Source organism: Streptomyces sp. VRA16 Mangrove soil, assembly GCF_017377775.1.
In the GTDB taxonomy this organism is placed as follows: Bacteria; Actinomycetota; Actinomycetes; order Streptomycetales; family Streptomycetaceae; genus Streptomyces.
In genome coordinates, this window is record NZ_JAFVLN010000026.1 from 1 (window position 1) to 96,758 (window position 96,758).

Consider the following 96,758-nt stretch of genomic DNA (forward strand, 5'->3'; position numbering starts at 1 on the left):
CCCCCCCCCCCCCCCCCCCGCGGCCGGGACACGCGGTGTCCGGCCCGGCTCACACGTTCGGGGGCGCCCCTTCGATCGGGCGTCCGAGAACCCCGGGGCGCTTCTGCCACGGCAACGGGCCACTCGGCGGACGGTAGTCGACGCCCAGTGCGTCAAGTCGCCGGTAGTGGGCGTTCATTCGGCGCTCGAAGTCCGCCCAGTCGCGCTCGGCGGGGGCGGGCAGCTCGCTCCAGGCCACTTCGCAGAAGGCCGAAAGCCGGGGGAACGCCTGGTAGTCGACGCGCCGGTCGTTCTCCATGACCTCGGTCCAGACGTTGGCCTGGGTGCCGATGACATGCCGGGCCTCGTCCACGGTGAGCTGCGGCGGAACCGGTTCGAAGCGGTAGACGTCCTCCAGGGTGCGGACGAACCCGATGGGGACGGGTTCGTCGGGTCCCGCGGCCTGCCGGTGGTCCAAGTAGACCTGCTGTTCCGGACACATGACGACGTCGTGGCCGGCCCGCGCCGCGGTGATCCCGCCGCCGTAGCCGCGCCAGGACGAGACCGTCGCCCCGGGGGCCAGGCCGCCTTCGAGGATCTCGTCCCAGCCGACGAGCCGGCGCCCGCGCTCACTCAGCCAGGTGTCGAAGTGCCGGATGAACCAGGACTGGAGCTCGTCCTCGTCGGCCAACCCGAGTTCCTTGATACGGGCCTGGGCCGTCGGTGACTGCTTCCACTGGTCCTTCGGGCACTCGTCCCCTCCTACGTGGATGAAGGTGGAGGGGAACAGCTCCAGGAGTTCCTCGAAGACACCTTCGTAGAAGCGCAGGGTGGCGTCGGTGGGGGCGAGGACGTTCGGATTGACGCCCCAGGTGTCCCAGACGGGGAGGGCGGAGGTGTCGACGACGTCGGTGTTGCCGAGTTCGGGGTACGCGTGGATGGCGGCCTGCGAGTGGCCGGGGATGTCGATCTCGGGGACGACGGCGATGTGCCGGGCGTGTGCGTAGGCGACGATCTCGCGGATGTCGTCCTGCGTGTAGAAGCCGCCGTGCGGCTTGTCCTCCCACAACTCCGAGGCCCGGTGCCCGTACTTGGTGCGCGAGCGCCAGGACCCGTCCTGGGTGAGCTTCGGGTACCGCCGGATCTCGACGCGCCAGCCCTGGTCGTCGGTGAGGTGGAAGTGGAAGACGTTGAGCTTGTGGGCGGCGAGCAGGTCGAGATAGCGCAGCACGCCCTCCTTCGGCATGAAGTGCCGGGCGACGTCGAGCATCATGCCCCGCCAGCGGAACCGCGGCGCGTCCTCGATCTCCACCAGCGGCAGCCGCCATGCGTCGCGCCCGGGGAGCGGCGCCCTGCGGTACGCGTCGGGGCCGAGCAACTGGCGCAGCGTCTGGGCGCCCCAGAAGACCCCGGCCGGAGCGCCGCCCTCGACGGTGACGCCGTCGGCGGTGACCCGGAGCCGATACGCCTCGGGCTCCAGGCCCTCGCTCACCGCCAGCCGTACGACGTCGCGGGCGCCCGCGTCCTTGGGCGCGAGCGCGAGCCCGGTCGCCGCGCCGAGCGTGGCGCGCAGCCAGCGGGCGGTGTCCTCGGTGCCCGCGCCCGCCGCGATGCCGGTGTCGTCGCCGAGGACGAGGTGTCCCTCGCCCGGTGTCACGTGCCGAGGTGCCGGAATCAGATCCATCGATGTCGGGCCCTTCCAGTCCGGTTCGAGTCAGAGCGTCGAGTCAGAGCATTGAGTCGGAGCATTGAGTCGGAGCGTCGGGTCGCAAACGGTGTGCGCGCAGCGCAGAGGCCCCCGGCGTGCGTCACCGCACCGCCGGGGGCCTCTCAGGACGGCGGAAGTCGTGAGGAGCGGCTACTTCTTGCCGCCGTCCTTGCCGCCCTTGTCCTTGTCCCCGCCCGCGCCCATGGACTCGTAGATCTCCTTGCACATGGGACAGACGGGATACTTCTTCGGGTCACGGCCCGGCACCCACACCTTGCCGCAGAGCGCGACGACAGGCGTGCCGTCCAGCGCGCTCGCCATGATCTTGTCCTTCTGGACATAGTGGGCGAAGCGCTCGTGATCGCCGTCGCCGTGCGACGTCTGCGGCGTCGGCTCTACGAGGGTCCCCGTACCTGTCCCGCGCTCGGGCTCAAGAGTGCTCATAACCGCCAAGGGTACTTAAGGCCATGGCGTCCTGGCACGGGCCGTTCACCCCGAAGACATGGGCGGATCGGGGGCCTCAGTTGAGCGAGGGGTCGTCCGGGTACGTCGCCACCATCGCCAGCTCGCTGCGCTGGCGCCGCAGCACGGCCCGCCACAGGCCCTCGGGCCGGGTGGACGAGACGTCCCCCGGCTCGGACTCCACGACGTACCAGGCCCCCTCGGTCAGCTCGTCCTCCAGCTGGCCCGGGCCCCAGCCCGAGTAACCGGCGAAGATCCGCAAGGACCCGAGGGCCGCGGCGAGCAGCTCCGGCGGGGTTTCCAGATCGACGAGACCGATCGCGCCGTGCACCCGGCGCCACCCCAGGGGCCCGTCCTCACCGGGGATCACCGCGATGCCGAGCGCCGAGTCGAGCGAGACGGGACCGCCCTGGAAGACGACACCTGGCTCGCCGGCGAGCTCGCCCCAGCCCTCCAGGATGTCGCCGACGTCCACCGGCGTGGGCCGGTTGAGGACGACGCCGAGCGAGCCCTCCTCGTCGTGGTCGAGGAGCAGCACGACCGCCCGGTCGAAATTCGGGTCCGCGAGGGCGGGTGTGGCCACGAGCAGCCGCCCTGTGAGCGAGGACACCTCGGTCATGCCAGACATGATCCCGCATCTGCCCGCCGCGCGGGGAGGCAAGCGCAAGTCCCGTATGCATGCAGGTCGGCGCGCGTGGAAGCGGAAGGGGCGCGCACACCCCGGCCGTCACCCCATGTGTCCGATTCGGAACGGTTCGTGTTGTAGCGAAGTCATGACGGTTCGGCCGGTCCTCGGCCTTACGAAACAGGGGCGGGAGGCCCTTACCCTTGTCCCTTGGCCCCCTGCCCACCTCATCGGAACGCGAGATTCATGACCGTCACCGACGATGTACTGCTTGTCCACGGCGGAACCCCGCTGGAGGGCGAGATCCGTGTCCGCGGCGCGAAGAACCTCGTGCCCAAGGCCATGGTCGCCGCGCTGCTCGGCAGCGCTCCGAGCCGGCTGCGCAATGTCCCGGACATCCGTGACGTCCGTGTCGTACGCGGCCTGCTGCAGCTGCACGGCGTGACGGTCCGCCCCGGCGAGGAGCCGGGCGAGCTGGTGATGGACCCCTCGCACGTGGAGTCGGCGAACGTCGCGGACATCGACGCGCACGCCGGTTCGTCCCGGATCCCGATCCTGCTGTGCGGCCCGCTCCTGCACCGCCTCGGGCACGCGTTCATCCCGGGCCTCGGCGGCTGCGACATCGGCGGCCGGCCGATCGACTTCCACTTCGAGGTGCTCCGGCAGTTCGGCGCGACCATCGAGAAGCGCGCGGACGGCCAGTACCTGGAGGCCCCGCAGCGGCTGCGCGGCACGAAGATCGCGCTGCCCTACCCCTCCGTGGGCGCCACCGAGCAGGTCCTGCTCACGGCCGTCCTCGCCGAGGGCGTCACGGAGCTCTCGAACGCGGCCGTGGAGCCGGAGATCGAGGACCTGATCTGCGTCCTGCAGAAAATGGGCGCGATCATCGCGATGGACACCGACCGCACCATCCGCATCACCGGTGTCGACAAGCTCGGCGGCTACACGCACCGCGCCCTGCCGGACCGCCTGGAGGCGGCCTCCTGGGCGTCCGCGGCGCTCGCCACCGAGGGCAACATCTACGTACGCGGCGCCCAGCAGCGCTCGATGATGACGTTCCTCAACACGTACCGGAAGGTCGGCGGCGCCTTCGAGATCGACGACGAGGGCATCCGCTTCTGGCACCCCGGCGGCCAGCTGAAGTCCATCGCGCTGGAGACGGACGTCCACCCGGGCTTCCAGACCGACTGGCAGCAGCCGCTGGTCGTCGCCCTGACGCAGGCCACGGGCCTCTCGATCATCCACGAGACGGTCTACGAGTCGCGCCTCGGCTTCACCTCCGCGCTCAACCAGATGGGCGCGCACATCCAGCTCTACCGCGAGTGCCTGGGCGGCTCCGACTGCCGCTTCGGCCAGCGCAACTTCCTGCACTCCGCGGTCGTCTCGGGACCGACCAAGCTGGAGGGCGCCGACCTGGTCATCCCCGACCTGCGCGGCGGCTTCTCGTACCTGATCGCGGCGCTGGCGGCGCAGGGCACGTCCCGGGTGCACGGCATCGACCTGATCAACCGGGGCTACGAGAACTTCATGGAGAAGCTCGTGGAACTCGGCGCCAAGGTGGAACTCCCGGGCAAGGCGCTCGGCTAGCCGCAGCTCGCTCTCCCTGGCTCTACGTCGATGGGGGCCACCCGGATCTTCCGGGTGGCCCCCATCGGCGTACGGGCGGCTCCTGGGCTGCCACGGAAGCTTTCACGGCCGTCTGCGGGCCGGTGGGGGCTGGTCGCGCAGTTCCCCGCGCCCCTGAGGCATGCGCTGCGCGAGAAGTCCCACCGGAGCCGCACCCGACCACGCACCCCAAAACGCCGGCGGGCGGCCACCCGGAACCCCGGATGACCGCCCGCCGCAAGATCGCCGAAGACTTACTTGCCCTTGGCGGCTTCCTTGAGCTTGGAGCCCGCGGAGACCTTGACGCTGTAACCGGCCGGGATGTTGATCGGCTCGCCGGTCTGCGGGTTACGAGCGGTGCGAGCGGCACGGTGCGTGCGCTCGAAGGTCAGGAAGCCGGGGATGGTGACCTTCTCGTCGCCCTTGGCAACGATCTCGCCGACGGTCTCGGCGAACGCGGCCAGCACGGCGTCGGCGTCCTTGCGGGTCACCTCGGCGCGGTCGGCCAGCGCGGCCACCAGCTCACTGCGGTTCATGTTTGTACTCCCGTGTTCTTCTTGCCGTTGAGGCGTGTGCCACGCGGCGCGAAGCCGCATGTTGGGCAACAACGAAGCCGATGCTGCCAGGGTCTCGGTCAGGCCCAGGACCCGGGTCCGTCGTCCGAACCCTCGCGCCCGAAGACGCATCCTGCCCCCACCAGCGGCGGTAAAGCCAATCCGGCACCCGTGGGGGTCACACGGAAAGCGCCACCGCCCTGGGACCGGGCGGGTCGGGGGGGCCTGCTTCCCGGCCACCCTAGAGGGCCCGCAAGGGCCCCGCATTCCGCGACGCGCCGTTCCTCAGGCGGTCGTGGCGCCCGTCACAGCGGCCCCGGCTCGCCCGAGGCCTTGCGGCGGACCCTGCCGGAGACGCGAGGCTGTGCACGCACATCTGCGTCGATCGATTACTGCCCACCAGCCCCGGCCGGGCCCGCCGACAAGGCCTTCGCCGCGTCGCGCACGGCGCCCGCCACGGCGCCCGCGACCTTGTCGTTGAAGACGCTGGGGATGATGTAGTTCGGGTTGAGCTCGTCCTCACCGACGACGTTCGCCAGGGCCGTGGCCGCGGCCAGCATCATGTCGGTGTTCACGGTGCGCGACTGGGCGTCGAGCAGGCCTCGGAAGACGCCCGGGAAGACCAGCACGTTGTTGATCTGGTTCGGGAAGTCCGAGCGGCCCGTGGCCACGACGGCCGCCGACTGGCGGGCGACCGCCGGGTCGACCTCCGGGTCCGGGTTCGCGAGCGCGAACACGATCGCACCTTCGGCCATCGCCGCGACGTCGTCGCCGTTCAGGACGTTCGGGGCCGAGACGCCGATGAAGACGTCCGCGCCGACGACGGCCTCCTTGAGCGTGCCGGTCAGGCTCTCCGGGTTGGTGTTGTCGGCGATCCAGCGCAGCGGCGACTCGCTGTCGGCGTTCACCAGGTCCTCGCGGTCGGCGTGCACGACGCCGTGGATGTCCGCCACGACGGCGTTCTTGACGCCCGCGGCGAGCAGCAGCTTGAGGATGGCGGTACCGGCCGCGCCGGCGCCCGACATGACGACCCGGATGTCGCCAATTGCCTTGCCCGCGACGCGAAGTGCGTTCATGAGGGCGGCGAGGACGACGATCGCCGTGCCGTGCTGGTCGTCGTGGAAGACGGGGATGTCGAGGGCCTCGCGCAGCCGGGCCTCGATCTCGAAGCAGCGCGGCGCGGAGATGTCCTCCAGGTTGATGCCCGCGAAGCCGGGGGCGATCGCCTTGACGATCTCGACGATGGCGTCGGTGTCCTGGGTGTCCAGGCAGATCGGCCAGGCGTCGATGTCGGCGAAGCGCTTGAAGAGGGCCGCCTTGCCCTCCATGACCGGCATGGCCGCCATCGGGCCGATGTTGCCCAGGCCGAGGACGGCGGAGCCGTCCGTCACGACCGCAACCGTGTTCCGCTTGATGGTCAGGCGGCGGGCGTCCTCGGGGTTCTCGGCGATCGCCATGCAGACGCGGGCCACACCCGGCGTGTAGACCATGGACAGGTCGTCACGGTTGCGGATGGGGTGCTTGGACTGCATCTCGATCTTGCCGCCGAGGTGCATCAGGAACGTACGGTCGGAGACCTTGCCGAGCGTGACGCCCTCGATGCCGCGGAGCTTCTCGACGATCTCGTCGGCGTGGGAGGTCGACGTGGCCGCGATGGTGACGTCGATACGGAGCTTCTCGTGGCCGGAAGCGGTGACGTCGAGGCCGGTCACCGAGCCGCCGGAGGACTCCACGGCGGTGGTGAGCTGCGAAACGGCCGTTCCGCTCGCGGGCACCTCCAGCCGGACCGTCATCGAGTAGGAGACGCTGGGCGCCGTTGCCATGGCCGACTTCCTCTGCTTTCACGTAGCTATTGCTGTCCGATCGTCGCACCTACCGTCGAGTACGTGGTAGCCGCATCGGATTTTGAACCTTACGTTCATCTCGCTTTTGGAAACTGAGTTCCACCATACGAGAAGTTACCTCAACCGGGACCCCCAACAGAAAGAGACCCACGTCACTTCCGTGACGTGGGTCTCTCTCGAACGTCTATGACACCGACCCGCCATGCTCGCCTCGCGGCAAGTGGTCCCTCTAAGGGACGAAGGTTGGGCCCGGGGGCTTGGATCGAGCCGGTGCCGTCATCAACGGTAACACCGAGAACTACGGAGACAAGGGTCAGTCGCGCAGCAGGTCCGGCACTCCCTCGGCGTCCGGTTCGTCACGGTCCGACGAGACGACCGTGAGCTGCTGGGTGGCCCGGGTCAGGGCGACGTAGAGGACGCGCAGACCGGCCGGGGACTCGTCCGCGATCTCCGCCGGGGAGACCACGATCGTGGCGTCGTACTCCAGGCCCTTGGCCTCCAGCGAGCCGAGCGCGACGACGCGGTCGCCGAGCCCGGACAGCCAACGGGCCGCCTCCCCGCGCCGGTTCATCGCCACGACGACACCGACCGTGCCGTCGACCCGCTCCAGAAGCCGGGCGGCCTCCTCGCGGACGGTGTCGCCCAGCCTGTCGCGCACCACCGTGAAGCGCGGCTCCACGCCCGTCGAGCGAACCGCCGACGGGGACGTGGAGCCCGGCATCGCGAGCGCCAGCACCTTGGCGGCCAGGTCCGCGATCTCGGACGGGTTGCGGTAGTTGACCGTCAGCTCGAAGCGGCGGCGCGGGCGGGTGCCGAGGGCCTCGTCGCGGGCCTCGGCCGCCTCGTCCGGCGTCGACCAGGAGGACTGCGCCGGGTCACCGACGATCGTCCACGTCGCGTGCCGGCCGCGGCGGCCCACCATGCGCCACTGCATGGGGGTGAGGTCCTGCGCCTCGTCGACGATGACGTGCGCGTACTCGGTACGTTCCTGGGCCAGCCGCTCGGCGCGCTCGTACTGGGTCTCCTCGCGCTGCGGCATCAGCTCCTCGAGCCCGGTGAGCTGGTCCAGCGGGTCGTACTCGCGCTTCCTCTTCGGGCGGGCCGGGGCGCCGAGGACGGCGTTCAGCTCGTCGAGCAGGGCGATGTCGTGGACCGAGTACGCCTCCCGCTTCAGGGACCTGGCGACCTTGCGGACCTCGCCCGGGTTCAGGATGCGCCGGGCCCAGCGGCCCAGGCGCTTCTCGTCGGCCATCGCGGCGAGCACCCCGCGCGGCGTCAGCTCCGGCCACCACGCGTCGAGGAACGCGATGAACGCGTCCTCCGTCGTGATGTCCTCGTCGAAGGAGGCCCGCAGCTCGGCCGCCAGCTCGGGGTCCGTGTGCCGGCCCGCCGCGCCGGACTGGGCGTACAGCGCGTCGAGCAGGAGACGGCGGGCGCGCGGGCGCAGGTGGTTGACCGGGGCGGTGCCGCTCAGGGCGTTCTGCCGGATGCGGTTGAGCTGGCCCGCGTCGAGCTCCAGGCGGCGGCCGAAGGCGACGACACGCAGCCGGTTCGGGGTGCCACCCGTGCCACCGGCCGGGGCCTCCTCCTCGCCGAACGCGAGCTGTCCGTCGGCGGCGGGCGCCGGAGCCGGGCCCGCGGAGGTTTCCAGTGCCCCCCGCGCCGCCTTGCGCAGCACCTTCAGCATCCGCGACGAGCCCTTCACACGGGCGACGGCCGGGCTGTCGTACTCCGTGGCCTCCGCGCCGTCGACCAAGGAGCCGACCGCGCGGATCGCGACCTGCCCCTCCTCGCCGAGCGACGGCAGCACGCCCTCCGTGTAGGCGACGAGCAGCGGGGTCGGGGAGACGATCAGGATGCCGCCCGCGTACCGGCGGCGGTCCTGGTAGAGCAGGTAGGCGGCGCGGTGCAGGGCGACGGCCGTCTTGCCGGTGCCGGGGCCGCCCTCCACGTACGTCACCGAGGCGGCGGGGGCCCGGATGACCAGGTCCTGCTCGGCCTGGATGGACGCCACGATGTCGCGCATCGAGTGGCTGCGGGCCTGACCCAGGGCGGCCATCAGCGCGCCGTCACCGATCGCGGGCAGCGCCTCGCCGTCCAGGAACGCGGTCAGCTCGGGGCGCATCAGATCGTCCTCGACGCCGAGCACCTTGCGGCCCTTGGAGCGGATGACGCGACGGCGCACGACACGGCCCGGGTCCACCGGCGTGGAACGGTAGAAGGGCGCGGCCGCGGGCGCCCGCCAGTCGATGACCAGCGGCGCGTAGTCGGCGTCCAGGACGCCGATGCGGCCGATGTGCAGGGTCTCGGCGATGTCGGCCGTGTTGTCCTCGCGGACGGCTCCCTCGGCCGGCTCCACGGCGGTGTACGCGCCGTCGGGGCCCTTCTTGCCGTCCTTGCCGAGCAGCAGGTCGATCCGGCCGAACAGGAAGTCCTCGAACTCGTTGTTGAGGCGGTTGAGGTGGATTCCCGCGCGGAACACCTGGGCGTCGCGCTCGGCGAGTGCGCCGGGAGTGCCGACCTGACCGCGCTTGGCGGCGTCGTCCATGAGGAACTCGGCCTCGTGGATCTTCTCCTCCAGGCGGCGGTAGACGGCGTCGAGGTGCTGCTGTTCGACGCCGACCTCACGGTCACGAACGGAGTCCGCACTCATGCTGTCCGAGTCCACCGCTGAATTGTGCTGAGCCTGAGCGGCCACCGGGCCCCCTTCTGACGTGCTGGGCAGCCGTCAAAGGTACGCGAAAGGGGCCCGGGGAAGCTACGTAGAAAAGGTCACGGCTCGGCCTGTCCCACGACAGGACTCAGACGTTCACCTCCACGAGCCGCCTGCCGTCGAGCGTCTCCACCTCGAAGCGGTCGATCTGATTGCGCTCGAAGGCGGCGCCCCCGTGCACGTACAGGGGGTACTCGGCGCTCTTGTGCGGGCTGTCCGGGATGCCGTAACCCCACTTCGGGACGGCCCACGTGGTCACCGTCTCGCGCTCGCCGTTCTTGCCGACCGCGATCAGTGAGCACTTGAGCGGGCCCTTGACGTTCTTCAGCTCAAGGACCGTGTGGGTGCCCCACGCCTTCTTCTCCATGCCGACCGTCGCGCTGACGTTCGTGGTGGTGTCCGTCGCCGCCACCTTGTCGGAGATGTGCTGGAAGGCCTGCTCGGCGGGGCCCATGCCGGCCATCGTGCCGGTGGTGTTCGAGCCGTCGTCGGTCGCCGCCATCACCGTCAGCGGGCCGCCGATGATCAGCGCGGCCGCCGCGGCCACCAGATACAGGCTCCTGCGGCGCTTGCGGCCGCGGGTGCGGGTGACCTCCTCGACGAGGGTGTCCGCGAGGCGCGGGCTCGGCCGGGCGGCCAGCGAGGCGCCGACGACCGGGTTGCCGCGCTCGGCCGGCAGATCGGCGAGGGCGGCGAGCATCGGCTCCATGCCCGCGAACTCCTCCAGCTGCCGCGCGCAGAGGTCGCACCCGGCCAGGTGCGCCTCGAAGGCGGTGGCCTCGGCGTCGTCCAGAATGCCCAGCGCGTAGGCGCCGACCGTCTCGTGCACATCGCCGGCCGACTGGTCCCCGTTCCTGTACGTCATGCCGTCACCCCCCGCTCCTCCAGCGCCAGCTTCATCGAGCGCAGGGCGTAGAACACCCGTGAGCGCACCGTGCCGCTGGGGATGCCGAGCGTCTCGGCCGCCTCATTGACGGTACGCCCTTTGAAGTACGTCTCGACCAGTACTTCACGGTGTGCGGGGGTCAGGTCCTCCAGGGCATCGGACAGCGTCATCAGCCACAGCGCCTTGTCGATCTCGTCCTCCGCGGGGATGACCTCCAGCGGCGACGGATCGACCTCCTGCGGCCGGGCCTGCCGGCTGCGGTGACCGTCGATGACGATGCGCCGGGCGACCGTCACCAGCCAGGGGCGTACCGAACCGGTCGCACGGTTGAGCTGACCGGCGTTCTTCCAGGCACGGATGAGGGTCTCCTGCACGACGTCCTCGGCGCGCTGCCGGTCCCCCGCCACGAGCCGTAGCACGTAGGCGAGCAGGGGCCGCGCATGCTCGGCGTAGAGCGCGCGCATCAGCTCCTCGTCGGGCTCCGGGGGCCGCGGCGCTCGATGTCGGGCCCGGGGCGGGCGTTCATCGGCCACGGCGGAATCCTTGCGCACGCCTACCTCCGGTGTCCCCAGTTCGGTGATGTCCTGTGGCTGGGCTCACGACGGTGATACGCAGACGAACGCGCGTTTGTTCAAAGGGAGTTGGCTCAACGTTCCACGGATGCGCTCAAGCCCTGGCGAGAGCCGCCCTGCGCCGGTGTCTCGCCACCCGCTCCCGGTTGCCGCAGACCTCGCTGGAGCACCAGCGGCGGCGCCTGCCGCGCGAGGTGTCGAGATAGATGATCGGGCAGTTGTCACCCTCGCACTGGCGCAGGGCGCCGCGCGCCGCGGGGTCGGTCAGCAGGTCGACCGTGTCGCGGGCGACGGCCGCGAGCAGGGCCGGGCAGCCGGGTTCCGCGTACAGGGAGCGGACCAGGGTGCCCTCGGAGGTGCGGACCGCGCAGGGGGCGGGCGGGGCGGCGCGGGCGAGGAGGTTGACGCGTTCCAGGGCGGCGTGAGCGGGGCGTCCGGCCAGCTCGCCGCGGACCAACTGGCCGATGTGGCCGCGCAGTTCGTGGAAGGCGGCGAGCCAGCCGGGCGGAACCCGCACGTCGGAGCCGGGCGGGAGCAGGCCGGCCCCGGCCAGCCAGGCGCGCAGCCGGTCGGGGGACGTGAGGCGTTCGACGGGATGTGCGGTGGCGACCAGGTCCAGGCAGAGGCGTCCGGAGTCGAACCGCAGCTCTTGCAGTGAGGGGTGGGGGGACCCTGTGGGTACTGCTGCCATGTCCTCTACAGTGCCCGTCCCGCTCCTACTTGGGAATGTGCCGGGGAGCATCGTCGTGCAGCAGGCGCTGGAAGAGGACGTGGTCGCGCCACGCGCCGTTGATGTGGAGGTACTTGGGCGCGAGCCCGAACCGCTCGAAGCCGCACTTGGCGAGCACCCGCTGCGAGGCCGTGTTGTCGACGAGGGTGCCGGCCTCCAGGCGGTGCAGTCCGAGATCGTCGCGGGCCTCGCGGACGATCTCCTCGACCGCGGCGGGGATCAGCCCGCGCCCCCGGTAGTCGCCGTCGACCCAGTAGCCGACGCTCGCGCCGCACAGCGGACCCATGACGATGCCGGTGAGCTCGACCCGGCCGACCACCCGCTCCCCCTCGAACAGCAGCCAGACCACCGCGTTCTCCGCGGTGATCCGGGCCTCCTGCGCCTTCGCCGTGTAGTAGTCGGGCGCACGGTAGGGCTCCGTCGCGCGCAGATGCTCCTTGTTTCGGATCACGGCGTCGGCGAGGGCCTGGGCGTCGTCCGCGGTGGCGCGGCGCACTTCGATGTCCGGGGCGATCAGCATGTCCGTACGGTACGAGGCCGCCGTGGACGCTCGCTTATGGGGGTGCGCGGCTCACCGATGTCCGGCGGGCGGGGCCGCGGCTTGACTGAGGCCATGACTTCTTCGCAGCGGTTCGACGGGTTCGTGATGGGTGCGGCGACCGTGGCCGTGGGGCTTGCCGCCGGCTCCTTCTACGTCTTCGGGTGCGCCGTGATGCCCGCGCTGGCGCGCAGCGACGACCGTACGTACATCGAGGTGATGCAGAACATCAACGACGTGATCCAGAACCCGGTGTTCTTCCTGAGCTTCGTCGGGGCGCTGCTGCTCACCGGCGTGCTCGCCTGGCGGACCCGGCGCGAGCGGGCGCTGCGCACCTGGGTGTGGGTGGCGTTCGCCGCGTACGTCGCCGCGTTCGTGCTCACCTCGGGGGTGAACGTGCCGCTGAACGACGCGCTGGCCCGCGCGGGCGACCCGGCCCGGATCGCCGACCCGGCCCGGGTGCGCGCCGACTTCGAGGGGCCGTGGGTGGCGTGGAACGTGGTGCGGGCGGTGCTGTGCACGGTGTCCCTGGGCTGTCTGGCCCGCGCTCTGGCGGTGTGGGCCCGCACGCGGGCCGCGCGCCCCGGGCACTTCCCCCGTGTCGGGCAGCCCGCGGGCGCCGCGCGCCCCGGCCGATGACCGCGGCGGCTGGACGCGGTCACCGGCCGGGGCGCGAAACCCCCTACAGGTCCGCGTACTTGGTGTCCGCCGACGGGTCGAGCGCCAGCCGGTACCCCCGCTTCACCACCGTCTGGATCAGCTTGGGCACGCCGAGCGTCGAGCGGAGACGGGCCATCGCCGTCTCCACCGCGTGCTCGTCGCGGCCCGCGCCGGGCAGCGCGCGCAGCAGCTCCGCGCGGGACACCACCCAGCCGGGCCGGCGGGCCAGGGCGCGCAGCAGGGACATGCCGGCGGGCGGTACGGGGCGCAGCGCGCCGTCGACCAGGACGGCGTGCCCGCGGATCTCCACCCGGTGCCCCGCTATCGGCAACGTCCGTGCGCGGGCGGGCAGTTCGAGGCAGAGCAGCTGCACCAGCGGGCCGAGCCGGAAGCGCTCGGGCTGCACCGTGTCGATGCCGCGGGCCTGCAGCGGCAGCGCGGTGACCGGGCCCACGCAGGCGGGCACGACGTCGTGGTGCAGGGCGGACAGCAGTTCCGGCAGCAGGCCGCGCTCCTCGGCGCGGGCCAGCAGGGACGCCGCCGCGGGGGCCGAGGTGAACGTCAGCGCGTCCAGGCCCCGCGCGACCGTCGCGTCCAGGAGGCGGTCCACCGGCCCTATGTCCTCGGGCGGCATCCAGCGGTAGACGGGCACGCCGACCACCTCGGCGCCCGCCTCCTTCAGCGCCTCCACGAAGCCGGGCAGCGGATCGCCGTGCAGCTGGATGGCGACGCGGCGCCCCTCGACCCCCTCCGTGAGGAGCCGGTCCAGGACCTCCGCCATCGACTCGGACGACGGCGACCAGTCCTCGGTGAGGCCCGCCGCGCGGATCGCGCCCTTCACCTTGGGCCCGCGGGCGAGGAGTTCGACGCTGCCGAGCCGGGCGAGCAGCGCCTCGCCGAGCCCCCAGCCCTCCGCCGCCTCCACCCAGCCGCGGAACCCGATCGCGGTCGTCGCGACCACGACGTCGGGCGCGTGGTCGATCAACTCCTTGGTCGCCGCGAGGAGTTCGCTGTCGTCGGCGAGCGGCACGATCCGCAGTGCGGGCGCGTGCAGCACGGACGCACCGCGCCGCTGGAGCAGCGCGCCCAGTTCGTCGGCCCGCCGCGCGGCGGTCACGCCGACGGTGAAGCCCGCTAGCGGACCGTGCGCCGGTGGCCGCGCGGCCCCGGCGGTCTGCTGTTCGTCGTACATGCTGGTTCTCGTCCCGCTCGACGGTCGTCCCGTACCCGCCACACCCCATCGATGCAGGCGTGGCGTCGTCCGAGCCTGTCAACGCCCCGTGACAGACCCGGATCCACGTGATTGCGTACGTGTTACGGGGACGTCTCTCACACCTCGGCGTAGCTGAGCTGCGGCTTCGCCTCCGCGGTGGGGGTCGCCACCGTGCGGGAGGCCGAGCGGCGAAGGTATACGGACCAGGTCACCACGAAGCACACCGCGTAGAAGACGAGGAAGGCGACGAAGGCGCCGGTGCCGGTGCCCGCCGTCTGGAAGGACTGCCGGAAGGCCAGGTTGATGCCGAGGCCGCCGAGCGCGCCGACCGCGCCGATCAGTCCCATCGAGGCCCCGGAGAGCCGGCGCCCGTACGCGGCCGCCTCCTCCCCCGCGAGCCCCATGTTCACGGCCTTGGCCTGGAAGATGCCCGGGATCATCTTGTACGTCGACCCGTTGCCGAGGCCGCTGAGCACGAACACGACGATGAACGCGACCGTGAACAGCGGCAGCGACTTCTGCACCGAGGCCAGCGCGACCACGCCCGTGGCGACCGCCATCGCCACGAAGTTCCACAGCGTGATGCGGGCGCCGCCGAAGCGGTCCGCGAGCTTGCCGCCGACCGGGCGGATCAGGGAGCCGAGCAGCGGGCCGATGAAGGTGATCGAGGCCGCCTGCAGCGGCGTCCGGCCGAACTGGGTCTGGAGCACGAGCCCGAAGGCGAACGAGTAGCCGATGAACGAGCCGAACGTGCCGATGTAGAGGAACGCCATGATCCAGGTGTGGCCGTCCTTCACGGCCTCCAGGGCGGCGCCGGTGTCGTTCTTGACGGTGGCCAGGTTGTTCATGAACAGCGCCGAGAGCACCGCCGCGACGACGATCAGCGGGATGTAGATGCCGAGCAGCACGCGCGGGCCGCCGCTCGCCCCGATCACGGCGAGCGCGACGAGCTGCACGACGGGCACGCCGATGTTGCCGCCGCCCGCGTTCAGACCGAGCGCCCAGCCCTTCTTGCGCAGCGGGTAGAAGGAGTTGATGTTCGTCATGGAGGAGGCGAAGTTGCCGCCGCCGACGCCGGTGAGCGCGGCGCACACCATGAACGTGCTGTACGAGGTGCCCGGCTCCATCACGACGAACGCCGCGACCGACGGCACGAGCAGCATGCTCGCCGAGACGATCGTCCAGTTGCGGCCGCCGAAGACCGCGACCGCGAAGGTGTAGGGGACGCGGGCGAAGGCCCCGACGAGGGTGGCCATCGAGACGAGGAAGAACTTCCCCGCCGGGTCGATGCCGTACTCGGGGCCCATGAACAGGACCATGACCGACCACAGGCTCCAGATCGAGAACCCGATGTGCTCGGACAGGATGGAGAAGGCGAGATTCCGCCGGGCGACCTTGGCGCCGGTTTCCTCCCAGAAGGTCTCGTCCTCGGGGTCCCACTGTTCGATCCAGCTCCGGCCGGCCATCTGACGCCTCCAGGTCGCGGTGTGCGGCTGATGCGACCGAAGGTAGGGAGGCCAAATTTCCGGAACGTGGCGTGGAGTGACCGCCCTGGAACGTTGCTCTCACCCGCCCCGGGAGCCGGTGGTGAGGCTCAGGCCACGAGTTCGCCCAGGCGGATCATCCGCCGATCCACGGCAGCTTGACGGTACCGCCCTTGTCCCAGGTGAGGGTGACGACGTCGGAGGCCTGCGTCAGGTTCGCCGCGAAGACCTTGTCGCCGGTGTCCTTGCCGCCGCAGGACACCGCGATCCGGAAGCGGTCGCCGCTCATGGTCTGGCCGATGCCGCTGCAGATGCCCTTACCGCCGGCGTCGATGTAGGAGACGCTGTACTTCCCCTTCGCGCTGCCCGAGGTCATCTTGGCGCCGATGGTGAGGGTCTGTGCCTTCTCGTTCTGCCACTGGCCCTGGTAGCCGGTGTCGCCCGCGGGGCGCTCGCTCGGCCCGTCGGTGGTCTCGTCGGCGGTCGGCTCCTCGGTGGCGGGGTCGTCCGACTCCGCGACGCTCTCGTCGACGGACGGGCTCCCGCTGTCCGTCGCCACAACGCTGCTCTCCTTGGCGACCGGCTTGTCGTCCTTGCCGTCGTCGCCGAGGGTGCCCAGCATGATGCCGCCGCCCGCGAGCGCGGCGACGACCACGACCGCCGCGGCGATCAGCACGGCCTTCTTCTTGCCGCCGCCCGGCGTCTGGTTCGGGGGCGGCGGGAACTGGCCGTAAGGAGACGGCTGTTGGCCGTACGGCTGCTGACCGTACGGCTGCTGCGCGCTCTGCTGGCCGTAGCCGTACGCGGGCGGCTGTTGCGGTTGCTGGGGCTGTTGGGGCTGCGGCGCACCACCCGCGTACGGGTTGTCCGTGCCGCCGTACGGGCCGGGCGCGGGCGGCGAACCGTAGGGGCCCGGCGCCCCGTACGGGCCGGTCTGCGGCGGCTGCTGCGGTGGCTGCTGCGGCTGTCCGGGCGGCGGCTGCTGCCCGCCGTACCCGTATCCGTACCCCTGGCCCTGCCCGTCCTGCGGCGGCTGTGTCATGGCTGCCCGTCCCCGTTCCCGGCTCCCCGTTTCCCCGTTTCCCCGTGCGAACCAGTCAACCCGGAGGGAAGCTCCGGACACAAGCCCTTACTTGCGCCCCCGCTTCTTCCGCGCGCCGTCGGGCCACAGCCGCGGCGAGCGCTTGGCGGCGAGGTCCTCGATCCAGCCGGTGCCCAGGATGGACAGCGCGATCAGCGGCCACACGAGCACGAACATCCACAGCATGTACGTCGAGTCGAGCGCGCTGCTCCACCGCGGGTCCTCCATGAACGGGAGGTCGTACGCGAGGTCGATGATCGGCACCGTGGCCATGATCAGCATGTTGTGCCACAGGTAGATCGTCACGGCCCGGTTGTTGGAGAGCGTGACGAGCTTGTCCCACCGGGCGAGTCTGCCGGGCAGCTCCTGCCAGGACGGCGAGTACTGGAGCAGGATCACCACGAACCCGAAGGACCAGGCGGCCTGGGCCAGCGGGATGTCGTTCAGGTCCCAGCCGTCCGGGCCGAGATGGCCCGAGGCCCACCACAGTCCGAAGCCCATGACGATCGCCGAGCAGGACACCGCGAGATAGCGCGGGATCTCCTTCAGCTTGCCCTCGTGGTGCGCGAACCCGAGCACCCAGCAGCTTCCGTAGACGGCGAAGTCGGTGACCGCGTTGCCCGTCTCGCCGGGGATGGTGACCACGCCGGTGCCGACGATCGCGGTCAGGCCGAGCGGGGCGAGCAGCGTCAGCCACGGCACCTTGCGGAACGCCTTCAGCAGCAGCGGCGAGGCGATCACGAACCACATGTAGGCGCGCAGGTACCACAGCGGGCCGGCGGCCTGGGCGGGCCAGGTGTCCTCCAGGAGGCCCGACTGGGAGCCGAGGTGCCAGGGGAAACTGGGCGCGCCGACCGGCACCAGGTAGTTGAAGAGGCTGATCCAGCCCCATGTGCCGCCGTTGTCCGGGTCCTTGCCCGGGTTCCAGCCACCCAGGAACATCAGCGCGAGCACCGCCGCGCTGAACGCCCACATGGGCGGCAGCAGCCGGCGGATGCGACCGCGGATGACACCGAGCGCGGGGCGGCTGAGCGAGCGCGCCATCAGCGACCCGGCGAGCGCGAACATCACGCCCATGGACGGGAAGAGGACGGTCAGCCAGGCCCACCCGAAGAGGTGGTAGACGACGACACGGACCAGCGCGAGTGAGCGCAACAGGTCCAGATAGCGGTCACGGCCGGGCTTCTTCGGCTGGGGCTGCGCCGCCGGCGCCGGCGCGGGCTCCGGTGTCTCCAGGGCCTCAGGTATGTGGGGCAACGGCCTGGTGCCGTCCTGCTGGTGCGGGATCTGGGCGAGCCGCGTGGTCATCGGCGTGGGATCGGGCGCCGGGGCCGGGGCGGGCGCCGCCGGCCAGCCGGAATCGGCCACGGACGGCCCGGCGGCGGGCCGGCCGGAATCGGCCACGGGCGCGCCACCGGCGACCGGCCAGCCGGCGTCGTCCGTGCCCTCCGCCGTGCGCCGCCAGTCGGACTCACGGCGCGCGGGCCGCTCGGACCCGTCGAACCAACCGCCCTGTCCTGAGGGTTCCCTGGGGTAGGTCATGCCACCGGCCTCCTGTCGCCGCCGGACACCGAGGACGTGCGCTGGCGCGGCAGACCGCCCGGGGCGGAACCGAGCGCCCCGGTACGGCGCAGCTTCTGCCAGCGCAGACGGCCTCCGGTGAGTGCGGTGATCCACGACTGGAGGAGCACCACGTACATCAACTGTCGGTAGAGGAGCTGTTGCAGGGGGAGCGAGATGAGGTGCGTCATCTTCTCCTTGTCGAGGCGGAAGGCGTACGCCGCGCAGACCGCCTGGATCGCGAGGACGCCGAACCAGGCGCCGACCGTCTTCTCGGTGGGGCCGAACACCACCCCGTAGATCAGGAAGATGTCGATGAGCGGCGCGAGCAGCGGCGCCAGGACCATGAAGAGCGAGACCAGCGGCAGGCCGACCCGGCCGAAGCGGCCGGAGGGGCCGCGCTCGATCACGGCGCGGCGGTGCTTCCAGATGGCCTGCATGGTCCCGTACGACCAGCGGTAGCGCTGCGACCACAGCTGCTGGACGGACTCCGGGGCCTCGGTCCAGGCGCGTGCCTTCTCCGCGTAGACGACGCGCCAGCCGTCGCGGTGCAGCGCCATGGTGACGTCGGTGTCCTCGGCGAGCGTGTCGTCGCTCATGCCGCCGATGCGCTCAAGGGCCGAGCGGCGGAAGGCTCCGACGGCGCCCGGGATCGTGGGCATGCAGCGCAGGATGTCGTACATGCGGCGGTCGAGGTTGAAGCCCATCACGTACTCGATGTGCTGCCAGGCGCCGATCAGCGAGTCCCGGTTGCCCACCTTCGCGTTGCCCGCGACCGCGCCCACGCGCGGGTCGCCGAACGGCTGGACCAGTTCGCGCACCGTCGCCGGCTCGAAGACGGTGTCGCCGTCCATCATCACGATCAGGTCGTACCGGGCGTTGGCCAGGCCCCTGTTGAGCGCGGCGGGCTTGCCCGCGTTGTGCTGGCGCACCACCCGGACGTTCGGCAGCCGCAGGTTCTCCACGATGCGGGCCGTGCCGTCCGTCGAGCCGTCGTCGATGACGATGATCTCGACGGGGTGCTCGCTCGCCATCAGGGAACGGACGGTGTTCTCGATGCACTTGGCCTCGTTGTAGGCCGGGACGAGGACCGAGACCGGCTCTCTGACCGGCGGCCCCCAGGCGAAGTTCTTGCGGCGCACCCGCCGGGCGTGGATTCCGGAGAGCAGCAGCATCAGGCCGAAGCGGCCCATGACGAGGACGCCGATGACGGCGAGCCCGACGACCAGCACGCCGGTGACGTCGTCGGAGGCCGCGACCGCGTAGACCCACGCCTTGCCCTTCCACAGCTCCAGGCCCGTGACGGGCGTGTGGGCGCTGGGCATGCCGAGGGCCTCGGTGAGGTTCTGGAACTTGTAGCCCTGCTCCTGCAGTTCGGGCAGGAAGCGGTCGAGGGCCGCGACGGTCTGCGAGCGGTTGCCGCCGGAGTCGTGCATCAGGACGATGGCGCCCTTGCCGCCGTGCGGGGTGGCCCGGCGGATGATCTCGTCGACGCCGGGGCGCTTCCAGTCCTCGCTGTCGGTGTTGTTGACGACCGTGATGTAGCCGCGTGAGCCGATGTACTTCGTGACCGGCCATGACTTGTCGTCCATGGCGTCGGCGAACGACGAGTACGGCGGCCGGAACAGGGAGGTGCGCACGCCGGCCGCGCCCTCCAGGGCGAGCTGGTTCTGCGAGAGCTCCCAGTCGATGCGGTTCTGCGACTGGTAGGAGAGGTCGGGGTGGTTGAAGGTGTGCAGCCCCACCTCGTGGCCCTCGGCGACCATGCGGTGCACGAGATCGGGGTAGCGCGAGGCCATGGTGCCGGTGACGAAGAAGACGGCGTGGGCGTGGTGCGCCTTGAGCACGTCGAGGACCTTCGGGGTCCACTCCGGGTCGGGCCCGTCGTCGAAGGTGAGCACCAGCTTGTGGTCGGCTATGGAGCGGCTCGTCTCCTGGCCGCCCCGGGTGTCGATGACCGGGCCGCCGTCGAGGATCTTCTCGGGGACCTGGTCGGTGGCGGCCTCCGGGCGGATCCGGTGGTCGGCCATGATCTCGCTGTGCACGTAGCCGCGGAGCATGAGCATCGCGATCATGGCGACGAGCAGCAGCGAGGGCAGGAGATAGCGCAGGGGCAGCCGGCGCTTGCGCGCGCGGGCCGCGGCCCTGGACTGCCGGGGACGGGAGCGGTGGGACATCTCTACAGGTCGCTCATCTCTACGGAACGCTGCTTCACGGGGAGGGGACGAAAGCCCCCGGGCCGGGGGCAAGGGCCGGGGGCCGGAGCCGGGGCCCGGTCTCGGGTCACGGCTGAGGACGGGGCGTCGGCGGCGCCGCACGGAGCGGGTGGGACCGCTCCCTCTACGACGCCACGGACGACGCCGACGGTTCTGCGCCCGTGCCCTGTCCGTCCGGAAGGTGCGCGGACGTGCCGTCGGCCACGGTGTCCGTGCCGCCGCCGCCCGAGGTGGTGCCCTCGGGGGGCGGGTCGACGGGCGGCGTGGTCGTCGGGTCCGGGTCCGCGGGTGTCGTCGGGTCGGCCGGCTTCGTGGTCGTGCCGCCCGCGGGTGTCGTCGGGTCGGCCGGCTTCGTGGTCGTGCCGCCGGTGGGCCTGCCCGATCCGGTGGCGCCACTGGTGGGCTTGCCCTGGTCGTCCGTGGCGCCCGCCGACGGCGAGGTGCTCGCGCCGGGCGAAGCGGCGGCGCCGGACGCCGTGCCGGAGGCGCTCGGGTCCGGGGTGGCGCCGGTCGACGTGGTGGGCGACGCGGAGTCCGCGGGCAGCTCCGTCTGGGTGTCGACCGTGTCCGCGGACTTCTGGTCCTCGGAGAGTCCGGGCAGCCAGGGCGCGCTGGAGTTCCCCGACAGCAGCGTGGCCACGATGACCACCGCGTACACCGCGCAGGCCAGGCCCACGGCCACACCGAACCGTCGGAACGTGCGGCTGCGCCGTCCCGAGTCGTCGACGAAGACGGGGACTTCCTTGTCGCCGCCCGGGTCGGGACCCGCGCCCGCTTCGCCGGGCAGCTTGCCCGCGGCGATCATCTCGCCCAGCAGCCGGCCCGCGCCGTCGAGCTGGACCGTCACCTCGTGCGGGTCATGGGTCTGCCCCGGTAGGGCGTCTTCTCGCCAGTTCTCCACCGTACGCACATCCCCCCAGGACATGGCTTGCTCATGTTCATGGGCGTGTGCGACGTCCGGGCGCCTGTCGCCCCGGAACGAGCCCCCACTCGATCCGGGCGCCCCCCTTATCACACTGCGCCCGCACGATGAATGTAGCGCACGCCAGTGACAGCCGTGTCCGCACATCAGTCACGGGTCATCATGATGAGTGCATCTGTGGCCGGTATCCACCCGTTCTCTGGCCTGCGGAGCCATCCGTTCTGCTCCGCGAGCTCTGCCGCCGCGGCCCGAACTGCCGCAATTCCAGGGTGTTTGCGCCCCTTTCGCCACACCAGTGACAGAGGCGACAGCGGAACCGGATCGACGAGGGGGCGCAGCACCGCGCCGGGCATGGCCGGAAAGTCCACTCCGGTGAGGACCGGATTCCGGTATTTGGTCATGATCCGCCGGAATTCCTCCTTACCGATGGCGAGGGGCGCGGGTGGCGCGATGTCGATGCCGCGCCCGGCGAACAACTGCCGCGCCAGGTCGGTCCACTCCGGCGTACGGGGGTTGCCCGCGCCCGCGTAGACGGTCTCCCCCGCGAGCCGGTCGAGCGGTACGGCGTCGAGCGCGGCCAGTGGATGGTCGTCGGGCAGCACGACGGCCATCGGCTCGTAGCGCAGGGGCTGCTGGGCGAGACGCGCGCGCACCGCGGGGTCGAGCCCGGCGAACCGGCCGAAGGACAGGTCGAGGCGCCCGGCGAGCAGTTCGGCGGCGGCCCCGGTCAGGCCGCTCTCGTAGCGGGCCATCAGCTCGCAGCCCGGGGCGAGTTCACGGGCCCGCGCCAGGACCTGCTCGGTGACCAGGCCGGGGCTGTTGACGTCGACGAGCAGCGGGCGGTCCTCGGCGGCGGGCCGGGCGAACGCGGCGAGCAGCTCGTCCTGCGCCTCGATCGCCCGCCGCGCGTGGGGCAGCAGCCGGGCCCCGTCGGCGGTGAGCGTCACCTGGCGCGTCGTGCGCCCGAACAGCTCGACGCCCAGCTCCCGCTCCAGGCGCCGGATGTCACGGCTGAGCGCCTGCTGGGCGACGTAGAGGCGGGCGGCGGCGCGGGTGAAGTGGAGCTCGTCGGCGACGGCGAGGAAGGCGCGCAGGAGACGGGGCTCGACGTTCTTCGGGGACACCCGGAGAATTTACAACGCAGGTGCGTGAATGGGTACCGAGTAGGTGTTGGACCCCGCGCCTGACCTGCGGCGACGCTTTTGGCATGGCCACTGTCACGACGTACTCCCGGCTCTTCGCGATCCCCGGCGCCCGCGCCTTCACCCTCGGCAACCTCATCGCCCGCTTCCCGCAGGGGATGTTCAGCATCAGCGCGGTGATGCTGGTCTCCGGGGTCCGCGGCTCGTACGCCCTGGCCGGGGCGCTGACCGCGACGGGCCTGGTCGCGAGCGTGTTCGTCGGGCCGTGGCTGGCCCGGATGGTGGACCGGCACGGGCAGGCCCGGATCGCCGTGCCCGCGACGCTGGTCGCGGCGAGCGGCGCGCTCGCCCTGCTGATCTGCGTACGCCTGGACGTTCCCGACTGGGTGCTGTTCGCGGCGTATCTGCCGACGGCCGCGCAGCCGAACACCGGTGGCATGTCACGGGCCCGCTGGGCGCATCTGCTCGACGGGGACCCCAGGGCGCTGCACACCGCGAACTCCTTCGAGCAGGCGGTGGACGAGCTGTGCTTCATGCTCGGCCCGGTGGTGGCGGCGTTCCTGTGCAGCGCGCTGTTCCCCGAGGCGGGCGCGCTGGTCGGGGCGGCCCTGATGGTGACGGGGATGCTGGTGTTCGCCGCGCAGCGCGCCACGGAACCGCCCGCCCGGCCGCGCACCGCCGCGACCCGTACTCCGCTGCGGGTCGCCGGGGTGCCGCCGCTGCTCGCCGTCTTCCTCGCGACGGGCGCGATCTTCGGCTCGCTCGAAGTCGTCACCGTGGCCTTCGCCGACGCGCAGGGCCACAAGGCGTGGGCGGGCGGTGTGCTCGCGCTGCAGGCGGCGGGGTCGTGCGCGGCGGGTCTGGTGTTCGGCGCGGTGAAGCCGTCGGGGCCCGCGGCCCGCAGGCATCCGCTGTGCGTCGCGGCGATGGCCGCGCTGATGACGCTGCCCCTGCTGGCGGCGGCCATCACAGGTTCGCTGTATCTGCTCGGCGGCGCGCTGCTGATCGCCGGGATGGCGACGGCGCCGACGATGGTGACGGGCATGACGCTGGTTCAGGAGCGGACGCCCGAGGGGCAGTTGAACGAGGGCATGACGCTCGCGGTGACGGCGATCCTCGGCGGCATCGCGGCCGGCTCGGCCGGCGGTGGCGCCGCGGTGGAGCACTGGGGCCCCACCGCGGCGTACGCGGTCCCGGTCACGGCGGCGGCGACCGCGCTGGTCCTGGCGCTCTGCGGCTACGTACGCGGCACCAGGAAGTGACCTGCTAGCAGGTGGCGGGCTTGCGCCACGAGCACTCCAGGTCCCCGCGGCGCTCGGCCGCGGGGACGGCGCGCGTGGACCTGGGCAGCACGGCCGTGGCCTCCTTCGACGTGGACTTGGCGAGCGTCACGACGATGGCGTCCTCCAGGGGCTTCACGGAGTCCACGAGGTAGTTGTTCTGGACGATGCTGTAGACGAGTTCGCGCCCGTCGGCGTCCTTCACGTACCCGGACAGGGCCGAGGCGCCGGTCAACGACCCTGTTTTGCCACGGGCGTTGAGCGCGGCGGGCGTGTTGCACATCCGCGAGCGCAGGGTGCCGCCCACGAACCGGGCCGGGTCGCACGCGACCGGCAGCGACTTGTACCAGTCGGCGTACCAGGGCTCGCCGCGCACCTTCAGCAGCAGGTCGGCGATCTGCCGGGCGGCGAAGTTGTCCTTGCGGGACAGGCCGGACCCGTCGACCTGGCGGATCTTGCTCGCGTCGACGCCGGCACCCTTCAGATACCCGGCGATGGCGGCGGTGCCGTCGCCCCAACTCCCGGGCCTTCCTGTCGCCTTGTACCCCATGGCCTTGGTCAGGGACTCGGCGTGCATGTTGTTGGACAGCTTCATGAAGGGGATGAGCAGGTCCTTCAGCGCCATGGAGTCGTGCGTGGCGAGGGTCTTCGCGCCGGCCGGAGTGGCCCGCCCGAGCTTCGTCGCGCCGCTCACCTTCACCCCGTGCGCGGCGAGCGCGTCCCGGAAGATCGCGGCCGCATAGCCGGTCGGCTCCCACACGGTGACCCACTCCTTGGTGGTGTCGCCGCCCACCGGCACGGTCCCGCTGACGGTGATGGTGTTGGTGCCGTGCTGCCGTTCGACGGCGACGGTGTCGTCGCCGCCCGCCGCGACGGTCTTCGCCGCCACGTCGAAGTGCACGTACGTGTTCTTCGGCGTGACGCTGACGACGGGCTTGTCCCCTGCCTTCGCGCCCGGGGCGACCTCGACGATCACGGTCCCGGAGTCGTAGTCGGTGTCCGGGGCCACGGTCAGCGCGGAGATCTGGGCGGCGTAGTACGAGGATTCGTCGTCGCCGCCCCAGGTGTCGCCGATGCGCTGGTGGTCGAAGCGGGTGTCGTCGGCGATCAGCCGCCCGTCGACCCGCTGCACGCCCGCGGCGGCGAGGTCCGCGGCGAGCTTGTCGTAGTCGGAGGCGAGGGTGGTCGGGTCGCCGGTGCCGCGCAGATACAGGTCCCCGTCGAGTTCGCCGCCACGCACCCGCCCGTCGGCGAGCACGTCGGTGGTGAACCGGTGGTCGGGGCCGAGGAGTTCCATGGCGGCGGCCGAGGTGGCGAGCTTGGTGTTGGACGCGGGGCTGAGCCGTCCGGTCGGGTTGTGCTGGTACAGCGTCTCGCCGGTGGTCGCGTCGGCGACGACGACGCTCGCGGCGCCGCCCTCCATCCGCGGGTCGCCGAGGATCGTGTCGATCGCCTCGGGCAGTCCGCTGGTGCTGGAGTCGGCCCCGGCGGGCGCGCCCCAGGTCAGGGTGGCTGCCGCGACGGCGACGACGGCGGGCAGAGCCCACCGTCGCGCCCTTGCACGGAAGTTGACGTGTCGTCTCACAGGTCCGTCAGGTCTGCTCATGCCTCAGGAGCATCCCTGACAGCGGGGGCTCAGCCAAGACCCCACGAGTGGCCGAGGACGGATGCGGCGCAGAGGTTCACGTCGCGGATGCAGGAGCCCGCGGTCGCGCACCGGATGGGGCCGGTCCCGGGGCCGACGGGCCGGCCGTGCCCCATGCCGGTGACGCTGTACGTCTCGACGACGGTGGCGCCGGAGGAGTGCGTGCACCCCTGGTGCGGGAATCCGGCTACAGCGACGGCCCGGTGGAGCCGGGAGCCGGGGCGAGCGGTACGGCCCGGGGCAGCACATTCGGGCACCGTTCAGTGGCGTTGCCCACTTTCACCTAGATCCTTTTTGTTTGCGCCCTTTCAGCCGTTTACCTTTCCTTTAGATCGTTGCTTCATGTACTGCCCGTGAGGCTCCTGCCGAGCATGACGACGTCGCATCCCCGGTTCCGCCTCGAAAGGCCTCTCGTGAGCACTCCCCCTCAGCAGCAGCCGTGGGCCGGCTGGCCCCAGCAGCCCCAGGTCCCCCAGCCCCAGCCGCCGAAGAAGAAGCGCCGGGGGCTGAAGATCCTCGGTGGCGTGGTCGCGGTGCTCGTCATCGTCGGTATCGCGGCGAGCGCCGGCGGCGGGGACGACGACACCACCGCGAAGTCCGCGGCCGAGACCAAGACCAGGACCAAGGGCGTGGCCGACTCCGAGAAGAAGCCGGCCAGTGACACCGCGGCGTTCAGGGCCTGGGTCAAGAAGGCCGACCTGCCGGCCAAGATGAAGTCGGCCACCGGTCATGTCACCCACGTCAAGGCGTCCGGCGGCACCTTCGGCACCGTCGTGGTGACGACGAACCTGAAGGGCGATCTGACCGACAGCGCGTCCACCGGCGCTGCGGAGCTCATCAGCACAGCGGCCACGGACTGGGCGGACGATGAGATCGGCTCCGACAGCACCGGTCTCATCACCGTCAACAGCAAGGGCGGCCAACTGCTGGCCAGCGCCAACTTCGGCAAGAAGTCGGGCGGTTCCGCGCAGAGCGACACGGCCCGGTTCAAGGCCTGGGTCAAGCAGGCCGACCTGCCGTCGAACGTGAAGAGCGCGATGACCCACGTGACACACGTGAAGGCGCAGGGCAGCGGCATCGGCTCCGTCGACATCACCACGGACCTCGACGGCGACCTGATGAACTCCGCGTCCACCGGCACGGCGCAGCTCATCGTCACGGCCGCCGTCGACTGGGCCGACGCCACGCTCGACCCGACCTCGGTGGGTCTCGCCTCGGTCAACAGCGAGGACGGCGACCTGCTCGCCAACGGCAACTTCGGCAAGTAGCGCCGACGCCACCCACGAAGCCCCGCGGACCGGTGCCGCGGGGCTTCGCCGCGTTCAGCCCTGCCGCAGCGCCGGCATCGGAAGCGGAATCCCGTACGCGGTCGCTCCGGCGCCGACGCCGCCCTCGCAGGTGTTGGGCGGGACGGTGCCCGAACCGCGGGTCGAGGGCTTCTCGGCGGCCCAGAACATGTAGCCGAGCATCCCGGCGCTGGTGCCCGCCCCGTTCGGTGCGACGCTCTGGGTGAACGGGCCCGTGGACTTCTGCAGGGAGTTCGCGAAGTCGGTGCACTCGGGCAGCGTCTTGCTCTGGTCGCTGATGTAGACGGCCCCGGTGAACTTGGCAGGCGCGAGCGGCGGGACCGGCGGGGAGTAGGTGGGCTTGCCGTCCACGTGCTCCTGCCAGTTGGCGGTCGCGGAACTGGTGGAGGGCTGGCGGGCCGGGACCATGGCGTTGGCGTAGTCGAGGACCGGCGTGTCCGTGCGCAGCCAGTCGGCGGTGGCCTTGCGGTTGACGCCGATCAGCCAGCGGTCACCGGCGGCGGTGTCGAGGGTGAGGCGCGCGGCCGGGTCGGCGCCCGAGGCGTCGTAGGGGTGAACGGACCGGTAGGCGTCGATGAAGGTCTGCAGCCCGGCGAGGTCGGGGTCGGTGTTCTGCTCGTAGTCGATCTCGATGCCGACCCCGAGCCGCGAGGCGACGGCGGCGGCGTTGAGCCCGAGTTGCCGGGCGTTCTCGGCGAGCGCCGCGTCCCAGGCGTCGGTGTACGTGATCCCGCCGATGGAGAGCATCACGCGGATCCCGTGGGACGTGAAGTACTGGACGATCTCCGGGGTGATGCCCTTGGGTACGCCGCCCGCGGTGGTGACGTCGTCGGTCCCGTGCAGCAGTTTCTGCGGCTCCAGGAAGCTGAGCACGACGAGGTTGACGGACGGCCTCCCGTCACCGCGGTCGATCAGCCAGTGGTTCTTGGAGTCGAACTCGCTGACGGTGCGCACGGTCCCCCAGATACAGGCGTCGTCACCGCAGTGCCAGGCGCCGTAGATCTGTGGCGCGGTGGTGGCGGCCGAGGCGGGTGAGCCGGTGAGCGGGACGAAGAGGGCGGCGAGCAGGGTCAGTACGCCGAGAAGTCTCAGACGCATCCGGTCCTCCGTAGCTACGGGGAAGGTGGGGGCGGCGCCGGAAGCGTGACAGGTACAGACCAAGCCCACAAGAGGGCGTGCCCGGGAAGACTCCGGGAAAGACGAAAGCCCGGGATCGTCAGTGACGATCACCGGGCTCAGTCCCATGGGATGAGTGGAGATGGCGGGAATCGAACCCGCGTCCAACGGTGAAGGAACAGGGCTTCTCCGTGTGCAGTCTGGTACGAGTTTCTCAGCCCTCCGGATCACCCAGACAAGTCCGGAACGGGCTCAGTCACTGTTTGATTTCCCTCTTCACCCCGTGACCGGGATCAAGGTTTAGTCCCCTAGCTGATGCCAGGATCCGGGTCGGGAACAGCCCCGGGCTGACACTTCGCAAGTCGCTACTTAGGCAGCGAGGGCGAAGGAATCGCGCTTGGTGTTGGCGATTATTGGTTGCGACATATGGTTAACGAGATCATTGCCGCTTCCTCGACACGCTTCCCCTGCTTCGACAGCCGCTGTCGAAACCGATCATCCCCATGTTGATTTTTCAAGGTGGGTCTTTCGACCCGTGCTCCCGCTGTGAGGAGCAGTGCCATCGTACGTGACCAACGCACGACGGTGCCAGCCAATTCCCCGCGCCTCGCGGCGCAGGTCAGCGCTCGCGCGCCCGCTGGCGCCGTTTGGCCGACGCGATCGCCCGGTCCGAGTCCCGCCGGTCCTGCTGCTCGCGCAGCGTCTGCCGCTTGTCGTACTCCTTCTTGCCCTTGGCGAGCGCGATCTCGGCCTTGGCCCGGCCGTCCTTGAAGTAGATGGCGAGGGGCACGATCGTGTGCCCCGTCTCCCCCGACTTCGACTCCAGCTTGTCGATCTCCTCGCGGTGCAGGAGCAGCTTGCGCTTGCGGCGCACGGAGTGGTTGGTCCAGGTGCCCTGGCTGTACTCCGGGATGTGGGCGTTGTGCAGCCACGCCTCGTGCCCGTCGATCTGGACGAACCCGTCGACCAGGGACGCGCGCCCCTGGCGCAGCGACTTCACCTCGGTGCCGGTCAGCACGATGCCGGCCTCGTAGGTGTCCATGATCAAGTAGTCGTGCCGCGCCTTCTTGTTCTGCGCGACCATCTTGCGCTTGCCGTCCTTCTTGTCGGACGACGCCCCCTTGCCCTGCTTGGGCTGGGACTCCTTCGGTACGTACATTCCCTTGGCCATAGTGCTGGCCATTTTCGCACTACGAGGGGGACCCGAGGCCAGTCAATACTGTCTCCGCCCGCCGCAGGGCGTTCTCGTCCGCCTCCAGGTCCGGGGTGATGCCCCGGTTGTCGACGGTGCGTCCCGAGGGGGTGCGGTAGTGCCCGACCGTCAGCTCCGCGACGGAGCCGTCGGGCAGGGTGCTCGGCATCTGCACCGAGCCCTTGCCGAAGGTTCTGGTGCCCACGACGACCGCGCGGCCGCGGTCCTGAAGGGCTCCGGTGAGCAGTTCGGCCGCGCTCATCGTCCCGCTGTCGACGAGCACGACCAACGGTCTCGTGGTGTCGCCGCCGCTCCTGGCGTGCAGGGCACGCTGGCTGCCGCGTACGTCGTACGTGGCGACGAGCCCGCCGTCGAGGAACGCGGAGGCCGCCGTGACCGCCTCGTCGATCAGGCCGCCCGAATTGCCCCGCAGGTCGAGGACGACGCCCGCGCGCGCGGGTGTCGCGCGCACCGCCGCGCGGACCTTCTCGCCCGACCCCTTGGTGAACGCGGAGACCGTGATCAGCGTCGCCCCGCTCGCCAGGTGGCTGACGGAGACGGAGTCGGTGGGCAGGTTGGCCCGGCGCAGGGTCTCGCTCCACGCGCGTGTGCCGCGCTGCAGTCCTACGTGGACGGAGGTGCCGGCGCGCTCGCCCCGCAGGAGCGTCAGCACCTCGGTCACCGGCCGGCCGGTGACCGGCTCGCCGTCGACGGCCGCGATGCGGTCGCCCGCGCGGATCCCGGCGAGCGCCGCAGGCGACCCGGAGCGCACCTGGGTGACCTGGACGTGGCCGTCGGCGGTGCGCCGGGCCCGCAGGCCGACGCCGGTGTACTCGCCGTCGAGGGCCTGCTCGAACGCGTGGTACTGGCCCCGGGAGTAGACGGCGCCCCAGCGGTCGCCGCTGCGGCTGACGGCCTCCTGGGCGGCCTCGGCGGACTCCTCGGGCGACTTGCCGTCGGCCATCGCCTCGTAGGCGGCCTCGGCCGGGTCGTCGAGCGCCTTGCCGCCGGCCCTCTTCCCGTCGGCCCGCTCCTGCGCGGCGGTCACCGAACTGTCCTGCGGCTCAGGGGATTTCCGGTCCTCCCCGGGCAGCGTGCCGGTCGCGGCCCCCGCCGCGAGGACACCCGCGAAGACCAATGTCAGCGCCGCCCCGCGGCCGAAGCGACGGGGCCTGGAGGTCCTCGGAGGGAGGTGAACCGGGCCTGACATGTCGGTGAGTCTAGGACAACGCAGGGCGCCGTACGGCTCGTTGAACCGTACGGCGCCCTGCGGTGCGGGGGACTCTCGTCACACCTTGAGGTACTTGCGCAGCGCGACGAACGCGGCCAGCGCGGGCATCAGCACACTCACGGCGAGGATGAGCGGCAGCTTCGTCAACACGGCGTCCCAGCCGATGAAGTTGATGAGCTGGAGCTTGTCGGAGAGCGCGACCCCGTTGTCGATCACGAAGTACTGGCCGGCCGCCAGGAAGACGCACGCGATACCGCCGCCGATGAGTCCGGCGACCGCGGCCTCCATGATGAACGGCGCCTGGATGTAGAAGCCGGACGCGCCCACGAGCCGCATGATGCCGGTCTCGCGGCGGCGGCTGAAGGCGGAGACACGTACGGTGTTGACGATCAGCAGCAGCGCCACGACGAGCATCACCGCCATGACCGCGCCCGCCGCGTAGTTGAGGTAGCCGAGCAGCCGGAAGAGGTTGTCGAGCACGCCCTTCTGGTCCTGCACGGACTGCACGCCGGGCCTGCCGTTGAAGGCGGTCGCGATGACGTCGTACTTCTCCGGATTCTTGAGCTTGATCCGGTACGACTCCTGGAGCTGGTCCGGCGTGAGGGAGCTGGCCAGCGGGGAGTCGCCGAACTGCTCCTTGTAGTGCTTGTACGCCTCGTCCTGGGACTCGTACGCCACCTTGTCGACGACGTCCATCTTGTTCAGGTCGTCGAGGATCTGCTTCTTCTGCTCGGCCGTGACCGGGCCCTTGGCACAGTTCGGGTCCGACTCCGAGTCACCCTTGTTGCACAGGAAGATCGAGACGTTGACCTTGTCGTACCAGTAGCCCTTCATCTGGTTGACCTGATCGCTCATGAGCAGCGAGCCGCCGAACAGGGCGAGCGAGAGGGCCACCGAGATGATGACGGCGAAGGTCATCGTGAGATTGCGCCGCAGGCCGACGCCGATCTCCGACAGAACGAATTGGGCACGCATAGTGCTTATTGAGCCTTTCGCAGCTTCACGCGGTACTTCTCGTACCTCTCGGTACTTCTCAGTGCTGGTAGCCGTAGACGCCGCGCGCCTGGTCGCGGACGAGGCGGCCCTTCTCCAGCTCGATGACGCGCTTGCGCATCTGGTCCACGATGTTCTGGTCGTGGGTGGCCATCACCACGGTGGTGCCGGTGCGGTTGATCCGGTCGAGCAGCTTCATGATGCCGACCGACGTCTGCGGGTCGAGGTTGCCCGTGGGCTCGTCCGCGATCAGCAGCTTGGGCCGGTTGACGAAGGCACGCGCGATGGCGACGCGCTGCTGCTCACCACCGGACAGCTCGCCGGGCATCCGGTCCTCCTTGCCACCGAGGCCGACGAGGTCGAGCACCTGGGGCACGGACTTGCGGATCTCGCCGCGGGACTTGCCGATGACCTCCTGCGCGAAGGCCACGTTCTCGCCGACCGTCTTGTTGGGCAGCAGGCGGAAGTCCTGGAAGACCGTGCCGAGCTGGCGGCGGATCTGCGGGACCTTCCAGTTGGAGACCCGGCCCAGGTCCTTGCCGAGGACGTGCACCTGGCCGTGGCTGCACCGCTCCTCACGCAGGATGAGTCGCAGGAACGTCGACTTTCCGGAGCCGGACGAGCCGACCAGGAAGACGAACTCGCCGCGCTCGACCTCCAGGGAGACATCCCTGAGAGCGGGTCGGGTCTGCTTGGGATAGACCTTGGAGACGTTGTCGAATCGGATCACTGGTGCGCCTCGGAGCGTGGGGGGCGTCGGGGACAGGTGTGCGTGACCATACGCGAATGGGCTCGCGGATATCAGGCGCCGCCCCTGGTTGAGCGTTTTGTCCCAGTGCGGGGCCTGTTGCGATGCCGCTTTTGTCCGTCCCGTGCCTGGTCAGCGACGGTCCTGTGAGGGGAGCGCGCCGAATTTCCGCGAAGCTGGCACAGTGGAGGGGGGAACGGTTGCGTTTCCCGGAGCGTTGAGCGGAGAGAACCAGTGGGTGCCCGGTGGGCCGGCTCCGCCGCGCGGGAGGAGGACAAGCGCATGACCTATGACCGCTTGGTGTGCGCGAACTGCGCGGCGCCCGTGAGCGAGGGCCGCTGCCCGGTGTGCCGGGCCAACCGCGAGCGGATCAAGGAGCAGAATCCGCTGTCGCAGCTGAACCCGATGGCGTTGATCGCGATGGTGGTGGTGCTCGTGGCGGCGGTGGCCCTGCTGGCGCACCAGACCGCGTAGCGCGGACGACGACAGACGCACGTGAAGGGCCCGGAGCCGATGGCTCCGGGCCCTTCACGCGTGATGCGACGCGTTACGCAGCCGTGCCGCGGTTGTTCGAGAGGCGCGGCAGCAGGCGGAAGCCGATGCCACCCGCGATCATCGTCGCGGCGCCGATCAGAAGGACCGTGGTGCCAGAGGCGCCGGTCTCGGCGAGCTCGCCACCGTTGCCCGAGGTGCCCGTCGCAGCATCGGCGGCGTCGGAGCCGGTGTCCTGGAGGCTGTCCTTGCCCTGCCCCTGCTCGACAGGGTTGTTGTTGCCGTCAGGGTTGGTGTTGTCACCGCCGGTGGAAGAGCCACCCGTGGCGGACGAGCCACCGGACGAGGACGAGCCGCCCGAGTTGCCGTTACCGCCCGAGTTGCCGTTGCCGCCCGAGTTGCCATTGCCACCCGAGTTGCCGTTACCGCCGGACGATTCGTTGCCACCGGTGCTCGTGGTGCCACCCGTGGTCTCGTTGCCACCGGTGCTCGTGGTGCCACCCGTGGTCTCGTTGCCACCAGTGGTCGTGGTGCCACCCGTGGTCTCGTTGCCACCAGTGGTCGTGGTGCCACCCGTGGTCTCGTTGCCACCAGTGGTCGTGGTGCCACCCGTGGTCTCCTCGCCACCGCCGGTCGTTCCACCGGTGACCGCGCCTTCGACGGTGCCCTCGACGGTGCCGCCACCGGCGGTGCCCTCGGTGGAACCCTCTGTGCTCCCCTCGGTGTCACCACCGAGGCTGACGCCCACACCGTTCTCGTCGGCACTCACCGACGCGATGCCCGGCACGTTCACGTCCAGGGCGGAAGCAGCCCCGGCCGCAGTCAGCGAGGCACCGGCGGCGATCACCGCGCCGGCGGCTATCCGCGCGACACGGATCCGCGTCTTCTTGGTCATCTGTCTGCTACCCCCAGTAGCCAATCGTCAATGGAGCAGCGCCAGGGACGGCGTTCAATCGGAGGCAGCAGGGGTCTCACTCGACCCGTCCCCCGTTCACACGCGTCCCACTGATACGCATGCCGCGCGCCAGCCTTCCCAGTTTTCAGATCAACGTCAAGGTCGTTGCGGGCGCGATGTCTGGATTGGGGCGATTGACCGGCCTAAGGACATGTGACTGTGATGCAAAAGGCAGAAAGCCCTTCACGTTTCCCGCACAAAGAAAGGCAACTGCCGCTCCGGGAGCGGCAGTTGCCTTGTCGATAAAGCGCGGCGCGGGCGCGGAGTGCCGCGGAGTTACTTCTCCTGCTGCTTGCGCCAGCGAATGCCGGCCTCAAGGAAGCCGTCGATCTCGCCGTCGAGCACGGCCTGCGGGTTGCCGACCTCGAACTCGGTGCGCAGGTCCTTGACCATCTGGTACGGGTGCAGGACGTAGGACCGCATCTGGTTGCCCCAGGAGCTGCCGCTGTCCTTGAGGGCGTCCATCTTGGCCCGCTCCTCCTGGCGCTGGCGCTCCAGGAGCTTGGCCTGCAGCACGTTCATGGCCGTGGCCTTGTTCTGGATCTGTGAGCGCTCGTTCTGGCAGGAGACCACGATGCCGGTCGGGATGTGGGTCAGGCGGACCGCGGAGTCCGTCGTGTTCACGCCCTGGCCGCCGGGGCCCGAGGAGCGGTAGACGTCGACGCGCAGATCGGACTCGTCGATGTCGATGTGGTCGGTCGTCTCGACGACCGGGAGCACCTCGACGCCCGCGAAGGACGTCTGGCGGCGGCCCTGGTTGTCGAACGGGGAGATGCGCACCAGGCGGTGCGTGCCCTGCTCGACGGAGAGCGTTCCGTAGGCGTACGGGACCTGCACGGAGAAGGACGTCGACTTGATGCCGGCCTCTTCCGCGTACGACGTCTCGTAGACCTCGGTCTTGTAGCCGTGGCGCTCGGCCCAGCGCAGGTACATCCGCTGGAGCTGCTCGGCGAAGTCCGCGGCGTCGACGCCGCCGGCCTCCGCTCGGATGTTCACGATCGCCTCGCGGGAGTCGTACTCGCCGCTCAGCAGCGTACGGACTTCCATCTCGTCCAGCGCCTTCTTGACGGACGTGAGCTCGGACTCGGCCTCGGCACGGGTCTCCGGGTCGTCCTCCTCCTCGGCCATCTCGAACAGGACCGAGAGGTCGTCGATCCGGCCGCGCAGCGCCTCGGCCTTGCGCACCTCCGCCTGGAGGTGGCTCAGCTTGCTGGTGATCTTCTGCGCCTCATCCGGGTCGTCCCACAGGGACGGCGCGGCCGCCTGCTCCTCGAGCACGGCGATATCTGCCCTCAGCTTGTCGAGGTCCAGGACGGCCTCGATCGACTCCATGGTCGAGGAGAGGGACTTCAGCTCTTCGGAAACATCGACGACTGCCACGACACCAGCCTAACGGCTGGGACAAGTGGTCTCCGCCGGTGCGGGGGGCCTGACCGGCCGGGGGCCCGATTCAGGGGGGCGGCGTGGTCGTGCGCCGCCCCGGTGGGGCTTCTCGCGCGGTTCCCCGCGCCCCTGAGGGCATGCGCTTCGCGCAGCCCTCCCCTTACGGCTCCGCGGGAGCCGAGTGGTTGCCGTCCGAGGGCGGGTCCTGGTCCCCTCCGGAGGAGACGGCCCAGATGCCGCCGCCCACCGCCGCGGCGAGGACGACCCCGGCCACCCCGAGCGTGATCCGGCGGCGACGCGTCGCGTGGCGGTTGCGGGCCGAGCCGGGGCGGGGGGCGCCGGAGGCGCGCGGGGCGCGGGCGGTGCCGCGGGCGCCGCCGGCCAGCTCGTCGGGCGCCGGGACCCTCATCGACGTATGGGTGTCGCGGTTGGAGTCGGCGGAGGCCGTGCCGGGGACCAGGGGGACGGCGCCGCGCCGCGGGCGCTCGGGCTGCTGCTGGGGCTCGGCCTCGGCGGCCTCCGGCTCGTCCGGCTCCGGTTCCGCGTCGGGCTCGTCCACGTCGAGCGGGGCCATGCCCGCGAGGAGCGGCTGGAGCTCGCGCAGCCGGGCCGCCATCTCCGAGGCGCGCAGCCGGGAGGCGGGCGCCTTGGCCAGGCACTGGATGAGCAGTTGCCACAGCTCGTCGGGGATGCCGGGCAGGGGGACGACGGTCTCGGTGACGTGCCGGCGCAGGATCGCGCCCGGGTGGCCGCCGCCGAACGGCGTGAAGCCCGCCAGAAGCTCGTACAGGACCGTCGCCAGGGCGTAGATGTCGACGGCGGCGCGCGGCGGCAGGCCCTCGACGATCTCGGGGGCGAGGTAGTCAGGGGTGCCGATGATCTTCGTGGCCTTGGTGCGGCGCGGGGTGTCGATGAGCTTCGCGACGCCGAAGTCCGTCAGCAGCGCCGGGTGCGATCCGCCGGGGCCGAGCGGGCCCTGCATGTCCAGGAGGATGTTCTCGGGCTTCACGTCGCGGTGCACGATGCCCGCGGCGTGCGCGGCGGCCAGCGCGTCGGCGACGTCGGCGGCGATGGCGACGGCGGCCTCGGGGGCCAGCCGGCGCTCGCGCTCCAGACGGGTGCGCAGATCGGTGCCGCGGATCAGGTCCATGACCAGCGCGAGGTCGTTCCCGTCGACCACCATGTCGTGGACGCCGACCACGCGCGCGTGGTCGAGGCTCAGCAGGGCGGTGCGCTCCTGGACGAAGCGGCCGACCAGCTCCTGGTCGGAGGCGAGGTCCTCGCGCAGCAGTTTGATGGCGACGGGACCGTCGGGTCCCTCGCCCAGCCACACGGTGCCCGCACTGCCGCGACCCAGGATCTGGTGTGCGGTGTACCGGCTGCCGATTTTCCGTGCCAAGACTGCTCCTACAGACGCGTGTTGGCGCCCAAGCTACGCGGCTCGGACGCCAACCAACGCATCAGAGGGGGAAATCACCCGCCGGATGTCGACAAATCTCCAACGTCGCTGTTCAGTTGCGGGCCGGTTGCCGGTCAGTTGCCCGAATTGCCGCCGAGGTCCCCGATCCAGTCGGTCACCGTGGAGAACCAGTCGGAGAGCTGGGCCCAGTAGCCCTTGCCCGTGCCGATCCAGTCCTGGAGCGGGGTGAACTCCCACACCAGCCAGCTCACCACGAAGAGGATCACGATCATGAACAGGCAGCCCTTGAGGCAGCCGAGACCGGGGATCTTCATCGGGTTGGCGCTCCGCTGACGCGGCTCGCGCGGGGGCCGCGCCTGCTGGGGCGGCGGCTGCGGCGGCGCGTACTGCTGCGGCTGCTGCGGCTGCTGGGGCTGCGGGGTCTGACGCGGCGCGGGGCGCTGCTGGCGGGGTGCGTACTGCTGCTGGCGCGGCTGCTGCTGCGGGCGCGCCACCTGCCGCTGCGGACGGCGGCGCAGCGGGTCCTCGTTCGGGTCGAGGTACTGGATCTGCGTCTGCTCGTTGCGGTCGCGGGCCGCACGCAGCTGGTTGCCCCAGGCGTCCGGCATCTGCTGTTGCTGCGGCGGGTCCTGCGGGACCGGCGGCATGACGGCGGTCGGGTCGGCGGCGCCGCGGTTGTTCGGCAGCACGGAGGTGGGGTCCGCGTCGGAGTACTGCTGGCCCTGGCCGCCCGGCTGCTGCTGCATGACGCTGGTCGCGGCGTTCGGGTCGTACTGGCCCGCGTTGTTCGGCAGGACCTGTGTCGGGTCGGCGGCGCCAGGGACGCCCGGTACCTGCGCGGGCGCCGGGTCCGGCATCAGCAGGGCGCCGACGCCCTCCGCGGCGGCGATCTGCGCGCTGTTCGCGTGCACGCCGATGCCCTCGGCGACCGTGCGAAGGCCGCGCGCGAGGTTCTCCGCGCCGGGCCGGTCGTCCGGGTTCTTGCGCAGACAGCGCTCGATGACCGTCCACAGCGGGTCCGGGACGGTGGACGGGCGGCGCGGCTCCGCGCTCAGGTGCTGGTGCAGGACTTCGAGGGCGCTGCCGCCGGAGAACGGCGGACGCCCGGTGACCAGCTCGTACAGCAGGATGCCCGCGCCGTAGATGTCGACGGCGCTGGTCTGCGGGCGGCCCTCGGCGGACTCGGGGGCGACGTACGCGGGCGTGCCCACGAACTCGTGGGTGCGGGTCAGGCCCGGGGAGTCGGCGAGGCGCGCGATGCCGAAGTCGGTGAGCATCGGGTGCATCCCGCTCTCGTCCTGCTTGAGCAGCACGTTCGCCGGCTTCAGGTCGCGGTGCACCACGCCGTCGGCGTGGCTCGCGGCGAGCGCGTCGGCGATCTGCGCGGTCAGCAGTGCGGCCGCGACCGGCGAGAACGGGCCGTTCTCGCGCAGATAGCGGTGCAGGTCGGGACCGTCGATCAGGTCCATGACGAGGGCGAGCAGCTCGCCCTCGACGACCAGGTCACGGGTGCGCACGATGTTGGGGTGGGTGAGCCTGAGCAGGACGGAACGCTCCCTGAGGAAGCGCATCACCACGTCCGCGTCGTTCGCGAGCTCCTCCTTGAGGACCTTGATCGCGACCGTCTCGCCGGGCTGTCCGGCGACGGCCGCCTCGGCGCCCGCCGTCTCACGCTGGCGGGCTCGCCAGACGGTGCCCGTGGCGCCGCGTCCGAGCGGCTCCTCGAGCAGGTACTTGCTGCCTACCGGCCGCACGTCATGCGCTCCCTGCTGTGTTCCTGCGTGGTCTGCCCGGTCCCGGGCGTTCCGATCCACTGTAGTGGCGCCGTACGGGGCACAGGCTGTCGATCTTCTTTGACCGTCCTGGGTCTGCCGGGTTCCGGCCGGTTCCGGCCGGGTCCGGCTGATTCTCGGGTCCACCGGGTTCTACGGAGAGACGCACAGCCCGAAAGGTTGGTTGCCGGTCGGCGACGTGACCGATCTCAACCGGGCATCCAGCCACCACGGAGCAGGCACTTTGCAGGCACTTTTACGGGCAGAGCCGACCAATCAAGATCACTTACGGGTGGGGGGCGGGCATATTGTCAGTGGCAGGTGCGAGGATGCCTCTCAGCACTGGCTGACGTGCCCGTGGCGGTGGGGGAATCTGCGGTGGGGGACCGCGGGCGGCCCTGACCCGGGCGCCCGCGCAGAAGGGACCGCTGACGGCGATGCAGATCCGCCTTACCGTCGTAGCCCCCGTCGAGGCTGCGGCCTCCCATGTCTGCGACCTCTTGGTCACCGCGCCCGCGGGCACCGCGCTCGCCGCGGTCGCCTCCGCCCTGGCGACGGCCGTCGCGGGCGGTGACGCTTCGTCGACGGTGCTGTACGCGGGCCAGGAGCGGCTCGACGCCCAGCGCTGCCTGCTGGGCGAGCCCCCGCTGACCGACGGCGCGGTGCTCTCGCTCGGCGGCCCCGTGGACCCGGGCCCCGATCCCGACCCGGCGGCGGCGCAGCTCCATGTGGTGGCGGGGCCCGACGCGGGCGGTGTCCACCTGCTGCACGGCGGACAGATCCGCATCGGCCGCTCCGCGGACGCGGACGTGCCCCTGGACGACCCGGACGTGTCCCGGCTGCACTGTGCGGTCACCCTCGCCCCGGACGGCCGGGTGACGGTCGCGGACCTGGGCTCCACGAACGGGACGACGGTGGACGGCCGCCCCCTGGACGAGCGCCCCGTGCGGCTCTCCCCCGGTGCGCTGCTGCGCCTGGGCGAGTCGGCACTGCGTGTCACGGCGGCCGGCGCCCCGGGCCCGGCTCCGCTGACGACGGCGCCCGACGGCGAGGGCCAGGTGCGGGTGGCGCTCCCCGCGGCGGACGCGCCCGAGGCGGGGGCCGCGGCCCCCGCACCCGTCTTCGACGAGACCCGGCACGCGTACGGGGACGCGTCCTGGGGCGCCGCGGGCGACGCCGCGCCCGGGGCCGCGCAGCCCGTCGTGCCCGAGCAGGGCGGGGCGCCCGAGGCGGAGCGCACGCGCATGGGCACACCGCCGCGCGGCACCGAGCTGCCGCGCGCCCCGCGCAAGCGCGGCGGTCTCGGCCGGCTGCTGCGGCGCGGCGGACGCGAGGAGCAGCACGAGCGGTACGGGCACGGGCGGTCCGACTACAACTACAACTACGGCTACGACGACGACACCGAGCACGCGATCCACGAGCCGTACGCGCTGCGCACCCCGCAGCAGGGCGAAGGAGCCGCCCCCGAGCCCGTCGCGGGGGCGCACGCCACCACCGAGTCCTGGCCCGATGCCGCGACGCTGCTGCTGACCGCGCTCGGCCCCGGGCCGCGGCTGTGGGAGCGCGGTCCCGGGAATCCGGAGTCGCTGGCCGTACGGCTCGGCACCGTGGACCGGCCGGGGCCCGGCGGGGCCGGGCTGCTGCCCGCGGTCCCGGTGACCGTGGGGCTCGCGGAGGCCGGGGCGCTGGGGCTCGCGGGGCCGCGGTCCCGGCTGGCCGGTCTGGCGCGCGCGGTCGTGGCCCAGCTGGCGGCGCTGCACGCGCCGGACCATCTGGAGCTCGTCCTGATCAGCACCGACCGGGCGCGGCCCGAGCCGCAGCGGGTCGCCGAGTGGTCGTGGCTCGGCTGGCTGCCCCATGTCCGCCCGGCCCACGGGCAGGACTGCCGGCTGCTGCTCGCGTACGACAGGGAGCAGGCGGCCGCCCGCACCGGAGAGCTGCTGCGCCGCCTCGACGACCACGCGGCGGGGCTGCACCCGGAGCCCGGCGTCGCCACGGTGGTCCTCGTCGACGGCGATCCGGGCTCGGCCGCGCTGCGGGAGGCCACCACGCGGCTCGCCTCCGAAGGGGCCGCGGCCGGGGTGCACCTGGTGTGCCTGGCCGAGACTCCGGCGACGACCCCGGCGTCCCCGGTCGACCGGACCTACGAGGCGGCGTGCGCGCAGAACCCGGCCTTCCGCGCGTGCGGCGCCGTGGCGCTGCTCAGCGGGGACGTGGCGACGTCGCTGCGGCTGCACCGGGCCGCGCACGGGCAGCCCGTCGGGCACGGCACCGTCGCCACCGTGGACGCGGTGTCGCTCGCCTGGGCGGAGCGGTTCGCGCGGGCGCTCGCCCCACTGCGCACCGAGGGGTCGGGCGGGGCTCCGGCACGGATCTCCACTCCGCTGCCCCACGCGGCCCGGCTGCTCGACGAGTTGGGTCTCGCGCGGGCCACGCCCGCTTCCCTGATGGCGCGTTGGGCGGCTGCCGCGGACGATCCGGAGTCGCTGGGCGGCCGGGTGTGGGCGGTGCTCGGGGCGGGGCCGCGCGGGCCCGTCGGGGTCGATCTCGCCGCGGACGGGCCGCATCTGCTGATCGAGGGGCCCGCGGGCAGCGGGCGTACGGAGCTGCTGCGGTCCGTGGCCGCTTCGCTGGCCGCCGCCGAGCGGCCCGACCGGCTCAGCCTCGTGCTCATCGACGGGCAGGGCGGGATCGGTTCCGGGACCGGGGGCGCGAGTGGTGAGCGGGGTGACGGGTTGCGGGTGTGCACCGATCTGCCGCACGTCACGACGCATCTGGCGGCCAACGATCCGGTGCGGATGCGGGAGTTCGCGCAGTCGCTCAGCACCGAGCTGAAGCGGCGGGCCGAGTTGATAGGGCGTACGCACTTCACGGAGTGGCACACGCAGCGGACGGTGTCGGGGCGGCTCGTCGCCCAGCGCAGCGCGCCGGGTTCGGCCGTGGCTTCCGGAGATCTGGAGGCGCCGCCGAGTTCCACGATGCGGTTGCGGCCCGGTGGGGCGCGGGAGAAGGCGGAGGCGGCGCCGCCGTTGCCGCGGCTCGTGGTGGTCGTGGACGATCTGGACGCGCTGCTGGCGCCGCCGCTCGGGTCGCCGGGGCGGCCCGCCGCGGGGTCCGTCGTGCGGGCGCTTGAGGCCGTGGCGCGGGACGGGGAGCGGCTCGGGGTGCATCTCGTGGCGGCGTTCGCCTCCGGCGGGGCCGTGGCGTGGACGGGGCGGCCCCGGGTCGTGCTCGATGCCGTGCGCGGGGGCGGGCCCGAGGATCCGGCGCCGGGGCGGGGGCGGTTGATCGGGGCCGACGGGCGGGAGACCGGGGTGCAGGCCGGGCGGGTCACCGGGCGGATTCCGCGTACGGCGACGCTGCGGCCCACGGTGGTCGTGCTCGACTGGGCCCGGATGGGGGATCCGCCGGACCGGCGGCCCGTACGGGAGCTGGGGAACGGGCCGACGGATCTGGCCCTGCTGGCCAGCGCGCTGGAGCGGGCTGCTCGCTCCGTGTCGGCACGAGAGGTTCCGTCGCTGCTTTAGCCGGCCCGCTGGGGGCGCGACGGGGCTGCGGCGCAGCCGCACGCCGCAGGGGCGCGGGGAACTGCGCGACCAGCCGAGACGGCGCTGCCCCCGGCAGCAAAGCGCCCTGGACCGAGCTGAACACCGCCTGGAGCGCTCACCCCGCGCCGGGGCGCCGCCTTGCCCACCCTGCCGCCCAGGGCGGCAGATTGCCCAAGGCTGTCGGGGTGGGTGGGGCGCATCACGACCCCGTCACGATCACCGTCTTGACACGACGGGCACCCTTGCCGGTTCTCCCTGGTCGGGCGTAGACCAGAGCGGACGGACAGCGTATGGACAGGACGCCGACGGGACACAGACACGACACCGACACGACACGGACAGCACAGCGCTCAGTACGGACGTTCAGGCCATCAGGACGAGAACGGGGCAGTGATGCGCAGCACGTTTCGCAAACCCAGCAGGACCTTCCGCAGTGCCGTCGTCGCCATGGCCGCCGGGTCGTTGGCGCTCGCGCTCACCTCCTGCGGGGGCAGCGACAACAAGAGTGACAAGCCGAGCGGGAACGCCACTTCCAAGTCCCCCGGTTCCTCCCTGCAGTTGCCGAAGCTCGACGGCAAGACGCTGTCGATCGCCGCCGTGTGGACCGGTGACGAGCAGAAGAACTTCAAGCAGGTGCTGGCGGAGTTCGAGAAGCGGACGGGCGCGAAGGTCACGTTCGTACCGGCGCAGGACCCGATCATCAACTTCATCGGGTCGAAGGTGGCCGGCGGCGCCCCGCCGGACGTGGCGATGCTGCCGCAGCCCGGCGCCATCAAGCAGGCCGTCGACAAGAAGTGGGCCAAGCCGCTGGACCAGAGCGTCCAGGACGAGCTCGCCAAGAACTACAGCCAGGGCTGGCAGGACCTCGGGAAGGTCGACGGCAAGAGCTACGGGGCGTACTACAAGGCGGCCAACAAGTCGCTGATCTGGTACAACAACGCGGTCTTCCAGAACGCGGCGGCGAAGCAGCCGAAGACCTGGAAGGAGTTCCTGGCCACCTGCCAGGCCATCTACGACTCCGGTGTCACGCCCGTCTCCGTCGGCGGGGCCGACGGCTGGCCGCTGACCGACTGGTTCGAGAACATCTACCTCTCGCAGGCCGGCCCGGAGAAGTACGACCAGCTCGCCCAGCACAAGATCAAGTGGACGGACCCGTCGGTCAAGCAGGCCCTGACGACGCTGGCCCAGCTGTGGGGCAAGAGCGACTACCTGGCGGGCGGCAACAAGGGCGCCGTGCAGACCGAGTTCACCAAGTCCGTCGAGCAGACCTTCACCGGTGGCGACCAGCCCAAGGGCGCCATGGTCTACGAGGGCGACTTCGTGCAGGTCAACATCCAGCAGACGAAGGCGAAGGTCGGCACCGACGCGAAGGTCTTCCCGTTCCCGGCGGTCGGCGACCAGCCCCCGGTGGTCAGTGGTGGTGACGCCGCGGTGATCTTCAAGGACTCCCCCGCGGCGCAGGCCCTGGTGAAGTTCCTGGCCTCCCCCGACGCGGCCACCATCCAGGCCAAGCTGGGCGGTTACCTCTCGCCGAACAAGAACGTGGACCTGAGCGCGTACCCGAACGCCGTGCAGCGCACGATCGCCAAGGCGCTCGTCGACTCCGGCGACAGCTTCCGCTTCGACATGTCCGACCAGACGCCGCAGGCGTTCGGCGGCACGCCCGGCAAGGGCGAGTGGAAGGCGCTCCAGGACTTCCTGATGAACCCGAAGAACATCGACGGCACCCAGAAGACGCTGGAGGCCGAAGCGACCAAGGCGTACAAGGACTGATCGGGCGATGACCACCCCGGCCGCCGGCGCAGAGAACGGCGGCGGCCCGGGTACTCCCGTCGGCACCCCCCTGGTCACGGGGGAGTCGGCGACACCCGGGTCCGCCGCCCCAGCCCCTCCGGACGGCGCCGCGCCGCGGCGCTTCAAGAGCGTGACGGGTACCCGCAGAACCGTCGCGTTCCTCTTCCTGCTGCCCGCCCTCGTGCTGCTCGGCGCGCTCGTCGTCTACCCGATCGGGTACTCGGTCGTGCGCAGCTTCTTCAACGCGTCGGGCCACTCGTTCATCGGGTTCGACAACTACCAGACCCTGTTCACCCGTTCCGACACCAAGGCCGCGATCAACAACAACATCTGGTGGATGGTGCTGGCCCCGACGGTGGCCACCGCGCTCGGCCTGATCTTCGCGGTGCTCACCGAGCGGATCCGCTGGGGCACGGCGTTCAAGCTGATCGTCTTCATGCCGATGGCGATCTCGATGCTGGCGGCGGGCATCATCTTCCGGCTCGTGTACGACCAGGATCCGGGCAAGGGCGCGGTGAACGCGGTGTGGACCTCGGTCCATGACACGTTCTCCTCGTCGTCCGCGTTCCCGAAGGCGCATCCGCGGCCGAACGATCCGCTGGCCGGCAGGCCCGGGGGCCCGTATCTCACCAAGCAGCCGGTGAAGGCGGGCACGGCCGTGCTGCTGCCGCTGGTCGGTGTCGCCGCCGACCAGATGCCGAAGGACGCGAAACCGGCGAAGGCGGCGAGCGCCTCGCCGGGGAAGGTCACCGGCACGCTCTGGCAGGACTTCACGCTCGGCAAGGGCGTGGGCCACCCGCAGGCCGTCGACTCCACCGAGGTCGGCTATCCGGGGATGCGCGTCGAGGCGGTGAAGGGCGGCAAGGTGGTGGCCTCCACCACGGCCGCGGCCGACGGCACGTTCACGCTGCCCGCCGCCGCGGACGGCGCGAAACTGCGGCTGCCCGCCTCGAACTTCAAGGAGGCGTACAACGGCGTCGAGTGGCTCGGCGACAAGAAGTTCTTCACCATCCATCTGGGCGGCTTCGACCTCTACCTCAACATCGTGACGACCTCGATCATGGTCGCGTACGTGTGGATGTGGGCTGGGTTCGCGATGGTGCTGATCGGCGCCGGACTCGCCGGGATCCCGCGGGAGTTGCTGGAGGCGGCCCGGGTCGACGGGGCGAGCGAGTGGCAGGTGTTCCGCAGAGTCACGGTGCCGCTCCTGGCGCCCGTGCTCGCGGTCGTCCTCGTCACCCTGATGATCAACGTCCTGAAGATCTTCGACCTCGTCTACATCATCGCGCCGGGCTCCTCCCAGGACGACGCGAACGTGCTGGCGCTGCAGCTGTACCTGTCGGCGTTCAACGAGAACGACCCGGGCCTGGCCAGCGCGATCGCGGTGCTCCTGCTCCTCCTCGTGATCCCGGTGATCTGGTTCAACCTGAGGCGACTGAGGCGGGAGGAGCGTCGATGACCACCCTCGACCACACGACGAAGGCCGGCCGGGAGGGCCCGGTGAAGGCCGAGCGGTCGCTCGCCGGGCGGATCGGCGAGAAGGTCGGCGGCGGTGTGCTGCAGTTCGTGCTGATCCTGGTCGGCGCGCTCTGGCTGGTGCCGACGATCGGTCTGCTGCTGTCCTCGCTGCGCACGCCGGAGGACATGTCGGCGAGCGGCTGGTGGAAGGTGTTCTCCAAGCCCTCGCAGCTGACCTTCCAGAGCTACAGCAATCTGCTGGACAACTCCGACATCACCAAGTCCCTGGTGAACACGGTCCTGATCACGGTCCCGGCGACGCTGCTCGTGATCGTGATCGGGTCGCTGGCGGGCTATGCGTTCGCGTGGATGGAGTTCCCGGGCCGCGACTGGTGGTTCCTGGTCGTGGTGGGGCTGCTCGTGGTCCCGGTGCAGCTGGCCCTGCTGCCGATCGCCAAGCTCTTCGGCGACATCGGCATCTTCGGCTCGGTGCTGGGGGTGGTGCTCTTCCATGTCGGCTTCGGGCTGCCGTTCGCGGTGTTCCTGCTGCGGAACTTCTTCGCGGAGATCCCCCGGGAACTCCTGGAGGCGGCGCGGCTCGACGGCGCGGGTGAACTGCGGCTGTTCGTACGGGTGGTGATGCCGCTGGCGGCGCCGGCGATCGCCTCGCTCGGCATCTTCCAGTTCCTGTGGGTGTGGAACGACATGCTGGTGGCGCTGGTCTTCACGGACGCGGGCAGCCAGCCGATCACGGTCGCCCTGCAGACCCAGGTGCGGCAGTTCGGCAACAACGTCGACGTGCTCGGTCCCGGCGCGTTCATCTCGATGGTGATCCCGCTGGCCGTGTTCTTCGCGTTCCAGCGGCAGTTCGTGTCCGGTGTGATGGCGGGCGCCGTGAAGTAGCCACGCGGGACGAGCGACACGACCGAGGGGCGGGCCCGGGAGGACGACCGGGCCCGCCCCTGACGCGTTCCTCCCGCGTCCTTCCCGCGCCCCTCACCCGTACGAGACCGCACGCGCACGTACGTCCCCCGTATGCCGCATCCGGCGTAACCCGCCCGGCGGGCCGGCCGTTCCCGGGCAGAATGCCCGCGCCGACCCATGGATGTGTCACCTTGCCCCGGTTCAGTGTCATCGTCCCCGTGTACAAGGTGCAGGCGTACCTGCACGAGTGCCTCAGGTCGGTCCTGGAGCAGTCCTTCACGGACCTCGAAGTGATCGCGGTGGACGACTGCTCACCGGACGCGTGCGGGGAGATCATCGACGAGTTCGCGGCGCGCGACGCCCGGGTCCGGGCGGTGCACCTCAGCGAGAACGTCGGCCTGGGCCGCGCCCGCAACGCCGGACTCGAACACGCCACCGGCGACTACGTCCTCTTCCTCGACAGCGACGACACGTTCACGCCGGGCGCGCTGCAGGCGATCGCGGACCGCATCAAGGAGACCGGCTCCCCCGACGTCCTGCACTTCGACTACGCGCGCACGTTCTGGGACGGCCGCGAAGTCCGCAACCAGCTGGCGCACCTGCTCACCCAGGAGGGCCCCGCGGTCTTCCGGCTCAGCGACAGGCCGGGCCTGCTGCGGCTCCTGATGGTGGTCTGGAGCAAGGCGTTCAACCGGGATTTCATCGAGCGCGAGGGCTTCGCCTTCCCGCCCGGCTACTACGAGGACACGCCCTGGACGTACCCGGTCCTGATGGCGGCCGAGTCGATCGCGACGCTCGACCGGGTGTGCGTCCACTACCGGCAGCGCCGTCAGGGCAACATCCTCGGCACGACGTCCCGCAAGCACTTCGACATCTTCGACCAGTACGAGCGGGTCTTCGAGTTCCTCGACCAGCACCCCGACCTGGACGCGCAGTGGCGCGCGGTGATCTTCCGCAGGATGGTCGACCATCTCTCCACCCTGTTCACCAAGCGGGGCCGGCTGCCGCGCCGCAGCCGCGCCGAGTTCCTGCGCAAGTCCCGTGCGTACTACGCCCGTTACCGCACGCCGGGCGCCCGGGTGCCGGGGCGCACCCGGCTGCGGCACGCTCTGGTCCGCCTCGGCACCCATCGCACGTACCGGGCGCTGTGGACGGCGCTCGCGGTGCGCCGGCGGCTGTCCCGTACGGTCACGAAGGCGCGCCGCGCGGCACGGGCGACCGCGCTCCAGCTGCACTACCGCATCCAGCTCCGGCTCCCGGTACGTGAGAAGGAGGCGGTCTTCTCCTCGTACTGGGGCCGTGGCCACGGCTGCAACCCGGGCGCCCTGGAGGAGGCGTTCCGTACGCACGCGCCGCACATCCGCACGTCCTGGATCGCGGCGCCCGAGCACCAGCACACGGTCCCGCCGGGCACGCGCCGGCTGACCCCGGGCACGGCCGCGTACTGGACGGCGCTCGCCCGCTCCAAGTACCTCGTCAACAACGTCAACTTCGACCGCCGGCTCGTGAAGCGCCCGGGGCAGGTCTTCGTGCAGACGCAGCACGGCACGCCGCTGAAGAGGATGGGCCTCGACCTCCAGGACCGTCCGGCGGCCTCGCGCGGCACCGACTTCGGGCAGCTGCTGCGCAGCGCCGACAAGTGGGACTACGTCCTGTCCGCCAACCGGCACTCCACGCTGGTCTGGGAGCGGGTCTTCCCTGCCTCGTACACGACGCTGGAGTACGGCTACCCCCGCAACGACCTGTTCCGGCGGGCGAGTTCGCAGGACCGGGCGCGGCTGCGCGACACACTCGGGATCCCGCGGGACTCGATCGCGGTCCTGTACGCGCCCACGCACCGGGACTACCGGATCACGCAGCGCCTGCCGCTGGACCTGGAGCGGATGCTGCGCACGCTCGGCCCGCGCTTCACGATCCTCACGCGCGCGCACCACGCGTACGAGGCGCCGCTCTCCGAGGTGGAGGCGGCGCGGCTCGTCGACGTCTCCGGCCACCCGAGCGTCGAGGCGCTCTGCATCGCCTCGGACGCGCTGGTGACGGACTACTCCTCGCTGATGTTCGACTACGCGGCGCTCGACCGGCCGATCGTGATCCACGCGGACGACTGGGAGGCGTACGAGGCGGCGCGCGGGACGTACTTCGACCTGCGGGCCTTTCCGCCGGGGGCCGTGGCCCGCTCCGAGGACGAGCTGATCGACATCTTCGCGACGGGGCACTGGCGGGGGTCGCGCTCCGCGCAGTTGCGGACGGCCTTCCGGGAGCGGTTCTGTCCTTACGAGGACGGGAGGGCCGGGGAGCGGGTGGTGCGGCGCGTGGTGTTCGGGGAGGAGCCGACGGGGGCCTCGCCCGCTGTTCCTCATCAGGTCGAGGGGGCCGGGGTTTCCGCCCCCCTGCGCTAGCCCCGGAAGGGGCGCGGGGCTGCCTCCGTGCCCCGTCGCACGCGGGGTTGTGGCCGTACCCCGTCGCACGCGCGGCTGCGGCCGTGCCCCGTCGCACGCGCGGCTGCGGCCGTGCCCCGTCGCACGCGCGGCTGCGGCCGTGCCCCGTCGCACGCGCGGCTGTGGCCGTGCCCCGTAGGGGCGCGGGGAACTGCGCGACCAGCCCCCACCGGGCCTGCACCCGGCGATGGTGCGACCGCGCCGAGCTGGAGGCCGGTTGGAGCGCTCACCCCGCGCCGGGGTGCCGCCTTGCCCACCCTGCCGCCCATGGCGGCAGATTGCCCAAGGCAAGGGGCCCGGCGGGGTTATCGCTCCAGGAGGGCGAACAGGTCCTGCCACATGTCCAGGACCCGTTGCTCCGAGAAGCGTTGGACGTTGGTGCGGGCGCGGGTGCCCAGGGCGTCGCGCAGGCGGGGGTTGCCGGTCAGGCGGAGGAGCCGGTCGGCCAGGGCGTCGATGTCACCGAGCGGCGCCAGCAACCCGTCCTCGCCGTCGCGGATGATCTCCCGCACACCCGGCGCACAGTCGAACGCCGCGCACGGCACCGCACTGGCCATCGCCTCCATGAGCGCGAGCGGAAACCCCTCGCCCCGCGACGACTGCACGAAGACGGAGGAGGCGGCGAGCGCGGCGGGCACGTCGTCGGTGCGGCCCCGCCACCGCACGCTGCCGTCGAGCCCCAGCTCGGCGCACTGCCGGCGCAGTTCGGGCTCGTCGGTACCGGCGCCGTACAGGTGCAGCTCCCAGTCCGGCCGGTGCGGAGCGACCCGCGCCCAGGTGTCGAGGAGCATGTCGACCCCCTTCTGGTCGGCGAGCCGCCCGATGGAACAGACCGTCTTCGCCGTGCGCGGGGAGGGCACGGCGGGCAGGTGAGCGAGGGCGTTGGGCATGAAGCCCACGTTGTCCATGCCCTCGGCGGTCCAGATGTCGGCGTCCTCCTGGGTGAGGGCGAGCCAGTGATCGACGTGCGGGTAGTGCCGCTTCACCCAGTGGTAGCGGTGGCAGGCGCGCGAGTACGCGAACGACTCGTGGCTCATGCCGATGACCATGAGGTGCGAGGTGTCGATCTCGCGCAGCCACTCCATGGGCCACACCTGCGTGACGATGACGACCGAGCCGGGCCGGGCCGCGCCCAGGATCGCGTCGAGCTCGGCGACGGCCGCCTTCTTGGCGGCGATCCGGCGGGCCTCCCGGCGCCGCGCGGGCACGCTGAACCGGCGTCGGCCGCGCATCGGCCGGGCGGTGAGCGGATGCGCGGGGTACAGCGCGGTCACCGGGTAGTCGGGTTCCTCGGGCACCGCCATCTTCAGGTCGGCCCGGTGCACGCCGATGACATGCACCCGGTGCCCGGCGGACCGGAACAGCCGGGCCATCTGATGGGTCCAGGCGGTGACGCCGCCCAGCTCGTCCGTGGAGTTGGCGACGAGGAAGAGGTCCCGCTCCCGGGTCCGTACACCGGCCGTCGTCATCACTTGCCCGCCTTTCGCGTGAAGAGGGCGTCGACGACGGCGCGGGCGGCGCCCCCGTCGTCGTACGTCCCGAACTCGGCGGCGAACGCGCGCCGCGCCTCCTGCCACTCGGCGTCGCTCTCCTTGACCCGGCCGAGCGTGCGGTGCAGTGCGTCCTGCGTCTCGACGACCGGTCCCCCGGCCCGCGCCCGCAGGTCGAAGTAGCTGCCGCGTTCGGCGGTGTACCGGTCGAGGTCGGGTGCGAAGTGCACGATCGGCCGGTCCAGGAGCGCGTAGTCGAACATGATCGACGAGTAGTCCGTGATCAACACGTCGGCGAGACAGAGCAGCTCGCTCACGTCGTGGTGGGCCGAGACGTCGTGGACGGTTCCGTACGGCGTGACCGGCAGGCTCGCCGCCTCCATGTAGTGGGCCCGCACGAGGAGGACGTGGGTGTCGCCGAAGCGCTCCGCGAACCGGCCCACGTCCAGCAGGAGTTGGGCCTTCTTGTTCGTCTTCGGGGTGCCGCGGAACGTGGGGGCGTACAGGACGACCGTCTTGTGGTCGGGGATACCGAGCTCGGCGGCGAGGGCCGGGCGCGGGAAGCGGCCCTCGCGCTCGTCGCGTTCGCGGGCGGCCACGAGCCGGTCGTTGCGCGGGTAGCCGATGCGCATCAGCCGGTCCTCGGGGATGCGGTAGGCGCGCGCGAGCGTGTCGACGTCGTGCTCGGAGCGGACGAGGAACTTGTCGAACCGGCCCACGGCGCGCATGAGTTGTTCGCGCTGCGGGGCGTTCTGCGTCTTGTGGCGGATCTCGTCGTAGCCCATCCGCTTGTACGCGGAGCCGTGCCAGGTCTGCAGGTACGTGGTGTGCTCCGGCTTGTCGAGGGCGTGCGGGAAGCCCTGGTTGTCGACCCACCACTCGGCGCGCGCGAGCGCCCACAGATACCGCCAGGACCAGCGGCGCACCAGCGTGGCGTCCTGGGGGAAGCCGTCGCGGCTCGTCGCGTACGACCACACGACGCGGGCGCCGCGCCGCCGGGCCGTCAGCTCTTCGTGGACGGCCCGCGGGCTGTCGCCGTAGCACTTGCCCATGTGGCTCTCGAAGACGACCGTGCCGCGGCTGACGGGCAGCCGGCGCAGCACATGCCGGTAGACGCTCGTCTTGGTGCGCCGGGAGTGCAGGGCCGCGTACTTCTTGGCCGCCTTCTTCCAGCTCCGCTTGAGCACGCGGGCCGGGCGGAAGGTGGTGGCGTACCGGGCGAGGGCGTTGGCCTTGCGGGCGAGGCGCCGCTTGGGCAGCAGACAGACGGCGAGGTGGTGGCCCGCGGTGACGTACGGCTGCCAGGTGTCGGCGGTGAGCCGGGACAGCCGCGGCCGGGCGGGGAGCGCGGTCGCCCTGGTGTCGACAGCGTCCTTCTCCGCGAACAGGTCGAGCGGCGGCAGGTGTTCGCCGTCGACGGTGAGCAGCAGCCGCGGGTCCCAGTTGCGGTCGCCGATGCCGCGCGGGCGCAGGATCCTGGTGAGCGGCACACTGGCGCGCCACACGATGTGCTCGCCCTTGAGGCGGACGTCGTCGACGGGCACGCGCACGCCGTCGCCGCCGGCGCCGCGCGGCTTGAGCGCGAGGTCCGCGGTGAGGGTCGTGGCGCGCTCGCCGTCGAACAGGCCGAGCGGGGCGACGACCCGCCCCTTGATGACGAGCCGGCCGCCCTCGCGCAGGCACCGGGTGACCTTGGCGAGCGGCTTGAGCCCGCTCAACGGGCGGTGCTGGCAGCCGAGTTCGGTGATGTCGTAGGTCGCCGTGGTGTGTGCGGCGCTCCAGTACACGCGGCCGTCGCGGCCCACCGGCGGGACGACGACGGTGCCGGGCCGCTCCAGCGCGTACGCGGCGGCGAGCACCCCCTCGGCGTCGCCGTCGGCGAGCAGGGCGACGGCGACCCGCTCCAGGGCGGGCAGCTCGCGCAGGGCGCTCTCGGAGATCAGTCCGTCGAGCAGCCCGGCGTACTCGACGGCGAGTTCGGTCCGCCGGGTGCGGTCGAGGCCGAGGAAGGCGCGGGCGCACGGCAGCACATGGTCGGCGAGGAAGGCGCGGGCGCGGGCGCCGCGCAGCTCGGCGTCGGGCAGCACGGCGAGCGCGTGGCGCTGGGCGACGGCCGCGGCCCGCAGACCCTCGCGGGGGTCGGGGGCGGCGGGCCGGCGGGTGATCAGGTTGGGGACGAGGGCGATCCGGCGGGCGGCGAGGGCCAGGTCGACGCCCGCCGCGCCCGGGTTCCAGCGGGTGCGGCGCACCGCGCAGCCCGCGTCGAGCGCGTCCCGCGTCACCAGCTCGGGGGCCTCGGCCACCCCGGTGACCACCCGGGACCTGCCGTACAGGTCGGCCTGCCACTCGGGTGCCCGCTCCTTGGCGCCGGGTCCGGTCGGCCGGGTCCAGCGGCCCGCGACCAGGTCGGCGTCGGTGCGCCGGGCGGCGGCGAACAGGTTGCGGCAGGCGTTGCGCTCCAGGCGCTCGCCCGGCGCGAGGGGCAGGACGAAGGTGCCGCGGGGCGCGCCGGTCCGCACCCGGTGCGGGTGGTCGGCGGCGAGTGCGGCGCCCGCGTCGCCGACGCCGTCGCCGACGAGCGCGGCCTCGGTGCCGGCGAGGGTCTGGTCGAGCACCGAGCGGACGGTCTCCCGCAGCCGCGCCGGGTCCGTGCCCGCGGGGCAGTCGACGACGACGCTGACGTCGAAGAGCTCGGCGTCCTGGGCCGCGGTGGAGGCCGCGGGGAGGAAGGCGCTCATCGGCCGGCCCCGTTCGCCTCGTGGGCGAGCATCGCGTCGGCGACCTGCGCGGCGGCGGTGCCGTCGTCCAGGTCGCAGAACGCCTCGCGGAACCGCTGGTAGGCCTCGCGGTGCCCGGCGACGGCGGCGTCCGCGTCGAGCAGCGCCGCGATCACCTCGTCGCTGGTGCGCAGCAGCGGGCCCGGGGACTGCGCGGCGAAGTCGAAGTAGAAGCCGCGCAGGCTGTCCCGGTAGTGGTCGAGGTCGTAGGTGTGGAAGAGCATCGGGCGGCCCGTCTGGGCGAAGTCGAACATCATCGAGGAGTAGTCCGTCACCAGCACGTCGGCGATCAGGAGGAGTTCGGCGGCGTCGGGGTGCCGGGAGACGTCCCGTACGAAGTCGGAGACGGGCACGGTGCCGCCGACGAGGTAGTGGCGGCGCACGAGGAGCACGTGGTCGTCGCCGAGGGCGGCCTCGGCCGCGGTCAGGTCGAGCTGGAGGTCGAGTCCGTACCGGCCCGCGCTGCGCGGCTGGTTCTCGCGCCAGGTCGGGGCGTACAGGATGACCCGCCGGTCGTCGGGGATGCCGAGCCGGTCGCGCACAGAGGCGGCGAGTTTGTCGCGGTCGGGCGCGTGCAGCACGTCGTTGCGGGGATAGCCGGAGGCGAGGACGTCGCCGGTGTAGCCGAAGGCGCCGCGCAGCACCGGGGTGGCGAAGCTGTTCGGGGAGACGAGCAGCGACCACTGGTCGGCGCGGGCCGGCAGCGTCGCGATGTACTTCGGGTCGGCGGACGCGGAGCCGAGCAGGTCGCGGCCGATGCGCTTGAGCGGGGTGCCGTGCCAGGTCTGCACGACGTACTGGCCCTCGGCGCGCTCGAACCAGTCGGGCAGATGGGTGTTGGTGACGATGTAGCGGCAGCGGGCGAGGGCCTCGTACCACTCGGTGCTCCACAGGGCGACCGGCGTGACGCCCGGCGGCACGTCGACCTGCTGGTCGCGGACGACCCAGAGGTGTTCGAGGCGGGTGTCACGGGCGGCCAGTTCCTCGTGCACGGCGCGCGGCGAGTCCGAGTACTGGCGGCCGTCGAAGCTGGCGTGCAGGACGGCGTCGCGGCGCGGCAGGGTGCGCTGGGCGGCGTACCGCTCGCGCAGCGCGGCCTGGGCGCCGCGGCCCCGGTCGGGCTCGGGCAGGGCGGAGCCGGAGGCGAGCACGAGGTGGTAGTGGTCGCGGCGGCGCACGGTGAACTCGCGGCCGCGCAGGGTCCGTACGAGGGGCAGTTCGGCGTGCCGGGCGGGCGCGACGAGCACCGGCACCCGCCGGTCCGGGTCACTGTCGCCGGGTTCCCGCAGGAACAGCCGCCAGGCGCCCTCGGCCAGCGGCAGGACGCCCGCGGGACCGTCGACCGCGTGCGGCCGCACGACGGCCTCGAAGCGGCCGTCGGCGAGCAGCACCGGCAGCACGGCCTCCTCGTCGTGGCCGCCGTGCACCAGGACCAGCTCCCGGCGCCCTGCGGCCGGGTAGCTGCCCGCGAGCAGCAGATGTCCGGGCTCGCGGCAGTCGGCGCACACCCGGCAGGCGCTGCCCTCGCCGCACTCCTCCCAGCGGACGGTGTCGACGACGGGCCGTACGGTCTGATCGCGCAGTTCGGTGTTGCCGTGCGGGTTGGCGAGGACCATTAGTTCCCGGCCGCCGCCGAGCCCGTAGCGGCCGGGCGCGATGTCGGAGCGCACCGGCAGCACGACCGGGGTGCCGTCGGCGCGCAGCAGACTGACGCCCCAGGGGTCGGCCGCCTCCGTCGACCCGCCGAACAGGGACAGCGGGACGGTGGCGGTGAAGGTCCGTCCGTCGACGGCGGCGGGCAGGGTGTGGGACTCCTTGGTGCGCCAGTTCTCGACGGTCACCGAGACGACGTCGGTCGGGGCGCCCGGCGCCAACTCGCCTTTCAAGGTGACCAGTTCACCGTCGCACTCGTGGCCGGTGAGCCGCGCCCGGGTGCGCTCGGTCCGCAGCCGCAGCCGTCCGCCGCTGAGCGTGGGCACGATCCGCAGGAAGTCGTCGAGGTCGCGGACCGGCACCGGGCACGGGCCGCTCATCCGCACCGGCCCGGTGCGCGGCAGCAGCCCGCCCGCGTACGCGCCGAACTCCAGGTTCCAGGTGGTGCTGGCGCGCCCCGTGACCAGCCTGGCCGGGTCGACGACGGTCTCGAACCCGGCCCTGTCGTAGTTGTGCAGGCCCTGCTTGGAGGCGAGCGTGGCCTCGCGGGCGCGCACGGTGCGCAGCCGCAGCGGCACGGCCCGCCGCCTGCCCGCGCGCAGCCAGGCGACGCGGGCGCGGGCGGCGAGCCGTCCTGCGGGCAGGTTGCGGATGTACGCGTAGCCCTTGAGCCGCAGTTTGCCGTCGTCGTCCCAGGCGGCGTGGGTGACCTTGGCGTCGAGCGGCAGGTCCGCCTTGCCGAGCCCCGTCACGCTGCGCGGCAGCCGCCGTTCCAGGACGGGGAAGTCGGCGCGCCGGCCGCGCAGCCCGCGCCGGGCACGGAAGGCGCCCGGGTGCGCCTTCTCGTGGGCCATGAAGGCGAGCAGTTCGGACATCCGGCGCTCGCGGATCAGCCGCCAGCGCACGCGCAGGGCGAGCGGCAGCTCGTCGAGGATGCCCGGATCGACGCTGTCCGCATAGGAGTTGGCGTGGTCGAGGAACGCCTCGTGGTAGGCGGCGTCGCCGTCGGGCAGGGCCTCCATGAACATCCACAGATCGCCGGAGATCACCGACTCGTCGTAGCGCCGTTTGCCCTCGCGCCATTCGGGCCGGGTGGCGAGCAGCCGGCTGACGGAGGCGCAGGACTCGGTGCGGTCGTGGATCGCGCGCGGGACGGCGCGCTTGTTGGAGATGGATCCCTCGCGGTCGCGCCAGAGATAGACGGTGTCGGCCAGGACATCGACACGCCGGGCCCGGAAGTGCGCGGGCAGCACGACGGGGATGTCCTCGAAGAGCACCCCTTCGGGGAAGGCGAGCTCGTACTGCTCCCAGAAGTCGCGCCGGAACACCTTGTTGCAGGCGATGCGGTCGGCGAGCAGGTCCCAGTCCCGGGTGACGTGGGTGCCGGTGCGGGTCGTGGCCATCACCTTGCGGAACATGGGCGACTGGGCCGTCGTGCCGTCGGCGCGCAGCCGGAACACATTGCCGGTGACGAAGTCGGAGCCGGACTCCTCCAGGGTGTCCAGCATCAGCGCGTACGCGGTCTCGGGGATCACGTCGTCGCTGTCGACGAAGGCGAGGTGGCCGCCGGTCGCGTGCCGTACGCCGGCGTTGCGGGCGGCGCCGAGTCCCGCGTTGGCCTGCTCGACGAGCCGGAACCGGGCGTCGTCGGCGGCGAACCGGCGCGCGATGTCCCCGCTGCCGTCGGTGGAGCCGTCGTCGACCATCACGATCTCCAGGTCACGCATGGTCTGCGCCGCGAGCGACTCCAGGCAGGCGCCCAGGTAGTCCTCGACGTTGTAGATGGGGACGACGACGGTGAGTCGGGGTGTCATGCGCGGCGCACATTCCTTCCGGACAACGGCGGTGACTGAGTGAGCTGGCGGTGGCTCACTCGTGAACAACAGGTGCCGCCGCGCCCGGTCACCCGTTCTGGGCCATTCGAGTGATCACGCCCCGGCCCCCGTGCCACGGGACACGGGGGCCGGTGGTCCACTGCCGCGCCCTACGGGGAGCGGCGTCCGGTGAGTGCGCGCCGCGCGGGCTCCTCGACGTACCGGTACGCGGCCCAGGACAGGGCGACGACCACGGTCGCGACGCCGATCAGCACGAAGACGTTCTGGTTGCCGGGGGCGGCCTGTCCCCAGTGGTCCAGGATCAGCCGGTTCACGGTCTGGTGCAGCAGATAGAAGGCGTACGACCAGGCGCCGAGCCGCATCATCAGCGGCGTGCAGAGCCAGCCGCGCTCGCCGGCCCGCTCGCGCTGCACGTGGGCGACGATCAGCAGGGCGGAGAAGAGCGCCACCAACGGCCGCACGGTGGCGGCGAGTTGCACGGCCACGGCGTGGTCGAACCGCTGGTCCCGATGCACGTGGACGACGGTGTACGAGGCGAAGAGCACGGCGAGGACCGCCGGGCGGGGCCGCAGCGACAGGCCGCGCCCGACGGCCAGGGCGAGGGCGGTGCCGAGCGCGAACTCGGGGAGCCGGGCCAGTGGATTGCGCATCAGCCACTCCGCGTGGAACGGCGAAAGGTGCGTGAGCGCCCAGGAGTTGACGGCCGCCATGGCGACGAGCCCGGCGGCCGCGAGCGCGAGCAGGGTGCGGGTGCGCAGCCGGTAGGCGCCGCGGATCACGAGCGGGAAGAGCAGATAGAAGAACGCCTCGACGCTCAGCGTCCAGGAGACCCCGTTGCCCGGGAACATCGGGACGACGCCGGGGAACCAGGTCTGCACGAGGAAGACGGAGGCGAGGAAGCTGGGCAGGTCCCAGGGGACGCCGCCCCACACGTGGAAGACCCAGATGCAGGGCACGGTGGCGGCGAGGTGCAGCGGGACGATACGGGCGACGCGCCGCCAGTAGAAGACGCGGGCGGGGGTTCCGGCGCGGTGGCCCCAGGCGAGCAGGAAGCCGGACAGGACGAAGAAGAACCCGACGCCGTTGACGCCCATCGTCGAGTACGGGAACAGGGCGGGGGTGTGGGCGACGCCGCCCGTGGCACCGGCGCCGGTGAAGTGATGCGTGAACACGGCGAACGCGGCGAGGAAGCGCAGCCCGGTGAGGGAGTCCAGGCGGTCGGCCCGGCGGACGCGGGTGCGGGGGCGCGGAGTCTGCGGCGGGACGAGGAGCGAGGTCATCGGGCCGCCTTCCAGGAGGCGGGCGCGAAGGGGGCGTCGGGGCTCGGGGCGGGAGCCAGCGGGGCCAGAGGAAGGGGACGGGCCGGGGCCACCCCGTGCGGGGGCGTCGGCCTGGGGCCGGTCTCGCCCGGGGCGTCCGGGGCGGGGGCCGGACGCAGCGCCTGCCCGGCGGCCCCGGACGGCGGCACCAGACGGGCCCCGCAGTCGCCCAGCCGGCCCCGCTCCTGGTGCTTCTCGTGCCGCATGCGGTCGATCACGGGCCGGGCCCAGGAGCGGACCGCGGCGATGCGGCGGGCGCCGCCGGGGACGGCGGAGGCCAGGACGTAGTCGCCGCCGTTCTCCTCGCGGTACAGCGGGACGTAGCCGGCCGCGGTGAGGCGGGCGCGGGTCAGCCCCGACCTGCCGGGCCAGGCGGCGTGGACGTGCAGCAGTGCGGGGCGCACCTCGCGCAGGACGTAGTGGACGAGGGCCGCCCTGTCCCGGGCGGCGTAGGCGTCGGCGATCCTGCGGTCGGTGAGCCCGGCGAGGTCGACGACCTTGAGCCGGGTGGTGAGCAGGGTGCCGCCGAGGTCGGGCAGGGCGACGGTGGCTCCGGGGCGCAGGCCGAGCCGGTCGGCGTACGCGTCGAAGGTGCGGCCGTAGCGGTCGGCGACCCAGCACATGGACAGGGTCGGCTCGTGGGTGAACTCCCGGTTGTGGGCGGCCTGTCCGGTGAGCGACAGGGTCAGCGCACCGGCCACCCCGCAGCCGACGAGCACGCGTCCGCGCGCCCGCGTGCCGGTCCACACGGCGGTGCCGGCGAGCGCGGCGACGGCCGAACCGAGCACCCACACCGGCGTCGCGAACCGGTACAGCGGCATCCAGTCGGGCGCCAGCGCGCCGAAGGCGATCAGGGCGAGGGCGAGCGGGACGCAGAGCGTGCCGAGCACGCGCCGGGCCGGACCCGGCCGGGCCGCGACCAGGCCCGCGCAGCCCACGCCGACGAGGACGAGCGCCCAGCCGGCGTACCCGAGCAGGTCGCCGACCTTCGCCAGTTCCTCCGGTTCCGGGGCCTGCTGGGACTTGGCCACGGCCGTGTTGGGGACCCACAGGCCGAACACGGAGTGCCGCCACAGGAGGAAGAGGCCGTAACAGGCGCCGAAGGCCGAGCAGTTGAGGAGCCCGTCGCGGACGGCGCCGCGCTGCCTGCGCAGCAGCACGGTGAGCGGGTACGCGGCGGCGAGGACGGCGCCGTCGGGGCGGGTCAGCGCGGCGGCCAGGGCGAGAGCGGCGGCCCCGAGCGCGGCACGCGGCCCTGGCCGGCCGCGGGCGAGCAGCAGGGCGAGCGCGGCGGCGCACAGCCCGTACAGGGCGTTCTCCAGGCCGGAGAACGCCCACACGACGTAGGAGAGGTTCGCCGCGAGGAGCGCGCCGGTGGCGAGGACGACGATCCAGGCCCGGCGCCCCACGGCGACCCGGGCCGCGCCGCCGACGCACGCCAGCGTCCCGGCGACGCAGCCGAGGGCGAGCGCCTTCGGGAAGAGCACGAGGTCGCTCACCCCGGACCAGGCGCCGCGGTCGAAGAGGCCGAGGGCCCGCCCGACCAGGAGGAGCAGCAGCCAGGCCGGGTTGGAGTACCCCTCGACGGGACCGGCCCCGGCCTGCTGCACGGGACCGAGCCCCTCCCCCAGGCTGCGGACGTAGGCGAAGGTGACGGCGGCGTCGTCGACGATCCACTGCCCGAGGGCGGTGGCCCGCAGGCCGACGAGGGCGGTGCCGGCGAGGACGGCGGCGGGCAGGACCCACCGCGGGGCGGCGGCGGAGGAGGAGGTGGGGGCGGGGGCCCGGCGGGTCGCGGGGACGCTCGGGCCGGGCGGGACGTGGGGACGGCTCAAGATCTTCATCCCAGGCCCAACACCGCCGCCCGCGCTCGGTCACTTGTACTGGCCCACCCGGGTGACCCGGCGCCTCAGGCGTCGTCCTGATCACCGGGGCGCAGCCGGCGGGCGAGCCCCTTCGCCAGCTGGCGGGCGGCGACCGGGGCCACGGCGAGCGTCATCGCGCCGTTCCGCTCCGGGCGCGGCGCGACGACGTAGGCGCGGGTGCGGTGCCAGTGGCGGCGCGCGGGCGGCACGACCGGGAGCGGGATGTCGTGCGTGACGCCGAGGGCGCGCACGCTCAGCCGCACGGTCTGCGCCGGGACCGGCCGCTGCCCGCGGGGGAACAGTCCGGCGACGGGCAGCGCGACCCGGATGAGCGTGCCCTGCTCGCGGCAGTCCAGCTCGACGGCGGCGGGCTGCCCCTGCGCCGTGCCGTCGACGACGACGCACTCCGCGCCGAAGGCCGCGAGGTCGGGCAGCGAGCTGGACGTGACGATGCGCAGCCCGGTGTCGTCCCACCGCACGTCGGCGGGGGCCAGGAACTGTCCGGCCCAGGCGCTGCGCGTCTCGGCCGTGATGTCGAACCACTCGTCGGGCAGGCCGAGTTCGGGATCGCGGAAGCAGGGGTGGGCGGCGTACGCGCGCTCGCCCTCCAGGTGCAGCGGCGGCTGCGGGTGGCGTACGACGTCCAGCAGGGCCTGTGTGGCGCCCCGTTCGGCGAGCCGCATCAGCAGCCGCTGGCGCCGGTCGAGCTTGCGCAGCGCGTAGTCGCTGCCGTACTTGCGCATGAGCGCGCCGAGCCCCTCGCAGACGGTCCGCTGTTCCTCGTCGCTCAGTTCGAGCAGTTCGGGCGCGACGAGCGGGGCCAGCTCCCAGGTGGTGTGCCGCTGGTTGATCCAGTCGCGGCCGCGTCCGGGTTCGGTCATCCGCTCGGTGAGGGCCATGATCGCGGTGGTGGCGCGCAGCCGGTCGACCATCCGGTGCCGGAAGGTGACGTTGCTGTCGTCCTCGCGGCGCACGGCGAAGTAGTAGTCGTAGTCGGCGAGTACGGAGATCCGCGCGGCCCGGAAGCACGCCTCCAGCGTGAACGGCTGGTCGCTGAGGACGGGGTACTCCTCCGGGTAGCGCAGCCCGTGCCGCTCGATCAGTTCGCGGCGGAACAGCTTGGTGTTGGACAGCGCCCAGGGCAGCGCCGAGTCCTCGAGGCGCACGTCGTCCTGGGAGGACTTGAAGACGGCGCGGGGCACGGTGCGTCCGTTGACCCCGACCATGCGGCCCAGCACGACGTCGGACTCCAGCCGGTCGGCGGCGTCGACGAGCCGCTCCAGCGCCTCGGGCCCGAGCCGGTCGTCGGCGCCGACGAAGAACACGTACCGGCCGCGTGCCAGGTCGAGGGCCCGGTTGCTCGGCGCGGCGGGGCCGCCGGAGTTGGGCTGGTGCACCACGGTGAAGACGTCGGGGTGCAGTCCGGCGAACCGGTCGAGCTCCTTCTCGCCGCCGTCCGTCGACCCGTCGTCGACCGCGATGATCTCCATCCGCCCGTCGAGACCGATGGTCTGCCCGACGAGCGAGGTGAGGCACTCCGTGAGGTACGGCATCGTGTTGTAGACGGCGACGACGACGCTGACATCCGGCGTACGGCCGGGAATGTTCTGCATGCCATGCAAACGACCGACCGCGCCGCTCGTTGCACAGTTCATGACGACAACGACCGCTTCAGCCCCGACCGCCCGAACCGCCGTCCGGATCGCGGACGGCGCCCAGGTCCATGACTCCGTGACCCTCGGATCCGGCACCTGCGTCTGGGAGTTGGCCCAGATCCGGGAGGGCGCGACGCTCGGCGAGGGGTGCGTGGTGGGGCGCGGCGCGTACATCGGCACGGGGGTCAGCGTCGGCACGCACGTGAAGATCCAGAACCATGCGCTGGTCTACGAGCCCGCGACCCTCGCCGACGGCGTCTTCGTCGGCCCCGCGGTCGTCCTCACCAACGACCACAACCCGCGGGCGGTCGGTGTGGACGGCGCGCTGAAGTCGGCGTCGGACTGGGAACCGGTCGGCGTGACGGTCGAGGAGGGCGCCTCGCTGGGGGCCAGGTCGGTGTGTGTGGCGCCGGTACGGGTGGGCCGCTGGGCGATGGTCGCGGCGGGCGCGGTGGTCACCCGTGACGTGCCGGACTTCGCGCTCGTGGCCGGGGTGCCGGCGCGGCGGATCGGCTGGGTGGGCCGGGCCGGGGAGCGGCTGGCCGAGCGGGCGGACGGCACCTGGGAGTGCCCGCGCACGGGCGCCCGCTACGCGGAGTCTCCCGAGGGCCGCCTCACCGAGCTCGGACCCGCATGACTTACGCTGGCCTTCCATGGCAACAAGCACCGCACTCTGGTCCTTCGCCCTGGTCGTGGGGCTCCTCACCCTCACTCCCGGACTCGACACCGCCCTGATCCTGCGCACCGCGGCCCTCGGCCACCGCAGACGCGCCTGGGGCGTCGTCCTCGGCATCCAGACCGGCACCCTGCTGTGGGGCGCGCTGAGCGCCCTCGGCGTGACGGCCCTGCTCACCGCCTCCCACCTCGCGTACGAGATCCTGCGCTGGGCCGGTGCCGCGTACCTGGTGTGGCTGGGTGCGCGGATGCTGTACGCGACGTTCCGGGGCCGCCCGGCGCCAGAGCCGGAGGAGCCGAGGGCCGGGGCGGACTCGCTGCGCTCCGGCTGGCGCCAGGGCACGCTCACCAACGTCCTCAACCCGAAGATGGGCGCCTTCTACGTCGCGATGCTCCCGCAGTTCGTGCCCGCGGGCACGAACCACTTCGCGATGGGTCTCGCCCTGGCCTGCGTGCACGTGGCACTGGGCCTGCTCTGGTCGACGGTGCTCATCGGGTGCGCGCACATCCTGCGGGGATGGCTGCGGCGCCCCCGCGCCCGCCGGGTCCTGGACCGGGTGACGGGCACGGTGATCGCCGTGTTCGGGATGCGGCTCGCGTTCGGCGAGTGACCGCGCGCTACTCGGCGACGGGCGCGCCCAGCACGATCCGGCACGCCCCCGGCCAGCGCGCGGGGTCGGTGATCCGCCGCCCGTCGACCAGCACCCGCACCCCGGGCAGGTCGGCGATCCCCAGCTCGGCGTAGTCCGCGTGGTCGGCCTGCACGACGGCGGCCGTCACGTCCTGCCCGGCGTACGGGGTGAGCCCCAGCTCGGCCAGCTCCTCGTCGGTGTACAGCGGATCGGCGACGTACGGCACGGCGCCCGCCGAGCGCAGCGCGCCCACCACCCCGAACACCCCGGAGAACGCGGTCTCCTTGACGCCGCCCCGGTAGGCGGCGCCGAGCACGAGCACCTCGGCCCCCGCCAGGTCCCCGTACGCCTCCGCGAGCCGGGTGACCGCGTACCCGGGCATCGCGGCGTTGGCCTCGCGCGCCGCGCGCACGACCGTCGCCTCGGGGTCGTTCCACAGGTACATCCGCGGATAGACCGGGATGCAGTGCCCGCCCACCGCGATGCCGGGCCGGTGGATGTGGCTGTAGGGCTGGGAGTTGCACGCCTCGATGACCTTGAGGACGTCGATCCCGGCGCGGTCGGCGAACCGCGCGAACTGGTTGGCGAGCCCGATGTTCACGTCCCGGTACGTCGTCTCGGCGAGCTTGGCCAGCTCCGCCGCCTCGGCCGAGCCGAGGTCCCAGACGCCGTTGGGGTGCGGCAGTTCGTCGCGTACGTCGAAGTCGAGGACGGACTCGTAGAACTCGACGCCGGCCCGCGCCGACGCCACGTCGAGGCCGCCGACCAGCTTCGGGTAGCGGCGCAGATCGCTGAACACCCGCCCGGTCAGCACCCGTTCGGGGCTGAAGACGAGGCTGAAGTCCCGCCCGGCCCGCAGCCCGGAGCCCTCTTCCAGCATGGGCGCCCAGCGGGTGCGGGTGGTGCCGACGGGCAGGGTCGTCTCGTACGACACCAGCGTGCCGGGCCGCAGGCCGCGGGCCACCTCCTTGGTGGCGGCGTCCATCCAGCCGAAGTCCGGGGCGCCGTCGGCGTCGACGTACAGCGGGACGACGAGCACGACGGCCTGTGCCGCGGCGACGGCCTCCGCCGTCTCGGTCGTGGCCCTCAGCCTCCCTTCCGTGACGGCCTTCTTGAGCCGCGGCCCGAGGTCGTGCTCGCCGGGGAAGGGCTCGACGCCGTCGTTCACCAGGGTCACGACGCGTTCGTCGACGTCGGCGCCGACGACCTCGTGCCCCTTGGCGGCGAACTGGACGGCCAGCGGAAGACCGATCTTGCCGAGGGCTACTACGCAGATGCGCATGGCTACTTGCCTCCAGAGACAGCGGTGATCGTCGACGCGGCGGGGACCGCGTCCGGCAGGAGTCGGCGGTAGACACCGTCGAGCACCTCGGCCTGCGCCTCCCAGGTCCAGGAGTCGAGGAGGCCGGGGGTGTCGTAGGCGGCGCGGTAGCGGCCGGGGTCGGCGAGCACCGCGCGCACGGCGCGCACGAAGTCGCCGGTGTCCTCGGCGCGGAACACCTCGCCCTGCCCGTTCTCGCGCACCGCGGCCGCCATCGTCCGCACGTCGCTGACGACGATGGGCAGCCGGGCGTGCGCGTACTCCATGAACTTGGTGATGAGTGCGAGTTCGTGGTTGGGCCAGTGGTGGATCGGGATGAGGCCTACGTCGGCGCCGGAGAGGAAGTCGACGACCTGCCAGTGCGGGACGTACGGGAGCACGTGCAGCCGGTCGGCGACGCCGAGTTCGGCGGCCCGGACGAGCAGCCCCTTGATGTAGGCGCTCCTGGGCGCGAGGACGACGAACGCGGCGTGCACGTCGGGCAGTTGCGGCAGCGCCTCGACGATCGTGCGCAGGCCCCGCTGCTCGGCCGCCGCGCCGCTGTACACGACGAGCGGGGTCCCGGCCCCGATCCCGCACAGGGCGCGCAGGTCGGGCGCGGGTTCACCGGCGTCCTCCGCCGCGGGCCCGCCACCGGGGGCGTTGAGCACCACGGCGGGCGGTTCGGCCAGCCGGTGGTCGTGCCGGAGCAGTTCGGCGAGTGTGCCGGAGACCGTCACGACGGCGTCCGCGTACGGCGCGTACTCGCGCTCGTGCGCCACGTGCGCGGCCATCCAACGGGCGTTGTCCGAGCGGGGCTTGATGCCGGGGAGGTACTCGTGCGCGTCCCAGACGAGCTTCACCGTGTGCCCCTTGGCGCGGGCGCGGGCCACGGCACGGGCGCCGACCCCGATCATCCGGAAGTCGTTGGCGTGGATGAGGTCGGGCCGCAGCTTGTCGATGGTGGGGCCGAACGTGAACTCGTAGTCCCACAGGTACGGTTCGAGCCTGCGCCAGGCCCGGACGCCCATCAGGGTGCGCACGCCCCGGGCCCACAGCCGGTCCGCGGGGCCGTCGAGTCGGCGGCGCGCCGCGCGGGCCCGGATCAGCTGGCGCTGGCGCAGCAGGGTCCAGCTCATCATCAGGCGGGCGGCGAGGCGTCGTACCCGCAGGGCGCGGCCCTCCGCCGCGCACCGCGCCTGGAGGTCGGCACTCCACGCCTTGGCCCGGGCCACCCGGTGGGCGTCGATGCCGCCCGGCCGGTACGCCAGCGGGTGGCGCAGGGCCGGACGGCGGAACTCGTGCGGGCGGCCGTGCAGCAGCTTGTTCGTGGGCAGGAGCCGGACGTCCGCCTCGCCCAGCTTCCAGTTGCGGTGCTTGCGGTCGGCGGAGATCCCGAGGAGGGTCACCTGCCAGCCGGCGTCCGCCATCGAGCGGGCGGTCTTCTGGACGCGGGAGTCGCCGTGGACGCCGTTGTCGACGAGCATGACGACCCGGCGGCCCCTGCCCTCGGTCGGTGCCGTCTGATCGGGGGCGGAGTGTGATCGCACGCTGGGTCCCTTTGCCTGGTCTGCCTGGTGAGTTCGTCTTGGGCTCGTCGGGTGCCAGGGTCCGGGCATGTGGCGTGCCACGGCGTCCGTCCGGCTCGGGAGCCCCTGCACGTGCCCCCCGTTCGGGGCAACGAACCGCCCGGTTCCACGGCAACGCCGCGTCACCCGGATGGCCCCGCGCCGCCCGCCCGGGGTCGCTCGTTCGGCAGTGCATGAAGTCTCTGCTCCACCGGATCCTCGGACCGCGCCCGGCCCCCGCTCCGTCGCCCGCACCCACCCCGGAGGACACCGTCCGGAGCGAACTCGCCGCGGGCCGGGAGCCCGCCGCGCTCGGCCGGGTGCTCACCGATCTGCTCGGCCGTGCCGACGCCGCCCACGGCCGCGGGGAGCACACCGAGGCGGCCCGGCACGCCGCGCGGGCCCTGGAACTGGGCGGCCACCGGGTGCTCCACTTCGACCGGTACAGCTCGCCGCTCGCGCAGGATCCGCACGGGTTCACGGAGCCGTTGCGGGGCAGCGCGGTGCTGCGCGCGGTCGCGGCGCCGCGCGGCCGGTCCGCGCCTGCCGCCGCGCCGCCCGCGGACCGTCCCCACCGGCTGCTGCTGCTGACCCGCGGCAACGCCAACTTCCTGCCGCGGATCCGGTCCCACTTCGAGGCCAGGCCCGACACGGAGGTGCGCTTCGTCGACCTGGCGGCGCCGCTGCTGCGCACGCCCATGGCGCGCCCCGAGCGCCTCATCGAGCATGTCCTGCGCGGGAGTTCGCCGCCTCCGCGGGAGCTGGAGGCCGGCCTGCGCCCGCTGCTCGACTGGGCCGACACGGTCTGGGTGGAGTGGTGCACGGCGGCGGCCGCGCTGGTCACCCTCCTCGATCCGGGGACCACGCGCGTCGTGGTGCGCCTGCACCGGTTCGAGACGTTCACCCAGTGGCCGCACCTGGTGGACTTCTCCCGCGTCGACGACCTGGTCTTCGTCTCCGGGCACCTGCGCGAGCTGACCGAGTCGGTGCTGCCCCGGCTCACCGGGCCCGGCGGGCCGCGCCGGCACGTCCTGCCGAACGCCGTCGCCCTGCGCGGTTTCGACCGGCCCAAGAAGGATGCGGCCCGCTTCACCCTCGCCCTGGTCGGCATCGGCGGTCCGGTCAAGGACCCGGGCTGGGCGATCGAGGTGCTGCGGCTGCTGCGCGCCGAGGACCCGCGCTACCGGCTGCTCCTCGTCGGCAAGCAGGGCGATCCCGACGTGAGCGCCGCCACCCGCCGGCATCACGACGCGCTGGAGCGCGAGCTCCGCGACCCGGCGCTGCGCGATGCCGTGCACCTAACGGGCCATCGGGACGACGTGGCCGAGGTCCTGACCGAGGTCGGCACCCTGCTGAGCTCCTCGGTCTGCGAGAGCTTCCACTGCGCCGTGCTGGAGGGCGCGGCGAGCGGCGCCCTGCCCGTCGTGCGCGACTGGCCGTTCTTCGCGGGCCGCCCGCAGGGCGCCCGCACGCTCTTCCCCGCGGACTGGGTGGTCGGCTCTCCGCGCGCGGCGGCGGACCGCATCCTCGGTGCGACGGCCACCGAGGAGGGCTGGCGCGCCGCGGGCGCGGCGGCTGCCGCCTACACGCTGGGCCGTTGGGACTGGCCCGTGGTGCGGGAGTCCTACGACCGGCTGCTAGGGCTCGACCCCGCCCGCAGCGCGGACTGAGCGCGAAGGGGCGGGGCCGGCGGGGTCACGCCCGGACCGGTGCCCTGCGCGCTCCCGGCAGCCGTACCGACACCCGTTCCCGCGCCGACTCCAGGACGGCCGCCGCGACCTCCACGGTCCGCAGGCCCTCGCGGAGGGTGACGATGCCGGTGGCCTCCTTGCCCCCGACGGCGTCGCGGAACCGCTCGTGCTCCACGAGCAGCGGTTCGCGCTTGGGGGTCGCGAAGCGGATCATGTCGCCCTCGCTGACCCCGCGGAAGGCGGCCAGCGCCTCCCACTCGGTGGCGACGGCGCCGTTGGCGTAGTGGGTGAGGTCGGCGGTGAGGGTGTCGGCGACGAAGCAGCCGCGCTCCCCCGTCACCGCCGTGAAGCGCTCCTTCAGCGGGCTGAGCCAGTTGACGAGGTGGCTGACCAGGGTGCCGTCGGTCAGGTCGCCGGTCACCGTGACCATGTCCTCGTGCTCACGGCCCGACTTGGACAGGGTGCGGGCCGAGAGCGAGGCGTACTCCTGTCCCGTGACCCAGCCGGTGAGGTCGATGTCGTGCGTGGCGAGGTCCTTGACGACGCCGACATCGGCGATGCGGTGCGGGAAGGGGCCCTGGCGGCGGGTCACCACCTGGTACACCTCGCCGAGCTCCCCGGCCTCCAGGCGTGAACGCAGGCTCTGCAGCGCGGGGTTGAAGCGCTCGATGTGGCCGACGCCGGCCACCAGGCCCTGCGACGCGAAGGCGTCGACCAGGCGGCGGGCCGCGACCACGGAGTGCGCGAGGGGCTTCTCGACGAGGGCGCAGACGCCGTGCGCGGCCAGCGCCATGCCGACCTCTTCGTGGAACGCCGTGGGGCAGGCCACGACGGCGTAGTCGAGGTGCAGGGCGAGCAGTTCGTCGAGCGAGCGGAGCACCGGGGTGCCGCTCGGGAGGGTGCCGCCCGCCGGGTCCGTCGCGGCGACGAAGTCGACGCCGTCGAGCAGGCTGAGGACCCGGGCGTGGTTGCGGCCCATGGCGCCGAGGCCGATCAGTCCGGCCCGCAGCCGGTTCGGGGAGTCGCTCATCACAGGCTCCCCACGACGGATTCGACCGCTTCCGCGACCCGTTCGACCTCGGTGTCGGTGAGCGTCGGGTGGACAGGCAGCGCGAGGACCTCGGCGGCGGCCCGTTCGGTCTCGGGCAGCCGGTCGCCGGTGGAGTAGGGCGCGAGGCGGTGGATGGGGGTGGGGTAGTAGACGGCGCTGCCGATGCCGAGTGCCGCCAACTCCCTCTGCACGGTGTCCCGTTCGGGCACACGGATGACGTACTGGTGGTAGACGTGCCGGGCGCCGTCCGCGACGTACGGCGTCGTGACCGCCCCGGCGGTGATGAGGGCGTCGAGGCGCTTGGCGTGGGCGCGGCGGCGCTCGGTCCAGGTGGCGAGGCTCGCGAGCTGGACCCGGCCGACGGCGGCGTTCACGTCGGTCATCCGCAGGTTGGCGCCGACGATCTCGTTGGCGTACCGCTCCTCCATGCCCTGGTTGCGCAACAGGCGCAGGGTGCGGGCGAGTTCGGGGTCGGCGGTGGTGACCATGCCGCCTTCGAGGGCGTGCATGTTCTTCGTCGGGTAGAAGCTGAAGCAGCCCGCGGCGCCGTGCGCGCCGGCCGGGCGGGCGTGCAGGGCCGCGCCGTGCGCCTGGCAGGCGTCCTCGACGACGGCGAGGCCGTGCCGTTCGGCGAGCGGGGTCAGCTCGTCCATGGCGGCGGGGTGGCCGTACAGGTGGACCGGCATGATCGCCGCCGTGCGCGGGCCGATCAGCGCGGCCACCGCGCGCGGGTCCAGGCAGTACGTGCGCGGGTCGATGTCGGCGAAGACCGGCTCGGCCCCGACCAGGCGGACGGCGTTCGCGGTGGCGGCGAAGGAGAACGAGGGGACGATCACCTCATCGCCGCCGCCGATGCCCAGCGCGAGCAGTGTCAAGTGCAGTGCGGAGGTGCCGGAGTTGACGGCGACGCACGAGCGTCCTTCGACGAGGGCGGCGAACTCCTCCTCGAACGCGGCGACTTCAGGGCCCTGCACGACCCGGCCGCTGCGCAGTACGCGTACGGCGGCCTGAATCTCGTTCTCCCCGATGACCGGGCGTGCGGGCGGGATCGGTGCGGGAGCCCCGCTCATGAACATCACTCCGTCCGGAGGTGACAACTTGGCGGGGGTCCAACTCCCTTACGCGGACGGGAGTTTTCCGGCTCTTTACGCAATCACCCCATTGGCCGAAGCGGCGCGGCGGGCGTTGCGGGCCGGGCGCGCCTCAGTCCACCGAACACTGCGGCGCGGGCCCGTCCACCCGTTCGTACAGGCGCAGCACCGCGCTCTTGCGCTTCACCTCGCGGCGCAGCACGAAGTCCCGGCTCAGGAGGGTGAGTTTGGCGCGCTCGACGGGGCTGCGGCGGGGCCAGTCGGTGCGGCCGCGCATGAACTCGCCGTCGATCACCGCCCACACATGGTCCAGGCACTCCATGCGGTCGGCGAGGACCTCGGGGCGGACGTCGACGCCGTAGAGGGTGGCGGAGGCGGCCGCGGGGACGGCGAGGGAGACGTCGCGGGTGCCGGTGACGGACGCCGGGTAGGCCAGGGCGAGGCGGCGCACCGGCAGCGGGAGGTAGAGCACGGGGTCGCCGGGGCGCACGTGGTGGGCGACGGCGCGGGCCACCGCCCCGTAGTCGTCGCGGCGGCCCGCGGGCAGCCGTTCCCATTCCTGGGCCGGGAGCTGGAGCACGAGGAAGAGGGCGGCGAGCGCGGCGCCGCAGACGGCCGTGAGCGGGTGGGACGGGAGTCCGGGGCGCAGCAGGCGTCCGGCCGCCGACGCGAGGACCTCGGTGCCCGCCGCCACGAGCAGCGGTAGCCCGGCGAACGCGAAGAAGACGTAGCGCTGCGAGTACACCGGGTGGATCTGGGAGGCGAGCAGGAGCAGCGCGGGCGGCAGCACGGCCAGCGGGAGCGCCACGGCGACGAGCCCGGACGGCTGCCCGGGGCGGGGCGCGGGCGGCCGGGAGACGGCGAACGCGACGAGCGCGAACGTGCCCGCGTACACCAGGGCGGGCTGTCCGGCGGCGCGCTCCAGCAGGTCCTGGACGTCGAGCCAGCCGGGCCGCCAGATCCAGTCGACCTGGCCGCTCTGGGTGGTGGCCACCGCGGCGAGCGGCAGCAGGAGCAGCACGGCGGCGAAGGAGGCGAGCGCCCAGCCGCGCCACACGGCCCGGCGCGCGCGGGCGGCGGCCAGCGTGACGGCGTGCGCGACGAGCAGCAGCACCGCGAACTCGTGCAGCCACGCCGTGACCGTGACCGCGGCGCCGTACGCGCACCAGACCGCGCGTCCCGGCCGGGCGGCGGCACGCAGGAGCAGCAGGGTCGCGGCGAGCGCGCCCGCGGCGACGAGCGCGTACGAGCGGCCCTCCTGGGCGTAGTGCGCGGTGAACGGCGCGACCGCGAAGAGCAGTCCGGCCCACAGGCCGACCCGCGGCCGCACCAGGCGGGTGCCGATCTCGGCGACCAGGCAGGCGGCCGCGACGGCGCCGAGCACCGACGGCAGCCGGAGCATCACCTCGCCCGGGTGCAGCGCGAGCAGGAAGTGCATCAGCAGGTAGTACAGGCCGTGCACGACGTCCACCGTGCCGAGGGTGCGCAGCAGGTCGGGCAGGGAGCGCTGGGCGACGAAGAACGTGGCGGTCTCGTCGCGCCACATGCTCCCCCGGTCCACGCCCCACAGCCCGAGGCCGAGCATCACGGCGCCGGGCACCACGACCGCGAGGACGCGGGCCGGCCCCGCGCCCGCGGTGCGGGCCGTGGCGCGGGCCGGTCCTGCGGCGGTCGCCGTCGTACGGACGCGGTCGGCCACGGAGGGGGGAGTCTGCAGCATGCGACGAGCTTGTACGACTGGATGACCGATCCCGGCGCGGCAGTGGCCCGTGCCGCGCAAAGTCACCCGTTCAGAAACCCGGGGCGGCCGGGTGTCACTCGATGACGAGCTCCACGTCGATGTTGCCGCGCGTCGCGTTCGAGTACGGGCAGACCTGGTGCGCCTGCTCGACCAGCTTGCGGCCCGTCTCGGCGTCGACCGTGTCGGGCAGCTCGACGCGGAGCACGACGGCGAGGCCGAAGCCCTCGCCCTGCTTGCCGATGGAGACCTCGGCGGTGACCGCCGCGTCGGCGACGTCCACCTTCGCGGCGCGGCCGACGAGGCCGAGCGCACTGCCGAAACAGGCGGCGTAACCGGCGGCGAAGAGCTGCTCCGGGTTCGAGCCCTGGCCGTTGCCGCCCATCGACGTGGGGATGCCCAGCTGGAGGTCGATGACGCCGTCGGAGGAGACGGCGCGGCCGTCACGGCCGTGGGTGGCGGTGGCGACGGCGGTGTAGAGGGCGTCCATGGCGAGTCCTGCCTCTCGGTTGGTTCGGTACGGGTCCGGCGGGCCCGCGGAGTCCGGTGGCCCGGTGACTCCGGTGGTCCCGTCGACCCCTCAAGTAGAGCACGCAATTCAATTGTGCACAACTAAATGACGCGACGGACTACCCTGGAGGCATGGCCAGTGACGACTACCTCCGCCTCGACCGGCAGATCTGCTTCTCCCTGAACGCCGCGTCCCGCGCGTTCGGCGGCGTCTACCGCACGCTCCTCAAGGACCTGGGCCTCACCTATCCCCAGTACCTGGTGATGCTCGCGCTGTGGGAGGAGCCCGAGGGGCTGCCCGTCAAGCGCCTCGGTGAGCGCCTCCGGCTCGACTCGGGGACGCTGTCGCCACTGCTCAAGCGGCTGGAGGCGAACGGCCTGGTGCGCCGGGAGCGCAGCACGCGCGACGAGCGCTCGGTGGTCGTCACGCTCACCGACGAGGGGGCCGCCCTCAAGCAGCGCGCCCGCGCGGTCCCGAAGAAGATCGCCGAGGCGACCGGGTTCGAGCTGGCCGAGATCGAGGACCTGCGCACACGGCTCAACCGATTGACCGAGGCCCTGGACGGCGCGGACATTTAGCGAGCGCATTTACGGGACATACCCTCCCGAAGCGTGACACTGGACATCAAGCCGAGACCCACGTCCCCCATCGTCGCCACCTGGGTCAGGCCGGGCCCGCTGGCCCGCGCCGCCCTCCCGGCCACCTGGCTGCTCACCCGCGCCGGCATGGTCCTGCTCCTGATGTGGGACGGGCTCGGCGCCGGCGGGGTGGCCCGCGAGGCGCACGGGCTCTACGCCCGCTGGTACGGGGTCCTCTCGCACGGCACGTTCCCCTCCGGCGACCCGCTGTGGCAGTACCCGCCGGGCGCGGGACCCGTGCTGCTCGCGCCCGGACTGATCCCGGGCCTCACGTACTTCCAGGCGTTCGTGACGCTGACCCTCGCCACGGACGCGCTCGTCACGTACGTCCTCGCGCGCGGCGGCCGCGAGGCGCGCGGCGCCTGGCTGTGGGTGGCGGGGCTGCCGCTGCTCCTGCACCTGCCGCTCGCCCGCTACGACGTCCAGGTCACCGCGTTCGCCGTCCTCGCCCTGCTCGCCTTCGCCAACTCGCCGCGCACGGCGGGCGTGTTCGCGGCGCTCGGCGCCCTGGTGAAGGTGTGGCCCGCGCTGGCCCTCATCGGCGCGCCCCGGGGACGGGCGACGCGCGAGGCGTGGGGCGCGGCGCTCGCCTCCGCGGCCGCACTGCTCGCGCTCCTCGCCGTCGCCTTCGACGCGCCGTTCGCGTTCCTGCGCGAGCAGGGCGCGCGCGGGGTGCAGATCGAATCGCTCGGCGGCACCGGCCTGATGATCGCGCGGCACTTCGGCTGGCCGGGCCAGGTCCGGTACCGCTACGGGGCGTTCGAGTTCGTCGGGCCGCACGTCGAGCTGGTCGCGGCGGTCTCGCTCGGCCTGACCGTCGCGGCCTTCGGGGTGCTGCTGTGGTGGCGGGCGCGGGCCCGTGTGTGGTCGGAGGCGACGCCGTACGACGCCGCGCTGTGCGCCGTGCTGATGTTCACCGTCACCAGCCGCGTGATCAGCCCGCAGTACCTGGTCTGGCTGCTCGGCCTCGCCGCCGTCTGCCTCACCTCCCGGTACACGACGCAGCGTCCGGTGGCCTGGCTGGTGCTCGCGGCGGCGGCGCTCAGCGCGCTCGCGTACCCGGTGCTCTACGCGGAGGTGATGGCCGGCACCTGGACCGGCTGCGCGGTGATGGGCGCACGCAACGCCCTTCTCCTCGGAGGGGTTCTGGTGTCGTTCCGTTCCCTGTGGAAAGCCACGAAAAAGTAAAACTTCCGGCTTACCGGACATTTAACAGAAACCCCTAAGATTCACCTGTGGAGACCTCGCCAGACCCATCCGTCACGCCTGCCTCCGTCACCGTCGTCGTCATCGGCTACGACGACGCCGCCCATGTCACCGAAGCGGTGCATTCGGCACTGGCCCAGGGGCCCGCGGTGGCCGAGGTCATCGCGGTCGACGACTGCTCGACGGACGACAGCGGCGCCCTGCTGGACCGACTCGCCGCGCTCGAACCCCGCCTGACGGTGGTGCACCGCGAGGTCAACAGCGGTGGCTGCGGCACCCCCCGCAACGACGGGATCGCGCGCGCCGCGTCCCCGTACCTGATGTTCCTGGACAGCGACGACGTGCTGCCGCCGGGCGCGGTGGACGCCCTGCTCGGCGCGGCGCTCCGGCACGACGCCGAGGTCGCCGCCGGGCTGTGCGTGCGGCGCGAACTCCCGTCCGGGCGCGAGGTGCCGTGGCAGCCGGAGCTGTACGCGCAGGCCGCCGTCGTCCCCCACCCCGCGCGCCGCCGGCACCTGGTCCGCGACACGCTCTGCGTCAACAAGCTGTACCGGACGGACTTTCTGCGCGCGCACGACATCCGCTTCCCCGACGGGCGGTTCGTCTACGAGGACTTCGTGTTCACGGCGCGGGTGCTGGCCGCGGGCCCGCGCCTGGCGCTGGTCCCCGACCCCGTCTACATCTGGCACGTCCGCCGCTCCGCCGACCGCCTCTCGCTCTCCCTCGACCGGTCCGGCATCGACAACTGGCAGGCCAGGATCGACGCCCACCGCACGGCCGTCGACATCCTGCGGGGCGCGGAGCAGAAGCGGCTCGTCCAGGCGGCGCGCGCCCACTTCCTCGATCACTCGCTGCGCATGTACGCGCGTGAACTCGACCGGCGCGAGCCCGAGTACCGCGCCGAGTGGTGGACCAGGACCCGCGCCTACCTGGACACCTTCGACACCGTCGACTTCGATCTTGCGCCCGCGCCCGGCCGGGTCGTCGGCCGTCTCGTGCAGGCCACCGGCGCACCCCGCGACCTGCCCCGCGTCAAGGAGCTAGCCGCCCGCCCGGCCCGGCTCCTTCCCCCCTACGCGTACGCGCCCGACGGCACGCCCGCCTGGTCGGCCGACCTGCCGCAGGTCACCCTCGACCATCTGCTGCACCGGCCGATACGGCTGCTCCCGGTCGCGGTCGACGGCGAGTTGCGCCCCAGCCCGCGCGGCACCCGGCTGACCCTGCGGATGCACGAGCTGTACGGCCGGGTCGCCGACGCGGGCCCGCGCGCGGTCGACGTCGAACTCGTCGACCGGCAGCGCGACGTCCCCGTGCAGCGGCGCACCGCCGCCCTCACCGCGCAGCCCGACGGGCAGTGGACCGCGACGGTCCCCCTCGACCTCTCCGCGCTGGGCCGCCCCGGCACCTGGGACATCCGGCTGCGGCTGCGGTTCGCCGACGGCACCCACCGCGACACCACCGCGCACGCCGTGCGCCGCCCGGGGCTGCTGCGCCGCGTCGCCGTCCCGAGCCGCCGCCACGGGGTGCTGCTCGCCCAGCCGTACGCCACCCACTCCGGCGCCCTCGCGCTGCGCACGGCGGCGGGGCCGAGCGGGGTGTGGTCGGTGGTGCGGCGCAGGGCCTCGCGGCTGCTTCACTGACCGCTCCAGGGGGCAGCCTTCCCGGGACGCGGGACCGTTCGTACCGTTCCACCTTTTCCGTATGAGGGGATCTCACCGACATGACCTGGCTGATCACCGGCGGGGCCGGCTACATCGGCGCCCACGTGGTGCACGCGCTGCGCGCCGCGGGCGAACAGGCGCTCGTCTACGACGACTTGTCCACGGGGGTGGCCGAACGGGTGCCGTCCGACGTGGAGTTGGTGGTCGGCTCGACGCTCGACCGGGAGCTGCTCGGCCGGACGCTCGCCGACCGGTCCCGGCCGGTCACCGGTGTCATCCACCTCGCGGCGAAGAAGCAGGTCGGGGAGTCGGTGGAGCAGCCGCTGCACTACTACCGGGAGAACGTCGAGGGCCTGCGGACACTGCTGGACGCGGTGACCGCGGCGGGCGTCCACTCGTTCGTGTTCTCCTCATCGGCCGCGGTGTACGGCATGCCCGACGTGGAGCTCGTCACCGAGGACACCCCGTGCGCGCCCATGTCGCCGTACGGGGAGACCAAGCTCGCCGGTGAGTGGCTGGTGCGCGCGACCGGCCGGGCCGCGGGTCTGGCCACCGCATCGCTGCGGTACTTCAACGTGGCGGGCGCCGCCTCGCCCGAACTCGCCGACACCGGCGTCTTCAACATCGTCCCGATGGTCTTCGAGCGGCTGACGGCCGGGGACGCGCCCCGGATCTTCGGCGCCGACTATCCGACGCCGGACGGCACGTGCGTACGCGACTACATCCACGTCGCCGATCTGGCGGAGGCCCATGTGGCGACGGCGCAGCGGCTGGCCGGAGCGGGGCCCGGCCTCGATCTCACGCTCAACATCGGGCGCGGGGTGGGGGTTTCCGTGCGCGAGCTGATCGATGTCATCGCGGAGGAGACGGGGTACGACGTCGCTCCGCTGGTCACCGGGCGGCGTCCCGGGGACCCGGCGCGCGTGGTCGCGTCCGCGGACCGGATCGGGGCCGAGCTGGGGTGGGCGGCGAAGCGCGATGTCCGGGAGATGGTGCGGTCGGCCTGGGCGGGGTGGGAGCGGGGGTAGTCCGCCGTTTCGTCCGCCGGGTGCGCTCGTCTCGCGACCGCGGGCCCGGTGGCGGCGGGTCGCGCCCCGCGGCGGAGTCGCTGACGGATACGGCCCCGCGCCCCTGAAGGCATGCGCCGCGTGCGGCCTTCCCCTGAGCGAGCGAGCTCGCTTCAGGGGCGCGGGGAACGGCGCGGGCAACCCACCGGACAGCCGCACCCGGCGACGAACCGGACGGCCCGCGCGCTACGCCGAGGTCTGCGCCACGGTGGGCGCCGGGGCGCCGGGGCGGGCCAGGCCGTCGTCCAGTTCCCAGACATCGTCGGCCAGGTCCAGCAACCGCGTGTCGTGCGTGGCGACGAGCGCCGTGACGCCCTCGCTGTCCACCACGGCCCGCAGCAGCTCCATCACGGCGAGTCCGGTGTGCGCGTCGAGCTGGCCGGTCGGCTCGTCGGCGATCAGCAGGGCGGGCCGGTTGGCGAGCGCCCGCGCCACGGCCACCCGCTGCTGCTGTCCGCCGGACAGTTCGTCGGGCCGCTGCCGGGCGTGGTCGGCGAGGCCGACGAGGGAGAGCAGCACCCGGACCCGTTCGTCGCGCTCGGCCCGCGGCAGCGCGCGCAGCCGCAGCGGGACGCCGACGTTCTCGGCGGCCGTCAGGACCGGCAGCAGGCCGAAGCCCTGGAAGACGAAGCCCACCCGGTCCCGGCGCAGTTCGCGCAGCCGGGCCTCCGGCAGCTCGGACAGGTCGGCGCCGTCCAGCAGGACCCGGCCCCGGTCGGGCCGGTCCAGGCCGCCGACGATGTTCAGCAGCGTCGTCTTGCCCGCGCCCGAGCGCCCCCGCACCGCGGTCAGCCGGCCGCGCCGGGCGGTGAGCGACACCCCGCGCAGCGCCTGCACCGCGGTCGGGCCGCGCCCGTAACCGCGGTGCACGTCCTCCACGCGCACCATCACGTCCGCGTCGTCGTCCACCGTGTGCTCGGTCATCGCCCCACCCCGTTCCCGCCCGTTCCCGCCCGTTCTCCACCGTCCACCGGACGGGCGGTCACCCTATGCGGACGGGCCGCGGGCGACAACAGGTGCGTACAACGCCGTAGCGCCTGAGAAAACCGGGGTTATGATCCTCGCGCTCCGACTCGAACTGCCGTCCGGGGAACGGCGGGCGGCGGTGCGGAAACCGGGACGGGGGACGGTCCACGTGCTGACCTGGGGGGTACGGCGCATACTCGCGCACCGGTTGCCGGTGCTCGCCGCCGTGCTCGCGGTGACCCTCGCGGCCACCGTGCTCACCGCCCTGGCCGCGTTCTCGACCGCCGCGGGTGACGCCGCGCTGCGCCGTACGCTCGCCGCCTCCGACCATCGCTCCGACACCGCGCTGAAGATCACCGCCGATGTGCCCGACGGCAAGCGCGCGGCGGCCCGCGCGGTCGTCGCCCGGCAGGCCCGCGCCGCGTTCGACGGGCTGCCCGTCACCGTCCGCGGCAGCGAGCGCTCGGCCACGTACGCGCTGCCCGGCAAGAACCGCGACCGCCCCGACCTCACCCTGCTGGCCACGCTCGACGCCGGCCGGGTGCGGCTCGTCTCCGGCGCGATGCCGAGCGGGGACGGGTCGGGCGGCACGGTCGCCGTGGCCGTGCCGCGGGTCGCCGCCGAACGGCTCGGGGTGCGCGCGGGCGACACCCTGAAGCTCACCGGACGCCTCGACTCCCGCCCGCTGCGCGTCAGGATCACCGGGGTCTACGAGGCGCGGGACACCTCCGATCCGTACTGGCGGCTCGACCCGCTGGGCGGCAAGGGCGCGGCCACCGTCTCGTTCACCACGTACGGGCCGCTGCTCACCTCCGCCGGGGCGTTCACCTCGGGCCGGGTGGCCACCGACAGCAGCGCGTGGAGCGTCACCGCCGACGCCCGCCGGGTCACCGTCGCCGACTCGGACTCCCTGCGCGCCCATGCCGTACGGGCCCGCGCCGCACTGCGCACCGCGCCCGAACTGGGCGGCTCCGCCACGGTGTCGACGGGGCTGCCCGGCGTCCTCGACCAGGCGGGGAAGGCCCGTTCCGTCGCCGCGACCTCGCTGCTCACCGCCGCCGTGCACCTGGTCGTCCTGGCCACCGGCGTGCTGCTGCTCGTCGCCCGGCTGCTGCGCGAGCGGCGGGCCGCGGAGACGACCCTGCTGCGCGCCCGCGGGGCCTCCACGCGCCGGCTCACCGGCGTCGCCGCCGTCGAGGCGCTGTGTCTGGCGGTGCCGGCCGCGGCCGTCGCCGTGCTCGCCGCGCGCCCGCTGGCCGGGCTCTTCGCCGACGACGCCGCGCACGCCCCGCTCACCGGCGCCGTGTTCCTCGTGGCGGCCGCGACCGCCCTCGCCGGGGCGGCCGTCGTGCTCGGCACCGCCACCCCGGCCCGGGGCGAGAACGTGGCCGGGCGGGCGCGGGCGCTGCCGGGCCCGGCGCGGGCCGGCGCGGACCTCGCGCTCGTCGTCCTCGCCGCCGCGGCCTGGCTCCCGCTGCGCTCCGGCGACACGCTCACGCCGATCGCCGCGTGCGCCCCCGCGCTCACCCTGCTCGCCGGCACCGTCCTGATGCTGCGCCTCCTCCCGTGGGCCGCGCGCGCCGCCGAACACCTGGCCGCCCGGCGCCGGGGCGCCGCGGCCGCCCTCGCCGGACAGCAGTTCGCCCGGCGCCCGGCCACCGCCACCGCGCCGGTCCTGCTCCTCGTCCTCGCCGTCGCCACCGGACTCCTCGCCGCCGGGCAGAACGCCTCCTGGCGCACCTCGCAGCAGGACCAGGCCGACCACGCGGTGGGCGCCCCGCTGCGGGTCACGGACGAACGGCCCGCCGGACCCGGGCAGACGGGTCGCGTCGACGGCGTACGGGACCTGAAGACGGTCGCGCCGGTGCACCGCGCCGAGAGCGATCTCGCCGGCGGCAAGCAGGCCACCGTGCTCGCCGCCGACACCACCGCGCTGCGCTCCGCCGTCCTGCTGCGGCCCGGCGTCGCCGACGACGGCGCGCTCGCCGCGCCCGCCGCCGCCCGGCCCGCCGAGTCCGGCGACCGCGTCACCCTGCCGTCCGGGTCCCGGGCGCTCCTGCTCGACGCACGGACGGACACGCCGAAGCACGGGGCGACCGCCGCGGGGACCGCCCGCGTGACCGTCCTCGTCACCGACCGGCACGGCACCGGCTACCGGCTCACCGCGGGCGAACTCCCCGCCGACGGCCGCACCCACCGGCTGCGCGCCGCCCTCGACACCACCGCGGACGCCGCGCGGCACGCCCCCGCCGGGCCGCTCACGCTCACCGGGATCGACGTCGAGACGCCGCTCGCGCCGCGCGACCGCGCCGCCGCCCTGCACGTCGAGGCGCTGCACACCGCGGGTTCCGGCACCGCCGTCCGCGCCCTGGACCTCCCCTCGGAACTGGCCTGGAGCGCCGCCTCCACCGTCACCCGCGGCACCCTCGACGACCCGGCCCGCGCACTGCACCCGCGCGCCACCGGCACCGGGGTCGGCGTCGACTACCGGACCGGCGCGGACGACGGCGGCGGCGCCACCGTCACCGTGCGGCTGCGGCCCGGCACACAGCCGCGGGTCCCCGCCGTCCTGCCCGCCCTCGCCACCGACGCCTACCTGAAGGCCGCGGGCGCCCGGGCCGGGGACACCGTCGACGTCACGTTCTCCGGCGAGACCCTGCGGATCAGGCTCGCCGCCACCGCCCGCTCCTTCCCGACCACCGGTACGGGCGGCGCGGTCGTCGTCGACCTGGCCGCGGCGGACGCCTGGCTGACCGCGCAGGGCCGCGCCCCGCTCGCCCCGACCGAGTGGTGGGCGGCGCCGGAGCCCGGCCGCACGGCGCAGGCCGCCGCCGCGCTGCGGGCCGCGACGCCCGGCGGCACGGTGGCGGTCCGCGACGAGACCGCCGCGCGGCTGCTCGCCGATCCGCTCAGCGGCGGTGTGCGCGGCGCGCTGTGGGCCACGGCCGCGGCGGCCGTCGTGCTCGCCGCGCTGGGTCTCGCGGCGGCGTACGCGGGCACGGCCCGGGTCCGCCGTCCGGAGTTCGCCGTGCTCAGCGCCCTCGGCGCGCCGCGCAGGCTGCCGGTGCTGCTGGTCGCCGCGGAGAACGCGGCGCACCTGGTCACCGGCCTGATCACCGGCACCGTCCTCGGTGTCCTGCTGGTGCACGCCGTGGTCCCGTACACGGTCCGCACCGCGACCGGCGCCCGTCCCGTCCCGACGGCCGTCACGGACCTGCCGCTGCCCCAGGTGCTCCTGCTGCTGGCCGCCGTGGCCGCGGTGCCCGTCGTGGTCACCGTCTTCCTCGCCCGGCACGCGGCCCGCGTCCCGGCGGGCGCGGGAACGGAGCCGGCATGACCGTGCGCCGCACCGGCCCGCGCCCGCTCCACCAGCCGACCCGGCAGACGACAACGCGAACTCACCCCGGCGCCCACCGGCCCGGCACCGGAACGGAGCCCGCATGACCCTCCACCAGACCAGGGAGGCCGGCGCCGACGCGCCGCACGCGCGCCGCGGGCACCGTGTCCCCGCGCCCTGGCTGCGCACCCGGCTGCGCGCCGCGCCCCGGGCCGCGATCGCGATCGCCGCGCTCACCGGGGTCGTCGCCTTCCTCGCCGCGGCGCTGCCGCGCGCCGACGACGAGGTCGGCACCCGGGCCCTGCGCTCGGCCCTGAGCACCGCGGGCGCCTCCCGGACCACCGTCGAACTGACCGCGCCGCAGCCGTCGTTGGCGCTCGGGGCCCGCGAGCGCGCGGCCGCCGTCGCTCCCGCGGTGCTCGACCGGGTGACGCGGAAGGCCGCCCCGCTGTTCCCCGCGCCGCTGACCACCGACGCGCGCGACGCCGTCGCGGAGGTGCGCACCACCGATCAGCTCGTCGCCGCCGATCCTTCGCTGCCCCGCCCCGAGGCGATCCCGCCGCACTTCAGCGTGCACGCGCTGGGTGGTCTCGGCGAGCACGCGCGCGTGGTGAAGGGCCGGCTGCCGCGCGCCCCGCACGACGCCACCGAGAACACCCGCAGTGCCGAGACCGCGGTCACCGAGGCCACCGCCCGCGCCCTGCACCTGCGCGTCGGCAGCAAGGTGCCGACGGTGCACGCGAGCGGCTCCCCGGGCCCCGAGTTCACCGTCACCGGCATCCTGCGCCCGAAGGAGCCCGGCGGCCCGTACTGGTCGTCCGACCCGCAGCTGGGCACCCCGGGACTGGCCGCCACCGGCGACAAGCCCCCGGCGCTGTACTGGTCCGCCGCGCTGCTGCTGCCCGCCGAGTCCGCGCCCGTACTGCTCGGCACCCAGACCCAGCCGGAACTCGTCTGGCGCTTCACACCCGAAACCCACGGGCTCACCGGCGCCGACGCCGACGGTCTCGTCCGCGCCGCCGCCTCGCTGCAGAACGGCCCGGCCGCCCTGCGCATGACCACCGTCGCGGGCCCCAACGCGGCCGTGTCCACCGGGCTCGGCGACGTCGTCACCGCCCACACCCGGATGCGCGACACCCTGCGCCCGCTGGTCACGGCGGGCCTCACCGGGGCCGCCGCCGTCGCCGCGCTCGTACTGGTCGCCACGGCGGCCCTGCTCACCCGTCGGCGCGCCTTCGAACTCGCCCTGCTGCGCGCCCGCGGCGCCGGGCTCGGCCCGCTCGCGGCCCGCACCGGCGCCGAGACGGCCGTGGCCGCGCTGCCCGCGGCGGCGCTCGGACTGCTGCTCGCCCGGCTCGTGCTGCCCGACGGGCGCGACCTCCCGGCCGTGCTCGGCGTGGCCGCCGTCGCCGTGCTCGTCTGTGTGACGCCGCCGCTGCTCACCCTCACCGGCCACCGAGTGCCGCGCGTGCACGACGAGCGCGAGGATCTCGCCGCCGTCCGCCCCGGGCGCCGCCGACTGGTCGCGGAGGCCACCGCCGTGCTGCTCACGGCCGGTTCGCTCGTGGCGCTGCGCACCACCGGCGCGGACTCGACGGCCGCCGTCGCCGTCGCGCCCGTGCTCACCGCGCTGCTCGGGGCGCTGCTCCTGCTGCGGCTCACCCCGCCGCTGCTGCGGCGCGCCGCCCGGTCCGCGGCGCGGCTGCGCGGACCCGTCGCGTTCCTCGCGCTGGCCCGCGCCGGCCGCGCCCCTGCCGCCACCGCGTTCCCGCTGTGCGCGCTCGTGATCGCCCTGACCACGGCCGCGTTCGGCGGTTCCGTGCTCGCCGACGCCTCGGCGGCCCGGGACCGTGCGGCGCTGCTCGCCACCGGCGCCGACGCGCGTGTCGACGTCCAGGGCAGCGCCACGTACCTGGCCGCGGGGGCGCGCTCGGCCGTCGCCGCGCTGCCCGGGGTGCGCGCGGTCACCGCGGTCGGCACCGACCCCGACGTGGAGGTGCAGGGCCGCCGGGTCACCGCGGTGGCCGTGCCCGCCGCGCGGTACGCGGACCTGGCGCGCTCCACCGGCCTGGGCGGTTTCGCCGCGGACGCGCTCCGCGGCCGCTCCGGTGCCCTGGGCGCGGTCGCCTCCCCCGAACTGGCCCGTCGCCTGGGCCCGGGAGCGCACCGCGTGGAGATGTTCGGCCGGACCGTCACCGTGCGCGTCACCGCCGTCCGTACGACCACACCGGCCGTCCCCAACGGCTCGTTCCTGCTGCTCGACCAGGCCCACCTGCCCGCCAAGGGCACCCGCAGCCTGCTCGTCACCGGCTCCCCCACCAGTGCGAAGGCCCTCGAACGCGCCGCCCGCGCCGGGGCCACCGCGCCGGTGCGCGCCGTGCTCCGCTCCGACGTCCGGACCCGGTACGCGGCCCCGCCGCTGCAAGAGGGCACGTTCCGCCTCTACGCGGCGGCGGTCGGCGCCGCGGGCGCGCTCGCCGCGCTGGCCCTCGCGCTGTCGCTGCTGCACGACGCCGACGCCCGCGCCGCGTTCCTCGGCAGGCTGCGCACGCTGGGCCTCGGCGAGCGGCAGAGCCGGTGGCTGGCGCTCCTTGAGGCGGTGCCGCTCGCGGTGACCGCCGCCGTCGGCGGCGCCGTCACCGGCTGGGCGGCGGTCGCCCTCGCCGGGCCCGCCATCGATCTGCGGCTGCTCGCCGTCGGCGCGGCCCCCGCGGGCGAGGACGGCACGAGCGTCCCCGAGTGGTTCAGCCCCGTCCTGCACGCCGACCCGCTCGCGCTGGCGCTGCCCGCCGCCGCGGTGCTGGTGCTCGCGGCCGTGGTGACGGTGGTGCACACCCGCCGGGCGGGCGCCCGCCCCGAACGCACGTAGAGCACCGACCCGTGACCCCCGTGGCCCCGTGGCCCCCCCTCGACCCGTGCCCCCTCGACCTGTGCCGCCTCGACCTGTGCCCCTCGCCCCCGTGTTCCTCGTGACCCCGTGATCCTCGTGAGAAAGGAGCCCTCATGACCGTGCCCTCGCCCTCCACCGCACCCCGTCAGGTCGGCGCGCCCGACGAGCCGGACGGCTCCCGTGCCCGCCGCACCCTCGCCGAACTGGAGGAACGGGCCGGGCGCGAGCGCCCCGTCCACGGCCAGGACGCGCTCGTCGTCTGCGACCGCCTCGTCCGGGTCTTCACCGCCGACGGCGTCGAGGTGCAGGCCCTCCAGGGCCTCGATCTCCTGGTCCGCGAAGGGGAGTTGACCGCCCTCGTGGGCGCCTCCGGCAGCGGCAAGTCGACGCTGATGAACATCCTGGCCGGCCTCGACGTGCCGACCGCGGGCGCGGCCCGGGTCGCCGGCCGCGATCTGCTGACGATGGGCGCCCGCGACCGTCTCGACTACCGGCGGGCGACCGTCGGCTTCGTGTGGCAGCGCACCTCCCGCAATCTGCTGCCGTACCTGGACGCGGCGCAGAACGTCGCCCTGCCGATGCGGCTCGCGGGCCGCGGCGGGCGCAAGGGCCGTGCGGCCGCCGCGAAGCGGGCGCACGAGCTGCTCGATCTGCTCGGGATGGCCGACCGCGCCGACCGCCGCCCCGCCGCGCTCTCCGGCGGCGAGCAGCAGCGGGTCGCCATCGCGGTGGCGCTCGCCAACGACCCGTCGCTGCTGCTGGCCGACGAGCCCACCGGTGAACTCGACTCGGCGACGGCCGCCGACGTCTTCGCCGCCTTCCGCCGGGCCAACGACGAACTGGGCACCACCGTCATCGTGGTCACGCACGACCAGGCCGTCGCGAACGAGGTGCGGCGCACCGTCGCCATCCGTGACGGCCGCACCTCGACGGAGACGCTGCGCCGCACCACCGTTGACGAGGGCGGCCGTACGTCGGTGGAGGCGCGGGAGTACGCGATGCTCGACCGCGCCGGACGCCTCCAACTCCCCTCCGAGTACGTGGAGTCGCTGGCGATGGAGCACCGCGTCATGCTCCAGCTCGAACAGGACCACATCGGAGTCTGGCCGGACCGCCCGACCCCGGAACCGGAGCCGGAGGAAGGCTCCGCCTGACCGGGCGGGTGGGGGCCGGCCGCGCACCCGCGCTGCGGCGTCTCCCCGGGGAAGCCGCGCGCAGCGCATGCCTCGGGGGCGCGGGGCCGTGCCGTCACGCAGCGCGGGGCCGTGCCGTCACGCGGCGCGGGGCCATGGCCGTCACACGGCGAGGGACCAGGCCGTCAGCGGCGCGGGGCCATGCCCGTCACGCGGCGCAGGGCCGTGCCCGTCACGCGGCGCGAGGCCGTGCCGTCACACGGCGAGGGACCAAGCCAGTCACGCGGCGCGGGACCATGCCCGTCACGCGGCGCGAGGCCGTGTCCGTTACGCGGCGCAGGGCCGTGTCCGTTACGCGGCCCAGGACCATGCCCGTCAGCGGCGCAGGACCATGCCCGTCAGCGGCGCAGGACCATGCCCGTCACGCGGCGCGAGGCCGTGCCGTCACGCGGCGCAGGACCAAGCCCGTCACGCGGCGCAGGACCGCGCCCGTCAGCGGCTCCGCCGCGGGGTGCGACCAGCCACGACGACACCCGCACCCGGCGACGGACCCCCGAAGCTACGGCGCACCCCGCCGGACCCTGCGCACCAACTGCCCCACCTCGCCGGACAACCCCACTCCCACGGCCAGCGCGAGCGTCACCGCCGCGACGTCCACCATCCCCCCGAGCCCTTCCGTGGTCCGGCCGGAGGCCAACGCGCCGAGGGAGCCGTACAGCACCCCTCCCGGCAGCAGCGGCGCGATCCCCGGCACCACGAGCGGCAGCGCCGACTCCCGGCGCCGCCGTGCCACCCAGTGCCCGGCGCAGCCGACCCCGGCCGCCACCAACGCCGTACCGACCAGCGCGGACAGGCCGAGGACCCGGAACTCGACGGACACCGCGAACCCGGCGACCGCGAGCACCGCCGCCGGCAGCCAGTCGCGGCGCGCAGTGCGGGCCCGCGCCGCCACCGCGACGGCGAAGACGACGACCCCGACGACCGGCGTGCCCAGGTACTCGGCGCGGCTGACCGACGGCACCAGCGGCACCCCGAACCCGAGCAGGTCCCCCACCCCGAGCACGATCACGACCCCCGTGACGACGGCGGCGAAGACGAGCACGGCGTCGCACAGCCGCCCCATCGCCGTCAGATAGTGCCCGGTGAGCGCGTCCTGCACGGCGCTCACGAACGTCACCGTGGGCAGCAGCCCGAGCACCCCCGCGACCACGATGGCCGGCACCGCGGAGGGCGGCGCGACCCGGCTGACCAGCAGGGCCATGGCGGCGGCCGGCATGGAGGCCACGGTGTACCGGTAGAACGCGGGCACCCCGTGCCGCCCCAGCCAGCCGCACAGCACCGACCCGAGCAGCCCGGCGACGAACGCGCACAGCAGCGAACGCGGCCCGCCCCCGAACACCAGCGAGGCCCCGGCCGCGACGATCCCGGTCTGCACCGGCACCCGCCGGCGCGCCCAGCGCCCGCTCTCCGCCGGGGCGTCCAGGATCCGGGCGGCCTCGGCCCGCGCCTCCTCCAGGGAGAGCTGCCGGGCGCCGATCCGGTCCACGAGGCTGTGGACACGGCCCAGGGCGCGGTAGTCGGTGCCGTGCCTGCGGATCACCCGGCGGGCGTGCAGCGGGGTGAGCTCGCCGGGCGCGTACCCGGAGAGCGCGACCTCGGAGAGCGTGACGCCGGGCTCGCAGTAACTGAGTCCGTACGTCTCGGCGGTCACCAGCATTCCGGCGACGGCCTCCTCCGCCGAGCCGCCGTACGAGAGCAGGGCGTCGCCCAGCCGGACCGCGAGATCGGCGACGCGGGCGCCGTAGGCCGCCAGATCGGCGCGGCCGTCGTCGTGCAGCAGCTCACCGGCGTAGCCATAGCTTCTGATGGGTTCGAGACCGCGCAGCCGGGGCAGGGCCTGGTTCAGCCAGGGGGCGGCCGGGCGTGGTGTGTCGGTCGTCACAGGCGTCGGCATACCAATGGAGCGTAACGGACATTTACCCCATTCGGCTTACGCCCGGTTCAGATAGGCGAGCACGGCGAGCACCCGCCGGTGCCCGCTGTCGCTCGGCGGCAGCCCGAGCTTCGCGAAGACGTTGCCGATGTGCTTGCTGACGGCGCGCTCGGTGACGACGAGCGTCTCGGCGATGGTGGCGTTGCCCCGCCCCTCGGCCATCAGCTTGAGCACCTCCAGCTCGCGCGGGGTGAGCGAGTCGACGGGGTCGTCGCGGCGCCGGGCGAGCAGTTCGGCGACGACCTCGGGGTCCAGGGCCGTACCGCCCGCGGCGACCCGCTCCAGGGCGTCCAGGAACGCGTCAACCCGCCCCACCCGGTCCTTGAGCAGATATCCGATCCCGGCCGCGCCGCCGGCGCCGCCCGCGAGCAGCTCACTGGCGTACGACTCCTCGACGTACTGCGACAGCACCAGGACGGGCAGCTCCGGCAGCACCTCGCGCGCCGCGATGGCCGCCCGCAGCCCCTCATCGCGGAATCCCGGCGGCATCCGTACGTCCAGCACCGCCACGTCCGGGCGGTGTTCGAGCAGGGCGGGCAGAACCTCCGGCCCGCTCTCCGCGACGGCGACGACGTCGTGCCCCGCCGATCCGAGCAGCAGGACCAGGCCCTCCCGCAGCAGGGCGTTGTCCTCGGCGATCACCACACGCACGGCAACTCCACCTCGATCACGGTCGGCCCGCCGGCCGGGCTCGACACCTCCACGGTCCCGTCCAGCGCGGCGACGCGCCGCCGCATGCCGAGCAGCCCGCTGCCTCCGGACGCGTCGGCGCCGCCGCGCCCCTCGTCGCGCACGACGACCTTCAACCCCCGCGCAAGGCGGGCGAGTTCGACGTCGGCCCGCCCGGCTCCGCTGTGCTTGGCGACGTTCGTCAGGGCTTCGGCGACCACGAAGTACGCGGCCGCCTCGACCGCGGCCGGGGCCCGTTCCCCGCGCTCCACACCCGCGTCGGCCACGGCCACGTCGAGCCCGCTGCCCGCGGCCAACGCCCGTACGGCGCCCACGAGTCCACGGTCGGTGAGGATCGGCGGGTGGATGCCGCGCACGACGTGGCGCAGTTCGGCGAGGGCCTCCTCGGCCTGGTCCTGGGCGTCGCCCATCAGCCGGTGCGCGGCGTCCGGGTCCTTCGCGTACGCGCGCCTGGCGAGCCCGATCCGCATGGACAGCGCCACGAGCCGGGCCTGCGCGCCGTCGTGCAGATCCCGCTCGATGCGCCGCAGCTCTGCTCCGTGCGCGGCGACGGCCCCGGCCCGGCTCTCGGTCAACTCCTCCACGCGGTCCGCGAGTTCGGCACTGGGCGCGGGCGCTAGCAGAACACCCGACCAGCGGGCGTCGAGGTCCGCGAGCCGCGCGACGAGCGGCAGCAGCACGGGCGGGCGCCGCAGCAGCCCGGCCCACACCCCGTCGACCACGAGCCCGACGCCCCACACGAGCAGCGCCGCGTACAGCAGCAGCCACCCGTACACGAAGTGCGCGCCGAGCCACCGCAGATCGCGCCAGGTCCCGGGGTCGCCGAGCGCGAGCCGCACCCGCTCCCGCAACCCGCCCACCAGCGGTACGTACGCCTGCGGGATCCGCCGCCCCGTCCAGGCCGCCACCCGCTCCCGCTTGAACCCGGCGACACGCCGCAGCAGCAGCACGGTCTCCGGCAGCACCCCCGCCCCCACCACGAGCAGCGTCAGCACGGCGGTGAACAGGATCAGCGCGATGAACAGGTACGAGACGATCGCGACCGCCGCCGCCACCCCCAACTGCCCTGTGGCGAGCCCCGCTCGCCGCACCGTCTCCCGCATGCGATCAAGGCTAGGCGAGGGCGGCCCGCGAGGGAGGTGTAGCGGGCTACACCATGTGCCGGGGAGCGCGCACCATCGCCGCGGCGCATCCCGCCCGGCCACGATGGAGCACACCGAGAAACCCACGGGGAAGGAACCCGCCATGACCGCCCTGAAGCCCCTGCTCTGGCTCGTACTGAGCGCCGCGATCATCGTCAACGTCTCCACCAGCTTCGCCTTCGACGGCGTCCAGCAGGTGCTGATCAGCGTGGGCACGGGCGTCGCGGCGATCGGCTCCGCCGCCCTGCTGATCGCGGCCCACCGCAGCACAAGGCGCCGGGCCCGCGTCTGACGCCTGCCCCTCCCCGGCCCTGAGGCGGCCCTGAGGCGGCCCGGAGGCGGCCCTGAGGCGGCCCGGAGACCGGACCCGGGTGCTGGCACCAGTGCGCCCGCGCCGCGTCCGGGCGAGCCTGAACTCGCCCTGTTCCGGCCCCACTTGCCCCCCTCGCCCCGGCCCCGACCCGCGCCGCCTCTACAAGGCCTCCGGAAGCTCTACAAGGCCTCCGGCGACGAACAGGCGCCGAACAGGCCGTCACCGCCGACACCGACCGCTGCGCCGCGGCCCTGCGCGTCCACGGCGTCCCCGCCCCGGTGAACGACACCGGCCCGGTCGGCTACGAGGGTTCACGCCATCCGGGCTCCCACGTGGCGGCGACCGCGCGGGTCGTACGGTGGTTCGCCTCACCGCGGACCGGCTGACGGACTCCCCCGCCCGCCGACCGCCTGGCTGACGGGCCGTCCGGTGAGCCCGCCGGGCCCTTAGGCTGCCCCGCATGTCCACGCCCGAGTCCGCGCCCCCGTCGGCGCCCCCGTCCCGCCTGCACCGCGCCGTAGGTGCCGTCATCGGCTCGGCCGTCGGCGACGCCCTCGGGGCCCCGTTCGAGTTCGGACCCGAAGGGGCGTTCTCCGCCCGGTTCCCCCGGGGCCGGGCGGCCGACGAGATGTGCGGGGGCGGCGGCTGGGACCCCGGTGAGGCCACCGACGACACGCAGATGGCCGTGATGGTCGGCGAATCGCTGCTGGAGTGCGGCGGGCTCGATCCCGCCGAGCTCTTCGAGCGGTTCCAGTGGTGGGCGGGGGGCGGGCCGAAGGACATCGGGCTGCAGACCGAGGACGTGCTCAGCAACGGCCTGCCCTGGGACCAGGCCGCCGCGATCCACTTCCAGACCACCGGACGGGCCGCGGGCAACGGTTCGCTGATGCGGGCCGCCACCTCCGCCGTGTACTTCGCGGCGCACGGCACCGAGGCCACCATGGACGCCGCACGGCGCATCGCCGCCCTCACCCACGGCGACCGCGCGGCCTGGGAGGGCACCGCCGTGCAGCACGAGCTGATCCGGCGGGCGCTGGACGGCGCCGACCCGGTGGCCGCGGTGCCGGACGTGCTCGGGCTCGTCCACCCCGACCACCGCGAGCGGTACGCCACCGTGCTCGCCCCCGACTGGCACCCGGACCTGGCCACCGAGTTCAACGGCGCCGTGTGGCCCTGCCTGGGCTCGGCCGTGTGGGCGGTGCGGACCACGTCGTCGTACGAGGACGCCGTGCGCGCCGCCGTCGACGTCGGCGGGGACACCGACACCGTCGCCGCCGTCGCGGGCGCCCTCGCCGGCGCGGTGTACGGGGCGGGAGCGATCCCCGCCCGGTGGACCGGTCCCCTGCACGTGCCGCTGCCCGGGTTCGACGACCGGGTGCTGCGGCTGCCCGAGCTGACGGCGCTGGCCGAGCGGCTCTGCGGCGACGACCGGACCTAGGGCGTGTGTCGAAAGTCCCGCCTGCCCCGCGACGCCTGGCACGCGCCCCCACCCTCGAACCAGGCTTCGCCAGGCTCGGGCGGGAGGGACCCCCTTCGCCGCACCGGGCGTAAGGCCAAGTACATCCGGGCCATCGGCGCAGCCTTGCGCCCGGCACGCCGAGAGCACGCACCAGACGCCGCGGGGCCCGCCCTTCGAGCGGACGACGGGACTTTCGACACACGCCCTAGAGCGCCTTGAGCGCCGCGGCCGTCGCCGTCGCCAGCCGCTTGAGGTGCCCCTTGGGCAGCTCCGGCGTGCGCACGACCACCGAGCGCCAGTACAGCGGCCCCGAGATCAGGTCGAGCGCCAGCTCCTCGTCGAGGCCCTCGCGCAGCTCGCCCCGGTCCACGGCGGCGCGCACGATGCCGCTCGCCACCCCGTGCTGCCCCTCGCGCAGCGCCTTCTGCATGGCCTCGGCGATCTCCGGGTTACGGGCCGCCTCGGCCTGCAGGTCGGGGATGATCTGCCCGGCCACGGGGTGGCGCAGGGCGCGGGCCGTGACCCGGTAGAGCAGCAGCAGGTCCTCCTGGAGGGAGCCGGTGTCGGGGGCGGGCAGCCCCTGTACCGCTATCGCCGAGACCAGGTCGAGGACGAGGTGCAGCTTGGAGCGCCAGCGGCGGTAGACGGCCGTCTTGCCCACCCCGGCCCGGCGCGCGATGCCCTCGATGGACATACGGGCGTAGCCGACGGAGGCGAGTTCCTCGAAGACGGCGGCGCGGATGGCGTCCGTCACGTCCTCGCGCAGGACGGCGGCCCCCGCGGGGGCCCTGCGACGCGTCGGCTTGGCGGAGTCGGCGTTGGTCGTCATATGGCAAAGCATAGAGGCGTAACGACGAAACGGTTGCGTTCCGACGTCGATCCGCCCTATCGTCTTCGCCATCACGTGACGACGATACGGACCCGTCCCGACGTAAACGCACCCCGAACGCAGTACCGACGGGACGCGAGCGGGGCGTGAACGCCTCGCCACCACCCCCCTTGACCGAAGGAAGCAGCGGACGTGAGTCAGGTCCTGGACACGCCTCCCCCGTCGACACCCCCGGCCACCGCCACCGCCACCACCACCGGCGAGGACGCCGCGATCCTCGCCGCCCGGTACGGCCTCAGCGTCAGCGGCGCCCGCCCCGCCCTGGGCGACTACGTGCGCCAGCTGTGGGCGCGGCGCCACTTCATCACCGCGTTCTCCACCGCCAAGCTGACCGCGCAGTACAGCAAGTCGACCCTGGGCCAGCTCTGGCAGGTGCTGACGCCGCTCCTCAACGCCGTCGTCTACTACTTGATCTTCGGCGTCATCCTCGGCACCTCGAAGGGCGTCCCCGACTTCATCCCGTTCCTGGTGACCGGGGTGTTCGTCTGGACGTTCACGCAGAGCTCGGTGATGTCCGGGGTGAAGGCGATCTCCGGAAGCATGGGCCTGGTGCGCGCCCTGCACTTCCCGCGCGCCTCGCTGCCGCTCTCGTACTGCCTCCAGCAGCTGCAGCAGCTGCTGTTCTCGATGATCGCGCTGATCGCGATCCTGCTGGCGTTCGGCGTCCCGCCGTCGCCGTCCTGGATCCTGGTGCTGCCCGCCCTGGCGCTCCAGTCGGTCTTCAACGCGGGCCTGGCGCTCGCCATGGCACGGCTCGGCGCCCGCACCCCCGACCTCAACCAGCTGATGCCGTTCATCCTGCGCGTGTGGATGTACCTGTCCGGCGTGATGTTCAGCCTCGGCGACAAGCTCGCGAAGACGGACCTGCCGCCGGTCGTCCAGCACGCCGTGCAGTGCAACCCGGCCGCCGTCTACATCGACCTGATGCGCTTCGCCCTGATCGACAGCTTCACCCGCGACCAGCTCCCGCCGCACGTGTGGGCCTGGGCCGTGGGCTGGGCGCTGCTCGCCGGCGTCGGCGGGTTCATCTACTTCTGGAAGGCAGAGGAGACGTACGGCCGTGACTGAGACCGCAGCGACCACCCTCCCCCGGCAGGAACCCCGGGACGAGCGCATCCCCACCGTCATCGCCGACGGCGTCGACATCGTCTACCGCGTGAACGGCACCGGCGCGGGCCGCGGCAGCGCGACCGCCGCCCTCAACCGCATCCTCGGCGGCAAGAAGAAGGCCGAGAAGCGAGCGGGCGTCCGCAAGGTGCACGCCGTGCGGGGCGTGTCGTTCACCGCCTACCGCGGCGAGGCCATCGGCCTCATCGGCACCAACGGCTCGGGCAAGTCGACCCTGCTCAAGGCCGTCGCCGGACTGCTGCCCACGGAGAACGGGCGCATCTTCACCGACGGCCAGCCCTCGCTGCTCGGCGTGAACGCCGCCCTGATGAACGACCTCACCGGCGAGCGCAACGTCCGCCTCGGCGGCCTCGCCATGGGCATGAGCCGCGAACAGGTGGCCCAGCGCTACGACGAGATCGTCGACTTCTCCGGCATCAACGAGAAGGGCGACTTCATCACCCTGCCCATGCGCACGTACTCCTCGGGCATGGGCGCCCGGCTGCGCTTCTCCATCGCCGTCGCCAAGGAGCACGACGTGCTGCTCATCGACGAGGCCCTGGCCACCGGCGACCGCTCCTTCCAGAAGCGCTCCGAGCAGCGCATCAAGGAGTTGCGCGAGCGCGCGGGCACCGTCTTCCTGGTGAGCCACAGCAACAAGTCGATCCGCGACACCTGCGACCGGGTGCTGTGGCTGGAGCGCGGCGAGCTGCGGATGGACGGGCCGACCGAGGACGTCCTCAAGGAGTACGAGACGTTCACCAACCCCGCCAAGACGACCAAAGCCGCCAAGGCGGCCAAGAAGTAGCCCCAAGAGGACCGGAGGGAACCCAAGCCCCCGAAACCCCCTCTTCCCCCATGAGGACCATTAAAAGCACAACTGCACTTACCCTTTTGTCCGTTTAATGCCACTATGGTGCGCTGAGCGGTGCGTAGAAGAGGACAAGGAGCAGGTGTGCAGGCCAAGGCCCGACAGCCCCGGCTGAGTCACCCATGGCCCCGTACGAGCGGGCACGCACGGACGTCCGTGCCGCGTTCCGTGTTCTCGACGACAGACGGGCCGCACGGCGCGTGGTGGACCGCATGCTGGAACCGGAGCGGGAGAAGGGCGGGGCGTGGATGACGACGGAACCGGTGCTCAGCGTCATCGTGTACGGCCGTGACGTGCAGGGCCTCCTCGGGGTGTGCCTGGACAGCGTCACGGCCCAACTGCCGCCGGAGGCCGAGCTGTTGACGGCCGCCGTCGGGGACGAGGCGCAGGACGTGGCGGTGCGCGGCGGCGGCACGGTCGTCCCGCTGCCGGACGGCACGGACGACGCCGGGGCGCGGGCGGCCGGGGCCGACCGGGCGCGCGGCCGCTGGCTGTGGTGGGTGTCGGGCAAGGACCGGCTGCCGGTGGGCGCGGTGCGGGCGATGCTCGACCGGCTCGCCGACGCTCCGGACACGGTGGACGTGGTGGTGGCGGACCACGCCCGTTCGACCTGGCGCGAGAGCGGCACGTCCGGCAGGGACACCGGCCGCCTCGCCCGGGTGGCCCGCCGTGACGTGACCCTGGACGACGCCCCCCACCTGCTGCGCGTCACCCCCGTCCTCACCAACCGCGCCCTGCGCGCCTCCTTCTGGCGCGCGCACCGGGCCGACCTCGCCGACCCCGACGAGATGTTCGCCGCCCGCGCCTCGCTCGCCCTCGCCGACCGGATCGCCTGCCTGGAGCAAGTGGTCGTGGACGTCCGGGAGTTGCGCAGCGAGAGCCTGCCGCCGGTGACGGCCGGGCAGCGGTACCGGCTGGTGGAGTCGTACGAGCGGCTGCACCGGCTGCTCGACGACCGGAGCAGGCCGCGCGCGGTGCTGTACGACCTGATGGCCACGGAGACCATGCGGGTCGTGGCGCGCGAGACGATGCCGGACGACGTGGCGCGGGAGTTCTTCCACCGGGCCTCGGCGGCGGCGGTGCGCTGGCAGCCGGCCGGGTACCGGCGACCGGCGGGCCTCGAAGGCATCCGCCGCAGGCTCCTGGAGGAGGACGCGTACGCGCGGTACCGCGCCTTCCAGGCCGCCAACCACCGGCGCCGCGAGCTGCGCACCACGGTCCGCGCCGGCAAGAAGCAGGTCGGCCTGAAGATCCGCGACCACTACTACCGCAGGGCGCTGCGCGACCCCGTGGACCCGGACCTGGCGGTCTTCTCGGCCTACTGGGACCGCGGCGTGGCCTGCAACCCGGCCGCGATCGCCGCGAAGCTCAGCGAACTCGCCCCGCACATCCGCCCGGTGTGGGTGGTCTCGAAGGCGACCGAGCCGCTGCTGCCGCCCGGCACCGCCCACGTGGTCCCCGGCACCCGCGGCTACTGGGAGGTGATGGCCCGCGCCAAGTACCTCACCAACAACGTCAACTTCCCCAACGCGGTGGTCAAGCGCCCCGACGCGATCCACCTCCAGACCCACCACGGCACCCCGCTGAAGAAGATGGGCCTGGACCAGCTCGACTACCCGACGGCCTCCAAGGGCCTCGACTTCGACGCGCTGCTCGCCCGCATCGACAAATGGGACTACAGCGTCAGCGCGAACAGCCACTCCACGCAGATGTGGGAGCACGCGTACCCGTCGCGGTACGTCTCGCTCGACCACGGCTATCCGCGCAACGACGTGTACTACAGCGCGACGGCCGCCGACATCCGCGCGATCCGCGACCGGCTCGGCATCGCCCCCGGCCGCCGGGCCGTCCTCTACGCCCCGACCCACCGCGACTACGAGGCGAGCTGGACCCCGCGCCTGGACCTTGCGGACCTGGCCGACCGGCTCGGCGACGACACCGTGCTCCTGGTGCGCGGCCACTACTTCTACGGCGGTGCCGCGTCCCCGCTGGCGGGCCTGCGCCGCACCGGCCGGGTCATCGACGTCTCGACGTTCGACCCGGTGGAGGATCTCGCGCTGGCCTCGGACGCGCTCATCACGGACTACTCGTCCATCATGTTCGACTACGCGAACCTGGACCGCCCGATCATCTCCTACGCCGACGACTGGGAGACGTACGCGAAGACCCGCGGCACCTACTTCGACCTGATGGCCGAACCGCCGGGCCAAGTGGCGCGCAACCAGGAGGAGTTGACGGAGATCCTCGCCACGGACGCCTGGTGCGACCAGGCGTCGGCGAAGGCGCGGGCGCACTTCAGGCGCCGGTTCTGCGAGTTCGACGACGGGCGGGCCGCCGAGCGCGTCGTGCGTCGTGTCTTCCTCGGCGAGCCGGAGGAGAGCCTGCCGCCCGTCGTCCCGGTCGAGTCCCGCACGCCCGCGCCCACGCCCGAGGAGGCGACCAGCTGATGCCCGCGCAGACCCCGGACGTGACCGTCACGGTCATCGTCTTCAACGACGCCGAGCGCCTGCCGCGCGCCGTCGCCTCCCTCCGGGCGCAGACCCACGAGAACATCGAGATCGTCATCAGCGACGACCACTCCACGGACCACACCCCCGAGGTGGCACGGGAGTTGGCGGCGCAGGACCCACGCATCACCTATCTGCGGCTGCCCGCGAACAGCGGCGGCTGCAGCGCCCCGCGCAACCGCGCCCTCGACATCGCCCGCGCCCCCTATCTGATGTTCCTCGACAGTGACGACGAACTGCCGCCGCGCGCGGTCGAGTTGCTCCTCGCCGCGCATCGCGAGGACCCGGCCATCGACTTCGCGATGGGCGCGGTGGAGCGGGTCCGCGTCGACACGGGCCGCACCTCGGTCTGGATGCCGCACCTGGTCGCCGAGCGGCGCACGGTCCCCGGGATCGAGGCCGAGCCCGGCCTGTTCTTCGAGCACCTGTCCACCAGCAAGATGTACGCGCGCGCCTTCCTGGACCGGCACGCGCTGCGCTTCCCCGAGGGCATCCACTACGAGGACCAGCTGTTCTCCGCGCAGAGCTACTGCCTGGCGACGTCGTTCACGGTCGTCCCCGAGCGGGTCTACCGCTGGTACATCGAGCCGTACGCCGCCGAGTCCGCGGCCTCCATCTCCAACCAGCGGCACAAGCTGACCAATGTCCGCGACCGCGTCCACGTGCAGCGGCTCATCGACGCGTTCCTGGTCGAGAGCGGCCACACCGAGGCGCTGCGCGAGGCCAAGGACTACAAGTTCCTCAAGCACGACTTCCGGATGTACGCGGGCGACCTGCCCTACCGGGACGACGCGTGGCTCGCGGGCTTCGCGGAGATCGTGAACCCGTACCTGGCCACCCTGTCCCCCGGGGCCTACGCGCGCCTGCCGCGCGCCGAACGGGTCCTGCTGCAACTCGTACGGGACGGCCGGCTCGACGAGGCCCGGCTCGCCGCCCGCGGCCTCGGTCACGGGGTCGCTCCGCGGCAGGCGGCGGCCGACGCCGACGGCGCCCTGTACTGGGGCGACACCCTGCCCGCCGATCCGGCGGCCCGGCGCGAGCTGTCCCTGGCCGACCTGGGTCTTGACTCCCGGCCGTTCCCCGGCGCCCAGTTCCGGCACGAGATCGTGTCCGTGGAGCGCGGCCCCGGCCCCGCCTCGCTGCGGCTGCACATCCGTACGTACGACCCGGCGCTGCGCCTCCCGGTCGGCCCGCAGGTCGCCTCGCTCGTCATCTCCCCCGGCCGCCGCCGGCTGCGGGTCTCCTTCCGGCTCGACCCGGTGCGGCCCGGCGTCTTCGAGGGCCGCGCCCTGCTGGACCTGGCCCGCGCGCCGCTGCCCGCCCAGGGCTTCGACGGCGTCCGCCACCCGCTGCTCCAGCTCCAGGCGCCGGGCGGACTGCGCAACACGGGGCTGCTCCTGGCCCCGCTGGACTTCCCGTCGTTCACGGCGGAGATCCACCACCACCGGCTGACGGTGGAACCGGAGGGCCGCGGCGCGGGCCGCCTCCAGGTCCGCTGGGCACCGACCGGCCTCACAGCCCGCGTCCGCCCGATGGCCCACCGCGTCAGCCACAGCCCCCTGGGCCACCGAGTCCGCCGAGCGGCCCGCCTGGTCTCAGCAGTAACCCACTGACCCCCAACCCACCACACCGCCTTCAGCAACCCCCCGCCCCACCACAGCCCGCCTCGCCCCGCCTCAGTCAATCCGCCGCCCCGCCCGGCCGCCTTGGGCAATCTGCCGCCAAGGGCGGCAGGGTGGGCAAGGCGGCACCCCAGCGCCGGGCAGGCGCCCCCGCAGGCCCCCGCCCACGGCCCCGAGTGGCCACCCCGTCCCACCCGCACACCCAAGACCCCCGCCCCACAAGCCC

At 73.1% G+C, this 96,758-nt stretch carries 70 protein-coding genes and 1 other RNA gene; 26 read left to right on the forward strand and 45 right to left on the reverse strand.

Annotated features, from left to right (window positions below; all coding sequences use genetic code 11):
* Positions 1–49: 49 nt before the first annotated feature.
* The 3 genes from J3486_RS40735 to J3486_RS40745 form a co-directional block, all read right to left on the reverse strand.
* Positions 50–1,663, reverse strand: coding sequence for a beta-N-acetylhexosaminidase (locus J3486_RS40735; RefSeq protein ID WP_207829135.1), 1,614 nt, complete (start codon positions 1,661–1,663; stop codon positions 50–52).
* A gap of 174 nt (positions 1,664–1,837) precedes the next feature.
* Positions 1,838–2,131 (reverse strand): DUF3039 domain-containing protein, encoded by a 294-nt coding sequence (locus J3486_RS40740; protein ID WP_207829136.1) that lies wholly within the window; start codon positions 2,129–2,131, stop codon positions 1,838–1,840.
* 76 nt (positions 2,132–2,207) lie between these two features.
* Positions 2,208–2,768: a YqgE/AlgH family protein gene (locus J3486_RS40745; RefSeq protein WP_207829137.1), complete on the reverse strand. Its 561-nt coding sequence runs from the start codon at positions 2,766–2,768 to the stop codon at positions 2,208–2,210.
* Positions 2,769–3,020: 252 nt separating this feature from the next.
* Between J3486_RS40745 and murA the strand changes: the two genes are divergently transcribed.
* Entirely contained in the window at positions 3,021–4,361 is a 1,341-nt protein-coding gene (gene murA, locus J3486_RS40750) for a UDP-N-acetylglucosamine 1-carboxyvinyltransferase (RefSeq protein ID WP_207829138.1), read from the forward strand.
* A gap of 272 nt (positions 4,362–4,633) precedes the next feature.
* Here murA and J3486_RS40755 read toward each other — a convergent pair whose 3' ends face one another.
* The 7 genes from J3486_RS40755 to J3486_RS40785 all read right to left on the reverse strand — a co-directional run bounded on the left by J3486_RS40755 (position 4,634) and on the right by J3486_RS40785 (position 12,198).
* On the reverse strand, positions 4,634–4,915 hold the full coding sequence (locus J3486_RS40755) for an HU family DNA-binding protein (protein WP_016645140.1): 282 nt from the start codon (positions 4,913–4,915) through the stop codon (positions 4,634–4,636).
* A gap of 407 nt (positions 4,916–5,322) precedes the next feature.
* Positions 5,323–6,756 (reverse strand): NAD-dependent malic enzyme, encoded by a 1,434-nt coding sequence (locus J3486_RS40760; RefSeq protein WP_207829139.1) that lies wholly within the window; start codon positions 6,754–6,756, stop codon positions 5,323–5,325.
* A 334-nt stretch (positions 6,757–7,090) separates the two neighbouring features.
* On the reverse strand, positions 7,091–9,475 hold the full coding sequence (locus J3486_RS40765) for a UvrD-helicase domain-containing protein (protein WP_207829141.1): 2,385 nt from the start codon (positions 9,473–9,475) through the stop codon (positions 7,091–7,093).
* 103 nt (positions 9,476–9,578) lie between these two features.
* Entirely contained in the window at positions 9,579–10,355 is a 777-nt protein-coding gene (locus J3486_RS40770; protein ID WP_207829143.1) for an anti-sigma factor, read from the reverse strand.
* On the reverse strand, positions 10,352–10,927 hold the full coding sequence (locus J3486_RS40775) for a sigma-70 family RNA polymerase sigma factor (protein ID WP_207829144.1): 576 nt from the start codon (positions 10,925–10,927) through the stop codon (positions 10,352–10,354). The genes J3486_RS40770 and J3486_RS40775 overlap by 4 nt, the downstream gene beginning before the upstream one ends.
* Before the next feature lie 115 nt (positions 10,928–11,042).
* Positions 11,043–11,639, reverse strand: a complete 597-nt coding sequence (locus J3486_RS40780) for an ABATE domain-containing protein (RefSeq protein WP_207829145.1) — start codon at positions 11,637–11,639, stop codon at positions 11,043–11,045.
* 25 nt (positions 11,640–11,664) lie between these two features.
* A complete protein-coding gene (locus J3486_RS40785; RefSeq protein ID WP_207829146.1) occupies positions 11,665–12,198 on the reverse strand; it encodes a GNAT family N-acetyltransferase in 534 nt (177 codons plus the stop codon).
* Positions 12,199–12,291: 93 nt separating this feature from the next.
* Between J3486_RS40785 and J3486_RS40790 the strand changes: the two genes are divergently transcribed.
* Positions 12,292–12,855 carry a DUF1772 domain-containing protein gene (locus J3486_RS40790; RefSeq protein ID WP_229379405.1) on the forward strand — a complete coding sequence of 188 codons (564 nt, stop codon included), beginning with the start codon at positions 12,292–12,294 and terminating at the stop codon, positions 12,853–12,855.
* A gap of 43 nt (positions 12,856–12,898) precedes the next feature.
* On the opposite strand, the gene J3486_RS40795 is transcribed toward J3486_RS40790, so the two are convergent.
* From J3486_RS40795 to J3486_RS40825, 7 genes are all read right to left on the reverse strand, one after another.
* Complete coding sequence (locus J3486_RS40795) at positions 12,899–14,068, reverse strand: uroporphyrinogen-III synthase (RefSeq protein WP_207829148.1); 1,170 nt, start codon at positions 14,066–14,068, stop codon at positions 12,899–12,901.
* A 137-nt stretch (positions 14,069–14,205) separates the two neighbouring features.
* The gene (locus J3486_RS40800; RefSeq protein WP_207829149.1) at positions 14,206–15,555 is read right to left on the reverse strand and encodes a NarK/NasA family nitrate transporter; all 1,350 of its coding nucleotides are present in this window, start codon (positions 15,553–15,555) and stop codon (positions 14,206–14,208) included.
* A gap of 154 nt (positions 15,556–15,709) precedes the next feature.
* The gene (locus tag J3486_RS40805; protein ID WP_207829150.1) at positions 15,710–16,615 is read right to left on the reverse strand and encodes a hypothetical protein; all 906 of its coding nucleotides are present in this window, start codon (positions 16,613–16,615) and stop codon (positions 15,710–15,712) included.
* 87 nt (positions 16,616–16,702) lie between these two features.
* Positions 16,703–18,196 (reverse strand): acyltransferase, encoded by a 1,494-nt coding sequence (locus J3486_RS40810; protein ID WP_229379406.1) that lies wholly within the window; start codon positions 18,194–18,196, stop codon positions 16,703–16,705.
* Positions 18,193–20,391, reverse strand: a complete 2,199-nt coding sequence (locus J3486_RS40815) for a glycosyltransferase (RefSeq protein ID WP_207829151.1) — start codon at positions 20,389–20,391, stop codon at positions 18,193–18,195. Before J3486_RS40815 ends, J3486_RS40810 begins: the two co-directional genes overlap by 4 nt.
* Positions 20,392–20,554: 163 nt before the next feature.
* Entirely contained in the window at positions 20,555–21,355 is an 801-nt protein-coding gene (locus J3486_RS40820; protein ID WP_207829153.1) for a hypothetical protein, read from the reverse strand.
* Between the two features lie 143 nt (positions 21,356–21,498).
* On the reverse strand, positions 21,499–22,476 hold the full coding sequence (locus J3486_RS40825; RefSeq protein ID WP_207829155.1) for a LysR family transcriptional regulator: 978 nt from the start codon (positions 22,474–22,476) through the stop codon (positions 21,499–21,501).
* Positions 22,477–22,559: 83 nt separating this feature from the next.
* Between J3486_RS40825 and J3486_RS40830 the strand changes: the two genes are divergently transcribed.
* Positions 22,560–23,756: an MFS transporter gene (locus J3486_RS40830; RefSeq protein WP_207829157.1), complete on the forward strand. Its 1,197-nt coding sequence runs from the start codon at positions 22,560–22,562 to the stop codon at positions 23,754–23,756.
* 4 nt (positions 23,757–23,760) lie between these two features.
* Here the strand turns inward: J3486_RS40830 and dacB are convergent, their stop codons facing one another.
* Positions 23,761–25,380, reverse strand: coding sequence for a D-alanyl-D-alanine carboxypeptidase/D-alanyl-D-alanine-endopeptidase (gene dacB / locus J3486_RS40835; protein WP_229379407.1), 1,620 nt, complete (start codon positions 25,378–25,380; stop codon positions 23,761–23,763).
* Positions 25,381–25,832: 452 nt separating this feature from the next.
* On the opposite strand from dacB, the gene J3486_RS40840 reads away from it, so the two are divergent.
* Positions 25,833–26,687, forward strand: a complete 855-nt coding sequence (locus J3486_RS40840; protein WP_207829159.1) for a hypothetical protein — start codon at positions 25,833–25,835, stop codon at positions 26,685–26,687.
* Between the two features lie 54 nt (positions 26,688–26,741).
* On the opposite strand, the gene J3486_RS40845 is transcribed toward J3486_RS40840, so the two are convergent.
* The 6 genes from J3486_RS40845 to ftsE form a co-directional block, all read right to left on the reverse strand.
* A complete protein-coding gene (locus J3486_RS40845; RefSeq protein WP_207829160.1) occupies positions 26,742–27,824 on the reverse strand; it encodes a hypothetical protein in 1,083 nt (360 codons plus the stop codon).
* A 152-nt stretch (positions 27,825–27,976) separates the two neighbouring features.
* Positions 27,977–28,345, reverse strand: a transfer-messenger RNA (tmRNA) gene (gene ssrA, locus J3486_RS40850).
* Between the two features lie 116 nt (positions 28,346–28,461).
* On the reverse strand, positions 28,462–29,013 hold the full coding sequence (gene smpB, locus J3486_RS40855) for an SsrA-binding protein SmpB (protein WP_229379408.1): 552 nt from the start codon (positions 29,011–29,013) through the stop codon (positions 28,462–28,464).
* A 19-nt stretch (positions 29,014–29,032) separates the two neighbouring features.
* The gene (locus J3486_RS40860) at positions 29,033–30,244 is read right to left on the reverse strand and encodes a S41 family peptidase (protein WP_207829161.1); all 1,212 of its coding nucleotides are present in this window, start codon (positions 30,242–30,244) and stop codon (positions 29,033–29,035) included.
* 78 nt (positions 30,245–30,322) lie between these two features.
* A complete protein-coding gene (ftsX, locus tag J3486_RS40865) occupies positions 30,323–31,240 on the reverse strand; it encodes a permease-like cell division protein FtsX (RefSeq protein WP_207829162.1) in 918 nt (305 codons plus the stop codon).
* A gap of 58 nt (positions 31,241–31,298) precedes the next feature.
* Entirely contained in the window at positions 31,299–31,988 is a 690-nt protein-coding gene (gene ftsE, locus J3486_RS40870) for a cell division ATP-binding protein FtsE (protein WP_207829163.1), read from the reverse strand.
* A gap of 300 nt (positions 31,989–32,288) precedes the next feature.
* On the opposite strand from ftsE, the gene J3486_RS40875 reads away from it, so the two are divergent.
* Entirely contained in the window at positions 32,289–32,480 is a 192-nt protein-coding gene (locus J3486_RS40875; RefSeq protein WP_207829164.1) for a hypothetical protein, read from the forward strand.
* Positions 32,481–32,553: 73 nt separating this feature from the next.
* Here J3486_RS40875 and J3486_RS40880 read toward each other — a convergent pair whose 3' ends face one another.
* From J3486_RS40880 to J3486_RS40895, 4 genes are all read right to left on the reverse strand, one after another.
* Positions 32,554–33,393: a hypothetical protein gene (locus tag J3486_RS40880; RefSeq protein WP_207829165.1), complete on the reverse strand. Its 840-nt coding sequence runs from the start codon at positions 33,391–33,393 to the stop codon at positions 32,554–32,556.
* Between the two features lie 336 nt (positions 33,394–33,729).
* Complete coding sequence (gene prfB, locus J3486_RS40885; protein ID WP_207829166.1) at positions 33,730–34,833, reverse strand: peptide chain release factor 2; 1,104 nt, start codon at positions 34,831–34,833, stop codon at positions 33,730–33,732.
* A 163-nt stretch (positions 34,834–34,996) separates the two neighbouring features.
* Positions 34,997–36,235 (reverse strand): serine/threonine-protein kinase, encoded by a 1,239-nt coding sequence (locus tag J3486_RS40890; protein WP_207829168.1) that lies wholly within the window; start codon positions 36,233–36,235, stop codon positions 34,997–34,999.
* 134 nt (positions 36,236–36,369) lie between these two features.
* The gene (locus tag J3486_RS40895) at positions 36,370–38,010 is read right to left on the reverse strand and encodes a serine/threonine-protein kinase (RefSeq protein WP_207829170.1); all 1,641 of its coding nucleotides are present in this window, start codon (positions 38,008–38,010) and stop codon (positions 36,370–36,372) included.
* A 455-nt stretch (positions 38,011–38,465) separates the two neighbouring features.
* On the opposite strand from J3486_RS40895, the gene J3486_RS40900 reads away from it, so the two are divergent.
* From J3486_RS40900 to J3486_RS40920, 5 genes are all read left to right on the forward strand, one after another.
* Positions 38,466–41,555, forward strand: coding sequence for an FHA domain-containing protein (locus J3486_RS40900; RefSeq protein ID WP_207829172.1), 3,090 nt, complete (start codon positions 38,466–38,468; stop codon positions 41,553–41,555).
* 414 nt (positions 41,556–41,969) lie between these two features.
* Positions 41,970–43,349: an ABC transporter substrate-binding protein gene (locus tag J3486_RS40905; protein ID WP_207829174.1), complete on the forward strand. Its 1,380-nt coding sequence runs from the start codon at positions 41,970–41,972 to the stop codon at positions 43,347–43,349.
* A 70-nt stretch (positions 43,350–43,419) separates the two neighbouring features.
* On the forward strand, positions 43,420–44,829 hold the full coding sequence (locus tag J3486_RS40910; RefSeq protein ID WP_374194831.1) for a carbohydrate ABC transporter permease: 1,410 nt from the start codon (positions 43,420–43,422) through the stop codon (positions 44,827–44,829).
* Positions 44,826–45,731, forward strand: coding sequence for a carbohydrate ABC transporter permease (locus tag J3486_RS40915; protein WP_207829178.1), 906 nt, complete (start codon positions 44,826–44,828; stop codon positions 45,729–45,731). The genes J3486_RS40910 and J3486_RS40915 overlap by 4 nt, the downstream gene beginning before the upstream one ends.
* 212 nt (positions 45,732–45,943) lie before the next feature.
* A complete protein-coding gene (locus J3486_RS40920; protein WP_207829180.1) occupies positions 45,944–48,151 on the forward strand; it encodes a bifunctional glycosyltransferase family 2 protein/CDP-glycerol:glycerophosphate glycerophosphotransferase in 2,208 nt (735 codons plus the stop codon).
* Between the two features lie 344 nt (positions 48,152–48,495).
* Here J3486_RS40920 and J3486_RS40925 read toward each other — a convergent pair whose 3' ends face one another.
* The 6 genes from J3486_RS40925 to J3486_RS40950 form a co-directional block, all read right to left on the reverse strand.
* A complete protein-coding gene (locus J3486_RS40925; RefSeq protein WP_207829182.1) occupies positions 48,496–49,659 on the reverse strand; it encodes a glycosyltransferase in 1,164 nt (387 codons plus the stop codon).
* On the reverse strand, positions 49,659–52,418 hold the full coding sequence (locus tag J3486_RS44850) for a CDP-glycerol glycerophosphotransferase family protein (protein ID WP_207829183.1): 2,760 nt from the start codon (positions 52,416–52,418) through the stop codon (positions 49,659–49,661). Before J3486_RS44850 ends, J3486_RS40925 begins: the two co-directional genes overlap by 1 nt.
* Complete coding sequence (locus J3486_RS40935) at positions 52,415–55,924, reverse strand: bifunctional glycosyltransferase/CDP-glycerol:glycerophosphate glycerophosphotransferase (RefSeq protein ID WP_207829184.1); 3,510 nt, start codon at positions 55,922–55,924, stop codon at positions 52,415–52,417. The genes J3486_RS44850 and J3486_RS40935 overlap by 4 nt, the downstream gene beginning before the upstream one ends.
* A 170-nt stretch (positions 55,925–56,094) precedes the next feature.
* A complete protein-coding gene (locus J3486_RS40940) occupies positions 56,095–57,225 on the reverse strand; it encodes an acyltransferase (protein ID WP_207829185.1) in 1,131 nt (376 codons plus the stop codon).
* On the reverse strand, positions 57,222–59,099 hold the full coding sequence (locus J3486_RS40945; protein WP_207829186.1) for a hypothetical protein: 1,878 nt from the start codon (positions 59,097–59,099) through the stop codon (positions 57,222–57,224). Before J3486_RS40945 ends, J3486_RS40940 begins: the two co-directional genes overlap by 4 nt.
* Before the next feature lie 74 nt (positions 59,100–59,173).
* The gene (locus J3486_RS40950; protein WP_207829187.1) at positions 59,174–60,742 is read right to left on the reverse strand and encodes a glycosyltransferase; all 1,569 of its coding nucleotides are present in this window, start codon (positions 60,740–60,742) and stop codon (positions 59,174–59,176) included.
* A gap of 40 nt (positions 60,743–60,782) precedes the next feature.
* Here J3486_RS40950 and J3486_RS40955 point away from each other — a divergent pair, with 40 nt between their 5' ends.
* A complete protein-coding gene (locus J3486_RS40955) occupies positions 60,783–61,421 on the forward strand; it encodes an acyltransferase (RefSeq protein ID WP_207829188.1) in 639 nt (212 codons plus the stop codon).
* Positions 61,422–61,437: 16 nt separating this feature from the next.
* The gene (locus J3486_RS40960; protein WP_207829190.1) at positions 61,438–62,070 is read left to right on the forward strand and encodes a LysE family translocator; all 633 of its coding nucleotides are present in this window, start codon (positions 61,438–61,440) and stop codon (positions 62,068–62,070) included.
* 7 nt (positions 62,071–62,077) lie between these two features.
* Here J3486_RS40960 and J3486_RS40965 read toward each other — a convergent pair whose 3' ends face one another.
* Together J3486_RS40965 and J3486_RS40970 are read right to left on the reverse strand one after the other, a co-directional pair.
* The gene (locus J3486_RS40965; protein WP_207829191.1) at positions 62,078–63,373 is read right to left on the reverse strand and encodes a nucleotide sugar dehydrogenase; all 1,296 of its coding nucleotides are present in this window, start codon (positions 63,371–63,373) and stop codon (positions 62,078–62,080) included.
* 2 nt (positions 63,374–63,375) lie between these two features.
* Positions 63,376–64,941 (reverse strand): glycosyltransferase family 4 protein, encoded by a 1,566-nt coding sequence (locus tag J3486_RS40970; RefSeq protein WP_307805158.1) that lies wholly within the window; start codon positions 64,939–64,941, stop codon positions 63,376–63,378.
* 212 nt (positions 64,942–65,153) lie between these two features.
* On the opposite strand from J3486_RS40970, the gene J3486_RS40975 reads away from it, so the two are divergent.
* A complete protein-coding gene (locus tag J3486_RS40975) occupies positions 65,154–66,629 on the forward strand; it encodes a glycosyltransferase (RefSeq protein WP_207829192.1) in 1,476 nt (491 codons plus the stop codon).
* A gap of 25 nt (positions 66,630–66,654) precedes the next feature.
* Here the strand turns inward: J3486_RS40975 and J3486_RS40980 are convergent, their stop codons facing one another.
* The 4 genes from J3486_RS40980 to J3486_RS40995 form a co-directional block, all read right to left on the reverse strand.
* Positions 66,655–67,680, reverse strand: coding sequence for a Gfo/Idh/MocA family protein (locus J3486_RS40980; protein ID WP_207829193.1), 1,026 nt, complete (start codon positions 67,678–67,680; stop codon positions 66,655–66,657).
* Positions 67,680–68,771: a DegT/DnrJ/EryC1/StrS aminotransferase family protein gene (locus J3486_RS40985; RefSeq protein ID WP_207829194.1), complete on the reverse strand. Its 1,092-nt coding sequence runs from the start codon at positions 68,769–68,771 to the stop codon at positions 67,680–67,682. The genes J3486_RS40980 and J3486_RS40985 overlap by 1 nt, the downstream gene beginning before the upstream one ends.
* 133 nt (positions 68,772–68,904) lie before the next feature.
* A complete protein-coding gene (locus J3486_RS40990; protein WP_207829195.1) occupies positions 68,905–70,512 on the reverse strand; it encodes a glycosyltransferase family 39 protein in 1,608 nt (535 codons plus the stop codon).
* A 94-nt stretch (positions 70,513–70,606) separates the two neighbouring features.
* Complete coding sequence (locus tag J3486_RS40995) at positions 70,607–71,020, reverse strand: organic hydroperoxide resistance protein (RefSeq protein ID WP_207829196.1); 414 nt, start codon at positions 71,018–71,020, stop codon at positions 70,607–70,609.
* Positions 71,021–71,172: 152 nt separating this feature from the next.
* On the opposite strand from J3486_RS40995, the gene J3486_RS41000 reads away from it, so the two are divergent.
* From J3486_RS41000 to galE, 4 genes are all read left to right on the forward strand, one after another.
* The gene (locus J3486_RS41000) at positions 71,173–71,619 is read left to right on the forward strand and encodes a MarR family winged helix-turn-helix transcriptional regulator (RefSeq protein WP_207829197.1); all 447 of its coding nucleotides are present in this window, start codon (positions 71,173–71,175) and stop codon (positions 71,617–71,619) included.
* Positions 71,620–71,652: 33 nt separating this feature from the next.
* Positions 71,653–72,867, forward strand: a complete 1,215-nt coding sequence (locus tag J3486_RS41005; protein ID WP_374194830.1) for a glycosyltransferase 87 family protein — start codon at positions 71,653–71,655, stop codon at positions 72,865–72,867.
* Between the two features lie 47 nt (positions 72,868–72,914).
* On the forward strand, positions 72,915–74,525 hold the full coding sequence (locus J3486_RS41010; protein ID WP_207829199.1) for a glycosyltransferase family 2 protein: 1,611 nt from the start codon (positions 72,915–72,917) through the stop codon (positions 74,523–74,525).
* An 80-nt stretch (positions 74,526–74,605) separates the two neighbouring features.
* Complete coding sequence (gene galE / locus J3486_RS41015) at positions 74,606–75,574, forward strand: UDP-glucose 4-epimerase GalE (protein ID WP_207829201.1); 969 nt, start codon at positions 74,606–74,608, stop codon at positions 75,572–75,574.
* A gap of 225 nt (positions 75,575–75,799) precedes the next feature.
* Here galE and J3486_RS41020 read toward each other — a convergent pair whose 3' ends face one another.
* Positions 75,800–76,537 (reverse strand): ABC transporter ATP-binding protein, encoded by a 738-nt coding sequence (locus J3486_RS41020; RefSeq protein WP_207829203.1) that lies wholly within the window; start codon positions 76,535–76,537, stop codon positions 75,800–75,802.
* 130 nt (positions 76,538–76,667) lie between these two features.
* On the opposite strand from J3486_RS41020, the gene J3486_RS41025 reads away from it, so the two are divergent.
* From J3486_RS41025 to J3486_RS41035, 3 genes are all read left to right on the forward strand, one after another.
* The gene (locus J3486_RS41025; protein ID WP_207829204.1) at positions 76,668–79,916 is read left to right on the forward strand and encodes an FtsX-like permease family protein; all 3,249 of its coding nucleotides are present in this window, start codon (positions 76,668–76,670) and stop codon (positions 79,914–79,916) included.
* Positions 79,917–80,019: 103 nt separating this feature from the next.
* Positions 80,020–82,785: an FtsX-like permease family protein gene (locus J3486_RS41030; RefSeq protein ID WP_207829205.1), complete on the forward strand. Its 2,766-nt coding sequence runs from the start codon at positions 80,020–80,022 to the stop codon at positions 82,783–82,785.
* Positions 82,786–82,919: 134 nt separating this feature from the next.
* The gene (locus J3486_RS41035) at positions 82,920–83,960 is read left to right on the forward strand and encodes an ABC transporter ATP-binding protein (protein ID WP_207829206.1); all 1,041 of its coding nucleotides are present in this window, start codon (positions 82,920–82,922) and stop codon (positions 83,958–83,960) included.
* 538 nt (positions 83,961–84,498) lie between these two features.
* On the opposite strand, the gene J3486_RS41040 is transcribed toward J3486_RS41035, so the two are convergent.
* From J3486_RS41040 to J3486_RS41050, 3 genes are read right to left on the reverse strand one after another with little or no spacing between them, the layout of a single operon-like run.
* On the reverse strand, positions 84,499–85,893 hold the full coding sequence (locus J3486_RS41040) for a threonine/serine exporter ThrE family protein (protein ID WP_207829207.1): 1,395 nt from the start codon (positions 85,891–85,893) through the stop codon (positions 84,499–84,501).
* A gap of 36 nt (positions 85,894–85,929) precedes the next feature.
* On the reverse strand, positions 85,930–86,583 hold the full coding sequence (locus J3486_RS41045; protein WP_207829208.1) for a response regulator transcription factor: 654 nt from the start codon (positions 86,581–86,583) through the stop codon (positions 85,930–85,932).
* Entirely contained in the window at positions 86,571–87,725 is a 1,155-nt protein-coding gene (locus J3486_RS41050; RefSeq protein ID WP_207829209.1) for a sensor histidine kinase, read from the reverse strand. The genes J3486_RS41045 and J3486_RS41050 overlap by 13 nt, the downstream gene beginning before the upstream one ends.
* A 142-nt stretch (positions 87,726–87,867) precedes the next feature.
* On the opposite strand from J3486_RS41050, the gene J3486_RS41055 reads away from it, so the two are divergent.
* Together J3486_RS41055 and J3486_RS41060 are read left to right on the forward strand one after the other, a co-directional pair.
* A complete protein-coding gene (locus J3486_RS41055; RefSeq protein WP_307805159.1) occupies positions 87,868–88,056 on the forward strand; it encodes a hypothetical protein in 189 nt (62 codons plus the stop codon).
* A 481-nt stretch (positions 88,057–88,537) separates the two neighbouring features.
* Positions 88,538–89,515, forward strand: a complete 978-nt coding sequence (locus tag J3486_RS41060; protein ID WP_207829210.1) for an ADP-ribosylglycohydrolase family protein — start codon at positions 88,538–88,540, stop codon at positions 89,513–89,515.
* A gap of 226 nt (positions 89,516–89,741) precedes the next feature.
* Here the strand turns inward: J3486_RS41060 and J3486_RS41065 are convergent, their stop codons facing one another.
* Complete coding sequence (locus J3486_RS41065; protein ID WP_207829211.1) at positions 89,742–90,365, reverse strand: TetR/AcrR family transcriptional regulator; 624 nt, start codon at positions 90,363–90,365, stop codon at positions 89,742–89,744.
* A gap of 192 nt (positions 90,366–90,557) precedes the next feature.
* Here J3486_RS41065 and J3486_RS41070 point away from each other — a divergent pair, with 192 nt between their 5' ends.
* The 4 genes from J3486_RS41070 (at position 90,558) to J3486_RS41085 (ending at position 96,523) form a co-directional block, all read left to right on the forward strand.
* The gene (locus J3486_RS41070) at positions 90,558–91,493 is read left to right on the forward strand and encodes an ABC transporter permease (protein ID WP_207829213.1); all 936 of its coding nucleotides are present in this window, start codon (positions 90,558–90,560) and stop codon (positions 91,491–91,493) included.
* Positions 91,486–92,340: an ABC transporter ATP-binding protein gene (locus J3486_RS41075; protein ID WP_207829214.1), complete on the forward strand. Its 855-nt coding sequence runs from the start codon at positions 91,486–91,488 to the stop codon at positions 92,338–92,340. Before J3486_RS41070 ends, J3486_RS41075 begins: the two co-directional genes overlap by 8 nt.
* A 311-nt stretch (positions 92,341–92,651) precedes the next feature.
* A complete protein-coding gene (locus J3486_RS41080) occupies positions 92,652–94,850 on the forward strand; it encodes a CDP-glycerol glycerophosphotransferase family protein (protein WP_207829222.1) in 2,199 nt (732 codons plus the stop codon).
* Positions 94,850–96,523, forward strand: coding sequence for a glycosyltransferase family 2 protein (locus J3486_RS41085; protein WP_207829215.1), 1,674 nt, complete (start codon positions 94,850–94,852; stop codon positions 96,521–96,523). Before J3486_RS41080 ends, J3486_RS41085 begins: the two co-directional genes overlap by 1 nt.
* Positions 96,524–96,758: the final 235 nt, after the last annotated feature.

What these genes read in the sequence shown, in the direction of transcription:
- J3486_RS40735 (WP_207829135.1), bottom strand. Translation starts at nt 1,663, where the DNA reads ATGGATCTGATTCCGGCACCTCGGCACGTGACACCGGGCGAGGGACAC.
- J3486_RS40740 (WP_207829136.1), bottom strand. Translation starts at nt 2,131, where the DNA reads ATGAGCACTCTTGAGCCCGAGCGCGGGACAGGTACGGGGACCCTCGTA.
- J3486_RS40745 (WP_207829137.1), bottom strand. Translation starts at nt 2,768, where the DNA reads ATGACCGAGGTGTCCTCGCTCACAGGGCGGCTGCTCGTGGCCACACCC.
- murA (WP_207829138.1), top strand. Translation starts at nt 3,021, where the DNA reads ATGACCGTCACCGACGATGTACTGCTTGTCCACGGCGGAACCCCGCTG.
- J3486_RS40755 (WP_016645140.1), bottom strand. Translation starts at nt 4,915, where the DNA reads ATGAACCGCAGTGAGCTGGTGGCCGCGCTGGCCGACCGCGCCGAGGTG.
- J3486_RS40760 (WP_207829139.1), bottom strand. Translation starts at nt 6,756, where the DNA reads ATGGCAACGGCGCCCAGCGTCTCCTACTCGATGACGGTCCGGCTGGAG.
- J3486_RS40770 (WP_207829143.1), bottom strand. Translation starts at nt 10,355, where the DNA reads ATGACGTACAGGAACGGGGACCAGTCGGCCGGCGATGTGCACGAGACG.
- J3486_RS40780 (WP_207829145.1), bottom strand. Translation starts at nt 11,639, where the DNA reads ATGGCAGCAGTACCCACAGGGTCCCCCCACCCCTCACTGCAAGAGCTG.
- J3486_RS40785 (WP_207829146.1), bottom strand. Translation starts at nt 12,198, where the DNA reads ATGCTGATCGCCCCGGACATCGAAGTGCGCCGCGCCACCGCGGACGAC.
- J3486_RS40790 (WP_229379405.1), top strand. Translation starts at nt 12,292, where the DNA reads ATGACTTCTTCGCAGCGGTTCGACGGGTTCGTGATGGGTGCGGCGACC.
- J3486_RS40795 (WP_207829148.1), bottom strand. Translation starts at nt 14,068, where the DNA reads ATGTACGACGAACAGCAGACCGCCGGGGCCGCGCGGCCACCGGCGCAC.
- J3486_RS40800 (WP_207829149.1), bottom strand. Translation starts at nt 15,555, where the DNA reads ATGGCCGGCCGGAGCTGGATCGAACAGTGGGACCCCGAGGACGAGACC.
- J3486_RS40805 (WP_207829150.1), bottom strand. Translation starts at nt 16,615, where the DNA reads ATGACACAGCCGCCGCAGGACGGGCAGGGCCAGGGGTACGGATACGGG.
- J3486_RS40810 (WP_229379406.1), bottom strand. Translation starts at nt 18,196, where the DNA reads ATGACCTACCCCAGGGAACCCTCAGGACAGGGCGGTTGGTTCGACGGG.
- J3486_RS40815 (WP_207829151.1), bottom strand. Translation starts at nt 20,391, where the DNA reads ATGTCCCACCGCTCCCGTCCCCGGCAGTCCAGGGCCGCGGCCCGCGCG.
- J3486_RS40820 (WP_207829153.1), bottom strand. Translation starts at nt 21,355, where the DNA reads ATGTCCTGGGGGGATGTGCGTACGGTGGAGAACTGGCGAGAAGACGCC.
- J3486_RS40830 (WP_207829157.1), top strand. Translation starts at nt 22,560, where the DNA reads ATGGCCACTGTCACGACGTACTCCCGGCTCTTCGCGATCCCCGGCGCC.
- dacB (WP_229379407.1), bottom strand. Translation starts at nt 25,380, where the DNA reads ATGAGCAGACCTGACGGACCTGTGAGACGACACGTCAACTTCCGTGCA.
- J3486_RS40845 (WP_207829160.1), bottom strand. Translation starts at nt 27,824, where the DNA reads ATGCGTCTGAGACTTCTCGGCGTACTGACCCTGCTCGCCGCCCTCTTC.
- smpB (WP_229379408.1), bottom strand. Translation starts at nt 29,013, where the DNA reads ATGGCCAAGGGAATGTACGTACCGAAGGAGTCCCAGCCCAAGCAGGGC.
- J3486_RS40860 (WP_207829161.1), bottom strand. Translation starts at nt 30,244, where the DNA reads ATGTCAGGCCCGGTTCACCTCCCTCCGAGGACCTCCAGGCCCCGTCGC.
- ftsX (WP_207829162.1), bottom strand. Translation starts at nt 31,240, where the DNA reads ATGCGTGCCCAATTCGTTCTGTCGGAGATCGGCGTCGGCCTGCGGCGC.
- J3486_RS40875 (WP_207829164.1), top strand. Translation starts at nt 32,289, where the DNA reads ATGACCTATGACCGCTTGGTGTGCGCGAACTGCGCGGCGCCCGTGAGC.
- J3486_RS40880 (WP_207829165.1), bottom strand. Translation starts at nt 33,393, where the DNA reads ATGACCAAGAAGACGCGGATCCGTGTCGCGCGGATAGCCGCCGGCGCG.
- J3486_RS40900 (WP_207829172.1), top strand. Translation starts at nt 38,466, where the DNA reads ATGCAGATCCGCCTTACCGTCGTAGCCCCCGTCGAGGCTGCGGCCTCC.
- J3486_RS40905 (WP_207829174.1), top strand. Translation starts at nt 41,970, where the DNA reads ATGCGCAGCACGTTTCGCAAACCCAGCAGGACCTTCCGCAGTGCCGTC.
- J3486_RS40915 (WP_207829178.1), top strand. Translation starts at nt 44,826, where the DNA reads ATGACCACCCTCGACCACACGACGAAGGCCGGCCGGGAGGGCCCGGTG.
- J3486_RS40925 (WP_207829182.1), bottom strand. Translation starts at nt 49,659, where the DNA reads ATGACGACGGCCGGTGTACGGACCCGGGAGCGGGACCTCTTCCTCGTC.
- J3486_RS44850 (WP_207829183.1), bottom strand. Translation starts at nt 52,418, where the DNA reads ATGAGCGCCTTCCTCCCCGCGGCCTCCACCGCGGCCCAGGACGCCGAG.
- J3486_RS40935 (WP_207829184.1), bottom strand. Translation starts at nt 55,924, where the DNA reads ATGACACCCCGACTCACCGTCGTCGTCCCCATCTACAACGTCGAGGAC.
- J3486_RS40940 (WP_207829185.1), bottom strand. Translation starts at nt 57,225, where the DNA reads ATGACCTCGCTCCTCGTCCCGCCGCAGACTCCGCGCCCCCGCACCCGC.
- J3486_RS40950 (WP_207829187.1), bottom strand. Translation starts at nt 60,742, where the DNA reads ATGCAGAACATTCCCGGCCGTACGCCGGATGTCAGCGTCGTCGTCGCC.
- J3486_RS40955 (WP_207829188.1), top strand. Translation starts at nt 60,783, where the DNA reads ATGACGACAACGACCGCTTCAGCCCCGACCGCCCGAACCGCCGTCCGG.
- J3486_RS40960 (WP_207829190.1), top strand. Translation starts at nt 61,438, where the DNA reads ATGGCAACAAGCACCGCACTCTGGTCCTTCGCCCTGGTCGTGGGGCTC.
- J3486_RS40965 (WP_207829191.1), bottom strand. Translation starts at nt 63,373, where the DNA reads ATGCGCATCTGCGTAGTAGCCCTCGGCAAGATCGGTCTTCCGCTGGCC.
- J3486_RS40975 (WP_207829192.1), top strand. Translation starts at nt 65,154, where the DNA reads ATGAAGTCTCTGCTCCACCGGATCCTCGGACCGCGCCCGGCCCCCGCT.
- J3486_RS40980 (WP_207829193.1), bottom strand. Translation starts at nt 67,680, where the DNA reads ATGAGCGACTCCCCGAACCGGCTGCGGGCCGGACTGATCGGCCTCGGC.
- J3486_RS40985 (WP_207829194.1), bottom strand. Translation starts at nt 68,771, where the DNA reads ATGAGCGGGGCTCCCGCACCGATCCCGCCCGCACGCCCGGTCATCGGG.
- J3486_RS40990 (WP_207829195.1), bottom strand. Translation starts at nt 70,512, where the DNA reads ATGCTGCAGACTCCCCCCTCCGTGGCCGACCGCGTCCGTACGACGGCG.
- J3486_RS40995 (WP_207829196.1), bottom strand. Translation starts at nt 71,020, where the DNA reads ATGGACGCCCTCTACACCGCCGTCGCCACCGCCACCCACGGCCGTGAC.
- J3486_RS41000 (WP_207829197.1), top strand. Translation starts at nt 71,173, where the DNA reads ATGGCCAGTGACGACTACCTCCGCCTCGACCGGCAGATCTGCTTCTCC.
- galE (WP_207829201.1), top strand. Translation starts at nt 74,606, where the DNA reads ATGACCTGGCTGATCACCGGCGGGGCCGGCTACATCGGCGCCCACGTG.
- J3486_RS41020 (WP_207829203.1), bottom strand. Translation starts at nt 76,537, where the DNA reads ATGACCGAGCACACGGTGGACGACGACGCGGACGTGATGGTGCGCGTG.
- J3486_RS41025 (WP_207829204.1), top strand. Translation starts at nt 76,668, where the DNA reads ATGATCCTCGCGCTCCGACTCGAACTGCCGTCCGGGGAACGGCGGGCG.
- J3486_RS41030 (WP_207829205.1), top strand. Translation starts at nt 80,020, where the DNA reads ATGACCCTCCACCAGACCAGGGAGGCCGGCGCCGACGCGCCGCACGCG.
- J3486_RS41035 (WP_207829206.1), top strand. Translation starts at nt 82,920, where the DNA reads ATGACCGTGCCCTCGCCCTCCACCGCACCCCGTCAGGTCGGCGCGCCC.
- J3486_RS41040 (WP_207829207.1), bottom strand. Translation starts at nt 85,893, where the DNA reads ATGCCGACGCCTGTGACGACCGACACACCACGCCCGGCCGCCCCCTGG.
- J3486_RS41050 (WP_207829209.1), bottom strand. Translation starts at nt 87,725, where the DNA reads ATGCGGGAGACGGTGCGGCGAGCGGGGCTCGCCACAGGGCAGTTGGGG.
- J3486_RS41055 (WP_307805159.1), top strand. Translation starts at nt 87,868, where the DNA reads ATGACCGCCCTGAAGCCCCTGCTCTGGCTCGTACTGAGCGCCGCGATC.
- J3486_RS41060 (WP_207829210.1), top strand. Translation starts at nt 88,538, where the DNA reads ATGTCCACGCCCGAGTCCGCGCCCCCGTCGGCGCCCCCGTCCCGCCTG.
- J3486_RS41065 (WP_207829211.1), bottom strand. Translation starts at nt 90,365, where the DNA reads ATGACGACCAACGCCGACTCCGCCAAGCCGACGCGTCGCAGGGCCCCC.
- J3486_RS41080 (WP_207829222.1), top strand. Translation starts at nt 92,652, where the DNA reads ATGACGACGGAACCGGTGCTCAGCGTCATCGTGTACGGCCGTGACGTG.
- J3486_RS41085 (WP_207829215.1), top strand. Translation starts at nt 94,850, where the DNA reads ATGCCCGCGCAGACCCCGGACGTGACCGTCACGGTCATCGTCTTCAAC.